The 112799-nt window shown below is 70.7% G+C and carries 90 protein-coding genes; 51 read left to right on the top strand and 39 right to left on the bottom strand.

Annotated elements, in window-relative coordinates; genetic code table 11:
• Window positions 1–206: 206 nt before the first annotated feature.
• From ABZ845_RS15265 to ABZ845_RS15255, 3 genes are all read left to right on the top strand, one after another.
• The gene (locus ABZ845_RS15265) at window positions 207–644 is read left to right on the top strand and encodes a hypothetical protein (protein ID WP_360978599.1); all 438 of its coding nucleotides are present in this window, start codon (window positions 207–209) and stop codon (window positions 642–644) included.
• Window positions 645–1383: 739 nt separating this feature from the next.
• The gene (locus ABZ845_RS15260) at window positions 1384–1668 is read left to right on the top strand and encodes a colicin immunity domain-containing protein (RefSeq protein ID WP_360978596.1); all 285 of its coding nucleotides are present in this window, start codon (window positions 1384–1386) and stop codon (window positions 1666–1668) included.
• A gap of 86 nt (window positions 1669–1754) precedes the next feature.
• Window positions 1755–2714 (top strand): phosphotransferase, encoded by a 960-nt coding sequence (locus ABZ845_RS15255; protein ID WP_360978593.1) that lies wholly within the window; start codon window positions 1755–1757, stop codon window positions 2712–2714.
• Between the two features lie 170 nt (window positions 2715–2884).
• On the opposite strand, the gene ABZ845_RS15250 is transcribed toward ABZ845_RS15255, so the two are convergent.
• The 7 genes from ABZ845_RS15250 to ABZ845_RS15220 all read right to left on the bottom strand — a co-directional run bounded on the left by ABZ845_RS15250 (window position 2885) and on the right by ABZ845_RS15220 (window position 8335).
• Entirely contained in the window at window positions 2885–3811 is a 927-nt protein-coding gene (locus ABZ845_RS15250; RefSeq protein ID WP_360978590.1) for a hypothetical protein, read from the bottom strand.
• A 294-nt stretch (window positions 3812–4105) separates the two neighbouring features.
• Complete coding sequence (locus tag ABZ845_RS15245; protein ID WP_360978587.1) at window positions 4106–5485, bottom strand: 8-oxoguanine deaminase; 1380 nt, start codon at window positions 5483–5485, stop codon at window positions 4106–4108.
• Between the two features lie 209 nt (window positions 5486–5694).
• Window positions 5695–6624 carry a factor-independent urate hydroxylase gene (gene pucL / locus ABZ845_RS15240; RefSeq protein ID WP_360978584.1) on the bottom strand — a complete coding sequence of 310 codons (930 nt, stop codon included), beginning with the start codon at window positions 6622–6624 and terminating at the stop codon, window positions 5695–5697.
• A gap of 6 nt (window positions 6625–6630) precedes the next feature.
• Window positions 6631–7038, bottom strand: coding sequence for a hydroxyisourate hydrolase (gene uraH, locus ABZ845_RS15235; RefSeq protein ID WP_360978581.1), 408 nt, complete (start codon window positions 7036–7038; stop codon window positions 6631–6633).
• Window positions 7039–7080: 42 nt separating this feature from the next.
• Window positions 7081–7587: a 2-oxo-4-hydroxy-4-carboxy-5-ureidoimidazoline decarboxylase gene (gene uraD, locus ABZ845_RS15230; RefSeq protein ID WP_360978578.1), complete on the bottom strand. Its 507-nt coding sequence runs from the start codon at window positions 7585–7587 to the stop codon at window positions 7081–7083.
• Window positions 7588–7694: 107 nt separating this feature from the next.
• Window positions 7695–8006, bottom strand: coding sequence for a helix-turn-helix domain-containing protein (locus ABZ845_RS15225; protein WP_360978632.1), 312 nt, complete (start codon window positions 8004–8006; stop codon window positions 7695–7697).
• Window positions 8007–8086: 80 nt separating this feature from the next.
• Window positions 8087–8335, bottom strand: a complete 249-nt coding sequence (locus tag ABZ845_RS15220) for a hypothetical protein (RefSeq protein ID WP_360978575.1) — start codon at window positions 8333–8335, stop codon at window positions 8087–8089.
• A 139-nt stretch (window positions 8336–8474) separates the two neighbouring features.
• Here ABZ845_RS15220 and ABZ845_RS15215 point away from each other — a divergent pair, with 139 nt between their 5' ends.
• The 3 genes from ABZ845_RS15215 to ABZ845_RS15205 all read left to right on the top strand — a co-directional run bounded on the left by ABZ845_RS15215 (window position 8475) and on the right by ABZ845_RS15205 (window position 10871).
• Window positions 8475–9335 carry a TIM barrel protein gene (locus ABZ845_RS15215; protein ID WP_360978572.1) on the top strand — a complete coding sequence of 287 codons (861 nt, stop codon included), beginning with the start codon at window positions 8475–8477 and terminating at the stop codon, window positions 9333–9335.
• Between the two features lie 13 nt (window positions 9336–9348).
• A complete protein-coding gene (locus tag ABZ845_RS15210) occupies window positions 9349–10281 on the top strand; it encodes a 2-hydroxy-3-oxopropionate reductase (RefSeq protein ID WP_360978569.1) in 933 nt (310 codons plus the stop codon).
• 350 nt (window positions 10282–10631) lie between these two features.
• Entirely contained in the window at window positions 10632–10871 is a 240-nt protein-coding gene (locus ABZ845_RS15205; RefSeq protein ID WP_360978566.1) for a hypothetical protein, read from the top strand.
• A gap of 214 nt (window positions 10872–11085) precedes the next feature.
• Here the strand turns inward: ABZ845_RS15205 and gcl are convergent, their stop codons facing one another.
• Entirely contained in the window at window positions 11086–12870 is a 1785-nt protein-coding gene (gene gcl, locus ABZ845_RS15200; protein WP_360978563.1) for a glyoxylate carboligase, read from the bottom strand.
• Between the two features lie 262 nt (window positions 12871–13132).
• Here gcl and ABZ845_RS15195 point away from each other — a divergent pair, with 262 nt between their 5' ends.
• Entirely contained in the window at window positions 13133–13846 is a 714-nt protein-coding gene (locus ABZ845_RS15195) for a hypothetical protein (RefSeq protein WP_360978560.1), read from the top strand.
• 27 nt (window positions 13847–13873) lie between these two features.
• On the opposite strand, the gene ABZ845_RS15190 is transcribed toward ABZ845_RS15195, so the two are convergent.
• Both ABZ845_RS15190 and ABZ845_RS15185 read right to left on the bottom strand, forming a co-directional pair.
• Window positions 13874–15496, bottom strand: a complete 1623-nt coding sequence (locus ABZ845_RS15190; RefSeq protein WP_360978557.1) for an AMP-binding protein — start codon at window positions 15494–15496, stop codon at window positions 13874–13876.
• A gap of 193 nt (window positions 15497–15689) precedes the next feature.
• Complete coding sequence (locus ABZ845_RS15185) at window positions 15690–17234, bottom strand: AMP-binding protein (RefSeq protein WP_360978554.1); 1545 nt, start codon at window positions 17232–17234, stop codon at window positions 15690–15692.
• A gap of 451 nt (window positions 17235–17685) precedes the next feature.
• On the opposite strand from ABZ845_RS15185, the gene ABZ845_RS15180 reads away from it, so the two are divergent.
• Window positions 17686–20490, top strand: a complete 2805-nt coding sequence (locus ABZ845_RS15180) for an AAA family ATPase (RefSeq protein ID WP_360978551.1) — start codon at window positions 17686–17688, stop codon at window positions 20488–20490.
• 562 nt (window positions 20491–21052) lie between these two features.
• Here the strand turns inward: ABZ845_RS15180 and dmpI are convergent.
• Both dmpI and ABZ845_RS15170 read right to left on the bottom strand, forming a co-directional pair.
• Entirely contained in the window at window positions 21053–21235 is a 183-nt protein-coding gene (gene dmpI / locus ABZ845_RS15175) for a 4-oxalocrotonate tautomerase DmpI (protein ID WP_360978549.1), read from the bottom strand.
• Window positions 21236–21346: 111 nt separating this feature from the next.
• The gene (locus tag ABZ845_RS15170) at window positions 21347–22213 is read right to left on the bottom strand and encodes a LysR family transcriptional regulator (protein WP_360978546.1); all 867 of its coding nucleotides are present in this window, start codon (window positions 22211–22213) and stop codon (window positions 21347–21349) included.
• Between the two features lie 662 nt (window positions 22214–22875).
• Between ABZ845_RS15170 and ABZ845_RS15165 the strand changes: the two genes are divergently transcribed.
• From ABZ845_RS15165 to ABZ845_RS15065, 21 genes are all read left to right on the top strand, one after another.
• Window positions 22876–24354 (top strand): sugar transferase, encoded by a 1479-nt coding sequence (locus tag ABZ845_RS15165; protein ID WP_360978543.1) that lies wholly within the window; start codon window positions 22876–22878, stop codon window positions 24352–24354.
• Window positions 24355–24433: 79 nt separating this feature from the next.
• Entirely contained in the window at window positions 24434–25759 is a 1326-nt protein-coding gene (locus ABZ845_RS15160; protein ID WP_360978541.1) for a nucleotide sugar dehydrogenase, read from the top strand.
• Window positions 25749–27014 carry a glycosyltransferase family 4 protein gene (locus ABZ845_RS15155; RefSeq protein WP_360978538.1) on the top strand — a complete coding sequence of 422 codons (1266 nt, stop codon included), beginning with the start codon at window positions 25749–25751 and terminating at the stop codon, window positions 27012–27014. The genes ABZ845_RS15160 and ABZ845_RS15155 overlap by 11 nt, the downstream gene beginning before the upstream one ends.
• Window positions 27011–28378, top strand: coding sequence for a Wzz/FepE/Etk N-terminal domain-containing protein (locus ABZ845_RS15150; RefSeq protein ID WP_360978535.1), 1368 nt, complete (start codon window positions 27011–27013; stop codon window positions 28376–28378). The genes ABZ845_RS15155 and ABZ845_RS15150 overlap by 4 nt, the downstream gene beginning before the upstream one ends.
• Window positions 28375–29928, top strand: coding sequence for a Wzz/FepE/Etk N-terminal domain-containing protein (locus ABZ845_RS15145; RefSeq protein ID WP_360978532.1), 1554 nt, complete (start codon window positions 28375–28377; stop codon window positions 29926–29928). The genes ABZ845_RS15150 and ABZ845_RS15145 overlap by 4 nt, the downstream gene beginning before the upstream one ends.
• A gap of 3 nt (window positions 29929–29931) precedes the next feature.
• Window positions 29932–31866, top strand: a complete 1935-nt coding sequence (gene asnB / locus ABZ845_RS15140) for an asparagine synthase (glutamine-hydrolyzing) (protein ID WP_360978529.1) — start codon at window positions 29932–29934, stop codon at window positions 31864–31866.
• 17 nt (window positions 31867–31883) lie between these two features.
• Window positions 31884–34073, top strand: coding sequence for a bi-domain-containing oxidoreductase (locus ABZ845_RS15135; RefSeq protein WP_360978526.1), 2190 nt, complete (start codon window positions 31884–31886; stop codon window positions 34071–34073).
• The gene (locus ABZ845_RS15130; RefSeq protein ID WP_360978523.1) at window positions 34070–36046 is read left to right on the top strand and encodes an alginate lyase family protein; all 1977 of its coding nucleotides are present in this window, start codon (window positions 34070–34072) and stop codon (window positions 36044–36046) included. The genes ABZ845_RS15135 and ABZ845_RS15130 overlap by 4 nt, the downstream gene beginning before the upstream one ends.
• An 8-nt stretch (window positions 36047–36054) precedes the next feature.
• Window positions 36055–37572, top strand: a complete 1518-nt coding sequence (locus ABZ845_RS15125) for a right-handed parallel beta-helix repeat-containing protein (RefSeq protein ID WP_360978521.1) — start codon at window positions 36055–36057, stop codon at window positions 37570–37572.
• 1 nt (window position 37573) lies between these two features.
• Window positions 37574–38806 carry an O-antigen ligase domain-containing protein gene (locus ABZ845_RS15120; protein ID WP_360978518.1) on the top strand — a complete coding sequence of 411 codons (1233 nt, stop codon included), beginning with the start codon at window positions 37574–37576 and terminating at the stop codon, window positions 38804–38806.
• A 2-nt stretch (window positions 38807–38808) separates the two neighbouring features.
• Window positions 38809–40080: a glycosyltransferase gene (locus tag ABZ845_RS15115; protein WP_360978515.1), complete on the top strand. Its 1272-nt coding sequence runs from the start codon at window positions 38809–38811 to the stop codon at window positions 40078–40080.
• Complete coding sequence (locus ABZ845_RS15110; protein ID WP_360978512.1) at window positions 40081–41316, top strand: class I SAM-dependent methyltransferase; 1236 nt, start codon at window positions 40081–40083, stop codon at window positions 41314–41316.
• Window positions 41313–42143, top strand: coding sequence for a glucose-1-phosphate cytidylyltransferase (locus tag ABZ845_RS15105; RefSeq protein ID WP_360978510.1), 831 nt, complete (start codon window positions 41313–41315; stop codon window positions 42141–42143). The genes ABZ845_RS15110 and ABZ845_RS15105 overlap by 4 nt, the downstream gene beginning before the upstream one ends.
• Window positions 42140–42787 carry a PIG-L deacetylase family protein gene (locus tag ABZ845_RS15100; protein ID WP_360978507.1) on the top strand — a complete coding sequence of 216 codons (648 nt, stop codon included), beginning with the start codon at window positions 42140–42142 and terminating at the stop codon, window positions 42785–42787. Before ABZ845_RS15105 ends, ABZ845_RS15100 begins: the two co-directional genes overlap by 4 nt.
• A 3-nt stretch (window positions 42788–42790) precedes the next feature.
• Window positions 42791–43816 carry an SDR family oxidoreductase gene (locus ABZ845_RS15095; protein ID WP_360978504.1) on the top strand — a complete coding sequence of 342 codons (1026 nt, stop codon included), beginning with the start codon at window positions 42791–42793 and terminating at the stop codon, window positions 43814–43816.
• Complete coding sequence (locus tag ABZ845_RS15090; RefSeq protein WP_360978501.1) at window positions 43804–45126, top strand: DUF4910 domain-containing protein; 1323 nt, start codon at window positions 43804–43806, stop codon at window positions 45124–45126. The genes ABZ845_RS15095 and ABZ845_RS15090 overlap by 13 nt, the downstream gene beginning before the upstream one ends.
• Window positions 45127–45131: 5 nt before the next feature.
• A complete protein-coding gene (locus tag ABZ845_RS15085; RefSeq protein ID WP_360978629.1) occupies window positions 45132–46418 on the top strand; it encodes a hypothetical protein in 1287 nt (428 codons plus the stop codon).
• Window positions 46418–47365 carry a glycosyltransferase family 2 protein gene (locus ABZ845_RS15080; RefSeq protein WP_360978498.1) on the top strand — a complete coding sequence of 316 codons (948 nt, stop codon included), beginning with the start codon at window positions 46418–46420 and terminating at the stop codon, window positions 47363–47365. Before ABZ845_RS15085 ends, ABZ845_RS15080 begins: the two co-directional genes overlap by 1 nt.
• Entirely contained in the window at window positions 47362–48672 is a 1311-nt protein-coding gene (locus ABZ845_RS15075) for a polysaccharide pyruvyl transferase family protein (protein WP_360978495.1), read from the top strand. Before ABZ845_RS15080 ends, ABZ845_RS15075 begins: the two co-directional genes overlap by 4 nt.
• Window positions 48669–49220 carry a dTDP-4-dehydrorhamnose 3,5-epimerase family protein gene (locus ABZ845_RS15070; protein ID WP_360978492.1) on the top strand — a complete coding sequence of 184 codons (552 nt, stop codon included), beginning with the start codon at window positions 48669–48671 and terminating at the stop codon, window positions 49218–49220. Before ABZ845_RS15075 ends, ABZ845_RS15070 begins: the two co-directional genes overlap by 4 nt.
• Window positions 49221–49227: 7 nt before the next feature.
• Complete coding sequence (locus tag ABZ845_RS15065; protein ID WP_360978490.1) at window positions 49228–50562, top strand: glutamate-1-semialdehyde 2,1-aminomutase; 1335 nt, start codon at window positions 49228–49230, stop codon at window positions 50560–50562.
• A 12-nt stretch (window positions 50563–50574) separates the two neighbouring features.
• On the opposite strand, the gene ABZ845_RS15060 is transcribed toward ABZ845_RS15065, so the two are convergent.
• The 3 genes from ABZ845_RS15060 to ABZ845_RS15050 all read right to left on the bottom strand — a co-directional run bounded on the left by ABZ845_RS15060 (window position 50575) and on the right by ABZ845_RS15050 (window position 53414).
• The gene (locus tag ABZ845_RS15060; RefSeq protein ID WP_360978626.1) at window positions 50575–51255 is read right to left on the bottom strand and encodes a phosphatase PAP2 family protein; all 681 of its coding nucleotides are present in this window, start codon (window positions 51253–51255) and stop codon (window positions 50575–50577) included.
• A 284-nt stretch (window positions 51256–51539) separates the two neighbouring features.
• Entirely contained in the window at window positions 51540–52181 is a 642-nt protein-coding gene (locus ABZ845_RS15055; RefSeq protein ID WP_360978487.1) for a response regulator transcription factor, read from the bottom strand.
• Window positions 52182–52241: 60 nt separating this feature from the next.
• Window positions 52242–53414: a histidine kinase gene (locus ABZ845_RS15050; protein WP_360978484.1), complete on the bottom strand. Its 1173-nt coding sequence runs from the start codon at window positions 53412–53414 to the stop codon at window positions 52242–52244.
• 201 nt (window positions 53415–53615) lie between these two features.
• Between ABZ845_RS15050 and ABZ845_RS15045 the strand changes: the two genes are divergently transcribed.
• Genes ABZ845_RS15045 through ABZ845_RS15035 form a run of 3 tightly spaced genes read left to right on the top strand, consistent with a single transcriptional unit; the run spans window position 53616 to window position 57262 of the window.
• Entirely contained in the window at window positions 53616–53987 is a 372-nt protein-coding gene (locus ABZ845_RS15045) for an MmpS family transport accessory protein (protein ID WP_360978481.1), read from the top strand.
• An 18-nt stretch (window positions 53988–54005) separates the two neighbouring features.
• On the top strand, window positions 54006–54758 hold the full coding sequence (locus ABZ845_RS15040; protein WP_360978478.1) for an ABC transporter ATP-binding protein: 753 nt from the start codon (window positions 54006–54008) through the stop codon (window positions 54756–54758).
• A 5-nt stretch (window positions 54759–54763) separates the two neighbouring features.
• Entirely contained in the window at window positions 54764–57262 is a 2499-nt protein-coding gene (locus ABZ845_RS15035; RefSeq protein WP_360978476.1) for an FtsX-like permease family protein, read from the top strand.
• A gap of 26 nt (window positions 57263–57288) precedes the next feature.
• On the opposite strand, the gene ABZ845_RS15030 is transcribed toward ABZ845_RS15035, so the two are convergent.
• Together ABZ845_RS15030 and ABZ845_RS15025 are read right to left on the bottom strand one after the other, a co-directional pair.
• Window positions 57289–58731 carry a sugar porter family MFS transporter gene (locus tag ABZ845_RS15030; protein ID WP_360978473.1) on the bottom strand — a complete coding sequence of 481 codons (1443 nt, stop codon included), beginning with the start codon at window positions 58729–58731 and terminating at the stop codon, window positions 57289–57291.
• Between the two features lie 146 nt (window positions 58732–58877).
• Complete coding sequence (locus ABZ845_RS15025) at window positions 58878–60020, bottom strand: hypothetical protein (RefSeq protein WP_360978470.1); 1143 nt, start codon at window positions 60018–60020, stop codon at window positions 58878–58880.
• 108 nt (window positions 60021–60128) lie between these two features.
• Here ABZ845_RS15025 and ABZ845_RS15020 point away from each other — a divergent pair, with 108 nt between their 5' ends.
• A complete protein-coding gene (locus ABZ845_RS15020) occupies window positions 60129–60806 on the top strand; it encodes a glycosyltransferase family 2 protein (protein ID WP_360978467.1) in 678 nt (225 codons plus the stop codon).
• A gap of 9 nt (window positions 60807–60815) precedes the next feature.
• Here ABZ845_RS15020 and ABZ845_RS15015 read toward each other — a convergent pair whose 3' ends face one another.
• The 3 genes from ABZ845_RS15015 to ABZ845_RS15005 all read right to left on the bottom strand — a co-directional run bounded on the left by ABZ845_RS15015 (window position 60816) and on the right by ABZ845_RS15005 (window position 64201).
• Window positions 60816–61487 carry an isoprenylcysteine carboxylmethyltransferase family protein gene (locus tag ABZ845_RS15015; protein ID WP_360978465.1) on the bottom strand — a complete coding sequence of 224 codons (672 nt, stop codon included), beginning with the start codon at window positions 61485–61487 and terminating at the stop codon, window positions 60816–60818.
• A 39-nt stretch (window positions 61488–61526) separates the two neighbouring features.
• The gene (locus ABZ845_RS15010; protein WP_360978462.1) at window positions 61527–62036 is read right to left on the bottom strand and encodes a hypothetical protein; all 510 of its coding nucleotides are present in this window, start codon (window positions 62034–62036) and stop codon (window positions 61527–61529) included.
• A 224-nt stretch (window positions 62037–62260) separates the two neighbouring features.
• A complete protein-coding gene (locus tag ABZ845_RS15005) occupies window positions 62261–64201 on the bottom strand; it encodes a KedN5 family methylcobalamin-dependent radical SAM C-methyltransferase (RefSeq protein WP_360978459.1) in 1941 nt (646 codons plus the stop codon).
• 490 nt (window positions 64202–64691) lie between these two features.
• Here ABZ845_RS15005 and ABZ845_RS15000 point away from each other — a divergent pair, with 490 nt between their 5' ends.
• Together ABZ845_RS15000 and dacB are read left to right on the top strand one after the other, a co-directional pair.
• Entirely contained in the window at window positions 64692–66725 is a 2034-nt protein-coding gene (locus ABZ845_RS15000; protein ID WP_360978456.1) for an ABC transporter ATP-binding protein, read from the top strand.
• Between the two features lie 474 nt (window positions 66726–67199).
• Window positions 67200–68567 carry a D-alanyl-D-alanine carboxypeptidase/D-alanyl-D-alanine-endopeptidase gene (dacB, locus tag ABZ845_RS14995; RefSeq protein WP_360978453.1) on the top strand — a complete coding sequence of 456 codons (1368 nt, stop codon included), beginning with the start codon at window positions 67200–67202 and terminating at the stop codon, window positions 68565–68567.
• Window positions 68568–68842: 275 nt separating this feature from the next.
• On the opposite strand, the gene ABZ845_RS14990 is transcribed toward dacB, so the two are convergent.
• Complete coding sequence (locus ABZ845_RS14990) at window positions 68843–70627, bottom strand: FAD-binding dehydrogenase (protein WP_360978450.1); 1785 nt, start codon at window positions 70625–70627, stop codon at window positions 68843–68845.
• 294 nt (window positions 70628–70921) lie between these two features.
• Here ABZ845_RS14990 and ABZ845_RS14985 point away from each other — a divergent pair, with 294 nt between their 5' ends.
• On the top strand, window positions 70922–71383 hold the full coding sequence (locus tag ABZ845_RS14985) for an SRPBCC family protein (protein ID WP_360978447.1): 462 nt from the start codon (window positions 70922–70924) through the stop codon (window positions 71381–71383).
• A gap of 420 nt (window positions 71384–71803) precedes the next feature.
• Here the strand turns inward: ABZ845_RS14985 and ABZ845_RS14980 are convergent, their stop codons facing one another.
• The 5 genes from ABZ845_RS14980 to ABZ845_RS14960 form a co-directional block, all read right to left on the bottom strand.
• Complete coding sequence (locus ABZ845_RS14980) at window positions 71804–72955, bottom strand: XdhC/CoxI family protein (RefSeq protein WP_360978444.1); 1152 nt, start codon at window positions 72953–72955, stop codon at window positions 71804–71806.
• A 69-nt stretch (window positions 72956–73024) separates the two neighbouring features.
• Window positions 73025–74482 (bottom strand): NCS2 family permease, encoded by a 1458-nt coding sequence (locus tag ABZ845_RS14975; protein WP_360978441.1) that lies wholly within the window; start codon window positions 74480–74482, stop codon window positions 73025–73027.
• Between the two features lie 224 nt (window positions 74483–74706).
• Window positions 74707–77088 carry a molybdopterin cofactor-binding domain-containing protein gene (locus ABZ845_RS14970; RefSeq protein WP_360978438.1) on the bottom strand — a complete coding sequence of 794 codons (2382 nt, stop codon included), beginning with the start codon at window positions 77086–77088 and terminating at the stop codon, window positions 74707–74709.
• A gap of 2 nt (window positions 77089–77090) precedes the next feature.
• A complete protein-coding gene (locus tag ABZ845_RS14965; protein WP_360978435.1) occupies window positions 77091–77681 on the bottom strand; it encodes a (2Fe-2S)-binding protein in 591 nt (196 codons plus the stop codon).
• Window positions 77681–78571: an FAD binding domain-containing protein gene (locus ABZ845_RS14960; RefSeq protein ID WP_360978432.1), complete on the bottom strand. Its 891-nt coding sequence runs from the start codon at window positions 78569–78571 to the stop codon at window positions 77681–77683. Before ABZ845_RS14960 ends, ABZ845_RS14965 begins: the two co-directional genes overlap by 1 nt.
• Before the next feature lie 377 nt (window positions 78572–78948).
• Between ABZ845_RS14960 and ABZ845_RS14955 the strand changes: the two genes are divergently transcribed.
• Window positions 78949–80751, top strand: coding sequence for a PucR family transcriptional regulator ligand-binding domain-containing protein (locus tag ABZ845_RS14955; RefSeq protein ID WP_360978429.1), 1803 nt, complete (start codon window positions 78949–78951; stop codon window positions 80749–80751).
• A 229-nt stretch (window positions 80752–80980) separates the two neighbouring features.
• Window positions 80981–81397 (top strand): hypothetical protein, encoded by a 417-nt coding sequence (locus ABZ845_RS14950; protein WP_360978426.1) that lies wholly within the window; start codon window positions 80981–80983, stop codon window positions 81395–81397.
• 116 nt (window positions 81398–81513) lie between these two features.
• On the opposite strand, the gene ABZ845_RS14945 is transcribed toward ABZ845_RS14950, so the two are convergent.
• Window positions 81514–82515, bottom strand: coding sequence for a fatty acid desaturase (locus tag ABZ845_RS14945; protein WP_360978424.1), 1002 nt, complete (start codon window positions 82513–82515; stop codon window positions 81514–81516).
• Window positions 82516–82817: 302 nt separating this feature from the next.
• Between ABZ845_RS14945 and ABZ845_RS14940 the strand changes: the two genes are divergently transcribed.
• On the top strand, window positions 82818–82958 hold the full coding sequence (locus ABZ845_RS14940) for a hypothetical protein (protein ID WP_360978421.1): 141 nt from the start codon (window positions 82818–82820) through the stop codon (window positions 82956–82958).
• 304 nt (window positions 82959–83262) lie between these two features.
• Window positions 83263–84036: a hypothetical protein gene (locus ABZ845_RS14935; RefSeq protein WP_360978419.1), complete on the top strand. Its 774-nt coding sequence runs from the start codon at window positions 83263–83265 to the stop codon at window positions 84034–84036.
• A 270-nt stretch (window positions 84037–84306) separates the two neighbouring features.
• Here the strand turns inward: ABZ845_RS14935 and ABZ845_RS14930 are convergent, their stop codons facing one another.
• The gene (locus ABZ845_RS14930; protein ID WP_360978623.1) at window positions 84307–85047 is read right to left on the bottom strand and encodes a GntR family transcriptional regulator; all 741 of its coding nucleotides are present in this window, start codon (window positions 85045–85047) and stop codon (window positions 84307–84309) included.
• Between the two features lie 245 nt (window positions 85048–85292).
• Between ABZ845_RS14930 and ABZ845_RS14925 the strand changes: the two genes are divergently transcribed.
• Window positions 85293–86144, top strand: a complete 852-nt coding sequence (locus ABZ845_RS14925; RefSeq protein ID WP_360978416.1) for a (2Fe-2S)-binding protein — start codon at window positions 85293–85295, stop codon at window positions 86142–86144.
• 232 nt (window positions 86145–86376) lie between these two features.
• Window positions 86377–87414, top strand: coding sequence for a DUF2637 domain-containing protein (locus tag ABZ845_RS14920; protein WP_360978413.1), 1038 nt, complete (start codon window positions 86377–86379; stop codon window positions 87412–87414).
• 96 nt (window positions 87415–87510) lie between these two features.
• On the opposite strand, the gene ABZ845_RS14915 is transcribed toward ABZ845_RS14920, so the two are convergent.
• Entirely contained in the window at window positions 87511–87975 is a 465-nt protein-coding gene (locus tag ABZ845_RS14915; protein ID WP_360978410.1) for an ATP-binding protein, read from the bottom strand.
• Window positions 87976–88348: 373 nt separating this feature from the next.
• On the opposite strand from ABZ845_RS14915, the gene ABZ845_RS14910 reads away from it, so the two are divergent.
• Window positions 88349–88924 (top strand): hypothetical protein, encoded by a 576-nt coding sequence (locus ABZ845_RS14910; protein ID WP_360978407.1) that lies wholly within the window; start codon window positions 88349–88351, stop codon window positions 88922–88924.
• A gap of 141 nt (window positions 88925–89065) precedes the next feature.
• On the opposite strand, the gene ABZ845_RS14905 is transcribed toward ABZ845_RS14910, so the two are convergent.
• Together ABZ845_RS14905 and ABZ845_RS14900 are read right to left on the bottom strand one after the other, a co-directional pair.
• Window positions 89066–90808 carry a pyruvate dehydrogenase gene (locus tag ABZ845_RS14905; protein WP_360978404.1) on the bottom strand — a complete coding sequence of 581 codons (1743 nt, stop codon included), beginning with the start codon at window positions 90806–90808 and terminating at the stop codon, window positions 89066–89068.
• 53 nt (window positions 90809–90861) lie between these two features.
• Entirely contained in the window at window positions 90862–92238 is a 1377-nt protein-coding gene (locus ABZ845_RS14900; protein WP_360978401.1) for a protein phosphatase 2C domain-containing protein, read from the bottom strand.
• A 445-nt stretch (window positions 92239–92683) separates the two neighbouring features.
• On the opposite strand from ABZ845_RS14900, the gene ABZ845_RS14895 reads away from it, so the two are divergent.
• Entirely contained in the window at window positions 92684–93664 is a 981-nt protein-coding gene (locus ABZ845_RS14895) for a helix-turn-helix domain-containing protein (RefSeq protein ID WP_360978398.1), read from the top strand.
• Between the two features lie 36 nt (window positions 93665–93700).
• On the opposite strand, the gene ABZ845_RS14890 is transcribed toward ABZ845_RS14895, so the two are convergent.
• The 5 genes from ABZ845_RS14890 to ABZ845_RS14870 all read right to left on the bottom strand — a co-directional run bounded on the left by ABZ845_RS14890 (window position 93701) and on the right by ABZ845_RS14870 (window position 98976).
• Window positions 93701–94933 carry an SGNH/GDSL hydrolase family protein gene (locus ABZ845_RS14890; protein WP_360978395.1) on the bottom strand — a complete coding sequence of 411 codons (1233 nt, stop codon included), beginning with the start codon at window positions 94931–94933 and terminating at the stop codon, window positions 93701–93703.
• Window positions 94934–95097: 164 nt separating this feature from the next.
• Window positions 95098–95598: a methylated-DNA--[protein]-cysteine S-methyltransferase gene (locus tag ABZ845_RS14885; protein WP_360978392.1), complete on the bottom strand. Its 501-nt coding sequence runs from the start codon at window positions 95596–95598 to the stop codon at window positions 95098–95100.
• Window positions 95599–95600: 2 nt separating this feature from the next.
• Window positions 95601–97070: an AlkA N-terminal domain-containing protein gene (locus tag ABZ845_RS14880; protein WP_360978620.1), complete on the bottom strand. Its 1470-nt coding sequence runs from the start codon at window positions 97068–97070 to the stop codon at window positions 95601–95603.
• A gap of 152 nt (window positions 97071–97222) precedes the next feature.
• The gene (rsgA, locus tag ABZ845_RS14875) at window positions 97223–98326 is read right to left on the bottom strand and encodes a ribosome small subunit-dependent GTPase A (protein ID WP_360978389.1); all 1104 of its coding nucleotides are present in this window, start codon (window positions 98324–98326) and stop codon (window positions 97223–97225) included.
• A gap of 263 nt (window positions 98327–98589) precedes the next feature.
• Window positions 98590–98976: a phosphopantetheine-binding protein gene (locus ABZ845_RS14870; RefSeq protein ID WP_360978386.1), complete on the bottom strand. Its 387-nt coding sequence runs from the start codon at window positions 98974–98976 to the stop codon at window positions 98590–98592.
• 297 nt (window positions 98977–99273) lie between these two features.
• On the opposite strand from ABZ845_RS14870, the gene ABZ845_RS14865 reads away from it, so the two are divergent.
• A complete protein-coding gene (locus tag ABZ845_RS14865; protein ID WP_360978383.1) occupies window positions 99274–100137 on the top strand; it encodes a GNAT family N-acetyltransferase in 864 nt (287 codons plus the stop codon).
• Window positions 100138–100536: 399 nt separating this feature from the next.
• Here the strand turns inward: ABZ845_RS14865 and ABZ845_RS14860 are convergent, their stop codons facing one another.
• A complete protein-coding gene (locus ABZ845_RS14860) occupies window positions 100537–101880 on the bottom strand; it encodes a radical SAM protein (protein WP_360978380.1) in 1344 nt (447 codons plus the stop codon).
• A 179-nt stretch (window positions 101881–102059) separates the two neighbouring features.
• Here ABZ845_RS14860 and ABZ845_RS14855 point away from each other — a divergent pair, with 179 nt between their 5' ends.
• Window positions 102060–103307, top strand: a complete 1248-nt coding sequence (locus tag ABZ845_RS14855) for a D-arabinono-1,4-lactone oxidase (RefSeq protein ID WP_360978377.1) — start codon at window positions 102060–102062, stop codon at window positions 103305–103307.
• Between the two features lie 28 nt (window positions 103308–103335).
• Here ABZ845_RS14855 and ABZ845_RS14850 read toward each other — a convergent pair whose 3' ends face one another.
• Complete coding sequence (locus tag ABZ845_RS14850; RefSeq protein WP_360978374.1) at window positions 103336–103869, bottom strand: GNAT family protein; 534 nt, start codon at window positions 103867–103869, stop codon at window positions 103336–103338.
• 147 nt (window positions 103870–104016) lie between these two features.
• On the opposite strand from ABZ845_RS14850, the gene ABZ845_RS14845 reads away from it, so the two are divergent.
• Window positions 104017–105291, top strand: coding sequence for an ROK family protein (locus tag ABZ845_RS14845; protein WP_360978617.1), 1275 nt, complete (start codon window positions 104017–104019; stop codon window positions 105289–105291).
• On the top strand, window positions 105260–108133 hold the full coding sequence (locus tag ABZ845_RS14840; RefSeq protein WP_360978371.1) for a glycoside hydrolase family 2 TIM barrel-domain containing protein: 2874 nt from the start codon (window positions 105260–105262) through the stop codon (window positions 108131–108133). The genes ABZ845_RS14845 and ABZ845_RS14840 overlap by 32 nt, the downstream gene beginning before the upstream one ends.
• An 89-nt stretch (window positions 108134–108222) precedes the next feature.
• Here ABZ845_RS14840 and ABZ845_RS14835 read toward each other — a convergent pair whose 3' ends face one another.
• Window positions 108223–109530, bottom strand: a complete 1308-nt coding sequence (locus tag ABZ845_RS14835) for an MFS transporter (protein ID WP_360978368.1) — start codon at window positions 109528–109530, stop codon at window positions 108223–108225.
• A 206-nt stretch (window positions 109531–109736) separates the two neighbouring features.
• Between ABZ845_RS14835 and ABZ845_RS14830 the strand changes: the two genes are divergently transcribed.
• The 3 genes from ABZ845_RS14830 to ABZ845_RS14820 all read left to right on the top strand — a co-directional run.
• Window positions 109737–110396 (top strand): hypothetical protein, encoded by a 660-nt coding sequence (locus ABZ845_RS14830; protein WP_360978365.1) that lies wholly within the window; start codon window positions 109737–109739, stop codon window positions 110394–110396.
• Window positions 110397–110947: 551 nt separating this feature from the next.
• Window positions 110948–111580 carry a multicopper oxidase domain-containing protein gene (locus tag ABZ845_RS14825; RefSeq protein ID WP_360978362.1) on the top strand — a complete coding sequence of 211 codons (633 nt, stop codon included), beginning with the start codon at window positions 110948–110950 and terminating at the stop codon, window positions 111578–111580.
• A gap of 212 nt (window positions 111581–111792) precedes the next feature.
• On the top strand, window positions 111793–112799 hold a 1007-nt coding region (locus tag ABZ845_RS14820; RefSeq protein WP_360978359.1), incomplete at its 3' end, for a HAMP domain-containing protein.

Genomic DNA, 112799 nt, shown 5'->3' with positions numbered 1-112799 from the left:
AAAGTGCGGTCACGAGGGTGTTCAGTTCTGTCGTCACAAACGGATCTTGAACACCCTCTCTTCATGCCCGCAGGCATTTGGACAGACTCGTCTAGGGTCGAAAGCCGCAACTGCGAACGGGGGTTCACTCCTCTCCCGGCTGGCCGAGACTCGAAGGACGGAAACCGTGTCATCACCTTTTTCCCAATAGGAAAGAGCTACACTCCGTGATCACTTTCCAGTTCACCGTATGGCCCGATCAAGGTGACGCCAGCGGGTTCGACATGGGAGACATGGTCGTCACGGGGGAATTCGGCAGAGTCGACTCCGCCGGCCACGTCCCCGATCAGGGCATGATGATCTACGTCACGGTCGTCGAGTTGCTGGACGGCTTGCGCGACTTTCTGCGGGGAAACGCCCGAGTGCTCAGCTTCTACGGTACGGACACCTCGTTCAACCTTGTGGTGCGGCGAAACAAGAACGGACTGTCGATCGCCGGAGACAACGGCATCGTGGCTCGGACGACGACCCCAGAGCTCGTTACCGCCCTGCTGCAAGCAGCAGAAGACCTCGGGGGCGGCCTCCCTCTGGAGGACACGGTCAGATCCGACTGGGAAGGCGCCCTCGCCAGATTCCGTCCCCTCGCGCAGGACGGCGAGGGGTGAGTTCACTGAGCCCTCGCAGGGGAGGAAGACGCTCTCCCGGTTCGGGGCGACCGCGACTGAGGGCGAGGGAAGTGACGTGGCTCGGAACGGCGACGGGCCGGGAAGTCATCGTGACGATGGAAGGCACCGACCACGCTGCCATGCCTCCCCTGATCCGGTGGCGGCCGTGAAGTTCGTCAAGGACGATGGGGACACCGAGCCGCACGGCTCCCGCCTGGACCGGAGTGCCGCAGATCAAGAACCGTGACGTGCTCGGAACCGTCCTGTCCGATACGGGGAATTTCCGCGAGGACTGGCTCGCACGAGTTCAAGCCGTGCCGGTCGCCCCGCTGGCCGCGCACCTCCCACCGGGGCGGGACACCGTTGAGCGACTGGCCGCAGGCGCGCGGGAGACTGGGCCGCCGCCGTTTTCGGGGTGCCGGTCGACGAGGAATTCGCCGAGCGGACCACTTGCACGGCCCCTGTCGAACCAGACGCGTTGAGCGTCGTCAGCGCACAGTGGCCGGACACGTCAGGCTTGTTGCTGGTCGCGGACAATCTCCTGGGCGCTGTGCTGTGCCGAGACGGCTACACCCTGGCAGCAGGAAGCCCGGAGTTCATGCGAGGTGCTGTGGCCGAGGGTACCGACAGAGCCCGGGCGGAATTCCAGCGCTACGCCCGCAGAAGCCCCAGGGGCGGGACGGAACTCTCCTTTGTCTCCAGCCAACACCCCCCGAATAGAAGGGCCTTCACGTCCGCCATGGAGGCGTCCGCTGACAGCCATACCGGCCGGCAGATCAGCCTCATGCGCGCTCTCGCCTCCCGTTCGATCGACGGCCCCACCTTCGCCAGGCGGTGGCTCGACGAGCGGCGCCGGGCGATGAGCGTGGGCGAACGTCTGGGCGGGGCCCTGGAGAACGCGCTGGACGAGGTCTTCTGCGTACTGGAGGAGTACAGCATCGATCCTGACCTCAGAGACCCGGACGACCTGACCGACGAAGAACTACGGGACCGAGTGGCAGCCGTGCTGGACCGGTTGATGTGAGTGGCTCCAGGCGGACAGCGTCAGCGGCCTCGCGGCCATGCCGTACCGTCCATTGAGACAATTCCACCACCGGTAGGGTCGGGCACATGGGTACGGATGCCGGGGAACAGAGCTGGGATGCCACGCGCGCCTGGGTCGAGAAGGGGTTGTCCGACGGGGAACGCATCGAGGTGGTCGCACGGCTGCGTGGCGGCTGGTCCTCGGAGATGCGCCGACTGGACGTCCGCGGGCCGGGCGGTCGCCGCTCGCTGGTCCTGCGGTCGTTCGTCAAGCCCTTCTACGTACGTCACGCAGAGGGCCTGTTGACCCGCGAGGCGGCCATGTTGAGCCTGCTCGGCGGCACGGATGTGCCCGTGGCCGGGCTGGTGGACGTGGATGCGACAGCGCAGTACTGCGATCACCCCTCGCTGCTGATGACTCTGCTGCCAGGAGGTGTCCGTCTGCAAGACGAAGGGGCCGATCAGCGAGCCGAGTTGATGGCCCGCCAGTTGTCGCGAATCCACCGGGTGCCGGTGACCGCCGGGACACGGCCTCGCACGTATGAGGCGTGGGCCTCTCCCGAGCGGGTCGGAGTGCCCGATGGCACCGATCGCCCCGAGCTGTGGCAGCGGGCCCTGGACGTGATACGCCGTGAACCCCCGGCATACCGGGGATGCTTCCTGCACCGGGACTTCCACCCCGGCAATGTCCTCTTCGCAGGCGACGACGGCGATGGTCTGCGGATCAGCGGGGTCGTCGACTGGGTGGAGACCTCCTGGGGGCCGGCCGACCTGGACGTGGCCCACTGCTCCACGGCGCTGACACTGCTGCACGGAGTCCCCGCGGGCATGCGCTTCGCCGACCGCTATCTCGCGGCGGGCGGAACACTGGCAGAAGACCCCGCCGCGCACCTCTACTGGCGGCTGCTGGACGCCTTGGGCTTCGCCCCTGACGCCGAGAAGGTCGCCGTTCCCTGGCGCGAGGTGGGCCGCGCCGATCTGACCCGCACCCTGCTGACCGGGCGCCTGGAGGACTACCTCCAGGCCCTGTTCGACCGCTACGCCTGAGTGCAGCCGCATGCTGTCGGGAGGACGGCCCCTGCCGACCGCTGCCGTGCCGTGCGGCCGGCAGGGGTGAACCGGCGTCGATGCCGCCAAAGGGTGGTTGCCCACCGGTTGGACCCAGGGACCAATCCCGGACGACACCCTCATGCCGAGGACCAATCAGGGGACACCCCTCAGTCCTGACCGTCCTCGTACCGTGCGCGTACGCGTGAGGCCGGCTGGAACTGGACGCCGGCCGTCTCGTCCACGCGTGACAGCAGCAGCTCGCACGGTGGCTCGAACCGTTCCGCGAACTCGTGTGCCGCGCGCTCGCCGAGGAGTTGCCAGGGAAGGACCGTCCGGTCGTCGGTGAGGTCCTCGATCCGCTGGCGAAGACGCAGGCCCTCCGGGAGTACCCGCCTGTCCGTCGCCAGCCCCTTGCGCGTCAGCGACTCCCAGCCCTCGTCGATGTCGTCCTCGGTGTGGCCTCGGGACTTGCTCAGCCAGTCGTCCTGGTAGCGCAGCCACTCGTTGTGGAGGATGGACGCTTCGGACGAGGTGAGACCGGCCGCCGCCACCAGGGCCCAGTGCGTGTCCCCTCGCCACTCTCGCAGCAGGTTGACCGCGTGCCAGCCGGAGAGGAGCGGGGATTGCGGGCGGGGCATGGACAAGGTCGCGGCGAACAGGGGACGCCCGAGCAGGGGAAGCCGGTCGACCACCGACCACAGCGCGGGACCCATCTCGCACAGCGGATCGACGATGCCGGGCGCGTAGCGCCGCAGCCCCTCCTCGATCGCCTCCTCGCGCATGTCCCAGAACTCACGGAAGGCGTCCGGGCTTTTCAGCAGATCGAAGGTCAACCGGATGCCCACGGCACTGATGGTGCCGAACGCCGCGATCATCGTGTCCGCTCCGGCCGGAGCGAGCGGCGCGCCTCGTGAGGCGATGTACCCGAGCGGCATTGCCAGAACCTTGTCCAGCCCCCACGCCTCATAGCGCGCCACCGCACCGGGATCCCAGAAGATCCAGCCCACGGTGGTCTGCACGGACCGTGCGTTGCGTCGGCTGATCTCGTACCACTTGCCTTCGGCTCGCCGACCGAAGTCCAGTTCAGAACCCATGTGACCCACGCCTCCCGGCACTTGCCTCGTCGCTGGTCCAGTCGCTCAGGACACCACGCGATGCCCGACACCGAATGATCTGACCTCGCGGCGCCGGCGTCCAGGTGTGTCCTCGGCCGGAGTGGCCTGTGCGGCTGGTGCGGGTGAGTATGCCTCCCCGAGCTATGACCTGCCGGCGGGGTGCCGCTCCGGGGCACGCACGTCCTGCGTGCCCCGGAGGCGGGCGCCGTGGGCCCCCGCTCGGGTCCACGGCCCGGCCGGGAGCCGTCCCTCCCGGCCGGGGTCCTCGGGGGCTCAGGCCTGCGCGGCGATGCGCGCGAGGCGCTGGGCCTGTTCGCGGGTGGAGCGGGCGACGGCGTCCTCGTCGACGTGCAGCAGGCGGCCGTTCTCGACGACCGGTTCGCCGTTGACGAGGGAGAGCGTGACCGGGGCCGCCGCGCCGAAGACGAGGGCCGTGACGGGGTCGGCGATCGAGGCGTGGGCGAGCGTGTCGAGCTTCCACAGCACAAGGTCGGCGAGCTTGCCCGGCTCCAGGGAGCCGATCTCGGCGGACCGGCCCAGGACCTGGGCGCCGCCGTAGGTGCCGAGCCGCAGGGTCTGACGGGCGTTCAGAGCGGCTTCCCGATGGGCGCCCAGACGGTTGATCAGCAGTGCGTTGCGCAGTTCGGTGTGGAGTTCACCGGACTCGTTGGAGGCCGTGCCGTCGACGCCGAGGCCGACCGGGACGCCCGCCGCGAGCATGTCGGGGACCCGGGCGATGCCGGCCGCCAGGCGGGCGTTGGAGGACGGGCAGTGCGCGACACCCGTCTTCGTACGGGCGAAGGCGGCGATGTCGGAGTCGTTCATGTGGACGCAGTGCGCCATCCACACGTCCTCGCCGAGCCATCCGGTGGACTCGAGGTAGTCCGTCGGGCCCATGCCGAACATCTCGTGGCAGAACTTCTCCTCCTCCACCGTCTCCGAGCCGTGGGTGTGCAGCCGCACGCCCTTGCGCCGGGCCAGTTCGGCTCCCTGGCGCAGGAGTTGGGTCGAGACCGAGAAGGGGGAGCAGGGGGCCACGGCGACCTGCGTCATCGCGTCGAAGGAGGCGTCGTGGTACTCGTCCACGGTCGCCTCGGTGGCGGCCAGTGCGCCCTCCAGGGTCTCGACGGCGAAGTCCGGCGGCAGACCGCCGTCCTTCTCGCTGCGGTCCATGGAGCCTCGGGCGAGCGTGAAACGGACGCCCATGTCGCGGGCGGCCCGGATGACGGTGCCGGCCAGGTCGCCGGAGCCCTTGGGGAAGACGTAGTGGTGGTCCATCGCGGTGGTCACTCCCCCGCGGGCCATCATCGCGAGCGATCCCTGGGCCGCGGCGTGCACCATCTGCTCGTCGATGCGCGCCCAGGTCGGGTACAGCGCGACCAGCCAGTCGAACAGGTTGTGGTCGGTGGCCAGGCCCCGGGTGAGCCACTGGTAGAAGTGGTGGTGGGTGTTCACCAGGCCCGGGGTGACGAGATGGCCCGAGGCGTCGATGCGGCGCCCGACGTTCTCCAGACCCTCGGGGGCCTTGCCCGCGCCGAGCGCCTCGATGCGGTTGCCGCTGACGACCACGTACCCCGACGCGTACTCGGTGTCGTCGGCGTCCACGGTCGCGATGGCACAGTTCTCGATGACGATGCGCTGAGCTGCTGCCATGGTTCGTCCTTTTCGTTCTGTGGAGAGGGCACGGCAGGACCCTGGGAGTTTGAGTGCCGGGGCCGTCGGAGCGGGGGCTCGGTCCTGGGACCGGGCCCCCGGCGGCCACGGGTGCCGAGGGTTGGGCGGGTGGCGGGTTCCCCGGCGGGCGGGGCACCGTTCACGGGTCGGAACCGGTCACAGGCCGGTCCCGGATACAGGTCGGTGGGTCACAGGTTCGTGAGGTCCCCGGGGATCCGCGCCTCGGAGCCTTCCCGCAGGACGGTGGCCTCGATCAGGCCGTACGGCCGGTCGGCGGCGAAATACACCTCGTTCTCGTTCTTCAGTCCGAACGGCTCCAGGTCCACCAGGAAGTGATGCTTGTTCGGGAGCGAGAAGCGGACCTCGTCGATCGTGCCGACGTTTTCCATGATGCGCGCACCCATCTGGTACAGCGTCTGCTGCAGGGAGAGGGAGTACGTCTCGGCGAACGCCTGGAGCATGTGCTTCTTCGTCTGCTCGTAGGACGCGTCCCAGTCAGGCATCTCCTGGGCGTCGTCCGTCCAGTCGTAACGCCAGCGGCCGGAGACCTCGGTGGCCAGGATGCGGTCGTGCGCCTCGGGGAGCGTCGTGTACTTGTCCTTGACGTAGCCCCAGAACTCGGAGTCGGTCGAGTTCATCACCGTGAGATCCTTCAGGCCCGAGACGACCTCCCACGACGAGCCGTCGTAGGTGATCTGCGTCAGGCGGGTCTCCTGGCCCGTGCGGACGAAGGAGTGCGCGCCCTTCCCCGCGTGCGCGATCCGCTCCCAGGTGTACTCCTCGATCCGGATCCGGGCCCGGTGGATGGCTTCCTGCGAGGTCACGAAGTGCCGGGCGAGGTGGATGCCGAACTGCTCGGCCGACTCGATGCCGTGCTCCTTGGCGAACGCGTACACCGTGTTCTTGGTGGTGTCGGTCGGCAGGACACTGGCGTTGGAGCCGGAGTAGTGGACCTCGTCCATGTCGCCGGAGAGGGCGACGGAGACGTTCAGGTCCTTGATGTGGTGGGTGGCGCCGTCGCGCGTGATCCTTACGACCCGGTTCTCGGCCTTGCCGTACTGGTTCTGTCCCAGGACCACAGGGTGGGCAGGGCGGGCCGGGCGTGAAGTGTCTGCCATCTTGAGCTAGCTCCCTCGGTAAACGGAGTAGCCGAACGGGTTGAGCAGCAGCGGTACGTGGTAGTGCTCTCCCGGTACGACGGCGAAAGTGACCGTCACCTCCGGGAAGAACACACCCTGGGCACCGCTGTCCCGATTCGCGGGGGCGTCCTGCTGCGCATCGGCTTGCTTCTTCTCGGACCTTGCGAAGTACGCCTCGACGGCGAAGTCGAGCCGTACGTGGGTGGTCCCCTCCGGCAGCGCCGGAAGGTCCTTGCACCGCCCGTCCGCGTCCGTCGCGGAGCCGCCGAGTGCCCGCCAGTCCGCGTCCCGGCCCGGACGGGCCGAGAGACGGACGGCGACTTCCCCGGCGGGGCGGCCGGCGCTGGTGTCCAGGATGTGCGTGGACACGGAGGCGGTGGTCTCGGTGCTCATGCGGTTCCCTCTTCGCGGAGTCGGGCGGTCGGGGTCGAGGCGTCAGGCTTCGAGCAGCCGGGCGAGGCGGATACGGTTGATCTTGCCCAGCTCGGCGCGGACGATCTCCCGCTCCCGCTCCGGCGTGTTGCCGATCCGCTCCCTGACCGCGTCGCGCATCTGCTCCGCGGTCCGGCCCGTGGCACAGATCAGGAAGACATGGCCGAACTTCTCCTGGTAGGCCAGGTTCAGTTCGAGCATCTCCGCCTTGAGTTCCTCGGAGGCGCCCGCCATTCCGCGCTGCTCCCGGCCCGAGGTCGGGTCCCCGGGCTTGGGGCGGCCGATCGGCGGGTGCCCGGCCATCGCCTCCTCCAGGTCCGCCGTGGTCAGGTCGGCCATGGCGGCGTCGCCCGCGGCGTAGAGGGCCTCGGCGGTGTCATAGGGGCGCTCGGCGAGCAGGCGGCCTGCCCATGCCGTGGAGGAGCACGCCTCGAGGAGCTCGGCCAGGGCCGCCTGCTCCTCCAGAGCGTTGAAGCGCCTGAGGCCCGGCGGCGTGGATGTCGACGTCACGGGAGCCTCCGAGGCTGGCCAGGGTGCGGAACGGGCTGCGAACAGCTAACGCCCCCACGCGACGCAACGTCAACACTTTGTTGAAAATTTGGGAGGGCGGCTACCGGTCAGGACTCCTTGTCGCGGTTGAGGTAGTTGTAGACCGTGAAGCGGCTCACCCCGAGGGCGCTCGCGACGGTCTCCACGCCATGGCGCACCGCGAAGGCGCCCCGGGCCTCCAGCATCCGTACGACCTCCTGCTTGGCCTTGCGGTCCAGCTCGGCCAGGGGTTTGCCGCGCCCCCGCTCCATGGCGGCGAGGATGTGGTCGAGGGACTCGGCGAGCTGAGGCAGGCGTACCGCGACGACGTCCGCACCCGCCCAGGCGAGCACGACATCGTCGGGACCGGCCTGACCCGGGGGCAGCATCTCGCCCCCCATGGCGTCGACCAGCGGTTTCACCGCCGCGACGAACGGGTCGGACGGATCGGTCGCATCGAAAGGATCGTCCCCGACGGCGCTCACTCGCCCTCCCCGATCACATTGATCTGGAGCGAGATACGGGTGGCGCCGGCCTCCAGGGTCCTGCGCAGCAGCGCGTCCACGGTGGTGAGCATCGCGTCGGCGCCACCTTCGGCGGTGTTGCCGAACGGTCCCACGTCGACGGCGTCCAGCTCTGCGGCCTCGATGACCTCACGGGCGACCACCGCGTGCCCGGGCGCCTCGTCGAGATCGAAGGGCTCGGTCGTGAACTCCAGTCTCAATCGCACGGTGCCCGACCCTAGCCGACCCGAGGTTGCGGCCGCCCCCTCTCCGCCCCCTTGACAAGCGACACCACCCGACGTCAATCTTCCATCAAGCGATAAGTTAATTCCACAATACGGAAGCAAGGCAGAGGAGGTGCCGCCGATGGGGTTCGCCGACCAGCGCTACACCGTCAACCTGTCGATCCTCTTCACGGAGCTCCCGCTCCTGGAGCGGCCGGCGGCCGCCGCCGCGGCGGGCTTCAGCGCGGTCGAGCTGTGGTGGCCCTGGGTCGACTCGCCCGTCCCCGAGCCCTCGCGGCTCAGCGCTCTGCGGAGGGCGATCGAGGACGCGGGCGTGCAACTCACGGGGCTCAACTTCTACGCGGGACAACTGCCGGGCCCGGACCGCGGCGCGCTGTCGGTCCCCGGCGAGGAATCCGACCGCTTCCGCGCCAACGTCGACGTCGCCGCGGACTTCGCCGCGGCGCTGGACTGCCGGGCGCTCAACGCGCTGTACGGCAACCGCGTGGACGGCGCCGATCCGGCCGAGCAGGACGCTCTCGCGCTGCGGAACCTGGTCCTCGCCGCCCGCGCGGCGGACCGGATCGGCGCGATCCTGCTGATCGAGGCGCTGAACAGGCCGGAGTCGCCCCGCTACCCGCTGGTGTCGGCCCCGGCCGCCGTCGGGATCGTCGACAAGGTCAACGAGGCGACGGGCCTTGGCAACACACGGTTCCTGATGGACCTCTACCACCTGTCGAGGAACGGTGAGGACCTGCCGTCGGTGATCGAGCGGTACGCGCCGAAGACCGGCCATGTGCAGATCGCCGACACGCCGGGCCGAGGCGCCCCGGGCACGGGCACGCTCCCGCTGGAGGACCTTCTCGGCCGGCTGGCGAAGGCCGGTTACGGCGGCTGGGTCGGCCTGGAGTACAAGCCGGGCGACGGACCGAGCGGCGAGTCCTTCTCATGGCTGCCGGCCGGGCCACGCACCACGGACACAGCAGAGCAGTACGAGCAGTGAGAGAGGCACCTTCATGAGCAGCACGGCCAGCACGCCTACCCACACCGACTCCTCCCGCCCGGCTCTCCCCTCCGTCGCCTGGATCGGCCTGGGCATCATGGGTTCCCCGATGTCGGAAAACCTGATCAAGGCGGGCTATCACGTCACCGGCTACACCTTGGAGCGGGAGAAGCTCGACCGCCTGACCGCCGCGGGCGGCACGGCCGCCGGTTCGGTCGCCGAGGCCGTTCGGGACGCCGACGTGGTGATCACGATGGTGCCCGCCTCCCCCCAGGTCGAGGCCGTCGCGTACGGTCCCGAAGGAATCCTGGAGAACGCCCGGCCCGGCACCCTGCTGATCGACATGTCCTCCATCACCCCGGGGACCTCCATCGGCCTTGCCGCAGCCGCCAAGGACAGGGACATAAGGGTGCTGGACGCCCCGGTCTCCGGTGGCGAGGCCGGCGCCGTCGAGGCCGTGCTGTCCATCATGGTCGGCGGCGAGCGGGCCGACTTCGAGACGGCACGACCGCTCTTCGAGGCGCTGGGCAGGACGATCGTGCTGTGCGGTCCGCATGGCTCGGGCCAGACGGTGAAGGCCGCCAACCAGCTGATCGTCGCCGTGAACATCCAGGCGTGCGCCGAGGCCGTGGTCTTCCTGGAGAAGTCGGGCGTGGACCTCGAGGCCGCCCTGGACGTCCTGGGCGGCGGGCTTGCGGGCTCCACCGTGCTGGCGCGCAAGAGGGACAACTTCCTCCAGCGCGACTTCGAGCCGGGCTTCCGAATCGACCTGCACCACAAGGACATGGGCATCGTCATGGACGCGGCCCGCGCGGTGGGGGCGGCACTGCCCGTGGGCGCCGTGGTCGCCCAGCTCGTCGCGGCCCTGCGCGCACAGGGCGACGGCGGACTCGACCACTCGTCCCTGCTGCGGGCCGTGGAACGGCTGTCCGGCGCGCAGATCTGACGTCTCACACATCCATCTCCCAAGACTCCGGGCCGTGGCCGGCGCCGACACCTGTCCTGTCGCGCCCAGGCGCCACCACGGCCCGGAACGGGGCCGCGGCGGCGTGCGAGCCAGTGCGGTGGTGAAGGCCCGGTGCCTCCTTCTCGACCTGAGGGGAGGGCGCCCCGGACCGTCGCATCCGCCGCGGCCCTCCCCCCTTGTCCCGGCCGGGCCTGCCCCGCCGGGGCCTTCGTCATGCCCGGGAGCCTCGCCCTGCCCAGGGGTCGCGCCATGCCCAGGGGCCGCCTCATGCCCGGGATCCGCGTCATGCCCGGGGTGCGGATCCGGCCGAGCGGCAGGAGCCTGAAGTCATGGAACAGTCGACTACGGGGTATCCGCACATCGTGGTCCACCCTCCGGCCCTGGACGGATCGCGGCGCGTCACCGCGGGCGACCAGCCACTCGGGATCGCCAGCCATCTGGATGATGTCGTCGAGATCCTGCGCATGGCCGATCTGGACCGCATCGAGGTGGAACAGGGCGATCTCATCGAGTGGCAGGGCGGAGGCCCCGACGACTGGCCGGGGCTGACGGAGCCCGACACCTGGTGAGAACCCGTGAGTGCCGCCCGCACGAACAAACGTAGTTTCCCTACGGAAACCTCAAATAAACCTCTGAACATCGCGGAGGCTCTTCAACTCCCCCGCGCGAGGGCACATTCTCTTCCTGTGGAGCCCGCCAGACACGGGGGCGGCGGGCTCCACGAACGCACAGCCTGCAGGGGCGACCCGCCGGCCGGCGGCCCGCCCCCTCACTCCCCACCTCTCAGATCTTCAGCTTCCTGATCGCGGTGGGCGCATGCGCAGGCTCGGTAGCGGTCTCCTCGAACTCCACCACAGCGCCGATGTCATTGGTGGCGGACATCGAGATATTGGTGATCCGCTCCAGGATCACCTCGACGAGCACCGGCACCCGGAACTCCGCGGCTGTCTTCTTCGCCTCTTCGAGGGCGGCGCCCAGTTCATTCGGGTCCGTCACCCGCAGAGCCTTGCAGCCGAGCCCCTCGGCGACCTTCACATGGTCCACGCCGTAGACGCCCAGCTCGGGCGAGTTGATGTTCTCGAACTCCAGATTGACCTGGAAGTCGATGTCGAACGCACGCTGCGCCTGGCGGATCAGGCCCAGGTAGGAGTTGTTCACCAGGACATGGACGTACGGGATCCTGTGCTGTGCCCCGACGGCCAGTTCCTCCATCATGAACTGGAAGTCGTAGTCGCCGGAGAGGGCGACGACGGATGCTTCCGGGTCCGCCTTGGCGACGCCGAGCGCGGCCGGAACGGTCCAGCCGAGCGGCCCGGCCTGGCCGCAGTTGATCCAGTGGCGCGGCCTGAAGACATGCAGCAACTGCGCGCCGGCGATCTGCGAGAGTCCGATGGTGGAGACATAGCGGGTCTCGGGACCGAACGCCTTGTTCATCTCCTCGTAGACCCGCTGCGGCTTGATCGGGATGTCGTCGAAGTGCGTACGGCGCTGGAGCCGTGCCCTTCGCTCCTGGGCCGACGACGCCCAGTCGGAGCGGTCGGGCAGCCGCCCGGCGGACTTCAGCTCCCGCGCCACCTCGACGAACAGCTCCAGCGCCGCCTTGGCGTCGGACGTGATGCCGTAGTCGGGCGCGAAGATCCTGCCGATCTGCGTGGGCTCGATGTCGACGTGGACGAAGGTACGGCCCGCCGTGTAGACGTCGAGACTTCCGGTGTGCCGGTTGGCCCAGCGGTTGCCGATACCGAGGACGAAGTCCGATTCCAGGAAGGTCGCGTTGCCGTAGCGGTGCGAGGTCTGCAGGCCGACCATCCCGGCGTTCAGCTCATGGTCGTCGGGGATGGAGCCCCAGCCCATGAGGGTCGGGACGACCGGAGTGCCCGTCAGTTCGGCGAAATGGACGAGCAGTCCGGCCGCGTCGGCGCCCACGACACCGCCACCGGCGACGATGAGGGGGCGCTCGGAGGCGTTGAGGAGCGCTATCGCCTTCTCGATCTGCGCGCGGGTCGCGGCGGGCCTGTAGACCGCGAGGGGCTCATAGGTCTCCGGGTCGAACTCGATCTCGGTGAGCTGCACATCGACGGGCAGGTCGATGAGGACCGGTCCGGGCCGGCCCGAGCGCATCAGATGGAATGCCTTCTGGAAGACACCCGGGACCTGCGCGGCCTCCAGGACGGTGACGGCCATCTTCGTGACCGGTCCGGCGATCGACGCGATGTCGACGGCCTGGAAGTCCTCTTTGTGGATGACCGCGGTCGGCGCCTGGCCGGTGATGCAGAGGATCGGGACCGAGTCACCGCTCGCGGAGTAGAGCCCGGTGATCATGTCGGTCCCGGCGGGGCCCGAAGTGCCGATGCACACGCCGATATTGCCGGGGGACGTACGGGTGTAGCCCTCCGCCATGTGGGAGGCGCCCTCGACGTGGCGGGCGAGGGTGTGCTGGATCCCTCCGGCGGCTTTCAGCGCCGCGTAGAAGGGGTTGATCGCCGCGCCCGGAACCCCGAACGCGTCGCTGACGCCCTCGCGTTTGAGGATCTCGACTGCCGCGCGGGCAGCGGTCATACGAGCCATTGCGTACTCCTGCCTCGGCTGGTGGACTCGCGCTCCCGTCGCGCCCCGCGGCAAGCGCTTATGTTTCCGCATTGTATTTCCGCATTGCGGAAAATATTTTCTACTATCTGGAATAAATGTATGCGGGCCGGCAGGGAGCGTCAAGAGACCCCCGGCCTCGCGCCCACTCGCTGGGTGAAGCGGCGGACAAGCGGGCACCGGGAAGAGCACGATGGGACCGCTTTCCTGACCTCTGTCCCGACATGACGTCCTGGAGTGGGCCATGCCCGAGAGCGTGCCGCTGCGCTGTCCGGCCTGCCGGCGCGAGCACATCTACTCCGCGCCCGTCTATCCCTGTGTGTGCGGCGCCACCGTCACACCACCGTCCGACCCCCTGCGCGGGCCTTCCGTCGTCACCCACCGCACCTGGGAGGACGAGTGGGTCACGGTGCGCTGCGAGGCCTGCGCCCGCGAGGACCAGTGGCCGCATCCGGAACTCGGCTGCCCGTGCGGGACGGTCCTGCGGATCCCGGTGCGTCCACCGGGCGAACCGGGCAGCCCGGATCCGGCGGGACCGCAGGACGCCGCCGCATGGGACGCCGCAAGCCCCCCACACCCCTCCACCTTCCAGCCGGTCGCCATCCACACGACGCGGGACGCCGTCACCGCCGCCGCGCTGTATCTGCGCTGGCTCGGCTACCACGCCATCCGCCGCGCCGACCAGCGGCAGCCGCACGGGATCGGACTCGCGGCGCGCGGCATCCTCGCCCAGGTGGACCCGACGGTGGGTCCCGTTTCACTGCGGGACGTGGAGTGCCTGTGGCTGACCGCCATGTCGGAGTCCGCCCATTGCGTCTACTTCGCGCTCGCGGGCTACTCCGACGGCGCCCGCTCCGCCGCCGACCGCCTCACCGTCCCGCTCTTCGTCCTCGACCTGACGGGCACACCACAGCCGGTGAACACCCCGGCCGACGAACTGGCCACCGGCCGCGCCTGACCGGATCCCGCCCGTACCGTCCAGGGGCTACGGCGTGCCGGAGTCCGGCTCCGTGTGGGCCTGCCGCAGCTCGACCTTGCGCACCTTCCCCGAGACCGTCATCGGGAACGCGTCCAGGACGCTCAGCCTGCTCGGAATCTTGTAGTGGGCGAGCCGGCCCTCGCAGAAGGCGCGCAGTTCCTCCAGGGACGGCGGAGCGGCCGGTTCACGGGGGATGACACAAGCGAGCACCTCCTCGCCGTACCGCTCGTGGGGAATCCCGACCACCTGAACGTCGGCGATCTTCGGATGCGCGTACAGGAACTCCTCGATCTCGCGCGGGTAGATGTTCTCGCCACCGCGGATGATCATGTCCTTGATACGGCCGACGATCTCGACGTAGCCGTCCTCACGCATCACCGCGAGATCGCCGGTGTGCATCCAGCGGCCGGGGTCGATGGCCTCCGCGGTTTTCCCGGGCTCTTCCCAGTAGCCGAGCATGACGCTGTACCCGCGCGTGCACAGCTCGCCCGCCGAACCGCGCGGCAGGGTCACTCCGGCCGGGTCGACGACCTTGACCTCGATGTGCGGCAGGACCCGTCCGACCGTGCTCGTGCGGTGCTCCAGGTCGTCGTCCCGGCGCGTCTGGAGGGACACGGGCGAGGTCTCGGTCATGCCGTAGCAGATGGACACCTCCTCCATGTGCATCTCGGCGACCACCCGCTTCATCACCTCGACGGGGCACGGCGAGCCCGCCATGATGCCGGTGCGCAGGGAGGAGAGGTCGTACGTGGCGAAGCCGGGGAGGTTCAGCTCGGCGATGAACATGGTCGGGACGCCGTACAGCGAGGTGCAGCGCTCACTCTGCACGGCCTCCAGGGTGGCCTTCGGGTCGAAGGACGGAGCCGGGATGACCACGCAGGCGCCGTGCGAGGTCGCGGCGAGATTGCCCATCACCATGCCGAAGCAGTGATAGAAGGGCACAGGGATGCAGATCCGGTCCTGCTCGGTATAGGCGACCATCTCACCCACGAAATAGCCGTTGTTGAGGATGCTGTGGTGGGAGAGGGTGGCTCCCTTCGGAAAGCCCGTCGTGCCCGAGGTGTACTGGATGTTGATGGGGTCGTCGCAGGACAGTTCCCTCGTGCGGACGTGGAAGTCCTCGTACCGGTCGGGTGTCCCGCGCCGAAGAAGCGCGTCCCAGCTCGCGTCGCCGAAGTAGACGGTCTCGCGCAACCCCGGGCAGGCGCCCCGCACTTCCTCGACCATCGCCCGGTAGTCACTCGTCTTGTGGCGGAGCGAGGCGAACAGCAGTGAAATGCCTGCCTGGTTGAGGACGTACTCGACCTCGTGGGTGCGATAGGCCGGATTGATGTTGACCATGATCGCGCCGACGCGGGCTGTGGCGTACTGGACCAGCACCCACTCGGCGCAGTTGACGGCCCAGATGCCCACCCGGTCGCCCTTGGCCACCCCGCTCGCCAGCAGCGCATACGCGAGCCGGTCCACGTCCGCCGCGAACTCGGCGTAGGTCCAGCGCCGCCCGGACGCGACGTCGACGAGCGCCTCGCGGTCCGGCCACAGGGCCGCGGTGCGGTCCAGGCCGGCCCCGATGGTGTCCCCCAGCAGCGCCGTCCCGCTCGTCCCGTGCGCGTACGACAGTTCCGTCATCGGGTTGTCCTTCCCGGAGTGCTCACGCCATCCGTCTCAGCTTGGGAAGTGCAGTGTGTCGGCCGGCCCGCCATAAGGGGAAGACGGTCGGCCCGAAGCCGCGGCGAGTGCCGGTTTCCCGCCCAGGGCTCGCACGCGGTCTTCACGTGTACGGCAACGGCGACCGCCCCGCACCGCGGTGTCCCGTGAGGCGTCAGTTGACGCCCCGGCCGAGCCCGGTCCAGTACGGCTCCCGCAGCTTGAACTTCTGGATCTTCCCCGTCGCCGTCCGCGGAATCGCGTCCCGGAACTCCACGCTGGTCGGTGCCTTGTAGCCCGCCATCCGCTCCTTGCAGTACGCGATGATCTCCGCCTCGCTCGCCGAGGCGCCCTCGGCCGTCACCACCAACGCCTTGATCGTCTCGCCCCACTTCTCGTCCGGGACCCCGATCACGGCCACCTCCGCGACCGCCGGGTGGCTGAAGATGGTGTCCTCGACCTCGATGGAGGACACGTTCTCGCCCCCGGTGATGATCACGTCCTTCTTCCGGTCGGAGATCGTCAGATGCCCGTCCCCGGCGTCGACCGACCCGCCGTCGCCGGTGCGGAACCAGCCATTCTCAAGCACCGCCGCCGTCTCGTCGGGCTTCTCCCAGTAGGCGTCCAGGACGACGTTCGACCGTGCCAGCACCTCGCCGGAGTCCTCCGCGATCCGAAGCCTCACCCCGAGCGCCGGCAGGCCCGCCCTGGACAGCTTCCGGGCCCTCTCCGCCGCGGGCAGCCCGTCGTCCTCCGGCCGTGCGCGGTTGAAAGTCAGCACGGGCGACGTCTCCGTCAGACCGTAGATCTGTGTGAACTCCCAGCCCAGCTCCTCCTGCACCCGCTGGATCATCCGGCTCGGCGGCGGTGCACCCGCGCACACGATCCGCACCCGGTCCCGCCCGGGAATCGCGCCCTCCCAGCCGGAGGCCGCGTCCAGCACGGCGTTCCACACCGCGGGCGCCCCGCACATCAGCGTGACTCCGTGCTCCTCGACCCGGCGCAGGATCTCCGCCCCGTCGACCTTGCGCAGCGCCACCTGTTTGACGCCGAGCCCGGCCATGACGAACGGCATGCCCCAGCCGTTGCAGTGGAACATCGGCAGCGTGTGCATGTAGACGTCGCGCTCCCACGCCCTCGTGTGCAGGCCGAACGTCAGGCCGTTCACCCAGATGTTGCGGTGTGTGAGCTGAACTCCCTTGGGACGGGCGGTCGTTCCGGAGGTGTAGTTGATCGTCGCGGTGGCGTCCTCGTCCGGCTCCGACCACGGGCGCGGCGCCACCCCGAACCGCATCAGCTCGGTCTCCGTCTGATCCCCCAGCACGAACCGGTGCTCCGTCTTGATGCCGGCGGTCACCTCCTGGACCTCCGGATCCACGAGCACCACGGAGGCGCCGCTCTGCCGCACCACGTACTCGATCTCCTCCGCCTTGAGACGGAAGTTGACGGGCACGCAGATCCGGCCGCTCATCGGCACCGCGAACAACAGCTCAAGCAGCCGGGCGGAGTTGTGGCTGACCACCGCCACGCGTTCGCCCTCCCCGACGCCCAGCGCGTCAAGCCCCGCCTGCCAGGCCCGCACCCGCTCGGCGAGCCGGCCGTACGTCGACACCGGTACCGGCGGTGCGGGCTGGTCGGGCTCGTCGACCACGCCAGGGCTGCCGGCGAATCCCAGCTCCGCCCGGTCCAGGAAGTCGGCGATCGTCATCGGAACGCGCATCGCTCTGCCCTACACCTTCTTCTACGTGCCGTCTGTACGGAACCGGGCAGGACCACAGAAAGCCCGGCCACCATCACGCCGCAACCCGCGCCCGGAAAGCAATACCCCTGATCTTGGCGTCTTCAATCCGACGCCGGCACCGGAGAGACATGGGAGGTATGCCCGGCATCGTTCCGCCGGGCCGGCACCCCGGCCCGGGACCTTCACCGGTCGGCCGTCCGCACCGCCCACATCGCCACCACACCCTCATCGACGGAAGACGACGGGCCCATCACTCTTTGCACATCTATGACCGGATACACTTGGAATGTCCACTGTCCATTGCTCGGCACAGGCCGAATTCCGCTGGGCTGCCCCCTTGTTATTTGGCTCACCCTGCTGTCTGTCCGAATTTCAAAGACTGGTTGCCTAATATTGGCCAGGACACGACACACGGAGGGGAGCGGTCACCGTGCGACGGGACTTCAAAGAGCCTGCGAGACCCCGCTCCGACCTGGTCATCGGCCGGGAGGAGCTGCTGGCAGGGGCGCGCGAGCAGCTGACGGCGGGCGGAAGTGTGCTGGTGCACGGCCCGGCGGGAATTGGAAAGTCGACGGTTCTGCGCGCGCTGGCCGCGGAATACGGCGAATCGGTGCGCACCGTGCTGCGCTGCTCGGCGACCGAGTCCGAATCTCATCTGCCCTTCCTGGCCCTCGCCGACCTGCTCGGTCTGGTCGTGGACGAGGTCGCCCACCAGTTGCCCGCCCCGCAGCGCACGGCCCTGGAGTCCGCGCTCACCGGGCGGGGCGAGTCCACGCTGCAGCGGGACGGACTCGCGCTTCGGCTCGCGGTGCTGTCCACGCTGCGGGCGCTCGCCGCCCGCGGCCCGGTACTGATCGTCGCCGACGACCTCCAGTGGCTTGATCCGGCGAGCACCGAGCTCCTGGGCTTCGCCGCGCGGCGCCTCGGCGGTACGCCCGTGCAGATGCTGTGCGCGGTCCGCACGCACACCGAGCCGCAGGGCCAGGAGCACGACCGCTATCTCCGCGCGTCCCCGCCGGACACCCTGCCGGTCAGGGTGGGCTCGCTCTCCCGCACCGAGGTCGCCGAGCTCCTCGACCACCGCGGCTACGACGGCCTGCCCCGCTCCACCGTCCGGGACATCCACCGCACCAGCGGCGGCAACCCGCTGTTCGCGCTGGAACTGGGCCGGGCCCTCTTCGAGAGCAGCACGCCGCCGAGCCCCGGCGAGCCGCTGCCCGTGCCGACCTCGCTGCGCGCGCTGGTACTCAACCGGCTGGAGGCGCTGTCCCCCGAGGCGCGCCGCACCCTCCTCGTGGCGAGCGCGGGCGCACGGCCCACGCCGGCCCTGCTGCACGCGGCGGGACGGGAGAACGCCGAGGCGGAGACCGCCCAGGCCGCCGCGCTCGGGCTGCTGGTGACGGAGCGGGACGCTCCCGTCATACGGTTCGCGCATCCGCTGATATCGGCCGCGCTCTACGCGCAGGCCGACGCCCAGGAGCGGCGGGCGGCACACGCCGCGCTGTCCACGGCGGCCTCCGACCCGATCGAACGGGCCCGGCATCTCGCGCTGGCCACCACCGGCACGGACCTCGGGGTCGCCGAGCAGCTCTCCGAGGCCGCGGCGGCGGCGCGGGACCGGGGCGCGCCATCGGTGGCGGCCAACCTCGGGCTCCTCGCGGCCCGGCACGCTCCCGCCGATGCCGTACCGGGCCCGGACTCGCGGCGGTCACAGGCCGCCGAGGACGCGCTCACCGCCGGGGAGACCGACTTCGCCCGGGACATCGCCCACGAGGTGCTGGCGCATGCGACCGAGCCCGCGGACCGGGTGCGGGCCTGGATGGTCGTGATCGACGCCGCCGGGCACGCGATGGCCGAGGTGGACGCGGTCTTCCCGCAGGCGCTGGCCGACGCCGGCGACGACCCGCGGCTGCTCGCCCTGGTGCACTACCAGCTCGCCTGGCGGGCGCTGCTCGTGGAGGGCGACTTCGACCGGGCACGGGAGGAGGGCGCGCTCGCCGCGGATCTGGCGGCGCGGGCCGGTGACCGGCGCAACGAACTGCTGGCGCTGGCCTTCCAGGCGCAGGCCGAGACGCTGATGGGACATCCCGACGCTCCCGCGACGATCAAGCGGGCGCTGAAGGAACCGCAGGACCCTCGGGTGGCATGCGACCACAACGGCGCGGGCGCCGCGCGCTTCCGCTGGCTGATCATGGGCGATCAGCTGGCCGAGGCACGCAAGACGGTCAGCTCGTTGCTGCGGGAAGCGCGGCGGCGCGGCATGGTCGAGGCCGAGGTGTACTTCCTGCGCGGGCTCGCCGAGACCGAGCTGCGGGCCGGGCACTGCGGGCGGGCCCTGGACCTCGCACGGGAGGGCCTGCGGCTGGCGCGGGACACGGGTATGGGTGAGGCCGCGAGCGCGGTGCTGACCTCGCTCGCCGAGTCGGCGGGCGGTGAGGTGGAGCGGGCCCTGTCCCTGGCCCAGGAGGCGGTGGCGCGCGCCGAGGAGGACGGCGACGTGCTCTACCAGTCGCGGGCTCTGGCCGCGCTGGGGCACGCTCAGCTGGTGGCCGGGGACGCGCCCGCGACGGTGCGCTCCCTGCGCCGGGTAAGGGAGTTGGAGGAAGGTCTCGGGGTCACGGATCCGGCCCGGGGACGCTGGCAGGGCGACCTCGCCGAGGCCCTGGTGCGGGTCGGGGAGCCCGCCGAGGCACAGGACGTCGTCGACGCCACACGCGCGCACGCGCAGCGGCTCGGCCGCAGCAGTGTACTCGCGGTCCTGGACCGTGCCGAGGCCCTGATCCGGGCTGGACGCGGCGAAGTCGAGTCGGCCGAACGGCAGTTGGCGTCGGCTCAGGAACGTCTGGGCAGGCTCGGGTACGCACTGGAGGAGGCGCGGGCGGCCTATGCGCTGGCCGGTCTGCGCGCCCGGCGGCACGGCCCGGCGCCGTACGACGAAGCGGCTCGTCTCTTCCGCCGCTGCCGTGCCATGCCATGGCTGCGGCAGGTGGAGACGGCGGTGGTCACGGGACCGGTACGGCAGCCCCTGGCAGCGGCGGCCCTGGACACCCTCGCCGCGACGGAGCGGCAGGTGGCCGCGCTGGTGATGGAGGGCGCGACCAACCGGGAGATCGCGGCCCGCCTTTTCATCAGCGTCAAGACGGTGGAGGCGACGCTGACGCGCGTCTACCGCAAACTGGGGATCCGGTCGAGGGTCGACATCGTGCGGCTCGCGGCGGGGCACCACCCGGGCTGAGCGCGACATCATCCCGGTCCGAGGCACGGCCCCGGAGGGTCCTCTCGAGGGCGCGGGTTTACGCGCGCAGACCAAGGGTTTTCCCTGCCCAACAGCCCTTAGGGGGTTCCCTCATTGGGAGAGGACCCCTCTGGCTTCTAGCGTAAGGGCGTGCCGCCGGCCCGGGCACACAACGGGTCCCTCCGCCCCGTGCACCACTCCGCACGTCGAGCTCCCCCACCAGCCCCGAGGAGACCTGTCACGAACTCCTGCCAGGACGACAGCGGCGGTCCCCTGCATGTCGGGGGCGTCCTGGCAGGTATCACTTCATGCAACACCCCCTGGGGCGACGGCAGTGTGACCGCGCGACCGCGACTCCACGCGCAGCCGTCCCGCCGTCCGCCCCTTGAAAGATCCTGAGTTCCACTCAGGCAGAAGCCGGGGGGCGTTGCGGGCCTCCACGAGCGGCCCGCAACGCCCCCTTACCAACGGCCTTGCGCGGGCGGGCGTCCGCGGGCCACACCCCCGTGACCGGCCCGCGGACCTCGGTCCGGCGCGAATCCCCCGCCGTTCGCCCTTCTTGTCACTTGTCGGCGATCAGCTTCCCCGCGGCTCCCCAGCTGTCCGCCGGAACCTCGTGGATCCACACCTGCACGGTCTCCGCCGGGATCTTGTAGGCGTCGACGAAGGCGTCCGTGACGCGCTTGACGAGCTCCCGCTTGAGCTCGATGTCGCGCGGACCCTGCTGGACGGTGACGATCGGCATGACTGAACTCCCCTGTGTGAGGCGGTCACTTGGACCGCCGGTCGATCGGTACGGGGAACAGTCCATCGCGCGGGGCGTCCGCGACCAAGAAGCAGACCGCGTACGCAGCGATCAGCTCTCGTGATCGCCGCAGGCCAGGAGCAGTTCGTCCAGATACGGCGGCGGTGCGGACGCGCGAACGGCGAGCCCGGTGGGCAGGGCGAGCCCCGGTGGCCGGAACGGTACGAACACCACGCGCGGGCTGTGCACGATCCGGGCGTGAGAGCCGTACAGCACGGTCCACATCGGGCGGCTGCCGATGGTGGCGAGGGTGTCCTGCAGCGAACCGGACACCGGTCCCGGCACGGGTTCGAATCCGGCCGAGTGGCACGCTCCCACCACCAGGTCGACCAGCGCCGGGTTGTTGGCGCGTGAGGTGATGGTGAGGGGCAGCCCGGCCAGTTCCTCGACTCCGATCTCCGTCCGTTCCCCCAAGGGGTGGCCGGCGGGCACGGCCGCCACCAGCGGATCGGACCACAGCGGCAACACCCGTATACCGGGCACCGGTTCCGCGGAACGTACGAAGGCCCCGTCCAGCCGTCCGTCGGCGACCGCGGCGAGGCGCTGGGCCGAGGGGAGTGAGAGCAGTTCTACGGGGACGTCAGGCAGCCGCCGGGCGAAGGCCGCGAGGATCCGGTCCAGATGGGCGCCGAGCCCCGTACTGGTGCCCAGACGCAGCCCCGGCGCCGGAGTCACGGCGGCACGGGCCCGGTCCGCCGCCGACAGCACCGCCCGTGCCTCGGGCAGCAGCCGCTCCCCCGCGGGAGTGAGCCGTACGTGCCGTGGCGAGCGGTCGAACAGCTCGGCGCCCAGTTCCCTCTCCAGGCGCCGTATCTGCTGGCTGACCGCGGACTGCACGATATGCAGCCGCTCGGCGGCACGCCCGAAGTGCAGTTCCTCGGCGACCGTGACGAAATAGCTGAGCTGCCGCAGTTCCATGTCCCCGACCCTATGCGCCTGCATGCGCCGAGCCCGTACGCCCTGGCCCTGCCCTGCGTGGAAGGCCCACTGCAGCTCGCCGCTCACTACCGCGCGGCAGCCGCGCCCTGGGGCAGGGCGAGTTGCCGGAGCGCGCGGTGGCGTCAAGGCACCCGCAGGCGGTGACCGTTCGGTGGATCCAGTCTGAAAGCTCAACACAAATTACACACATCCTCTCTTCATACTGGCCGCGATGGTCTAGATTGACCGTGCTTCAGCTGTTCGGACATGAGGCGACCGCTAATGATCTATAGGTCCGGCGCTACGGAATGCCAGCAGTCGTGTTCCCGGCGCCAGACGTGTGGGTGATCGATCAGCGGAGCCCACGAGTGGGCTTGGGTGCGGGGAGCACCCAAGGTTTCGACGGTTCCCGCGCACCTCGAGGGCCTGGCAGGACATGCGAGCCTGCTGCCGCCAGGTCGAGTCGTTCAAGTAGCCCTGGAACAGCCGGGATGTCATGCGCGGGTCATGCGTGGGGGGATGGGGCCTCCCGCGGCGAGGAACAGTGCGACGCGGGGGGCAGGGGCCTCCCGAGGGGAGGAACGTGCGGGGGGCGGGGGCCTCCCGGGGGGAGGAACAGTGCTGGGCGTACACGTCGAACCACTGGGGACCTGGGGGGTTCTGTGCGGCAAGGGGGATTAGTCAGCCCGTTTCCGTCGGAGCACGAGCATCTGGCGAACGGGCCTATCAGACAGACCTCGATCGACTGGGAGCAGCGGTACCGCCGTACCGTGATCACCAGCGACACCGTGGCCACCGCCTTCGTGGTGGCGGCGATCGGCAACTTCTTCGGGGCCCGGGACGCGGCCAACTGGCACGAGAAGTGGGGAATCCTCGCGTTCGGCACCGAGCTGCTGGTGCTGGGGGCGCTTGCGGTGAGCCGGTCGTGGGCTCCGGCCGTGCTCGGCCAGGGCGCCGAGGAATTCCGCCGGCTCGGGCGCTCACTGTTCACGGCGACCGTCGTACTGGCGCTCGGCGGCATCGCCCTCACCTCGCGCAACATCAAGCTCTGGATCTTCGTCGCGATCCCCGCGATCGCGCTCATCACCATGACCGCGCGGTATCTGCTGCGCCTCTGGCTGCACAAACAGCGTAAGGAAGGACGGTGCCTGAGACCGGTGCTCGCCGCCGGCAGCCCGGCCACCGTGAGCGATCTGATCACCCGAACCCGCAAGTTCCCGCACCTCGGCTGGCGGGTGGATGCGGTGTGCACGACGGACGGTCTCGGGCTCGACGGTGACCAGCTGGACGGAGTGCCGGTCGTCGGCCGACTGGCGGACGTCGCGGGCCACGTCCGCCGCGACGGCTACCGTGTCGTCGCGGTCACACCGGACCCGCACTGGTCACCGGACCGGCTGCAGCGGCTGGCGTGGAACCTCGAAGGCAGCGACGCCGAGATGATCGTGGCCCCCGTGCTGATGGAGGTGGCCGGCCCGCGGCTGCACGTCGACGCGGTGCTCGGGATCCCGCTGCTGCGGGTCAGCATGCCGACCTTCACCGGGGGCCGCAGGGCGGTCAAAGGGGTCGTCGACCGGCTGGGCGCAGCGATCCTGCTGATGTTGTTCGCGCCGCTGATGGTTCTTGTCGGGCTGCTCGTGCTGATGGACAGCCGGGGCGGGGCGTTCTACCGACAGCGCAGGGTCGGCAAGGACGGCCGCGAGTTCACCATTCTCAAGTTCCGCACCATGGTCGCCGGGGCCGACAGGGCACGTGCCGCGCTGGCCGACCGCAACGAGGGCGCCGGGCTGCTCTTCAAGCTCCGCCGGGATCCGCGGGTGACCCGGGTGGGAGCGGTGCTGCGCCGGTACTCCATCGACGAGCTCCCGCAGCTTTTCAACGTGCTCACCGGATCGATGTCGCTCGTCGGCCCGCGGCCTCCGCTACCGGAGGAGTCCGCCGCGTACGGCCCGGACATCCGGCGGCGGCTGCTGGTCAAGCCCGGACTCACCGGCCTGTGGCAGATCAGCGGACGCAGCGACCTGCCATGGGAGGAGGCGGTCCGGCTGGACCTTCGGTACGTGGAGGACTGGTCGCTCGCCCTGGACACAGTGATCTTGTGGAAGACGCTGCGTGCGGTGCTCTACGGGCAGGGGGCCTACTGATGCGCGGGGGGCGGCCTCGTCGTACAGCCGGCGCGCGGACCGCAGGCCGGGAGGGCCTGCCTGGGGGGAGGAACGGGTCATGAGGGTCAGCGTTTTCGGGCTCGGCTACGTGGGCTGCGTGTCGGCCGCGTGCCTGGCCGACATGGGTCACGAGGTCATCGGGGTGGACGTGAACCAGGTGAAGGTCGACCTGGTCAACGACGGCAAGGCCCCGGTGGTCGAGGAACGGATCGGCGAGCTCATAGCCGAGGTCGTGAGAACCGGAGCTTTACGCGCCACCGGCGACGTCCGCGAGGCGATCATGGGCAGCGAGGTGTCGCTGGTCTGCGTGGGCACGCCGTCGGAGCCCAACGGCAGCCTGTGCACCACGTACTTGGAGCGGGTCACCGAGCAGATCGGCGCCGCGCTGGCCGAGGGGGCCAAGCAGGGGGGACGGCACACCGTCGTGTTCCGCAGCACCATGCTCCCGGGCACCTGCCTGAACCTGCTGGTACCCATCCTGGAGAAGTACGTCGGCGGCACGGCCGGGGTGGACATCGGGGTCGCGGTCAACCCGGAGTTCCTGCGCGAGGGCACGAGCGTGCGGGACTTCTTCGACCCGCCCAAGACCGTCATCGGCGAGCTCGACCCGGCAAGCGGCGATGCGGTGCTGGCGCTGTACGACGGCCTGCCCGGCGAGGTGTTCCGGGTGCCGGTCCCGACGGCCGAGGCGATCAAATATGCGGACAACGCGTTCCACGGCCTCAAGATCGGCTTCGCGAACGAGCTGGGCGCGGTGTGCCAGGCGCTCGGGGTGGACTCGCACCAGGTGATGGACGTGTTCCTGGCCGACAGCAAACTGAACATCAGCCCCGCCTACCTGCGGCCCGGCTTCGCCTTCGGTGGCTCCTGCCTGCCCAAGGACCTGCGCAGCCTGGTCCACGCGGCACAGCGGGCCGACGTCTCGGTGCCCATCCTCGCCCACGTGCTGCCCTCCAACTCCGACCATCTGCAGCGCGCGGTGGAGCTGGTCGAGCGCACCGGCAAGCGCCGGGCGGGCCTGTTCGGGCTGTCCTTCAAACCCGGCACCGACGACCTCCGCGAGAGCCCGCTGGTCGAGCTGGCGGAGCGGCTCTTCGGCAAGGGTTACGACCTCAAGATCTATGACGCCAACGTGAGCCTTTCCCGGCTGCTCGGCGCGAACCGCGAGTACATCGAGACCCGGCTTCCGCACCTCGCGCAGCTGCTCGCGGATTCCGTCGACGAGGTGCTCGAGCACGCCGAGGTGTGCCTGGTCGGGACCAGGGATCCGGCGGTGCTGTCGGCGCTGCCCCATGGCGACGGCCCCGTGATTGTCGACCTCATCCGCCTTCCCGACGCCGAGGCGCGCCGGGCCGAACCGGGGTACATGGGTCTTGCTTGGTAACGCAACGAACGGCGACGGGCCGGACCGGCGCGCGCTGATCCTGGTGGAGAACCTGTCGGTGCCGTTCGACCGGCGGGTGTGGCAGGAGTGCACGACGCTGCGCGACGCGGGCTGGACGGTGCACGTCGTCTGTCCCCAGGGGGCGAAGCGGGACACGGAGCCGGAGGCGGAGATCGACGGGGTGCGGATCCACCGCTACCCGTTGCGCGCGGCCACCGGAGGACCGGCCGGCTACCTGCGGGAGTACGGATCGGCGTTGTGGCACACGGCCCGGCTGGCCCGCAAGATCGGCCCCGTCGACGTGGTCCACGCCTGCAACCCGCCGGACCTGCTGTTCCTGCCGGCGCTGTGGCTGAAGCGGCGCGGCGCACGGTTCGTCTTCGACCAGCACGACCTGGTACCCGAGCTGTATCTCTCCCGGTTCGACCGCGGCGAAGATCTGCTCTACCGCGCCGTGTGCGCGCTGGAACGGCGGACCTACCGGGCCGCGGACATCGTGCTGGCCACGAACGAGAGCTACCGGGATGTCGCGCTGAGCCGTGGCGGCCGGAGGCCGGAGGACGTCTTCGTGGTGCGCAGCGCCCCCCAGACCGACCGGTTCCAGCCGGTGCCGCCCGAACCGGAGTTGAAGCGCGGCAAGCCTCATCTGCTGTGCTACCTCGGCGTCATGGGCCCTCAGGACGGCGTCGACTACGCCTTGCGGGCCCTTGCGAAGATGCGCGACGAGCTCGGGCGGACCGACTGGCATGCGGTGTTCGTCGGCGCCGGCGACACCTTCGACGCGATGGTGGAGCTGTCCCGGCGGCTCGGGCTCTCGGAGCAGGTGCAGTTCACCGGGCGCATTCCGGACGCCGACCTGGTGCGCTACCTGTGCACCGCGGACGTGTGCCTCTCCCCCGACCCGCGCAATGCGCTCAACGACGTGTCGACCATGAACAAGGTCCTGGAGTACATGGTGATGGGCCGGCCGATCGTCTCGTTCGACCTCCGGGAGGCGCGGGTCTCCGCCGGTGACGCCGCCGTCTACGCGCCCGCCAACGACGAGGCCGAGTTCGCCAAGCTCATCGCGCTGCTGCTGGACGATCCCGAGAAGCGGGCCCGGATGGGCAAGATCGGCCAGGAGCGGATCAGCGGGCAGCTTTCCTGGCGGAACTCGCAGGCGTCGCTGCTCGCCGCCTACGCCGCTGCGTGCCGGGACCGGACTCCGGTGTCGGCGGGCGACCCGGTCCGCACAGGGAAGAGGCCGCGGCGTTGAGCGACGACACGATCAGCCTGGTCACGATCGGACGGATTCTCGGTCGGCGATGGCGGCTTCTCGCCATCGCCGCCGTGGTGGGCGCACTCGTCGGCTACGGCACCTCGGTGCTGTTTCCGCCTCGGTACACGGCGTCGGCATCGGTCCTGCTGCCGGGGCAGTGGGAGGAGCGCGAGCTGCTGACTCAGGTCGACATCGCGACCAGTTCGGAAGTGGTCGACGGCGCGGCTGCCACGCTCGGCTGGAAGGGCGTCGGCGGCGGCGAGCTGAAGGATCAAGTGAGCGCCACGGCCAGCGACGGGAACATCATCAAGATCTCTGGTACGGCCGACACCCCGGCGCGCGCGCAGCAGCTCTCCGACCGGGTGGCCGAGCAATTCGTCGGTTTCGCCGCGCGGATCGCGGGCGGCAGCACCGACTCCGAAGCGGCTACGGAGACCGAGGCGCTGCGGCAGAAGGTGGCGGAGACCAACCGCCGTATCACCGACCTGGCCAATGCGGCCCATCCGGGTCAGACCGTGGAGAGCGTGCAGGCCCGCACCGACCTCGAGAAGCTGCGCACGTCGCTGCAGGACGCCATGAAGAAGCTGGACGAGACCGACCCGGCGACCAACAAGGCCGGCATGGTCGTCATGGGGCCGGCGGCCCGGCCGACCGGCGCGGCGCCGCCGACGAGGATGCAGCTCATCGTCGCCGGGGCGCTGCTGTTCTTCCTGCTCGCGGTCATCGGCCATCTCGTCGCCGCACGGATGAACCGCCGACTGCGCAGCGAACCGGAGATCACCGCGGCGCTGGGCTCGGCGCTCCTCGGCACCGTCGACGTGCCCGGTGAAAGGCGCGCGCACCGGTCGCAAGGCAGGGGCCCACGGGCCTGGATCCGCCGGCTCCTCGGAGTCGACACCCGGTGGGACGCACCGGCCCCGCAGAGGTCCGGCGACGAGGCCGGCAGACGGATCCGCTACCGGCGGGTGTGCGCCCGCCTTCGCGACCAGCTGCCGGCCCCCCGGCGGCTGCTGGTTGTCGTACCGGACGGCGACGAGATCGCCCGCCGGGCCGCCGGGCAGCTCGTCACCGAGGCCGAGGGTGATCCGCTGCTGCGCGTGCTGGAGGTTTCGGTGGACCGGCCGATGGTGCCGGACCGCGACACCGAGTCCGGTGCCCTGGTCGTCCTCAGCGCGGGCAGCTGGACCGCGGAGGAGCTCGCCGGCATCTCCGAGGCGTGTGCGGACGGCAGGCACGAGGTCGTCGGCATCGTCGTCGCCGGCACGGTCCGGGCCCGTCCGGCGCGAACTGCCGACCGTCCCGCGGACGAGGCCACTCCGGCTCTCGCGGTGCGCGGCCCCTCGACGGGAGGTTCGGTGTGACGACGAGCAAGACTGCGGAGCCGTCGGACCCCACTCCGCTCCTTGACCTGCAGGCTCTGGTGGTGGCGGTGCGCAGGCGCCGCCGCCTCTGGTACGCCATGGCGCTGCTGGGACTGATGGTCGGCGCGGCGATGGCGGTCCTGATGCCGCCGCAGCCGACCGCGGTGACCAAGGTGCTGGTCACACATCAGGAGGACCAGCCGAACGACACCGGAACGCTGATCCGCACCGACGTCGCGCTGCTGGGGACCACGCGGATCGCCGAAAAGGCCCTGCAATCCCTCAAGTCCCCGGAAAAACCGGAAGACTTCATGCAGGAGTACCGGGGTACCGGCTTGACCAACAACCTGCTGCAGATCACTGTGACAGGCGACAGCGACGCGGAAGCGGTGGCCCGGGCCAAGGCGCTGGCCGACGCGTTCGTCGCGAACCATGTGAGGCGGATGCAAGACGCCGCGGCGGCCGAGGCCAAGGCCCTGCTGGACCAGCGTGACCGCATGCAGGACGAGCTCGCCCAGGTCAACAAGGCGATCGGAGACCGACCGGCGGCCAACGACCCGAAAGCGTCGGCGAGCATCGAGTCGCTCTTCGCCCGCCGGGCCGAGCTCAGCTCGCGGATCGCCGATTTCGACCAGCGCGCCGCGGAGGCGCGTACCGGCACGCCCACGGTCATCGCCGGCACGCAGATCGTGGACGCCCCGCAAGCGGTGCCGCACTCCCTGCCCAAGGCCGCGGTCACCAATGCCGGGATCGGGCTCGTCCTCGGGCTCTTCCTCGGGCTCGCGCTGGCCGCGGTCGGCACGGTGGTGGCGGACCGCCCCGTGCTGCGCCGGGACATCGCGGCGAACCTGGGCGCCTCGGTCATCGCGGAGCTGCCCCGCCGGCCGGGCAGGCCCTGGCGGCGCCGACGGACCCGGGCGGCACGCGAACGGCTCACCACGTCCCTGGCCCGCACCGTACGCGACTGCGCGGAACCGGTGTCGCTGCTGGAACTGGGCTGTGCGCGCAGCACGAGCGAGATCGCCCTTTACGTCGCCAGGACGCTGGCGGCGGAGGAGCCGGTGGTCGTCATCGATGGTCTGCCCGGCCAGCAGCTCGCGGGCCGCCGCCCGAAGCCGGGAGACCCGACCGTGGTCAGCGGCGAGCGTGCCGCGGCCGTGCCGGATCAGGGACGCCGGCTCGGCGTCGGCTCGGTCGCGCCCGGCACGGCGTGGACCGACCTGCAGTACCTCGGCACCCAGACCGTGCTCGTCGTGCGTGCCGGGCACGGCAGCGCCGCATGGCTGCACACCGTGGCGCGGCAGCTCGCGGACCAGCGCATCCCGGTGATCGGTGTGGTGCTGATCGACCCCGATCCGCGTGACCGGACCGACGGCACGCTGTGGGACGGGCTGCACATCGCGCTGCGGGGCCAGAGCGAGCGGCTGGCCCGGCAGAACGGTGGGGGTACCTCCCACGCCGTTCAGGCAGTGGGGGAGGGCCGGCGGCGGACGGAGCGGCTGCCCATGTGGGCCGCACGAGTCCCGGACAGCGACCAGGAGGCGCGGTAGTACATGTGTGGCATCGCAGGCACTTACCGATGGCCGGACGGGAAGGCCGTGACCGACAGGCTCACCGCAACCCTCGCCCACCGCGGTCCGGACGGGGCGGGCCGGTACAGCCACCCCGCCGGTGACGGCGAAGTGCACCTCGGGCACCGCCGGCTGGCCATCATCGACCTGTCCGACACCGGCGCCCAGCCGATGGCCTCGGACGGCCTCGTCCTGACGTACAACGGCGAGCTGTACAACGCGCCCGAGCTGCGTGCCGAGCTGGCGGCCAGGGGGGTGCGCTTCCGCGGTACCTCCGACACCGAGGTGGTGCTCGAGGCCTGGCGGCGCTGGGGCACGGACTGCCTGCCCCGGCTGCGCGGCATGTTCGCGTTCGGGATCTTCGACGAGCGCACCGGTGACCTGGTGCTCGCCCGTGACCAGCTCGGCATCAAGCCGCTGTTCCTGCTCCGGCGCGGCGAGGGCCTGGTGTTCGCCTCCGAACTGAAGTCGCTCGCCGCCGCGACCGGCGGGCCGCTGCAGGTGGACCATGCGGCGCTGGTGGCCTCGCTGCTGTACTACTGGGTGCCGGACTCACGCTGCGCGTTCCGCGAAGCGGAGAAGCTGCCGCCGGGGAGCTGGCTGAGGTGCCGGCCCGACGGCCGGGTGGAGCGCGGCCGGTTCTGGCATCTGAAGGACGTCGCCGCCGAGGGCCGGGAGCGCGCCCTGGCCGGCGAGCAGCCGGACCTGGCCGCCATCGTCGAGGAGTCGACCCGACGCCACCTGCTCTCCGACGTACCCGTGGCGACGTTCCTCTCCGGCGGTCTCGACTCCAGCTATCTGACCGCGCTGGCGGCCCGCCACCGACCCGGGATCTCCGCCTACACGATCGGGTTCCGCGCCGAGGACGCCAAGTTCGAGGCGATGCCGGACGACCTGCGTTATGCCCGGCGGGTGGCGGAGCGGTTCGGCGTCGACCTGCACGAGATCGAGATCGCCCCGAATGTGCTCGACCTGCTGCCGCGGATGACGTACCACCTGGACGAGCCGATCGGCGACCCCGCCGCGATCAACACCTTCCTGATCTGCTCGGCCGCCCGGGAGGCCGGAGTCAAGGTGATGCTCTCGGGGATGGGCGCCGACGAACTGTTCGCCGGATACCGCAAGCACCTGGCCAACCTGCTGGCGCTGCGCTACCAGCGCGTCCCGCGGCCCCTGCGGCGGGGCCTGTCGGCGACCGTGGACCGGCTGCCGGTCGCCACGTCCCGCCGGGGGTTCCGGTCGGTGCGCTTCGCGAAGCGGTTCCTCTCCTTCGCCGAGCTGCCGGAGGAGACCGCGTTCCGGCGCAGCTACACCATGTACGACCAGGACGAGCTGCTCGCCCTGGTCGATCCGGACCTGGCCGGGACGGTCGAGGACGTGCTGACCGAGCACGCGGACATCTACCAGGACAACGACCTCGACGACTTCGTCAACCGCATGTGCCTGGGCGACGCCCGGATGTTCCTGCCGGGCCTGAACCTCGCTTACACGGACCGGTCGAGCATGGCCGCGTCGACCGAGGTGCGGGTGCCGTACGTGGACGTCGAGGTGGTCAAGGCGGCCTTCGCCGTCCCGGGCGATCGCAAGATCGTCGGACGGCAGGGCAAGGCCGTCCTCAAGGAGGCGGCCACCTCGATCCTGCCCCGGGAGATCGTGTACCGGCCCAAGGGCTTGTTCAGCGCCCCGCTGCGCGCCTGGATGAGCCGGGATCTGGCACCGCTGGTGCGCGAGGTGGTGAACGACGGCCTGCTCGTCCGTTCCGGGTTCCTGCGCCGTGACGCGCTGACGCGGCTCGTGGCCGAGGACGCCGCCGGGCAGCGGGACTTCTCCAAGCATCTGTGGCATGTGCTGACCCTCGAGTACTGGTATCGCGACGCGACCTCTGGGTCCGGCCAGAGCACTCGGTTGACGGCTTAGGAATCAGAGGAGTTCGGGTGAAACAGGTTGTACAGAACTACAAGAGCGGCGAGCTGGCGGTGCTCGACGTGCCGGTGCCGGGGTGCAAGCCGGGTGGTGTGCTGGTCCGCAGCGCCTACTCGCTGATATCCACCGGGACCGAGCTCATGAAGGTGTCCGAGGCCGGCATGTCGATGCTGGGCAAGGCCCGCTCCCGCCCGGACCAGGTGGCCAAGGTCATGCAGAGCGTGGCCGCCAACGGGGTGCCCGCCACCTACCGCAAGGTGATGGGCAAGCTGGACTCCTTCACGCCGCTGGGCTACTCGCTGTGCGGGGTGGTCGAGCAGGTCGGCGCCGGGATCGACGATGTGGCGGTCGGTGACCTCGTGGCCTGCGCCGGCAACGAGCACGCGTTGCACGCCGAGCTGAACTGGGTGCCGAAGAACCTCTACGCCCGGGTGCCGGACGGCCTCGCTCCGCGGCACGCCGCCTTCGGCACCGTCGGGTCGATCGCGCTGCAGGGCGTCCGCCAGGGCGAGTCACAGCTCGGCGAAGTGGCACTGGTCATCGGCCTCGGGCTGATCGGGCAGCTGGTGGTGCAGCTTCTTGCCGCCTCGGGCGTCCGTGTCGTCGGGGCCGATCCCGACCCGGTGCGCTGCGAGCTCGCCGAGCGCCTGGGCGCTGTGACCTGCAGAGATCCGGCGTCCGCGGCCGTGGAAGCGGCCGTCGCCGAGCTCACCGGCGGTCACGGCGCGGATCAGGTGTACCTGGCCGCCGGCGGCGGCAGCAACCAGCCCGTCGAGCTGGCCGCCCGGCTGAGCCGGGACCGCGGCCGGGTCGTCGACATCGGCAAGTGCCGCCTGGACCTGCCGTGGAACGCGTACTACGAGAAGGAACTCGACGTCCGGTTCTCCCGCAGTTACGGCCCCGGGCGCTACGACCCGGAGTACGAGCTCGAGGGGCGGGACTACCCGATCGGCCATGTGCGCTGGACCGAGCGCCGCAACCTGGCGTGCTTCCTCGACCTGGTCGCCCGCGGCAGCGTCGACGTGGAGCCCTTGGTGTCCCATGTCGCCGACTTCGCTGACGCCGTCGAGACGTACCAGCGTCTGAAGGACGGCGGCCTCAAGGCCGTGGCGGTGCTGTTCCGGTACCCCGCCGACCCCGACCAGGCTGCCGAAGCGGAGGCCCCAGTCGTGGCCGTGCCCGCGGTGCGGCGCAACGGCACGGTGTCCGCCCCGGCCCGGGCCGCCAGGACGCCGGTGCGCCTCGCGTTCGTCGGCGCGGGAAACTACGCGACGTCGATGCTGCTGCCGCACCTGGCCCAGCGCGACGGCGTCAAGCTGTCGACGGTCGTCACCACGACGGCGCTGTCCGCGGCCAACGCGCAGCGGAAGTTCGGCTTCGCCGAGGCGACCACCGACCTAGACGCCGTGCTCGGCGACCCGTCCATCGACGCGGTGTTCGTGGTCACCCGGCACAGCTCGCACGCCGAACTGACCCGAAAGGCGCTGCTGGCCGGCAAGACCGTGTTCGTGGAGAAGCCCCTGGCTCTCACCGAGGACGAGCTGGCCGGAGTGCTCGCGGCGGTGGAGGAGTCCGGCAACGACCGTCTGCAGGTGGGCTTCAACCGCCGGTTCGCGCCGCTGCTGCAGGAGGCCAGGAAGCGGTTCGGCGCCCGCACCGGGCCGGCGAGCCTGCGCTACCTGGTCAACGCGGGCCGACTCGACCACGGCAGCTGGTATCTCCAACAGGGCACCGAGGGCTCGCGGTTCGCCGGCGAGGGCGGGCACTTCATCGACACGGCGAGCTGGTTGCTCGAGGCCGACCCGGTCTCGGTGTACGCGGTCGCCACGTCCGGCAACGAGGACCTGCAGATCGTGCTGCGCTACCCGGACGGGTCCACCGCCACCATCAGCTACGTCACCACCGGCGCGGCCGGCTTCCCCAAGGAGACGCTGGACCTGGTCGCGGACGGCAAGGTGCTGCAGCTCGACGACTTCGTCCGTACCGCGGTGTACGGCCGCAAGCGGTGGCTCAGTTCGCGGCTGCCCAAGGCCCGGGACAAGGGCCAGTCCGCCGAGCTGGCCGCGTTCGTCAAGGCCGTGCGGACCGGCGGGCCGATGCCGGTGCCTCTGGAGTCGCTGGTCGCCACCACGGCGGCCACCCTCGCCGTGCAGGCCGGCCTGGCCGGCGGTGCGCCGGTGACGCTGGCGAGGACGCGATGACTGTGAGCTCGGGGAGTCCGGGCTGGTACCTGCGGCGGCTGTCCCGGATGGCACCGCGGGAGGTCGGCGGCCGGGTGGGCGACGCGGTGCGCAGACGGCGGTGGCGGTCGGCGCGGCCGGACTGCCCGAGTGTGACCGGCGCCCGGTTCACCTCGTTACTGCCCGCCGGGACGATCGCCGCCATACCTCCGGACGCCGCGAAACGTCTGATCGCCGAGGCGGACCGGCTGATGTACGGGCACGCCGAGTATTTCGGGGTGGTCCGCGACGATCTGGCCGACCCGGACTGGTGGTGCGACCCGAAGACCGGGCGCCGGGCTCCGTGGGGCTACGCCTTCGACGTGCCGTACCGGAACGAGGAAGCGGTCGGGGACATCAAGCAGATCTGGGAACTGTCCCGGCATCAGTACCTCACCGTGCTCGCCGCCGCCTACGCGATCACCGGGAACGAGCGGTACGCCGAGCGAGTGGCCGTGCACCTGCGGTCGTGGTGGGTGGCCAACCCACCGCTGCGCGGAGTGCACTGGATCAGCGGCATCGAGCTGGGCATCCGGCTGCTGTCCTGGGTGTGGATCCGCCGGCTGCTCGAAGGCTGGCCGGGCGCGGCCGGGCTGTTCGAGGACAACCCGGTGGCGCTGAACCAGATCTGGCACCACCAGCGCTGGCTGGCAGCCTTCCCCAGCCGGGGATCTTCGGCGAACAACCACGTCATCGCCGAGGCCGCCGGGCAGTTAGCAGCGGCCTGCGCGTTCGGCTGGTTCCCCTCGTCGGCGCGTTGGCGAGCCGACGCCCTGCGGTCGCTGGAGCGGCATCTGCGAAGCAACACCTTCGCCTCCGGCCTCAACCGCGAGCTGGCCACCGAGTATCACGGACTTGTGCTGGAGCTCGGCCTGACCGCGGTGGCCGAGGCGGACGCCGCTGACGTGCCGGTCCCCGCGTCCATCCGGCTGGTGCTGCTGCGGATGACCGACGCGCTCGCGGCCATCGTGGACAACCGGCTCCGGCCGCCGCGCCAGGGGGACGCGGACGACGGGCACGGTCTGGTCGTGGACGGCGCGGGCACCGACCGCTGGGCCTCGCTGCTGGCCACCGGGGACGCCGTGTTCGGCCGGCTCGCCTGGTGGCCGGCGGTGACCGGCACCGATGTGCGCACCCCGCTGCTGGCCGCGCTGATCCGGCCGTACGCGGAAAGGGGAAACGCGCCGGCCGTGACCCGCCCGGCAAGCCGGCCAGGCCACTTCGCCGACGCGGGCATGACCATCCTGCGCGGTCCGGAGGAGATCTGGTGCCGCTGCGACGGTGGTCCGCACGGATTCCTGTCCATCGCCGCGCATGCCCACGCGGACGCGCTGTCCGTGGAGGTCCGGCACGACGGGGTCGACGTGCTCGCCGACCCGGGGACGTTCTGCTACCACGGGCAACCCGAGTGGCGGCAGTACTTCCGGTCGACCCTCGGCCACAACACCCTGCAGCTGGACGGCGGTGACCAGTCCGTCTCCGGCGGCCCGTTCCTGTGGACCCGGCATGCCCGCAGCCGCGTGCTGGCCGCGGACACATCCGGCGCCTCCGACAGGGGGATGGCCCGCTGGTGTGCCGAGCACGACGGTTACCAGCGCTCCGTGCACCGCCGCCGGGTGGAGCTGACGGCCGCGAGCAAGGAACTGAGGGTGGTCGACGAGGTGCGCGGCCCGCGCGGGGCCGTGCAGCTGGCGTTCCACCTCGGCCCTGCGATCGCCGCGGACCTCGTGGGGAACCGGGCCCTGCTCACCTGGACCCGGGACGGCGAGGGGCGCTCCGCGGTGCTCGACCTGCCCGGGGAGCTGTCATGGCGGGCGCATCGCGGCGAGACCGACCCGCCGCTGGGCTGGTACTCCGCCGGCTTCGGACGCAAGGAACCCGCCACCACGCTGGTCGGCAGCGGCTTCGCCGACGGCGCGGCGGGGTTCACCACCGTGCTCAGGTTCCGCGGCTAGGGGGGCGCGTGGGGATCAAGAGGGGGCGCTGGGCGTTGGCGGCGGCGCCGCTGGCGCTGGCCCTGCTGGCGGTGTCGGGCTGTGACAGCACACCGCGCGCACGGCCACAGCAGACCGCTGAGCCATCCACGCCGGTGGCCCGGGTGTGCGCCGGACCCGCGGCCGGGCCGGCGAAGGCGCCGGCGGGCGCGGTGACGGTCGACCCCGCGGTGACCGGCGACCTGGCCGCGAAGACCAAGAGCAGCCCCCCGAACACCACGTTCTGGCTTCGGCCGGGCATGCACAGGCTCGAGCCGGACCGCTACGCCCAGGTCATCCCCAAGGAGGGGGACAGCTACCTCGGCGCGCCGGGCGCGGTGCTCGACGGCCGGAAGACCAACCAGTACGCGTTCGGCGGCACCGCCCGCAACGTCACCATCCGCTACCTGACCGTGCAGGGCTTCGTCGCTCCGCACGACGAGGGCGTGGTCAACCATGACTCGGCCGACGGGTGGGTGATCGAGCACGCGACGATCCAGAACAACTCCGGCGCCGGGCTCATGGCCGGTGCCCGCCAGCAGGTCCGCGCCAGCTGCCTGCGCGGCAACGGTCAGTACGGCATGAACGCGTACAAGGCCACCGGCCGGATCAGCGGCCTGGTGGTCGAGGGCAACGAGATCGTGGGCAACAACAGGGACGACTGGGAGCGGCGGCAGCCGGGCTGCGGCTGCACCGGAGGCGTCAAGTTCTGGGCCGTCGACGGCGCCGACGTACGCGGCAACTGGGTGCACGACAACCGCGGACCCGGGTTGTGGGCGGACACCGACAACAACGACTTCCTCATCGAGAACAACGTGCTCGAGGCCAACGACGGTGCCGCGCTGATCTACGAGACCAGCTACAACGCGGTCATCCGGAAGAACACGATCCGGCGGAACAACTGGGTCGAGGGCCGCAGGTACGCCGACCGCGGCGACGACTTCCCCTTCGCGACCATCTACGTGTCCGAATCCGGCGGAGAACCACGGATCCGAGCCCGCACGGACAAGATCGAGATCTACCGGAACGTGCTGGAGAACAACTGGTCCGGGATCACCCTGTGGGAAAACGCGGACCGGTTCTGCAACAGCCCGGCCAACACCTCGTCCGGTGACTGCACATTGCTGGTGGGGAAGACCGGTCGCTGCGCACAGCCGGCGATCGCCACCGCACCGCTCTACGCCGACTGCCGGTGGAAGACCCAGCGGGTGGACATCCACGGCAACCGCTTCGTGCTGGACAAGTCCGTCGTCGACTGCACGGTGAAGTGCGACCGAATGGCCATGCTGGCCAACTACGGCACCTACCCGGACTGGTCGCCGTACCAGGGCGATCGGGTGGCCGAGGCGATCACCCTCAAGCAGCACAACCGCTGGTACGACAACGTCTACATCGGACCATGGAAATTCGTCGTCCACGATCCGAGCCGGATACTCGACTTCGGGCAGTGGCTGGGCACGTACCAGCAGGACGCGGGCAGCACCTTCCGCGCACAGGACGGTGGTTGAGATGGGCGCGGACCACACGCCGAAGATCGTCGGAACTGTCTGGGGGCTGCTGGTCCTCAACACGCTCGGCTCCGCCGGGGCGAAGACCATCATCCCACTGCCCCGCTCCCTCATCCAGATGGTCACCATGGGCGCGCTGGTCGCCGCGTTCGCGCTGGCGCTCGCGGTCAACCTCCGGCTGCGCGTCCGGGCCAGCGCCTACCTGTTCGCGCTCACCCTGCTGCTGGTGTCGAGCGTGATCTCCAGCGCGAACCTGGAGTCCGGGTTCGGCGCGCTGTTCCGCTGCGCCCGGCTGGCGCTCTTCGTCGGCACGCTGTGGCTGCTCAGCCGCTGGTGGGACGGCGGCCTGACGTTCGTCCGGCACCACATCCGGATGTACTTCGCGGTGCTCGGGTCGGTGGCCGCCGGCCTGGTCGTCTCGCCGGGCGCGGCCCTGCCCGATCTCTACGGCGGACGCCTTGTCGGCGCGTTGTGGCCGCTCACCCCGCCGCAGATCGGACAGTACGCCGCGGTGATCATCGGGCTCACCGTGCTGCTCGTACTGGGCCGCAGGACCGACAGGGCCGGCGCGACGGTGATCATCGTGCCGTCACTCGTCCTGCTCGCGTTGACCCACACCCGGACGGCCACGCTCGGCCTGCTCATCGGGTTGGTGCTGGCGATCGGCTCGCTCATGCTGACCAGCGCCGCGGCCCGGCGGTTCTTCAGCTGGGCGGTGCTGTGCGCCGCGGTGGCCGCCGTGGGGTTCGCCTCCGCGCTGCAGTCGTGGTTCCTGCGCGGACAGAGCAAGGAGAACTTCTCCAACCTCACCGGTCGGGCCAAGGTCTGGGACGCCCTGCTGGCCGCGCCCCGGTCGGGCTCGGAGAAGTTGTTCGGCGTGGGCCTGGGCGACAAGTCGTTCGGTGGGCTGCCGATCGACAACAGCTGGCTGGCCGTCTACAACGAGCAGGGTCTGATCGGCGTCACCCTGGTCGCAGTGATCATCATAGTGCTGGGCGGCGTCGCGTTGCTGCGGCCACCGTCGCTGCAGAGGGCCTGCGCGATCTTCCTGATCAGCTACTGCGCGATCGCCTCGTACACCGAGGCCGGGCTGGGCGACGCCTCGCCGTATCTGCTGCATCTGGCCCTGGCCGGCTCACTGCTCGCGGCACCTGCCGCTGCCGCTCCGCTCGCGACGCCCGAAGTCCCTCAACGACATGTCCCGAGCTGGGCCCGGAGATCGGAGGTGACCTGAGCATGCACGTCCTCGTGGTGCACAACCGCTACGCCTCGGCGCAGCCAAGTGGGGAGAACAAGGTCGTCGACCAGGAGGTGGAACTGCTGCGCGGTGCCGGTCACCGGGTCGAGGTGTTCGAGCGGCGCAGCGACGACATCGCCGCCATGTCCCTCCTCGCCAAGGCCGCGATGCCCCTGCTGGTGCCGTGGAACCCGGCGGTCCGCGCGGAGCTCACCGCCCGGCTTCGCAGCGAGCGGCCGGACGTGGTCCACGTCCACAACGTCTTCCCGCTCCTTTCGCCCGCGGTGCTTGCCGCCTGCGCCGACGCCGGCGTGCCCGCCGTCGCAACGCTGCACAACTACACCCAGGTCTGCCCGCCCGGCACGCTGCAGCGGGACGGCCGGCCGTGCGTCGAGTGCGTCGGCTCCGCACCGCTGCCCGCCGTCCGGCACGGCTGCTACCGCAGTTCCCGCCTTGCGACGGTGCCGCTCGCGGTCAGCCTGTCGGTCAACCGGCGGCGGTGGTGGTCCGGCGTGGAGCGGTTCTTCTGCATCTCCGCGGCGCAGCGCGACGTCCTGGTGCGGTCAGGCATGCCGGCCGAACGGCTGGCGGTGAAGCACAACTTCGTCCCCGACCCGGACGCCCGCCGAGCGGGCGCCGGCGAGCATCTGCTCTATCTCGGACGGCTCGCGGAGGCCAAGGGCGTGCGGCTGCTCACGGCCGCGTGGGACGAGATCGCCGCTGACGGCGGTGTGGGCGTGCCCCTCGTGGTCGCCGGTGCGGGGCCGTTGGAGCGTGAGGTGGCCGCCTGGGCGGCGGGCCGGGAAGACGTGCGGTATGTCGGCCTGTACGACCCGGCGGAGTGCCGGCAGGCCATCGCGCGGTCGGTCGCCGTGGTCGCTCCTTCCACGTGGCTGGAGGCGTTCGGCCTGGTGGTCGTGGAGGCGATGGCGGCGGGGGTCCCGGCCGTCGCCGCCGGCCACGGCGCCTTCGTCGAACTCGTCGAGGACGGAGTGACCGGGCTGCTGCACCGGCCGGGCGAGCCCGCCTCGCTCGCGTCCAGCCTGCGCCGGATCACGGCCGAGACGGCCCGCAACCGGGAGATGGGGCAGGCGGCCCGGCGCCGTTACGAGCAGGACTTCAGCCCGGCCGTCGGGCTGGAGCGCCTGGTGGAGGGATACCGCACCGCGATCGCGGGTCGGTCCGGCGGCGGGGGCAGCCCGTCGCCGGTAGGGGACCAAAGCACTGGCTCGTGGCGGGGACACCCGCGCGAGCGGGATGGGGGGCAATAGATGACACGATGCCGACTGTGCGGCTCGTCGGCGACGGCGAGCGTCGTCGATCTGGGGGCGACCCCGCCGTGCGAGAGCTTTCTCGCCGCGGACCAGCTGGACCGGCCGGAGCCGACGTACCCGTTGCACCTGCGCGTCTGCACCGACTGCTGGCTGGCGCAGATACCTCCGCTGATCACGCCGGAGGAGACGTTCAGCGAGTACGCGTACTTCTCCTCCTACTCGACCTCCTGGGTGGAGCACGCGCGCACGTTCGTCGCGGACGCCGTGGAGCGGGTGGGTCTCGGCCCGGACGCCTTCGTGGTCGAGGTCGCGAGCAACGACGGGTACCTGCTGAAGCACGTGGTGGACCGCGGGATCCGCTGCCTCGGCATCGAGCCGTCGGTGAACGTCGGCGCCGCGGCGCGTGAGGCGGGAGTGCCCACGCTCACGAAGTTCCTGGACCCGGACACCGGCGCCGCCGTTCGCACCGAGCACGGCCCGGCGGACCTGGTCGTCGCCAACAACGTGTACGCGCACATCCCCGACGTGGTCGGGTTCACCCAGGGTCTGCGCGCCCTGGTCGCCGACGACGGCTGGGTCTCCATCGAGGTGCAGCACCTGCTGACCCTGATCGAGGAGAACCAGTACGACACGATCTACCACGAGCACTTCCAGTACTACACGGTCGCGTCCGCGACCCGGGCGCTGGCGAGCGGCGGACTCACGCTCGTGGACGTCGAACTGCTGCCCACGCACGGCGGCTCCATCCGGCTGTGGGCCCGGCCGGCCGAGGTGGCCGGCGAGCCGGCCCCGCAGGTGGCCGACGTGCTGGGCCGGGAGAAGGCCGCCGGACTGCAGGAGCTGTCCGGTTACACCGAGTTCTCCGCCCGGGTGGCCAAGGTGCGCCGGGACCTGCTGCGGTTCCTCGTCGAGGCGGCCGAGCGCGGCGAGACGGTCGTCGGCTACGGCGCCCCGGGCAAAGGCAACACCCTGCTCAACCACTGCGGCATCCGGCCAGACCTGCTCCCGTACACGGTCGACCGCAACCCCTACAAGCACGGCAGGTTCACCCCGGGGACCCGCATCCCGGTCCTGCCGCCCGATCAGATAGCCGCCGACAGACCGGACTACGTCCTCGTCCTCCCGTGGAATCTGCGGGCCGAGCTGGTCGAGCAGCTGTCCTTCGTGCACGAATGGGGCGGCCGGCTGGTCTTCCCCATCCCGGAACTGAGCATTGTCGAGGTCAAGGCATGAAGGTCGTTCTGTTCTGCGGCGGATACGGGATGCGGATGCGCAGCGGAGCCTCCGACGACATGCCCAAGCCGATGGCGATGGTCGGCCCGCGGCCGCTGATCTGGCACGTCATGCGCTACTACGCGCACTTCGGGCACACGGAGTTCATCCTGTGTCTCGGGTACGGGGCTCACCACATCAAGAACTTCTTCCTCAACTACGAGGAGACGACGTCCAACGATTTCGTGCTGCGAGGCGGGCGGACCGAGCTGCTGTCCACCGACATCGCCTCCTGGACGATCACGTTCGCGCAGACCGGCATCGACTCACCGATCGGGGAGCGGCTGCGCCGGGTGCGGCACCACCTGGACGGCGACGAGATGTTCCTCGCCAACTACGCCGACGTGCTCACCGATGCCCCGCTGCCGGAGATGATCGACCGGTTCGCCCGGCGCGACGCCGGTGCGTCGATGATGGTGGTGCCGCCGCAGTCCTCGTTCCACTGCGTGGACCTGGGCGATGACGGCCTGGTGGGGGGCATCACCGCGGTGAGTGAGCTGCCGCTGTGGGAGAACGGCGGCTACTTCGTGCTCCGCCAGGAGGTCTTCGACCACATCCCGGAGAACGGGGACCTGGTCTCTGACGGTTGCGCCCAACTGGCCAAGCGCGGACGGCTGGTGGCGCACCAGCACCGCGGCTTCTGGAAGCCGACCGACACCGTGAAGGAGCGGGCCGCGCTGGACGAGGCCTACGCCCGGGGTGACCGTCCGTGGGCCGTGTGGGAACACGGTGGCGCGGGGGCGGGCGATACCGGGAGCCGGGCCGGCGCCGGGGCGGGGACCGCGTGATCCGGCTCGGGGCCGGGCGCCTGGACAGGATCGTCGCGGTAGGCGCGCACTGCGACGACATCGCCATCGGCGCCGGGGGCACCCTGCTGACGATGTGCCTCGCTCGGCCGGGTATCCGCGTCGACGTGCTGGTCCTCTCCGGCGGCGGCAGCGAGCGGGAGCAGGAGGAGCAGGCCGCGCTCGCCGCCTTCTGCCCGGGCGCCGACCTGCGGCTGACCGTGCACAAGCTGCCTGACGGCCGGCTGCCCGCGCACTGGGACGAGGCCAAGGCCGCGCTCGAGGAGCTGCGCGGGCAGACCGACCCCGATCTCGTCCTTGCCCCGCGTACCGATGACGCGCACCAGGATCACCGCGGCCTGGCGAAGCTGGTGCCCACCGCGTTCCGCGACCATCTGGTGCTCGGCTACGAGATCGTCAAGTGGGACGGCGATCTCGGCCGTCCGGCGGCGTACCAGCCGCTGTCGCCGGAGATCGCCGAACGGAAGGTGCGGCTGCTGCAGGAGCACTACCCCTCGCAGCGGCACCGGCCCTGGTACGACCGCGAGGCCTTCCTCGGGCTGGCCCGGATCCGCGGCATCGAAAGCAACGCGCGCTACGCCGAGGCGTTCGCCGTCACCAAACTCACTCTCGACCTGGGGGAATGAACCTTGCGCGTACTGCTGACCGGACACCAGGGCTACCTGGGCACCGTGATGGCCCCGGTCCTCACGGCCGCCGGACACGAAGTCGTCGGCCTTGACGCCGGCCTGTTCGCCGACTGCGTGCTGGGCCCGACGCCCGCGGACCCGTCCGGGCACCGGGTGGACCTGCGCGACGTCACGGCCGAGCACGTGGCCGGGGTGGACGCCGTGATCCACCTGGCCGCCCTGTCCAACGACCCGCTGGGATCGTTGGCCCCGGAGCTCACCTACGACATCAACCACCACGCGTCCGTGCGGCTGGCCCGGCTGGCCCGCGAGGCCGGAGTGCGGCGCTTCCTGTACGCGTCGACGTGCTCGGTCTACGGCGCCGCAGGCGGCGACGACCTGGTGACCGAGGACGCCCCGTTGCGGCCGGTGACACCGTACGCGGAGTCCAAGGTGCGCGTGGAGGACGACCTGCACGCGCTGGCCGACGGCGACTTCACTCCGGTGTTCATGCGCAACGCCACCGCCTTCGGCTACTCACCCCGGCTGCGCGCCGACATCGTGCTGAACAACCTGGTGGGCCATGCGCTCCTGTCCGGCGAGGTCCTGGTGCTCTCCGACGGCACCCCCTGGCGCCCGCTGGTGCACGCCGCCGACATCGCACGGGCCTTCGCGGCCGCGCTGGTCGCGCCGCGGGAATCGGTGCACGACCGGGCGTTCAACATCGGCAGCGAGATCAACAACGTCACGGTCGCCGAGATCGCCGGGCAGGTCGCCGAGGCGGTGTCCGGCTCGCGGGTGGTGATCACCGGCGAAACCGGCGCCGATCCGCGGTCGTACCGGGTGGACTTCTCCCGGTTCCGCGCCGCGGTGCCCGGCTTCGACTGCGAGTGGACGGTGAAGCAGGGAGCGCTCGAACTCGCCGACAACTACCGTAAGTACGGGCTGACCCGGGAGGACTTCGAGCGACGCTTCACCCGGCTGGCCGTGCTGCGCGCGGCGTCCGACGCCGGCGCGATCGACGGCACCCTGCGGTGGCGCCGATGACCGCGGCAGGCGAGGAGATGCACGCGCTGGTGGAGCGGTTGTACCCGCTGTGCCGGAGCATCACCGGCGACGGTGTGCGCGCCACCCTGGAGATCGTCGGCGAGTACGTCCCGCTGCAGGTGCACGAGGTGCCGACGGGGACTCAGGTGCTCGACTGGACGGTGCCGCAGGAGTGGAACATCCGGGACGCGTACGTCGCCGACTCCGCCGGCAGGCGGGTCGTCGACTTCGCCGAGTCCAGCCTGCACGTGCTCGGCTACAGCGTGCCGGTGTCGGCGACCATGCCGCTGGCCGAGCTGCGTGGCCACCTGCACACCCTGCCGGACCACCCGGCCTGGGTGCCGTACCGCACCAGCTACTACAAGCCGGAATGGGGGTTCTGCCTGGCCCAGGAGACCCTGGACGCGCTGCCGGACGGCGAGTACGAGGTGCGCATCGACTCCACGCTCACCGACGGCCATCTCACCTACGCTGAACACGTGGTCCCCGGGCAGGTCGCCGACGAGGTGATCGTCTCCTGCCACGTCTGCCACCCGTCGCTGGCCAACGACAACCTGGCCGGCATCGCCGTGGCGACGTTCCTGGCCCGGGCGCTGGCGGAGGAAAGGCCCTACTACACCTACCGGTTCCTGTTCGCGCCCGGCACCATCGGGGCGATCACCTGGCTGGCCCGCAACGCGGCGCGTGTGAATGGGGTATCCCCTGCTCGAGCAGAGCCGAGAGCTGGGGGAAAGGTCAAGCACGGGCTGGTGCTGGCCTGCGCCGGCGATCCGGGCCGGCTGACGTACAAGCAGAGCAGGCGCGGCGACGCGGAGATCGACCGGGTGATGCGGCATGTGCTGGACGCCTCCGAACGCCCGTACCACATCGCCGAGTTCACTCCGTACGGCTACGACGAGCGGCAGTTCTGCTCGCCCGGGTTCGATCTCGGCGTGGGCTCGCTCAGCCGGACCCCGTACGCCGGGTACCCCGAGTACCACACCTCTGCGGACAACCTGGACTTCGTCTCCCCGGAGGCGATGGCGGACACCCTCGCCGTCTGCCGCGAGGCATTCGCCGTCCTCGACCGCAACCGGCGGTACGTCAACCTCAGCCCCTATGGCGAACCACAGCTGGGCCGACGCGGTTTGTACGACTCGCTCGGTGGCCGCAGCGACGCGAAGCAGGCCCAGATGGCCATGCTCTGGGTGCTCAGTCTCTCCGACGGCGAGCACAGTCTGCTGGACGTCGCCGAGCGGTCCGGGCTGCCGTTCGACACCGTCGCCGTCGCGGCCGACACCCTGTGCGACGCCGAATTGATCAAGGCATGACGCCGATGACCACCGAGCGGGAGCAGTCGACGGCACCGGCCGGATCCGCCAGGCGGGCCCTCGTCGGCCGGCTGTCCTGGGGCCTGGCCGACCAGGCGGCCTCAAGCGTCAGCAACTTCGTGGTGGGCATCTACGTGGCCCGCTCGCTGGGGGTGACCGCGTTCGGCGTGTTCAGCCTCGCCTGGGTGACGTACGGCGTGGTGCTCAACGTCTCCCGCGGCCTGGCCACCGATCCGCTCGTGGTGCGCTTCAGCGGCGTGCCCGACGCGTCCTGGCGCGGGGCGGTGGCCCGGTCCACGGGTACCGCGCTCGGCGTCGGCGCGGCCATCGGCGCGGCGTGCCTGGCGGCCGGGCTCGGCCTCGGCGGCCGGCTGGGGCCCGCGTTCGTCGCCCTCGGTGTCATGTTGCCAGGGCTGCTGCTCCAGGACGCCTGGCGGTTCTCGTTCTTCGCCGCCGGCACCGGGCGGAAGGCGTTCGTCAACGACGTCGTGTGGGCAGTCGCGCTCGTCCCGGCCATGGTGGTGGCGGCCCGTGTGGGCAGCGTGGCCGCCTTCGTGCTCGCCTGGAGCGCGTCCGCCACGGTGGCGGCGGGGTACGGCTACCTCCAGTCCGGCATCCGGCCCCGGCCGGCGGAGGCGCGCGGGTGGCTTCGCGAGCAGCGCGATCTGGGCTACCGGTACCTGGCCGAGAACGTCAGCCTCAGTGGCGCGAGCCAGCTGCGGGCGTACGGACTGGGCGCGATCGTCGGGGTCGGCGCGGTGGGCGCGGTGCGGGGCGCCGAACTCCTGCTCGGCCCGTTCCTGGCGGTGCTCATGGGGCTTTCGCTGGTCACCGTCCCGGAGGCGGCACGGGTGCTGCGGCGGGCCCCGCATCAACTGGGCAGGTTCTGCCTCCTCCTTGGCGGGGGCCAGGCCGCCGGCGCGCTGCTCTGGGGCGCGACGCTGCTGCTGGTGCCGGACCGGCTCGGCGAGCTGGTGCTCGGCGGCGTCTGGCACTCCTCCTCGGAGCTCATCGTGCAGATCACCCTCGGCGTCGCGGGCGCGGGCCTCGGCACCGGCGCGGCGGCCGGACTGCGCGCGCTCGGCGCGGCCCGGCGCAGCCTGCGCTGCCAGCTGTTCGCCTCCGCCTGCTATGTCGGCGGCGGGCTCGGCGGGGCAGCCGCCGCCGGCACGGTCGGCTCGGCCTGGGGCGTCGCCGCCGCAACCGTCAGCGGCTCGGCCGTGTGGTGGCTGCAACTGCGGTCCGCCCTGCGCGAGCGCCACCGCGATCCCATCACCGAAGTGAGGACCTAATGACCGCCCGACCCAGGCTGAGCATCGGCCTGCCCGTGTACAACGGCGAGGAGTACCTGGCCGAGTCGCTCGACGCCCTGCTCGGCCAGACCTACGAGGACTTCGAGCTGATCGTCTCCGACAACGCCTCGACCGACGGGACCCAGGAGATCTGCCGCAAGTACGCCGCGCGGGACTCGCGGATCCGGTATCTCCGGCTGCCCCGGAACATCGGAGCCACTCCGAACCACAACCATGTGTTCGCCCAGTCCCGCGGCGAGCTGTTCAAGTGGGCCTCGCACGACGACCTGTACGGCCGGGACCTGCTGCGGCGCTGTGTGGAGGCGCTGGACGAGCGGCCGGACATCATCCTCGCGCACACCGGCCAGGCGGTCATCGACGGCGACGGCCGGGTGAAGGTCCCCTACGAGTACGGGCTCGCCACCGGCTCTTCGCACGCGCCGGAGCGCTTCCGCAGTCTGTTGTTCGAGCCGGGTGGCGACGACTTCTACGGGGTGATGCGGGCCGACATGCTGCGCCGGGTGAAGCCGCTCGACAGCTACCACCACGCGGACCGCACCTTCGTCGCCGAGATCACCCTGCACGGGCCCTTCCACCAGGTGCCGGAGCTGCTGTACTTCCGCCGCGACCACCCCACGCGGGCCGAGCGGGCGAATCCCGGCAAGCGCGCCCGGTGCGTCAACCTGGACCCGCGCCGGGCGGGCCCGCTGCACCCGACGCCCCGGCTTCTCGCCGAGTACATCTGGGGCTTCGTCGCGGCGATCCGGCGGGCGCCGTTGTCGCCGGCCGACCGGCGCGCGTGCTACCGCCATCTGGGCGCATGGATGACCAGCCGGGTCCGGCCGGGCGCCGGTGAGCGGGTCGAGGACCGCGCCCCGGTCGATCCGGGCCTGCTCACGGTCTCCGTCGACGCCCTCGTCGCCGGCCGTGAGGGGAGGCAGGCATGACGGCCGCGGACAGGGCCCCGGTGCGCGTCGGGGTGTTCGGCCTGCTCGGCTCCGGCAACCTCGGCAACGACGGATCGCTCGAAGCCGTGCTCCAGTATCTCCGCGCCGAACACCCGGAGGCGGTCGTGGACGCGCTGTGCGGCGGACCCGACGCCGTGACGGCCCGGTTCGGAATCCCCGCGACGCGGCTGCACTGGTACCGCGGGGAGTACCGGACCGCGTCGCGTGCGGGCGCGATCGCGGCGAAGGGTCTGGGCAAACTCGTCGACGTCTTCCGCACCGCTGCCTGGGTGCGCGGGCACGACGTGGTGATCGTCCCCGGCATGGGCGTCCTGGAGGCCACGCTGCCGCTGCGGCCGTGGGGCTTCCCCTACTCGCTGTTCCTGCTCTGCGCGAGTGGCCGGCTGCTGCGCACCCGGGTGGCGCTGGTCAGCGTCGGCGCCGCGACGATCGGCAACCGGCCGACCCGGACCCTGGTGCGCTGGTCGGCACGGCTGGCCGCCTACCGGTCGTACCGGGACGCGCAGTCCCGCGACGCGATGCGGGCGATGGGCGTGGACACCGCGCGCGACGAGGTCTACCCGGACCTCGCGTTCGCCCTGCCGACGCCACGGTCCCCCGAGCTCTCGGCTTCTCCGCCAGCCTTCGGCTGGCGGGAGGGGGCCCCAGAGCAGGGAGATACCCCCGTCGCGCCTTCGGACCCGTCGGCCCCGCCGGGCCCGGTCTGCGTCGGCATCATGGACTTCCACGGCGGCAACGACGATCGGGCCAGGGCCGATGAGATATACCGGCGCTACCTCGACGGGACGATCCGGTTCGTCCGCACGCTGGTCGAGGAGGACAGGCCTGTCCGGCTGCTCACCGGTGACGACTGCGACGCGTCGGTGATCGCCGCGATCCTCGGCGCGGTGGACTCGCCGCTGGTCACCGCCGCCGAGCCGTCCTCACTTGCCGACCTGATGAAGGAGATGGCGGCTGCCGACACCGTGGTGGCGATCCGGTACCACAACCTGATCTGCGCGCTGAAGACCGGAACGCCGGTGCTCGCTCTCTGCTATGCGGCGAAGAGCGACGCGCTCATGACAGAGATGGGCCTCGGCGCGTACTGCCACCCGGCGCGCGAGGTCGACGCCGACCGGCTGCTCGAGCAGTTCCGTGCGCTGGAGAAGCGTTCGGCCGAGCTGAGGGGGACCCTCACCGAGCGGAACCTGGCCGCCGCCCGGCGACTGGAGCACCAGTTCAACTCCTTGACCGCGGCCCTGTTCCCTGCGGCCGGCCACGCCCACACCTTGCGGAAGGCTCCATGAAGGCGACCGAAGTCCCGGAGATCACCGGCGCGTATCTCTTCGAGCCGACGCCGTATGCCGACGAACGCGGCTTCTTCTGCCGCACCTTCGACGCCGGTGTGGTCCGCTCGGTGGGCCTCGACCCGGACGCCTTCGTGCAGGACAGCCTGTCCCGCTCGGCGGGGGGCGTGCTGCGCGGCCTGCACCTGCGCTCCGGCGCCGGCGAGGCCAAGCTGGTGCGGTGCTCGTACGGGAGGATCTTCGACGTCGTCGTGGACCTGCGGTCGGACTCCCCGACCTACCGCAACCGGGCCTTCTTCGAGCTGTCCGACCAGACGCAGATGACCCTGTACATCCCGGCGGGGTGCGCGCACGGCTTCCAGGCGCTGACCAGAACCGCCGACGTCTCGTACCGGATCGACCGCCCGCACGATCCGGCCGAGGACGTGACGATCGCGTTCGACGACCCGGAGCTCGCCATTCCCTGGCCGCTGCCGGTCACTTCGATGTCCCAGCGGGACCGGGAGGCGCCGAGCCTCGCCGCGGTCCTGCAGCGAAAAGAGAGCTGAGGTCCGCGTGGACACCGAAGACACCGGCGAGTTCGTCCTGCCCCGGTCCCGGCTGGCGAACGAGCGGCTGCACGCCATGATCCCGGGGGGCGCGCACACCTACGCCAAGGGCGACGACCAGTACCCCGAGAACCTGGCCCCGGTCATCAGCCACGGCCGCGGTGCCCACGTGTGGGACATCGACGGCAACCGCTACATCGAGTACGGCTCCGGCCTGCGGTCGGTCAGTCTCGGCCACGCCCACCCACGCGTGATCGAGGCGGTGCGGCGGGAACTCGACCGCGGCAGCAACTTCGTCCGGCCGTCCATCGTGGAGGTCGAAGCCGCGGAGCGCTTCCTGGCCACGGTGCCGACCGCCGAGATGGTGAAGTTCGCGAAGAACGGCTCCGACGCCACCACCGCCGCGGTGCGCCTCGCCCGCGCCGCCACCGGGCGCCCGCGGGTGGCGCTCTGCGCCGACCATCCGTTCTTCTCCGTCGACGACTGGTTCATCGGCACCACCCCGATGTCCGCCGGCGTTCCGGCGGCGACCGACGAGCTCACCGTGGCCTTCCCTTACGGGGACCTGGCCGCCACGGAGGAACTGCTCACCCGGTACCGGGACGAGGTCGCCTGCCTGATCCTCGAACCCGCCACCCACACCGAGCCGCCGCCCGGTTACCTCGCCGGCCTGCGCGAGCTGGCCGACCGGCACGGCTGCGTACTGATCTTCGATGAGATGATCACCGGCTTCCGCTGGTCCGAGGCGGGCGCCCAGGGCCTGTACGGCGTCGTCCCCGACCTCTCCACGTTCGGCAAGGCGCTGGGCAACGGATTCGCCGTGTCCGCGCTGGCCGGGCGCCGCGATCTGATGGAGCGGGGCGGGCTGCGTCACTCCGGCGACCGGGTGTTCCTGCTGTCCACCACGCACGGTGCGGAGACGCACTCCCTGGCAGCCGCGATGGCCGTGCTCACCACCTACGTCGAAGAGGGCGTCACCGCGCGGCTGCACACCCTCGGCGAGCGGTTGGCCGCCGGTGTCCGCGACGCCGCGGCCGACATGGGCGTCGGCGACCACGTCGTCGTCCGGGGCCGGGCCAGCAACCTGGTCTTTGCCACCCTCGACGAGAACCGGCAGCCGTCGCAGCAGTACCGCACCCTGTTCCTGCGCCGGCTCCTCGCGGGCGGGGTGCTCGCCCCGTCGTTCGTGGTGAGCAGCGCGCTCGGCGACGCCGACATCGATCACACCATCGACGTGGTGGCCCAGGCATGTGCGGTGTACCGGAAGGCACTGGACGCCGCCGACCCCACCCCCTGGCTGGCGGGACGACCGGTGAAGCCCGTATTCCGCCGCTTGGCGTGACGTGACGTGACGTCAGCGATGCTCCCGGCGACCGGCGTCGGCCATCCGGTCGGCCAACCGGTCAGCCGTCCGGTCGACCAGCCACGCGGTCGCCGGTATCACCGCCAGCGCGGTGCACCAGCCGCCGAGGACGTCGGTCGGGTAGTGCGCGCCCAGGGCGACCTGTGCCCAGCCCATGGTGGCACCGGCAACCAGCGCCACGGCGAGCACGAGTAACGTGCCGGCCCTCCTGCCGAGGCCGAGCCGGCCGGTCGCGACCAACGCCACCACGAGGGCGAGCGCGGTGAGGAAGGCGGTGTGCCCGCTCGGGTAGGACAGGTGCCCGTCATGGATCGTGCGTCCCACCACGGACTTGAGCAGCGTCGCCGCCCCCACGGTCATGCCGACGCCCGCGACGAGGAGCACCGCCGCGCGAGGACGCCGAAGCAGCAGGCAGCCCGTCACGGCGGCCCCGACCAGCGTCGCCGCTCCGGCGGGCTCCCCCAGGAAGTCCATGGCCAGAGCGACGTGCCGCCACGGCGGCCGCACACCCTCAACCGCCGGCTGGATCCACGCGTCCACCATGCCGGGCCGGCTGTGGCCGGCGTACAGGACCCCGAGCACGACGACCATCAGCGTGGCGAGGGCCGCGATCAGCCCGAGCCACGCGCGCAGCGATGGGGGCAGCACCGCGGGCGCCGACCGGCCGGTCACACTCCCACCGCAGACCATCCCGCCGATGCGATTCACCTCCCCCTCCCATCGGGGCCGTTGACGCCATGTCACCCAGCCCCTGCCGCGATGCCGCGGCCCGAGAACTGCCCGCTGCCGTCCGCGGGTGCGGCCCCGAACTCGCCGGCCTGTCCATCCCCCTGGCCAAGAGCATCGGAATCAATCTCTGCTTGCCACCCTGCCCAACGATGCGGTCGCGGCAAACCGCCGTCGGCTCCGGCAATCACCGGTGGGCGCGTCATCGGCGGTGTACGCCAGAACTCCACTCAGTCCACGATGCCGTGTTCCCAGGCCCACGCCGCGATCTCCACTCGGTTGCGGGCCGGGAGTTTGTCCTGGATACGGCTGAGGTGGCTCTTGATCGTGCTGAGGGACAGCGTCAGTTCCCCGGCGACCTCGTGGTTGGTGCGACCGCGGGCGACCAGCGTCACCACTCTGAGCTCCTGCGGGGTGAGCCGTCGCGCGGCCGCGTCCCTGGTGTGGGCGCGCGCGGGACGGCCCAGGTGTTCCAGCAGCCGTACGGTCACGGAAGGGGAGATGAGGGAGTCCCCGTTGACGGCGGCGTGCACGGCCTCGATCAGCAGCCGGGGTCCGGAGTTCTTGACCACGAAGCCGCTGGCGCCGGCCCTCAGCGCGCCGTAGACGTACTCGTCGAGGTCGAAGGTGGTGACGACGACGATCTTCGTCGCGTCCTGGCGCAGCAGCTTCGTCGCCTCCAGGCCGTCGAGCCTGGGCATGCGGATGTCCATCAGGCAGACGTCCGGCCGCAACCGGCGGACCGCCTCCACGGCCTCCACACCGTCGGAGGCCTCCGCGATCACACGGATGTCGTCCTGGCTCTCCAGGATGAGACGGAAGCCCGTTCGCACCATTTCCTGGTCATCGGCGATCACTACTGACACGCTCAAAGCGTCTCCTCACTCCGTCTTTTCACGGCGTACGGGATTCAGTACGCGGGGGCGCGTACGTCACTTCATGGGGAGCGAGGCCGCCAGTTCCCAGCCGCCCTCGGGCATCGGCCCACTGGTGAGTTCACCTCCCAGTTCGGCCACCCGTTCGGTCAGGCCGACCAGTCCGAAGCCGCTCGGCCTGAACCGCATCCGGCCGCGCTGCTGCCGGGCCGCGTCATCGCGCACACGGACCACCAGCCGGTCCCCGTCGGCGGCCAGCAGGACGTGCACGGTGGTGGCCGAGCGGGCGTGTTTGCGGATGTTGGTCAGGCCTTCCTGGACGACGCGCTCCACGGACCGGGCGAGCTGCGGGGACCAGCCGGTGCTGTCCAGCCCGTCCTCGACGTTCAGCCAGGCGTGCTGCCCGGGCGTGGAGAAGCGTCGGACGAGGTTCTCGACGGTGGTCATGGCGGGGGCGACCGGGGCCTGCTGCTCGGCGCCGGGTTCGCGCAGCAGGCGGACCATGCGGCTCATGGCCGCCAGTCCCTCCTGCCCGGTCCTTTCGATGTTGGCGAACAACTGGCGTGCGGTGTCCGGGTCGCGTACCGCGGTGTGCTCCCCGGCCTGGGCCTGGACGACGATCGCGGTGACGTAGTGGGCGACGTGGTCGTGCAGGTCCCGGGCCAGATCGAGCCGCTCGGAGTGGCGCACCCGCTCGGCGGCGGCGCGGCGCCGGCCGTCCTCCGTGCGCAGATAGCCGCCGAGCAGTGCGAAGGCGGCCGGCAAAAGCGGGAACAGCCCGTCGAGCCGGTCCAGCACCGGCAGGTACGACAGGGAGGGTGCCCGGCCGACCAGCCGTATGACGGCCGTGAACAACGCGAGGGCCGACAGCGTGAGCGGCAGTGGCCGCCCGTAGCGGCAGGACAGGCACAGCACACCGAGCAGGGCGACGAGTTCGGCCCAGCCCGGGGTGCGCTGCAGCACGGTGCCCTGCACCAGGGATGTGGTCAGCAGCGAGACTCCCGCCGCGGTCAGGGACATCGCGCAGGCCGTCCACTGGCGGCCGGCCCTGTAGACGGGCAGAACGGCGCCGGCCGTACCCAGGGCGAGAGCGCCGCTCGCGACGACCGCGAGGCCGACGCCGGTCCGGCTGACCACGCCCGCGTCGAGCACCAGCAGCAGCGCACCCACGCAGGCAGCGGCGACGGCCTCGCGGGGCGGCCGCCTGAGAGACAGGAGCACGGGGGACATGGCGAGGAGGATAGAGGGCCGCTCGCGGCACCCACGCGGGGGCCGGGGACTTCGGCTCTCCGGGTGGTCGGGGGCGGATGCGTACTTTCGGCCGATGTCCGGGACACACGTACCGTCTTTCGGTGGCATCGCCGGCCGCCGGTCGGCTCGCAGAATCATCGGCGTACCGACGAACAGTCCCTCATCACCCCAGGAGTTGTCATGCAGCCCCTTTACTCGCGTCCACGTGTCACGTCGCTGGTGGCGGCCGGCGCCGCCGCCGTGGCGGTCGTGTCGCTGACCGGCTGCGGCCTGTTCGGCACGAGCTGGGACGTGAAGATGGAAGTCACCGGCCCTGCGGCCACGAACATCTCCTACAGCTTCGCGGGGGACACCACCGACAAGAGGGTGGGTGAGCAGAGCCTGCCGTGGAGCCGCGCGCAGAACGTCGGATTCGGCTTCGACCAGGTGGGGGTGGGCCACGCGCCCGCCGGGACGGTGTGCCGCATCTATGTCGACGGAAAGCTGAAGGTCGAGCAGAAGAAGCCCGACTCCCACGGGACCGTGTCCTGCTTCGTGAACCTCCAGGACTGAGGAGACGGGGAGCAGTCGATGAACACCAGCATGCTCACGCGGGTGACCGTCCGGGCCGAAGGGGTCACCAAGGTGTACGCGACGGGAGGCCCGGCGGACACCGAGGTGCAGGCGCTGCGCGGGGTCGACCTGGACATCGCCCAGGGCTCCTTCCTCGCCGTCATGGGGCCGTCGGGGTCGGGGAAGTCGACCCTGATGCACTGCCTGGCCGGGCTGGACCGGCCGACGTCAGGGACGATCACCATCGAGGACACCGACATCACCGCGCTGTCCGAGCGGAGGCGCACGGACCTGCGGCGCGACCGCATCGGCTTCGTCTTCCAGCAGTACCACCTGCTGTCCGAGCTGAACGGCTCCGAGAACATCCTGCTGCCGCTGCAGATGGCGGGCCGCCGACCCGACCCCGCCTGGCTGGAGACGGTCGTGGACGCGCTGCGCATCGGTGACCAGCTGCGGCGACGCCCTTCGGAGCTGTCCGGCGGCCAACAGCAGCGCATCGGGATCGCCCGAGCGCTGGCGGCCCGGCCCGCCGTCGTCTTCGCCGACGAGCCCACGGGGAACCTGGACGCCGCCTCCGGCCGCGACGTGCTGGAGTTCCTGCGCTATTCGACGCGCGAGTTCGGCCAGACGGTTGTCATGGTCACGCATGACCCGGTGGCCGCCTCCTACGCCGACCGCGTCGTCCTCCTCCTCGACGGTCACATCAGCGGCGAACTGCAGGCGCCCACACCCGAATCCGTCCTCGGCGCGCTCCAAGAGCTGCGGAGGTGAGGGCGGTGTTCCGGAAGAGCGGACTGACCGCCGTGGCGGTCCGCCAGATCAGGACGCGGCCCTCGCGGCTGCTGCTCACCGGCTGCACGCTCCTGGTGACGGCCTTCTTCCTCGCCGGCTCGGCCGTCTTCACGGCCACGCTGAAGCGCCAGGTCGCCGACGAGTTCTCCACCGTGGCCAAGGGCACCGACGTCGTCGTCGCCGCGAACGCTACCGGGGACGGTGGGAGCGCCGACGCCGGCCGTCTGCTCGACAACGCCCGGATCAAGCGGCTGCGCGCCCTCGACGGAGTGAACGAGGTACAGCCCGTGGCCACCGGCTCGGTCCTCGTCAAGGGCGCGGGGCGCAGTCCGTACCCGCTGCTCGGTACGGCCCTGAGCGGCCCCCAGTCCGTGGTACGCGTACTGCGCGGCACCCTGCCGGACGGGCCCGGCGAGGTGGCGGTCACCAGCGCACTGGACGCCAGACCCGGGCTGGAAGTCGGCAGCCGGATCACCGTGGCCGCCGGAACACCGGCGGCGCCCCGGCCGCTGACGGTGACCGTCACGGCCGTCGTCCAGGCGCCCGCCGCGCTGGGCGGCGCGCTGCTCACCACTCCCGACGACGCCCGCTCCTGGCTGCACACCGGGGGCTGGCAGCAGGCACTGGTACGCGGCGACGGCCGCCCGGCAGCCCAGGTGCTCTCCGAGGTCCGCGCCGCCCTGGGCGGGGACGTCACGGCCCGCACCGGCGCCGAACTGCGGGCCACGGAAGGCGGGAAAAACCCGATCGGCACGCTCTCCACACTTCTCACGGCGTTCGTGGTGGTCGCGTTGCTCGCCGGCACCGTGATCGTCTCCACCACGTACCGGGTCCTCCTCGTCCGGGACCAGCGGCGGCTGGCCCTGCTGCGCTGCGTCGGCGCCCGGCCGGGGCAGGTGCTGCGTCTGGTGCTGGCCCAGGCCGCGTTCTCCGGCCTGGTCGCCGGGGCACTGGGTGCCCTCGCGGCGGTCGGCTGCGCCGCCGCGGTCACCGGTGTCTCGGGACGGGGCTCCCCTGTGGTGCCGGTGCCGTCGCTCCTCGGAAGCGTCCTGGCGTCCGTGGTGACCTCCGTCGCCGCCGCGACCCCGGCGGCCTGGGCCGCCGCCCGCATTCCGCCGGTCGCCGCCCTGTCCACCGCGGCGGTCCGCGATGTGCCCGACCGGATCGGCCGCACGCGTGCCGTGACCGGCTGGCTGTGCCTGGCCGGTGCCCTGCTGTGTGCCGCGGGCGCCATGGGAGGCGGCAGCGTGGCGGTGGCCGGCGCGGTGGCCTCCGGGGCCGCCGCCTTCGGTGGTCTCCTCGCCCTCGGACCGGCCCTGCTGCGCCGTACGGCCACTGCCGCGCGACGACCCGTACGGGCGGCGGCCGGCCTGGCCGGTGCCCTGGCCCTGCGCAATCTCTCCCGCAGCGCGCGCCGCGCCGCCGCCTGCGCGGTCGTACTCACTCTGGGCCTCACCATGGTCAGTACGGTCCTCGTGACCCTGGCCTCGGCGCAGCACGGCATGGACCGCAGGCTCGCACGCCGGGACCCGGTCGACGCGGTCGTCGCCGTGCTCCCCACCGGGCGCTCGGCGCTCACCCCGGCCGTCGTGGACGCGGTGCGCGATCTCCCCGAGACCGCCGCCGTGGTGACGGTCGCGAGGGCCGACGGAGAGGCGAGCGGAGCCCTGGGCCGCCACCGGGAGGGCGACATCCACGGCATCGATCCCTCCGCCGTGCCCGCCCTGTTCGGCCCGCACGGCGGACAACTGCGCCCCGGGCAGGTCGCGTTGTCCACCACGATGGCAGCGGCCCTCGGCACCCGTACCGGCGAGCAGATCTCCCTGCGCTCCCGCGGCCGGAGCCTCATCGTCAGGGTTTCCGTGATCCACCCGGACTCCTCCGAGGCACTCGGCGACGCCGCCCTCCTGCCCCAGGACTTCGCCCGCCTGGCGCCCGACGCCCCCGTCCGCGCCCTGTACATCACCGCGGCGGACCGCGGCGATCCGGCGTCCCTGCGCGCCCCGCTCGACACCGCTCTGCCTCTCGACCCCGCGCTCCACCTCTCCTACCCGGGCGAGGACCGCCGCTCGGCACAGCAGTCGATCGAAGGACTGCGTGTGATCGCCCTGGGGCTGGTCTCACTGACCGTCCTGGTCGCGCTCGTAGGCATCGCCGTCACGCTGACCCTGTCCGTCACCGAACGCGCCCGCGAGAACGGCATCCTGCGCGCGATCGGCATGACCGGCTCCAGCCTGTGCTCCGTGCTGGCCTGGGAGGCCGGGCTGCTCGGGCTGTACGCGGCCGTCCCGGGACTCGCCCTGGGAACCGGCTACGGCGTCCTGCTGTTCGGCGCACTGCCCGACCTGGGCAGCGCGACGATCCCGTACGGACAGCTGACCCTCACGCTGCTGGCCGCACCGTCTCTCGCCCTGGCCGCGTCCGTGCTTCCCGCATCCCGTACTGCCTCTGCCACGCCGATGCTCGCCCTGCGAACGGAGTGACGACGGTGTGTTCCAGCGGTGGCCTGTCACGTCTTCCTGAGCATCTTCGCCTCGTAGATGTGGATGATCTCGTCGACGGACAGGTGCTTGGTCTCCGGCAGGAAGGCGGCGACGAAGGCGACCGCCAGCAGACACAGGGCGCTGAAGCAGACCAGCACCCAGGCCAGCCCGATGGCGCCCTGCCAGACCGGGAAGACCATGACCAGGGCGAAGTTGGCCAGCCAGTTCACCGTGGCGCCGATGGCGGCGGCGCTGCCCCGTACCTCGGTCGGGAAGGTCTCCCCCTGGATCAGCCAGCCGGTGCCGCCGACCCCGATCGCGAAGGAGGCGATGAACAGGTTCAGTCCGATCATCACCAACACGATCTTCGCGGTGCCTGTGAGGAAGTTCAGGCCGGCGGCAGCCACCAGCGCGGAGACCGCCATGCCGGAGAAGCCGCCCATGCTCATGGGGCGGCGTCCGGCGCGGTCGATGTACTTGAAGCCGAAGTACGTGGCGCCGACGTTCACCGCGGACATGATGGCCGTGGCCTCGACACCGGCGATGGCGGCGTCCACCTTGGAGCCACCGCCATGGAACAGCGGCGCCAGCAGGTGCGGACCGTAGTAGAGGGGCACGTTGATACCGGTGATCTGCTGGAAGGTGAAGAAGACGCAGATCACCACCAGCGCCCGCCTCACCCCGGCCGTCCACGGGGTGCGGGGCCGCCCGTCGCGGCCGCGCGGCTCTCGCGGTGCCAGCGTCCTGGCGCTGCGTTCGACCTGCTCCACCGTCACCTCGATGCCCAACTGCCCCAGCGCCCGCTGGACGTCGCGATAGCGGCCCTTCTCCAGCAGCCAACGCGGCGATTCCGGCATCCTGGCGCGCAGCACGAGGCCGACGGCCGCGGGCAACGCGCCCAGTCCGAAGATCAACCGCCAGTCGAGGCCGTAGGCATTGCCGGGCATCGCCTTCAGAACGACCAGGGCGACAAGGTACGAGACCAGGATCCCGACGGTGATCATCCACTGCTGGATCAGGCTCAACGAGCCGCGTTGCCTGCGAGGGGCGTACTCCGCGATGTACGCCGTCGCGATGGCCGAGTCCGCCCCGATGGCCAGGCCGATCAGCGTCCTGGCACTGATGAGCACCCAGGCATGCCAGGCGACCGCGCAGAGCAGTGCGCCGATGGTGTAGATGCCGGCATCCGCGATGAGCAGCGACTTCCGGCCGAAGCGGTCGGTCAGGGGGCCGGCGAGGAGCGCGCCCACCGCGGCGCCCACGGAGGTGCCGGCCACCAGATAGCCCAGCGCGAATCCGCTGAGGTCGTACGGAATGAAGTTCAGTGCGGACCCGATGCCGGCGGTGTCGTAGCCGAACAGGAATCCGCCGATGGTCGCCAGCAGGGTCAACGACCAGTAGAGGGTCGTAGGGGCCTGCTGGTCCAGCGCGGACAGCACGCTCTGTTCCCGCTCGGGACCGACGCTCATGACCCAGCTCCCTGTTCACCGGCCGCGGCGTTGGACCATTCTGGCGGCAGTGGGCCTTGAGGACGGGCGCAACGCGCGGGCGCCGAAGAGTGATCAGTGGCGTCGCTGCTCCTGTCGGGTCATCAGTGCGCCGAGCACCGGCCCGCTCACCGTGCGCCGGGCGTCAGCCATCGCGCCAGAAAGCCGAAGGCCTCCTCCTGCATCGGTATGTCGAACCGATGAGGTCCGTCGACGAAGTGAGAGCTGTAGCAGTCAGGGTGACCGATTGCGGTGTAGTGCTCTGCGAGCCGTCGATGAGCGGCCATCATGCCGGATGCCGGCAGGAGCTCGTCCCCCTTCAGGTACTGGACGAGTATGGGAGCCGGAGCCCGGCACGCGGCGATGTCGGGCCAGTCGCCGATACGGCTGAGCCCCGGTGGGAACAACATCCAGCTGTGCGAGGCGACGTGCCGGTCCAGCAGGGCCTGGAAGCTGCTCATCATTCCGGTGATCACCGCCGCCCTGACATCTCCGGTGACGGCACGCAGCAGTACGGCCCGGGCTCCGCCGCCCGACAACCCGACGCAGCCTGTGCGGCCGGTATCCACGTCAGGCCGCGATCGGAGATAACCCAAGGCGATCCGGTCCTCCCGGCAGATACGGGCCGCAATACTCGTGTCGAGCAGTGAGCAGTATTTGGCGACAGTGTGCTCCAGCTGTCGGGCCAAGGCGTCGTACTTCTCGCTCTCCGGCAGTTCCCGGACCTGGCGCCCTTGGGCCGCTGCGAATGCCTCCAGCTGGTTGCGCGACGCTTCGGACCGGGTGTCGACCGGGAACCTGCGACTCCCCCACATGAAGGCGTCGTGTGCCAGCACCACGAACCCTCTACGGGCCAGATGGTTCGCGAAGGCACGCCCTCCGTAGAACTTGTCCCGTAACCTCGCGAGTTCGGGGACCGGCCCATCGGGGCCGTCCGCGATCTTCTCTTTTCCGTAATACTTGACATTTGCGTGATCGTGGAGAGCGAGGACTCCAGGGAATGGCCCAGGTCCTTGGGGGCGGAGGACATAGGCCTCTGTTCGCGGCCCGAATCCGGCCGACCAGGAAACGACTTCACCGACCAGCCCTCCGTCCTGCCACGAGTGGCACAGGACCGGAACGAAACTCTCCTCTTCCGGGTCGGGCACATCGAGAATCTCTCGCACTCGGCGCTGTGTTGCCGCACCGGGGACAGCGCGCGGGAAAAGGCCGCCCTGCCGACACGCCAGTTCCAACCAATCACCGTAGGCGCCAAGGTCGGTGTCATTCATGCTTATCGGACCTCTTGCTGTCGGACGAGTGGGTCACCTACGGTTGCTACGGCGCTGCTCGGCTGCGGTTCCACAAGTTCGACGGGGGGCGGCTTGATAGTGATCATCATGCCTGCCAAGGACGAGCAGGAGACGGTGGCCGCTGTAATCCTGGATTTCCTGCTGCAAGGCGCCGGCATGGGGAGAGATCTCTCCGTTCTCGTCATCGACGACAACTCGCGGGATCGTACCGCCGAGCAGGCTCTGGCGGCAGGTGCACGAGTGGTGCGCAACAAAGGCTCCGGCTTGGCCAGCGCATTCCGGACGGGAGTGCAGGAGGCGCTTGGACTGGGGGCCGAGATCATTGTTCAGGTCGATGCCGACGGGCAATACCGTGCCGCCGATCTCGGCACCCTGGTGACCTCGTGCGAGACGGGGGCGGACCTCGCGATCGGGGACAGGACCTGGAGGCGCCCACAGGGAATGTCGGCGCAGCGCTATGCGCTCAATCGTATCGCGTCCCTGGCTCTCTCCCTCGCCCTGCGTACGAATCTGGCCGACACACAGAGTGGATTTCGGGCCTTCACCGTCGAGGTGGCAGCCCACTGCCGTATCACCGGTAACTACACCTACACGCACGAACAGGTGATCAGAGCTGTGCGGCAGGGATTCACGATCTCGTTCGTGCCCGTGGGGTTCCGCGCGCGGAGCGCGGGAAGAAGCCGGCTGATGACGTCCGCCTGGAACTACATCGCCTGTACCGTCCCCGACATATGCAGAGTCCTGCTGCGAAGCGGCGACCTATAGCATGGGCATTCACCATACCCAGGGAATGAGCCGTTTCACCCGGGACTTGTAGGCGCGATAGGGGGCTCCATGTACCTCCAGGAGAACCTCTTCCTCACGTCTCATGCGGGGAAGCCGGCTCACCAGAGGCACTACTGCGGCACACACCGTGCTCATCCACGATGCCAGTGCGATCCCGATCCCGGCGTACATCAGCAGGCTCCCCGCGTAGGCGGGATTCCTGATGAAGCGGAACGGGCCGGAGGTGACGAGTGGCACGTTCTCGCTGGCATGGACCACGCGGATGGCTGCGGGCCCCAGTTCTGTGACGCTCCGTCGCCTCAGCCAGGCTCCGGCGATCACCACCACCAGTGCGATGGGCTGGAGCCGGGTGAGCGCCGCCGTGTTCACGCTTTCAGGACGGAGAAGGGGGATCAGCAGAGCGGTACCGAGTCCGCCGAGGCTGCCCAGTACGAGCAGCGCCCGCGTGTTGCGGTCCGTTCGGCGCGCGTCCGATGTCCCGGCCGGCAGGTAGAGAACGTCCGCGGCCTCCCGCAGAATTGCGCCGACGCCGCGTGTGGAGTGCCGTCCGGGGCTGCCGCGCTCGGCGACCCGGCGTACGGCAAGCCACTCCCCCGCGATCGAGAGCGCGTACACGGCGGATATCGCCGTGCCCCAGACGCTCGACAGTGGATAGACCATGCATGAACCTCCCGGCCCCGAGAGCGGCTGAGCACGCGCCTAGGCACCCACGGAGCGGACCTCCACGGTCTGTACGGACTCCTGGGCCAGCCCGCGGACTTCTCCGTGCATGACCGCGAAGAACGTCTCGCGTCCGATGATCCGCTTGCGTATCTCTGATTTCCGCTCCGCCGCCACCAGCGCGCTCACGGCCATCTGTGTACCGGCGGCCCAGACGCCGCAGACCACGATGCAGTACTTGTCCGGACGTGGCCGCGAACAAGCCAGGAACCCGTAGTCCTCGCGCAGTTCCCCACTGCTCGTGATCTCGGGAGAGAACGTCGTGGTGCCGTACGAGGCGATGTGCTCCGGGTACTTGATGGAGAATCTAGGGAAGCCGGCCCGCAGGATCCCTGCGGACGCGGAGTTCAGGCTCGGCCCGCCGACCGAGATGGTGACGTCCGCGTCGTTCTGGTATGCCTCCTGCGGAACGAGCTCGACGTTGTCCTTCCCCACCGCATGGAGCGCCGCCATCAGCTGAGCGATGGCACCGCCCTCCGCCATCGGCATGACTCTGATGTTGACGGGCACTCTCGCGACGGACTGTGCTCCCTGGGGGGTGAACTCCGAAACGTTCAGGCTCGGTACGACGATTTGTATGCGCCGCGCCGTGCTCACGAGTGCGTACAGGTGCCCAAGACGTCGGCGCCTTCGGAACCTGTCGGCCACAAGGGCCGCCACAGCACCGAGAACGGAAAGGAAGGCACCACTGCCGAGGTTGACCACTATGTCTCTCAAGAATCACCGCCCCGGACCGTTGAGGTGAGGCGGCGAGCCCTGCCGAAGTAGTGGATCGCTTCCTCGTGATTGTTGATGTACTTTCCCAGCCCCGCACGGAACGAGAGCTCATAGAGCGTCGGCTCCCTGGGGAAGAGGCTGCCGGGCTCCGGGCTGCCGGCCTCCCGGAGTCTCGCGATGACGCCGAGGACGTCGTAGCCGAAGAGCACGGTCCGGCTCCACGTCTCCCTCGCCACCCCCGTCTCCTCTTCCGCGGCGGCCGATGCGTCGTCGGCCGGGTCCAGTTCCGGGAGAGTTTCGAGATCGAACCTGAAGACCTCGCTCAGGAGATCGCGGTGGTCTTCCGGGAGCAGCGCCCGTATCCGCTGCTCCCACCACGTGCCGAGCAACTCCTTGCCACGACCACCGGTATGGAACAGAGTCAGTGCCTCGCTCAGCGACCGAGTCGACCCGAACTGGACTGCCAGCTCGTCGAACGAGTCCCGGGCGGTCCCCCCTTCCGCGAACCAGTCCGCTGCGGACCTGATGATGTCCGACTGTTTGAGGCCGGCCAGCAGCAGCGCCGGACGCCAGACATGGCGGATGATCGCGTGTTCCGACATCAGCCGGGACCAGAACATGAAGCGCGACATGGACCAGGTGTCGTCGAGGCTGATACCGCGATTCGCCACGACATACTCGAAGTCGTCCTGGTCGCCCTGCACCGTGACGAAGCCGTAGGTGTCGCGCTGATCGTAGTAGTGCGTGTTGGGGATGAGCAGAAGGGGATACGTGGCCACACGCCCTATGCGCTCGGTGAGCTTGTCGTATCCGGCGAGGAAGCTCTCGACCGTCTCCCCCGGCGCGCCCCAGATCAGTTCCGCGTAGCAGGCGAAGCCGAGGTCCTCGAGCCAGTCCGCCAACTGCTGCCAGTCATTGATCCGCATATTGCGGCGGTTCATCAGATCCAGGGTCTTCTCGTCGAGGCTCTGGAGGGCGATGGTGAACGAGCTCTTCAGTCGTCGTCTGCTCATCTCCTCCACGATGCTTCGGAACGTCGTCGACTTGTTCTTGGCCCAGCTGCATTCGAGGGCCACCGGGTATCCGTAGGAGTCCCGTACGTCGAGCAGGTCCCGGACGAACTGAACATCGGAGGGAAACATTCCGAAGTTGGCGTCGCACAGAGCGACGGTCTCCACCTCGTGCTCCGCGAAGAGTTCGATCTCGGCCCGAAGGCGCTCGCGCGGATAGGCACGCACTCGTTGCGCCACGGCGCCGCCCCAGTAACAGAAGGCGCACTTGTACGGGCAGCCCCGGTTCGTCTCCATCAGTGCGACGTCGTACCGGAAGTTGCCGCGTGCGTCTTCGAGCGGGATCGCCCCTGTCAGGAAAGGAGAGGGAAGAACGCTCAGATCAGTCAGTCTCGGCCGTGCCGCGGTCGTCTCGACCGCCCCGGCACCCTGGTAGCTGATGCCGGCGATCGAGGCCCGCTTCTCCTGGAGGGTGCCCGCGAGGCGATGACGGACCACCTCGCGGAAGGTGAGCTCCCCCTCGCCGTTCACGACGATGTCGACGGCAGGGTACTGGGCGAAGGTTCTCTTCGCTTGACCCGTGACATGGTTCCCGCCGAACACCACCGTGGTGTCCGGTGAGATCTGCTTGATCGTCGTCGCTGCCTTCCCGAATACATGGTAGTTCCAGCCCAGCACGGAAAAGCCGATGATGTCCGGGAGACGGGACCTGGTGAGAGCTCGGACTGTCGACTGCGGTGATGCCTGCCTGTTCAGGTTCAACAGCCGCACGGATGTGTGCCGGGATATTTCCGGGTCGGCCTCGACGAATGCCTTCAGGTAACCGGCGGCGAGCGGCATCGATTCGACGTCCATGGACCAGACGCCTTGTTGCACCAAGACCACTGAGAGGCTGGTCGAAGCCACGGAGTCCCCCTCCTGATGCATTGCGCGCTTCACCAGCGGCCAAGGGCCCAGTGGTCCTGCATACGGGAAAGACGAGCTTGAGCAGGGTATCGGCTGGCGCGCCGTCAGACGACCGTTCAGACAGCATTCGTCCCTCATCTGCTCCAGGCCCCTCGGCCGTCGGCGTTTCGGCCAGCCCCCACCAGCGGACGTCCCTGCTGCGGCAAGGGCCGGTGTATCCGGCAGGAGAGTTCTCCCGCTCTCCTACGGGGTTCACATCACGTCCGAAACACATGTGTTCGAACCTCCGTGTCCCGTCGTTGAACGCCGTGACATCCACCCCTCTTCCGGAGACCGCCGTGCACCCTCTTTCCTTCTGGTCGACCGCTCCCCTTCCTGCCACTCCCGCCACTCCCACCACCCCCGCCACGCCCGGCGGGCCCGCACCGACCGGATCTCAGATCATCGTTCCGCCCGCCCCGCGCGACGGCGGCGTGTCCCGCTCAGTACGTCCGGATACGAGGTGGGGGGCATGACGAACGGCAACACCGGCGACAGCGGGACTCGTGGGGCCACGGCGAGCCCTTCGGACTCGGAGAATCTCCTCTTCGGCGGTGAACTCGCCTACGACTACGGCTGGGGCGCCCACGACGGCACGTGGCTGAAGCTGAGTCTGGGCGCGATGGCCGTCTCGTTGCCGCGGCAGGTGGCGGTCGCCGTCCGGCTGGCTCGTGAGGCGGACAGGCGGGCCCTGTACACGGTCGCCGTCAGCGAGGCCGCCCGCGAGATCGCGCAGGCCGTCTCCTTGGTGGCGGTCAACGGGTTGCTGATCGACCTCCTCGCACCGGGCGACATCACCAGCCGGCTGCGCACGGCGTTCCCTTCGCTGGCGCTGGTGGCCGTCCTGGCGGTCGTCGGGTCGGCCTGCAAGTCGGCCTCTGCCGCCGCGACCGGGATCCTGGAGCCGAAGGTCCAGCGTGTGGCGACCGAGCGCTACCTCTCGCTGGTGGCGCGGGTGGAGCTCGAGGCGATCGAGGACGACTCCTTCCACAAACTCATGGACTCCGCGCAGTGGGGCGCCGACTCCGCACGCCGGATGGTGGGCTACTGCACCGCGGTGGTCACCTCCGCGATCTCCCTGATCGCGGCGGCCGGTGTGCTGACTGTTCTGCATCCGGTGCTGCTGCCACTGCCTGCCGCCATGGCACTGCCGAGCGCGTGGAGTTCGCTCACGATGGCACGACACCGCTATGTCAGCTGGCATCGCTTCGTGCAGCACGCACGGGCCGCGCAGCTGATCAGCCGGCTGCTGATCGACCAGCAGGCCGCCGCGGAGGTCCGCGTCCACGATGTCGGGCCGTTCCTGCTGACGCACTTCCGGCAGATGGCGGAGACCAGTGAACGCGAGCAGAACCGCCTCGCCTGGGTCGGCGCCCGCACCGGACTTGTCTCGGATGCCGCGCGCGGGATCGCGACCATCGCCACGTACGGAGTTCTCGGTCTGCTGCTGTGGAACGGGCAGATGGCGCTGGCGGTGGCGGGAACCGCCGTGCTGGCGATCCGCACCGGCTCCTCCAGCATCACCGACCTCGTCCTGCGCGTCACCGAGGTCCAGGAAAGGGCCATGTTCGTCGCCGACCTGGAAACGCTGTGCCAGGAGGCGGTGCGGCGCGCCATCCCCACCACCGGGCGCGACCTGCCGGAGCAGGTCGACGAGATCCGTTTCGAGAACGTCACGTTCACCTATCCCGGCGCCGACAAGCCGTCCCTGCGCGACGTCGATCTCGTCATCCCCCGGGGACGCACCGTCGCCCTGGTCGGGAAGAACGGCAGCGGCAAATCGACCGTGGTCCGCCTGCTGTGCGGCGCCCGGCTCCCGGGCACGGGGAGGGTGATGTGGGGGGACGTGGACACCGCCGAGGCCGACCGCACCCAGGTCTTCGACCGGGTCGCGATGGTCGCCCAGGACTTCTACCGCTGGCCGTTCACCGCGCGCGTCAACATCGCCATCGGCCGGTCCGGCGTCACGCCGGACGACGCCGCCGTGGAGGAGGCCGCCGCGTACGCGGGGGCCGGCGAGGTCATCGAGACACTGCCCCGCGGACTGGACACTCTCCTCGCCCGTGGTTACAAGGGCGGGCAGGAGATCTCCGGCGGCCAGTGGCAGAAGATGGGCCTTGCCCGGGCCCGACTGCGCAACGGCCAGGTCCTGATCGTCGACGAACCCACCAGCGCGCTCGACCCCACCGCCGAGCAGAGGGTCTTCGACCAGATTCACCGCCTCGCCGGCACCGGCCAGACCACCGTCCTGATCACACACCGTCTGCACAGTGTCCGTCATGCCGACCTGATCTACGTCCTGGACGAGGGCCAGGTCGTAGAACACGGCACGTTCGAGCAGCTCATGGACCCCGCGACCGGCACCGGCGCGTTCCGCGACGCCTATGAGCTGCAGGCGCGGCAGTTCACACACCCCACGCTGCCGACTCAGTCCGCGAAGGCGGGCAGGCAAAGCTCGCGTCGCCCGCAGGACGCGGCGCTGGGCGAGGGGCAAGCGGTGTCGTGACGTGACAGCTGCTGCCGATGGCGGCACCAGCCGCCGCCCCGGCCGGACCTCCGAGAGCCCTCAACGGGCCCGCCGAGCTGCCACGGTAGTGAAGAGCTCGGGAGCGGGCCGTCACCGGTGGTGGTGACGGCCCGTGGAGGAAGCGTTATCGCTCCGACTGCCGCCGCCATACGGTCAGTACGCTGCTGCCCTCTCGTCAGTTGCGTTCCGCCCGGACACTCGAACAAGTTCCCTACAGAACCCTTCGATTCAGCCGACGCCTGACCACACCCGGCTGTCAGCTCAGTCGTCCCACCCCGCGTCATGTCCGGCCGATGACCATGCGGGCCACATCAATTGCCCATCCGGGCAGACGTGGCGATTTCTGACTGCGATTCATACGTGATGGCCGATATCGTGTGGCTGAATTCTCTCTATTCAGGCCCCAGCCCTGAAATCTCAGAACCCCCTCCTGAAAGTTTAGAACCCCCACTCATGTCCGAAATAATTGCCACGACATCCGATAACACCTTCATTCCGGGTGGCCGACGCCGGCATCGCAGGCCCAGACAGAACGGCACGGGAACCGGCCTGCGCCGGGCCCTGGTCCTCGCCATGGCCGTGCCCGTGGCGTCCGCCGCCCTGGGGGGTCCGTCCGCCTTCGCCGCCGGCAAGGGTGCCGGCACGACGGCCAAGACCGACGCCCCGGACCCCAGCGACCAGCAGATGGCTGCGAACCTGGAGACCCGGGTACTCGACCAGCGGCTGGGCTCGAACGTGAGCGGCGTGGTCCTCGACGCGGACTCGAACACCACAGTCTGGGGCCACAACGCCTCCACCGCGCTGATGCCGGCGTCCAACGCCAAGCTCGCCACGTCGACCGCCGCACTGACGGTCCTCGGCCCGCAGCACCGGTTCACCACGAAGGTGGTCTACGGCAACGGAACCCTGACCCTCGTCGGGGGCGGTGACCGCACCCTGACCACCGCCGACCTCGCCGAGCTGGCGAAGACCGCGGTCGCCGGGCTCAAGTCCGCGGGTCGCACCGCCGTGAAGGTGGCGGTCGACGACAGTCTGTTCCCGGAGCCGACCCTGGCCAAGGGCTGGAACGACGGCTACTACCCGGACACCGTCGCCCCGGTCCGCGCGCTGGTCGTCGACGGGCACGGCGTCCAGGACACCTCCATCGACGCCGGGCAGGTCTTCGCGAAGCAACTCGCCGCGGACGGCGTCACGGTCACCGGCCAGGTCACCCGCGCCACCGCGTGCGCGAGGGACGTACCGGTGGCCCAGCACAAGTCCGCGCCGTTGTCGGACATCGTCCACACGATGCTCAAGCACAGCGACAACAACATCGCCGAGACCCTGTTGCGGATGACCGCCCTGGGCGCCGGCCGACCGGCCACCTTCGAGGGCGGCACCGCGGTTGTGCGCCAGGTGCTGAGCCATGTGTACGGCGTCTCGCTCGACAACTTCGAGCTCTACGACGGCAGCGGCCTGTCCCGGTCCGACCGTATCCCGGCCGCCACCCTCGCGCAGATCCTCGAACTGCTGACGAAGCCCCGCTACGCGCACACCCTCGGCTCCATCCTCGACGGCCTGCCCGTCTCCGGCGAAGCCGGCAGCACGCTCGGCCCGGAGTACGGCCGCTTCGACGACGCCGACTCCAAGTGCGCGGTGGGCAAGGTGCACGCGAAGACCGGCACCCTCACCGGCGCCATCGCGCTGAGCGGTCTGACTCAGGGCAAGGACGGCAAGTGGAAGGTGTTCTCCTTCGTCGAGAACGGCGCCACTGCCGACCCGAACAGCATCAAGGACGCCATGGACGATCTCGCGGCGACCGTCAACGGCTGTTACGCATAAAAGGTCGTGGTGGGAGGACAGCGCAGGCCGCGGCTGCGGCATGAAGGACTTCGCGCTGATCGCCGCACGCTCCTTCCTCCCACCACGACCAGGGTCTCATGCGCAGCTGGTGCACGGCCCCCGGGCTTGGAGCCCGGGACGACGAACGCGTCGAGATCGGCGAGTTGTTCGGTCCTCACACAGGTTTTGTTGTCGCCGTCGAGGTCGCCACCGCACCGCACCGCGTCCGGCGGGGGCGCGCGCGGCGCGCACCCCCGAGGGACGAGCCGGGGAGCTCAGGTAGCGGTCGCCCCGGCTGCGGCGCGCCCCGCCTGGCGCCCGGAGAAGATGCAGCCGCCGAGGAACGTGCCCTCCATGGAGCGGTAGCCGTGGACTCCGCCCCCGCCGAAACCAGCGACCTCCCCCGCGGCGTAGAGACCGGGCACCGGATTTCCGGCCGAGTCGAGGACACGGCCGGAGAGGTCGGTCTGGAGGCCGCCGAGGGTCTTGCGGGTGAGGATGTTGAGGCGCACGGCGATCAGCGGCCCGGCGCCCGGGTCGAGTATCCGGTGGATGGGCGCGGTCCGGCTGAGGGCGTCGCCCGGATAGGCGAGGGCGTTGCGGATGCCCATGACCTGGGCGTCCTTGCTGTACGGGTTGTCGATCTCACGGTCGCGGGCCTCGATCTGCCGTTGCAGCGCGGCCAGGTCGATCAGGCCGTCGCCGGTCAGTTTGTTCATACCGGCGACGAGTTCGGGAAGTGTCGAGGCCACCACGAAGTCGGCGCCCTTGTTCTTGAACCGCTCGATCGGCTCGGGGGTCTGCCAGATCCGGGACAGCAGTTTGAGGATGTCCTTGTTGGTCAGGTCCGGGTTCTGTTCGGATCCGGAGAGCGCGAACTCCTTGGCGATGATCTTCTGGGTGGTGACGAACCAGGAGTAGTCGTAGCCGGAACCGGTGATCGACTTGAGGGTGTGCAGCGTGTCGTAGCCGGGGATGTCCGGGCTCGCGAAACGCTTTCCGGTCGCGTCGAACCACATGGACGACGGACCGGGAAGGATCCGGATGCCGTGGTTCGGCCAGATCGGGTCGTAGTTCCTGAGCCCCTCGGTGTAGTGCCACATCCGGTCGGGGTTGACGATCCGTCCACCCGCCTTCTGCGTGATCGCCAGCATGCGGCCGTCGACGTGCGCGGGAACGCCCGTGACCATGAACTTCGGTGCGGTGCCGAGACGGGCCGGCCAGTTCTGCCGTATGAGGTCCTGGTTGGCGCCGATCCCGCCGGACGTCACGACGACGACCGGGGCACGGAGTTCGAAGTCGCCGACGACCGTACGGGAGCTCGGCTTGCCGCGGGCCGCGTCGCTGGGCTCCAGGACGGCGCCCCGGACGCCGGTGACCGCACCGCCGATGGTCACCAGTTCGTCCACCCTGTGCCGGAACTTGAACGTCACCTTGCCGTCGGCGACCGCGGCCCGCACCTTCTTCTCGAAGGGTTCGACCACCGCCGGGCCGGTGCCCCATGTGACGTGGAAGCGGGGTACCGAGTTGCCGTGTCCGTCCGCGAGACCGCCGCCGCGCTCCGCCCAGCCGACGACGGGGAACCACTGCACTCCCAGGCCGGAGAGCCAGGAGCGCTTCTCGCCCGAGGCGAAGTCCACGTAGGCCTCGGCCCACTTGTACGCCCAGTAGTCCTCGCCCGCCGGGTCGCCGACTCCGCGGTCGAACCCGGCCGTGCCGAGCCAGTCCTGCCAGGCGAGGTCGTGGGAGTCCTTGATGCCCATCAGGCGCTGTTCGGCGGAGTCGACCATGAACAGGCCGCCGAACGACCAGAACGCCTGGCCGCCCAGGCTGGCCTCGGGCTCCTGGTCGAGGAGGAGGACCTTGCGTCCGGCGGCGGCGAGTTCGGCCGTGGCGACCAGCCCGGCGAGCCCGTGTCCCACGACGATGGCATCCGCGTCCTGCGACGCGGCGGCGAACGCGGGAACGCCCTGGGCGAGGGTCGCCGCCGCGAGCACTCCGCCGGCGACGGTCAGCGCACGACGCCGGGTGATCACGACCGGGGCGGGTGTGTTCTGCATGGGCTGCCTTCCGGGAGCGGGCAAAGGGGCGGGAGACGCACGCGGTGCCCTTGCGGCGGCAAGGTGTTACCGAAGGTAGCCCAGGGGGTCTCGTACGACCAGACCGCTGCACGACGCAAAACTCACTGAACTCCCGTGAGAGGGAGAGGAGTTCGTGCTCTGCACCAGACGCCCGGTCCGGCTGTCGAAGCGCAGGTCATGTCGTTTCCCCTCCTCCTCGACCCTGTCCCCGGCGACTACTGCATACGGGTCAGAGGGCGGCCTCGGGATCGCCTGGCTGCGTACGATCCCCCGGTGGTCGTCTTCCATCTCGAACGCGTCACCCCGATTCCCGTCGAGCGGGCATGGCTCCGGCTCACGGACTGGCCGCGCCACGCCGACGTGGTGCCGTTGACCCGGGTCGGGGTGCTCACTCCGCCGCCGACCGGTGTCGGCACCGTGTTCGTGGCGCGTACCGGGGTCGGGGCGCTCGGCTTCGATGACCTCATGGAGGTCGTCGTCTGGCGGCCTCCCTCCTTGTGCCGGCTGGTCAAGCGGGGGCGGCTCGTCACGGGCTGGGCGGAGATCGAGGTGTTGCCGCACGGGGACGGGGGCTCGCGTGTGGTGTGGCGGGAGGATCTGGCGGTACGTCCGCTGCCGGCGTTCTTCGATGCGCCGCTCGGGTGGGCGGCCCGGTGGATGTTCGGGCGCGCGGTCGACGGGCTGTTGGGGTGCGGACCGGGGCCCGGTGTCAGTGGCGGTGTCTACAGTCCTTGACCTTGAACCCTCCCCCAGCTGAAGCAGGGGGATTCCTGGCTCAGGAATCCCTGCAGGTCAACGACCTGAAAGGTCTTACTCCCTCAACGCCACCCGGGACGGAACCTGCCCGGTTTGTACAGCAAAGTCAGGTGGTGATTGTGCTGGCTTGGTTCTCGCGCAACACGTTGTACGCGCTTGGTTCTCGCAACGCACAGCGCACAGCCTACCCGTCACGTACGCGGTCTTTCGCCCTAAGGGCGAAATCCCGTTTCCTGCCCTGCTCCGCAGGAGCTTCGTTTCCTCCCCCGGCTCAAGCCGGGGGTATCCACGAAGGAAAACCCCGATGACCGAGGAGGAGAGCGAGCAGATCGGGCAGCGAGGCGAGCGAAGGCCTGGGGTCAGCGAAGGCGGGGTCAGCGAAGGTCTGCGGCCAGGGTCTCAGGCCACCGATCCGATCCGCCCCGCCGGCGCCGAAGTGACGTCGTGGTGAATCGGGGTGTGGGCGCCCGTGAGGGAGACGCCGCTGCCGCCCCGGCGGGCCGCGACGATCTCCGCGGCGATGGACAGGGCCGTCTCCTCGGGCGTGCGGGCGCCGAGGTCGAGGCCGATCGGGGAGCGCAGGCGTGCCAGCTCCAGTTCGGTCACACCGACCTCGCGCAGCCGTGCGTTGCGGTCCAGGTGAGTGCGGCGCGAGCCCATCGCGCCGATGTACGCCACGGGGAGGCGGAGCGCCAGCCGTAGCAGCGGGACGTCGAACTTGGAGTCATGGGTGAGTACGCACAGCACCGTACGGCCGTCCGTCTCCGTGCGCTCCAGGTACCGGTGCGGCCACTCGACCACGATCTCGTCCGCGTCCGGGAAGCGGGTGCGGGTGGCGAAGACCGGGCGCGCGTCGCACACCGTGACGTGGTAGCCGAGGAACTTACCGATCCGGACGACCGCGGAGGCGAAGTCGATCGCGCCGAACACGATCATCCGGGGTGGTGGGACGGAGGACTCGACCAGAACGGTGAGCGGTGCTCCGCACCGTGAACCCCGCTCTCCGATGTCCACGGCGCCGGTACGGCCCGCGTCCAGAAGGGCGCGCGCCTCCGCCGCCACGGTGCGGTCGAGTTCCGGGTGGGCGCCGAAGCCGCCCTCGTACGCACCGTCGGGACGTACGAGCAGTGCCCGGCCGAGCAGTTCGGCCGGGCCGCTCACGATTCTCGCCACCGCCGCCGTCTCTCCACGCGCCGCGGCGGCGAGCGCCGCCGCCAGCAGCGGGCGGACCGTGTCGCCCACCCGCACCGGCGTGACCAGGATGTCGATGACGCCTCCGCAGGTCAGGCCGACCGCGAAGGCGTCCTCGTCGCTGTACCCGAAGCGCTCCACGACGGTTTCGCCGTCCTGGAGTGCCTGGACGCACAGCTCGTAGACCGCGCCCTCCACACAGCCGCCGGAGACCGAGCCGATCGCCGTGCCGTCGGTGTCCACCGCGAGGGCGGCGCCTGGCTGGCGGGGGCCGCTGCCTCCGACCGCCACCACGGTGGCGACGGCGAAGTCACGTCCCTGCTCGACCCACCGGTACAGCTCGTCGGCGATGTCCAGCATCTCTCGGTCTCCCTTACGAAGTTGACGGCGTTCACGGGGATTGGCCCGGTCGCTGCGGGCGCGGCGTTCCTAACGCACGCCCAGCCAGCTTTCGATCGGATGGAGGGCGAAGTAGACCAGGAAGATCACGGTCAGGCCCCACATGAAGGCGCCGATCTCCCGCGCCCTGCCCTGGGCCGCCTTGATGGCGACGTACGAGACGACACCCGCGGCCACGCCTGTGGTGATCGTGTAGGTGAACGGCATCAGGACCACGGTCAGGAACACCGGGATCGCGGTGGCGCGGTCGGCCCAGTCCACATGACGGGCGTTCATCAGCATCATCGCGCCGATGACGACCAGGGCGGCTGCGGCGACCTCCTGGGGGACGATCGCCGTCAGCGGCGTGAAGAACAGGCAGGCCGCGAAGAACAGTCCGGTCACGACGGAGGCGAGGCCCGTGCGCGCGCCCTCGCCGACCCCGGTGGCCGACTCGATGAACACCGTCTGCCCGGAGCCGCCCGCCACACCGCCGATGGCACCGCCCGCGCCGTCGATGAACAGCGCCTTGGACAGACCCGGCATCCGGCCCTTGTCGTCGGCGAGCCCGGCCTCGGTACCGACGCCGATGATGGTCGCCATCGCGTCGAAGAAGCCCGCGAGCACCAGCGTGAAGACGATCATCCCGACGGTCATCGCGCCGACCTTGTCCCAGCCCCCGAACTCGACATGGCCGAAGAGCGAGAAGTCGGGCATCGACACGGCGCTGCCGTGCAGTTCGGGGGCGCCGCCCGCCCAGGCGCCCGCCTTGACGACACCGGCGGCGTTCAGGACGGCGGCGACGACCGTGCCGCCGACGATGCCGATCAGGATCGCGCCGGGGACGTTGCGGGCCTGGAGCATGAAGATCAGCAGCAGGGTCCCGGCGAAGAGCAGGACGGGCCAGCCGGTGAGTTCCCCCGCCGGGCCGAGGCTCAGCGGGGTGGCCTTGCCCTGGTGCACGAAGCCGGACTTGTAGAAGCCGATGAGGGCGATGAACAGACCGATGCCCATCGTGATCCCGTGCTTGAGCGCCAGCGGGATCGCGTTCATGATCATCTCGCGGAGTCCGGTGATCACCAGGAGCATGATGACCACCCCGTAGATCACGCACATGCCCATGGCCTGCGGCCAGGTCATCTGCGGGGCGACCTGTGAGGAGATCACTCCGGACACGGAGAGGCCGGCGGCGAGGGCGAGCGGCACCTTGCCTACGAAGCCCATCAGGAGGGTGGTGAGGGCCGCCGCGAACGCGGTCGCGGTGATCAGGGCCTTCTGGGCGAGCGTGTCCCCTGCCGCGTCCTTGCCGGACAGGATCAGGGGGTTGAGCAGCAGGATGTACGCCATCGCCATGAAGGTGGTGACGCCGCCGCGCACTTCGCGCGCGATGCTGGATTCCCGCTGGGATATGTGGAAGTACCGGTCGAGCCAGGACCGGCCGGCCGGGACGCGGGCTCCCGCGCCCGCGTCCTCTGCGGTGGTCCTGGGCTCCACTGACTGCTGGGTCATGGCGCCATCTCCCAAGGTTCAAAGGGGCACCCGCAGACGTCGCCGTCGGCGACGTACGGGATTTGGGATCTGTCACGACCCGGGGGACGGCCCGAGGCGTTACGTGGTACTGCGACTGCTGCCGATGCCGGGTGGCCGTGGGGTGGAGCTGTTGCCCGGCGTCGGGGTGCCGCTGCGCCACCCGTGCCGCGGCGGGGCGGCACGGGACATGCGGCGAGCGGACGTTACGCGGTTCCCGTGAGGTGTTCGGGACGTACCGGCGTGCGGTTGAGCTCCAACCCCGTCGCTTCGCGGATCGCCGCGAGTACGGCCGGAGTCGAGGACAGGGTGGGTGCCTCGCCGATGCCGCGCAGTCCGTACGGGGCGTGGTCGTCGGCGAGTTCGAGCACATCGACCGGGATGGTCGGCGTGTCGAGGATGGTGGGGATCAGATAGTCCGTGAAGGAGGGGTTCCTCACCTTGGCCGTCTTCGGATCGACGACGATCTCCTCCATGACCGCGATGCCGAGGCCCTGGGTGGTGCCGCCCTGGATCTGGCCGATGACGGACAGCGGGTTGAGGGCCTTTCCGACATCCTGGGCGCAGGCGAGTTCGATGACCTTGACCAGGCCCAGTTCGGTGTCGACCTCCACGACGGCGCGGTGCGCGGCGAAGGTGTACTGGACGTGGCCGTTGCCCTGGCCGGTGCGCAGGTCGAAGGCTTCCGTGGGCCGGTGCCGCCATTCGCGCTCGATCTCGACGGCCTCGTCGCCGAGTACGTCCACCAGGTCGGCGAGGACTTCGCCGCCGTCGGTGACGACCTTGCCGCCCTCCAGGAGGAGCTCGGCGGTGGCCCACGCGGGATGGTAGGAGCCGAACTTGCGGCGGCCGAGCTCCAGCACCCTTTCCCGTACGAGTTCGCACGCGTTCTTCACGGCACCGCCGGTGACGTACGTCTGGCGGGAGGCCGAGGTCGAACCCGCCGAGCCGACCTGGGTGTCGGCGGGCTGGATCGTCACCTGTGTGACGCCCAGTTCGGTGCGGGCGATCTGGGCGTGGACCGTGACGCCGCCCTGGCCGACCTCCGCCATCGCCGTGTGCACGGTGGCCACGGGGACGCCCGCGATGACCTCCATGCGCACCTTGGCGGTCGAGTAGTCGTCGAAGCCTTCGGAGAAGCCGACGTTCTTGATGCCGACCGCGTAGCCGACGCCCCGTACGACGCCTTCGCCGTGGGTGGTGTTGGACAGTCCGCCGGGCAGCTGCCGTACGTCCGCGCCCTCGGAGCTCTCCCACTGGCGCTCGGGCGGCATGGGCATCGCCTTGACGCGGCGCAGGAGTTCGGCGACCGGGGCCGGGGAGTCGACGCGCTGGCCGGTCGGCATGATCGTGCCCTGCTCCATGGCGTTGAGGCGCCGGAACTCCACCGGGTCCATGCCCAGTTCCCTGGCCACCTTGTCCATCTGCGCCTCGTAGGCGAAGCACGCCTGGACCGCGCCGAAGCCGCGCATGGCGCCGCATGGCGGGTTGTTGGTGTAGAGGGCGATGGCCTCGATGTCGACGTCGTCCACGACATAGGGGCCGATGCCCAGCGAGGAGGCGTTGCCGACGACCGCGGGGGACGCGGAGGCGTAGGCGCCGCCGTCGAGCACGATCCGGCACTTGACGTGGGTGAGCTTGCCCTCGCGCGTGGCGCCGTGCTCGTAGTACAGCTTCGCGGGGTGGCGGTGGACGTGCCCGAAGAAGGACTCGAAGCGGTTGTAGACGATCTTGACGGGCTTGCCGGTGCGCAACGCCAGCAGGCATCCGTGGATCTGCATCGAAAGGTCCTCGCGCCCGCCGAACGCGCCGCCGACGCCGGACAGCGTCATACGGACCTTCTCGGGCGGCAGGCCCAGGACGGGCGCGATCTGCCGCAGGTCGGAGTGGAGCCACTGGGTGGCGACATACAGGTCGACGCCGCCGTCCTCCGCCGGGACCGCGAGACCGGACTCGGGACCGAGGAAGGCCTGGTCCTGCATGCCGAAGTGGTACTCGCCCTTGACTATGACATCCGCCCTGCCCGCGGCCTCGGCGGCGTCGCCGCGCACGATCGGCTGGCGGTGGACGATGTTCGGGTGCGGGACGTGTCCGATGTGGTGGTCGGTGCGGTTCTCGTGGACGAGGACCGCGTCCGGCGCGGTCGCGGACGCCTCGTCCGTGATGAGCGGCAGTTCCCGGTACTCGACCTTGATCTTGGCCGCCGCGCGGCGCGCGGTCTCCGGGTGGTCGGCCGCGACGATCGCGACCGGTTCCCCGTGGTGGCGGACCTTGCCGTGGGCGAGGACCGGGGTGTCCTGGATCTCCAGGCCGTAGTTGCGTACGTCCGTGGGCAGGTCGTCGTACGTCATGACGGCGTAGACGCCCGGCAGGGCGAGAGCCTCGGAGGTGTCGATGGACACGATCTCCGCGTGGGCGACCGTGGAGCGCAGGATCTGGCCCCAGAGCATGTCCTCGTGCCACATGTCCGAGGAGTACGCGAACTCTCCGGTGACCTTGAGGATGCCGTCCGGGCGGAGCGTCGACTCGCCGATGCCGCCCTTGGTCGGGGTACCCTGAGTGATCTTGGTGGGAGCGCCGTTGGGCATGCTCAGACCCCCTCGGACTGGCGGGCGGCCGCCAGGCGGACCGCGTCCATGATCTTCTCGTAGCCGGTGCAGCGGCACAGGTTGCCCGACAGCGCCTCACGGATGTCCGCGTCGCTCGGGTTGGGATTGCGTTCCAGCATCTCGTCGGCGGCGACGAGCAGGCCCGGGGTGCAGAAGCCGCACTGGACGGCGCCCGCGTCGATGAACGCCTGCTGGATCGGTGAGAGCGGCACGCCCTCGCCGGTCTGGGAGTCGGTGCCCTTCGCCCGCCAGCGTTTCGCCTCGTCGAGCGAGGTGCCGCAGGAGCCGGTCGCGCAGCCCTCGGCGGGGCCGTCGGAGCGCTGCTGGGCGTACTCGGCGAGTCCTTCGACCGTGACGATCTCGCGGCCCTCCGCCTGTCCGGCGGCGACCAGGCAGGAGCACACGGGCACGCCGTCCAGGCGGACCGTGCAGGAGCCGCACTCGCCCTGTTCGCAGGCGTTCTTGGAGCCGGGGAGGCCGAGCCGCTCGCGCAGGACGTACAGCAGGCTCTCGCCCTCCCATACGTCGTCGGCTTCCTGCGGACGTCCGTTGACCGTGAAGTTGACGCGCATTACGCAGCTCCCTCCGAAGTGCGGGCGGTGCCGCGGTACGACTCCCAGGCCCAGGTCAGCGTGCGCCGTGCCATGACGCCGACGGCGTGGCGGCGGTAGTCGGCGGTGCCCCGGACGTCGTCGATCGGGTTGCAGGCCGCGGAGCACAGGTCCGCGAACTGCTTGGCGACCGACGGGGTGACGATCTTCCCGCTGTCCCAGAAGCCGCCCTCGTCGAGCGCCGCGGCCAGGAACTCCTCGGCGGCCTTGGCGCGGATCGGGGTCGGCGCCGCCGAGCCGATGCCGGTGCGGACCGTGCGGGTCTCCGGGTGCAGGGCGAGGCCGAAGGCGCACACCGCGATGACCATGGCGTTGCGGGTGCCGACCTTGGAGTACTGCTGGGGCCCGTCGGCCTTCTTGATGCGGACGGCGCGGATCAGCTCGTCGGGCGCGAGCGCGTTGCGCTTCACACCGGTGTAGAACTCGTCGATCGGGATGAGGCGGGTGCCGCGCACGGACTCGGCCTCGACCTCGGCGCCGGCCGCGAGCAAGGCCGGGTGGGCGTCGCCCGCCGGGGATGCCGTGCCGAGGTTGCCGCCGACGCCGCCGCGGTTGCGGATCTGCGGGGAGGCGACCGTGTGGGAGGCGAGGGCCAGGCCCGGCAGCGGGGTCCGCAGCTGCTCCATGATCGTCGTGTACGGGACCGAGGCCCCGAGCCGCACACTGTCCTCGCCGACCTCCCACTCCTGCAGTTCCCCGATGCGGTTCAGGTCCATCAGGTACTCGGGCCGGCGGTGGTCGAAGTTGATCTCGACCATCACATCGGTGCCACCCGCGATCGGTACGGCGGTGGGGTGCTCTGCCTTGGCGGCGAGCGCCTCCTCCCAGCTTGCGGGGCGAAGGAAGTCCATGACCGGCTCTCTTCTTCGTCTCATGGGTCGTACGAGGCGCACGGGTCGTACGGTCGTACGGATCGAGCCGCCGGTGCGGCGGAACGGCTCGTTCTGGCGGTGTCCTCGGCTGCTCTCCTGGTGCTCTCAGCGCGGAGTGAGGTCAGTACACCGCCCCGGTCTCTCCCCGGGTCAGTCACCGAAACCATGAAGGAATTGGCTGACCACAAGACCCATCTTGTAGATTCATATGAACGGAGGCCATCAGTAACCTCACCGTTTTCCTCTGGAAACACAGCACACAGCCGGGGGACAGCGGGAGCACTGCTTCCGAACCCTGGGCCGACGCCCTGGGGGATCGAACGCGGATTTCCGGACAAGAACGGCGGCAACGAGACATGCGGCTGCGCGCACTGCTGAACACCGACGCGCTGGGGCTGCGGCTGCTCGGCGGCGAGGACGAGCTGGACCGCACCGTGCGCGGTGTGATGACCACGGATCTCAAGGACCCCAGCCGATATCTCTCCGGCGGAGAACTGGTCCTCACGGGCCTGGCGTGGCGGCACGAGGCGGCCGACTCCGAGCCCTTCGTCCGTATTCTCGCAGGTGCGGGGGTCGCCGCGCTCGCCGCGGGCGAGGCGGAACTGGGTGACATCCCGGACGACCTGGTCATCGCCTGCGTCCGGCACCGGCTCCCGCTCTTCGCCGTCCACGAGTCGGTTGCCTTCGCGACGATCACCGAGCATGTCGTACGGCAGGTGTCCGGCGAGCGGGCAGGGGACCTCGCGGCAGTGGTGGACCGGCACCGGCGGATGATGACCTCGGGCCCGGCGGGCGGCGGCCCGGACGTCGTCCTGGACCTGCTCGGCTCCGACCTGGATCTGCGCGCCTGGGTCCTCTCCCCCACCGGCCGCCCGATCGCCGGCCCCGCACCGGGGCTCACTCCGGACGTCTGCGCCCGGCTGGCCGCGGAGCACCTCGCGGCGGCGCGAGGCGGACGCCGGGGGCCGCACCGGGTGACCGTCGGCACGACGACCTACTCGCTCTTCCCGGTCCGCAGCTGGGGTCACCGCCCGGGGGAAGCCGCCCCGGGGCGCACCGCCGACGGCGCCCGGGACGTACGGGATGCGGGAGACGTACGGGATGCGCGGGACGTACGGGAGATGGCCCTGTCCGACTGGCTGCTCGCCGTCGAGGCGGACGCCGGGGACTGGCCCGAGGAACGGCTGGACCTGCTCCAGGGCGTCACACAGCTGATCGCGGTCGAGCGGGACCGCCGGGACGCGGCGCGCACGGTACGCCGGCGGCTAGCGCAGGAGGTCCTGGAGCTGGTGCAGTCCGGCGCCGCGCCCGCCGAGATCGCTGCCCGGCTGCGGGTGGCGGCACCCGTGCTGCTGCCCGGCCTGGGCACGGCGCCGCACTGGCAGGTGGTCGTGGCCCGGATCGACTGGGACGCCAAGGACGGCAAGGAGGCCGAGGGCAGCCCGGTCGCCCAGTCGCTCCTGGAGGAGATCCTGGTCGATCCCCGGTCCGCCGGGCCGGAGCACTCCGACCGGATCGCGGTGGCCCAGACGGGCGACGAGGCGATCGCGCTCGTGCCGCTGCCTTCCGTCGGCTCGCTTCCCTCGCCGCCTTCCGCTCCCTCCGTGCCTTCGGCTCCCCCGGAATCCGGGCGGACCGAGGGCTCCGAGGCGGGCCCCCAGGTGGGTATCCAGGCGGATGCCCTGCTGGCGGCCGTACGGGGCCCGCTGTCCGCGGGGCTCGACGAGGACGGGCGCCTCACGCTGGGCGTCAGCGCTCCCGTGCACTCCGCCGAGGGGCTGCGCGGCGCCCTGGAGGAGGCGCGGCACGCCCGTCGGGTCGCCGCGGCCCGCACCGGCCGGGTCTGCGCGGCCGGACACCAGGAACTGGCCTCGCACGTACTGCTGCTGCCGTTCGTCCCGGACGACGTGCGCCGCGCCTTCACGGCCCGGCTTCTGGACCCCCTGCGCGAATACGACCGCAAGCATCGCGCAGATCTGATTCCGACTCTGGAGGCGTTCCTGGAGTGCGACGGCTCCTGGACGCGCTGCGCGACCCGGCTGCACCTCCACGTCAACACGCTGCGCTACCGGGTGGGACGCATCGAGCAGTTGACGGGCCGTGACCTCTCACGCCTCGAGGACAAGCTCGACTTCTTCCTCGCGCTGCGCATGAGCTGAGGCGACGCCGGCGCACCCAGGACTACGGGGGTCCGCCGGCACTGGGGCCTCTCGTCTGGATCAGGCCGGGCTCGCGGCTTCCCCTGCTCGCGGCCGGGGCCGGGCCCCGGCCGCTGCTGGTCGGCCACCGGGCAGGCGCGGCGATGGACCGTTGCCGTTGAAAACTCCCGGCGCGTAGCGCACGCTTGGCGGAGCCTATTCGACTGTGCAGGCAAGAAGGGGGCGCCGGATGCAGCAGCCAGAGGACAATCTCCTGGCGGAAGCCCTCGGCAGCATCCATCAGGGTGGGAAGTTCGCCTCCCGGTTCCTCAAGAATGACATCGCCGAGTTCGACCGCGAACTGCCTCTGGGTTTCGATCTCGCCCTCGAGCGCGCCCGCACTGTGCTGACTCGACTGGCTGGTGGAGTGAACCCGGAGTTGGTGGAGGCTGACACGGACCGAGTGACGTTCCGCGTGCTCACCGGAGGCGGATACCTCGACATGAACCCGGTGGTGGTGACCGTCGATGCGACTCGCGGCGGAGAGCGGACCACCACGCTGCATGTGCGGGCAATCGCGAAAGAAGGTCTGGTCAAGCAGCGTGCCGGTCGGAAAACAGCCGAGCGTGTCGCCGCGCTGCTGGATGGAGCCGCCCCAAGTCCATGAGCGGCACAACTGCGAGAACCCTCGCAAGGACGGGGTCGGCCAACGGTCGGAGGCTTCCTCGTCCGGTCGGTGCGAGGGCTTTTGCGGGTAAGGCGTCACGCGTTGTCCGAGCGGCGTCAGCCCGTGGACTCCGTCGGGGCGCCCGGTTTGGGCAGCAGTCGAGCGCTGAGACGGTCCGAACTCGGCCAGCGCACATCGTGGACCCAGCGAAGCTTCTCGAACACCCAGATGAGGCGGGCCGCCGGGTCGAGCTGACCCGGCAGCACGCCGTGGCGCGCAGCCGTGGGGTCGGCGTGATGTGAGTTGTGCCAGCTCTCACCGAAGGACAGCAGTGCGAGCGGCCAGAAGTTGGTGGCCTTGTCCCGGCCGGCGAAGGGGCGCCTGCCTGCCACATGGCAGATCGAGTTCACCGACCAGGTGACATGGTGCAGCAGCGCCATCCGTATCAAGCCGGCCCAGAAGAACCCGGTGAGCGCACCGGTCCAGGTCCCGGTGACGAACCCGCCGACAAGCGCCGGGCCCAGGAGCGAGACGGCGGTCAGCGGCCCGAAGAGTCGACCGACGAGCCGCATATCGGGATCGGCGGCGATGTCGGGCGCGAACCTGGCCCGATTGCTCAGTTCACGCTTCAGCATCCACCCGATGTGCGCGTGGAGAAGTCCCTTGAGCAGCGCGCGTGTGTCGGTCCCGTAGCGCCAGGGCGAGTGCGGGTCACCCTCGCGGTCGGCGAAGGCATGGTGGCGCCGGTGATTCGCCACCCACTGGACCGGCGAGCCCTCGACCCCCAGCGAGCCCGCGACCGCCAAAGCGACGCGCAGGCCCCGCCGCGCCTTGAACGAGCGGTGCGTGAAGAGACGGTGGTAGCCAACCGTGAGACCGAAGCCGGACACGAGGTAGGCGACCACGGCCATGCCGATGTCCAGCGCGGACAACCCCCATCCCCACGCCAACGGCACCGCGATGATCAGGCAGATCATCGGGCCCACGACAAAGGTCCACATCGCGGCCGCCGCCGCGGCCGTCTGGGGGGCGTCGAGCAGCGGCTTGACTCCGGCCTCGGTATCGGATTCATGTTCGGTGGCGGTCTGTTCGGTACGGTCGACGTTGCTCGGCTTCATCGGTTCCTCACCATCGCTCAAGCCTTTGGAGCCGGCGCCGGACCGACCTGGCTCACGCACCCGTGCGCTTTCAACTCCTCGGCGGTGCGGGGCTCACGATCGCACTGGGCAGCATCCGAGCAGGTCGTCGCGGATGTCCAGGGCATGAACGTCGCGGGACTTGCTCCCCGTCGGATTCCGGCAGGAGCTTTGGTCCTCGTCAGAGGGCCGCGTCAACCCGCGCAGTTGGTGACGGGGCGGGGCCGACCGGCGCGGCCCCGAGTCCCTGCCGGCCGCGCGGAGAGAGGCGACACCATTTCCGCTTGGCGGCAAAGAGCTCGTACTCCCGGGACTCCGCGAACCGCCTGATGGCATTCCAGTACCAACTGCCGCCTCCCCTGCCCCACGACGAATGCCCAGAGGTGGGCACCAGCAGCACCCGCACGACCATCGTCGGACCGTAGTGCGGCCACCGCACGCACCCGCCACACGCCCCCAACGATCACTCATAAGGGTGACGCCGGAACGGTTGCCCAGGCCCGCTCCGCCGAACGCCGTGCGGGAGCCCACGACGGTCTCAGCCCCGATTCCGCGGCGCTCCGCAGCACAAGACGCTCTCTCCTCGACGTCAACTCCTGGACATCCTCGCCGGAACCAAGTGAAAACTTTCACACCCCCCCTTGGCCCCGCGCCGCGATTGGTGCTGGAATGCCGCCACCACTCAAAGCTCGATGGCGCGCTGGGGAGGGCAACGTGGCGCATACCGCCATGTCTGGTTCCGGAACGACCGCAGGTGACGATCCACTCCAGACCGCGGTGTGGCGGCTGCGCTCACGCGCTTGCTGGGCCGACGCGGCAGCCCTGCTCCAGGGGCGGACGGCCGGGGCCTCGCTCCAGCGGGCCGCTCTGCTCGTGGAGCGGTGCCTGTACACGGAGCAGGGCTGGGAGGACGCCGAGGACGCGCTGCGCACGGCGGAGGCGCAGGCGCACAGCGACGAGGAGCGTGGCGCAGCGGCCTGTGAGCGCGGGCAGCTGGCGTACACCGCCACGCTCCACGGCGTAAGAGACCGCGCGGACGAGGCGCGGGCGGCGCTCGGCCGGGCCGCCGCGCTGATCCCGCCGGACACTCCGGGGCGGGCTCTGCTGGACTTCCGGCGGGGCCTCATCGCCGAGAACCTCGCCCACGCTCCGCAGGCCGCCGAAGCCGCCTACCGGCGCGCCCACGCGAACGCCTCGGCGCACGGCGACGAGCTGCTGCTCTCCTTCACCTGGCGCCATCTGGCCGGACTCGCGCTGCGCGAGGGCGAACTCGCCGAGGCCCGGCGGGGCTTCGGCGAGTCGCTGCGGATCCGGGAGGAGCTGGGTTACCTGGTCGGTACGGCGCCGGCGCTGGCGTCGCTCGCGGACGCGGAGACCGAACCCGAGGCATCGCGGCTGCGTGCCGAGGCCGCGCGGCTGTCCCGGCTGCTGGGCGGCGTACCGACCTGGCTGGCACGCCATCTGGCGTCGGCACAGCCCGCGACGGGACCAGCGGCGTCGTAGGGGCGGGGCGGCGCGTGCCTGGGACGGACGGGCAGGCAGGTGGCCGACGCCCGGGCCTCCCCGCCAGGAGCCCGGACGGCTCGCCGGCCGGCCTTGCGTCGCCCACGGCCCGGCCCTTCCCCGGGAGCCGGGGACGGCTCACCTCCGTGTCACAGGGCCCGGCGGCCCGCACCCCCGGCTGTCCGCCCGTCAGAAGCCCGGACGGCTCGTGTCGTCGTTTGCCGCGGGGAGGTCCGTGTCGGGCGGCGGGGGCCCGCAGGGCACCCCGGCTCAGGACCCCCCGGCGAAATGCTTCAGGACCAGCGACTGCACCACCGGCAGGTCCTTCGCCGTCAGCGCGTCCAGCAGGGCCGTGTGTTCGGCCGCGTCGGCGATGAGGTCGGCGCGGCGGCGTGGGGCGGTGCCGTCGACGAGCGGCCACTGGGCCCGGCGGTGCAGGTCCTCCGCGATGCGCACCAACTGCTCGTTGCCCGCGAATGCGAGGACCGCGCGGTGGAAGGCGCGGTCGGATTCGGCGTAGGTCGACCAGCATCCGGAGGACGCGGCCCGTACGGTCGCATCGGCCAGCGGGCGCAGCTCCGCCCAGCGTTCGCCGGGCACCGTGCGGGCGAGCCGCAGCATCACCGGTACCTCGATCAGGGAGCGGATCTCGGCGAGTTCGCCGAGCTCGCGGGCACCGCGCACGGCCACGCGGAATCCGCGGTTCGGTACGACCTCGACGGCGCCCTCCAGGGCGAGTTGCTGCATCGCCTCGCGCACCGGGGTCGCGGACACCCCGAAGCGGTCGCCGAGAGCCGGTGCCGAGTAGACCTCCCCGGGCGTCAGCTCGCCCTCCACCAGGGCGGTGCGCAGGGCGTCGAGGATCTGCCCGCGCACGGAGGCCCGCTGCACGACCGGACGCGGGGCGTCCCCTGTACGAGGAAGCGGGATCGGCGACTCGCTGTGCGTGTGCTCACCGCGCGCGCGGCCCGCGGAGGGGGCCCCCTCCCGGGCTTCGTCCTCGGACCGCAGCCGCGTGGCCGTGCGCGCGCGGACGCCGGGGGCCTCCGCCCGCGCGGAGTCCTGCGCACGGCGGGATGGGGCCTGCTCCACGGGCTCCTCCTCCGGTCCTGGCGGTGGTTGTCGGTGTGCGGGGCATGCACGGGGTCTGCGGTTTGCCGTAAAGCACCATAGGCACCTTACGCTCCGGTTCAAGTACCGAACCCTTCAGGTAAGGTTAGGCTTACCTACTAAAGCTCTTGGAACGGCGGCCCCGCATGCCACTGCCCGCCCCGCCCACCTCATCCGTGTCGCCCTTCGCGGACGCGTATGCCCGGCTCACCCGGGTGTTCCCGGGGCTGAGCGTCACCGAGCTGGGCCCCGGTGAGCCGGCCCCCCAGGGCGACGGCTGGACCCCGGCCGCCGGGCTGGCGCAGGGCGGAGCCGCTCTGGACGCTTTCCTCGCCTGGGACGAGGAACAGATACGGCGCGACTACGGACAGCGCGCCCGCCCGGACGTCGTGGCGGGCTTCGGGCTGCACCGGTACGCGTGGCCCGCGTGCCTGCTGATCACCGTGCCGTGGTTCCTGCACCACCGGGTACCGCGCCTGCCCGTGGAGTCCGTCACGTTCCAGCGCACCCTCGGCCGCATGGCGGTGCGGACCGGCGCCTTCGCCTGCCTGCCGGACGACCCGGCCGCCGCGCTCCCCGGGGCCCGGGCGGTGGCGGACGAGGAGGCCCTGCGGGCCGAGGTGCGCGAGGCCGTGGCCGGGCATCTGGGTCCGGTCCTGTCCGGATTCGGGCCGCGGACACGGCGGCGTGGACGCGCCCTGTGGGGCATGGCGACGGACGAGGTGGTCGAGGGGCTCTGGTACGTGGCCGGGCTGCTCGGGGAGGAGCACCGTGCGGTACGAGAGCTGGAACTCCTGTTCCCGGGCACGGCCAAGCCGTACGCCGGTTCGGCCGCGTTCCGCGAACTCAGCGGCCCGGACGGTGTACCGCTGCTCACCCGCGACCGGGTGAGCTGCTGTCTGTTCTACACACTGCGCCCCGAGGACACCTGCGCCACCTGCCCGCGCACACGAGACACGGACCGCGTCGCCCGACTGGCGGTTTCCGCGGCCGGCTGACACCATTTCAGGCCATGATCCCGGCACCGGAGGCGTGCCGCGGGCCCCAAGATCCGGGGTACTCTTTTTCGAACTCAACTCCCGCCCGTCAAGCGGCAGTTCGAACAGAACGCCGCCCCGGGCAACCCCTTGCGCTTCCTTGGCGGCCTCTTGCCCCGAAACCCCCCTGAGGTCCGGTGGGATTGGGCCACTATGGCGGGCGTTACGCCTATCCCAATGCAAGGGACCACAGATGAGACTGACCGACATATCGCTGAACTGGCTGCTTCCGGGCGCCGTCCTGCTCCTGGGCATGCTGGCGGCGGTGGCGGTGCTCGCGCGTGGCAAGCGGTCCAAAGAGAGTACGAGTGCTGACGACTCCTGGGAGCGCAGCGAGGAGCGCCGCAGGCGCAAGGAGGCCGTCTACGGCACGGCCTCCTATGTTCTGCTCTTCTGCTGTGCGGCCGTCGCCGCGGCACTCTCGTTCCACGGCCTGGTCGGTTTCGGCCAGCAGAACCTCGGGCTCACCGGCGGCTGGGAGTACCTGGTCCCGTTCGGCCTCGACGGCGCCGCCATGTTCTGCTCCGTGCTCGCGGTGCGCGAGGCCAGCCACGGTGACGCGGCGCTCGGCTCCCGCATCCTCGTATGGACGTTCGCGGGCGCGGCGGCCTGGTTCAACTGGGTGCACGCACCGAGGGGCATCGACCACGCGGGCGCCCCGCAGTTCTTCGCGGGCATGTCACTGTCGGCCGCGGTCCTCTTCGACCGCGCGCTGAAGCAGACCCGCCGCGCGGCGCTGCGCGAGCAGGGCCTGGTGCCGCGCCCGCTGCCGCAGATCCGTATCGTCCGCTGGCTCCGGGCCCCCCGTGAGACGTACAAGGCCTGGTCGCTGATGCTCCTGGAGGGAGTGCGCAGCCTGGACGAGGCGGTCGAGGAGGTCCGCGACGACCAGCGCCAGAAGGAGCGGGAAAAGGCGCGCCGACGTGAGCAGCAGCGGGTCGAGCGTGCACAGCTCAAGGCGATCAGCCGCGGCCATCGCTCGCTGACCGGCGGAAACGGCGGGCGCCAGGTCGATCTGCCGACCGTGGAGCGGGCCACCGCCCCGGGCTCCCCGGAGCCTGCCATAGCGGCGCCGGAGCTTCCCACGCGTACCCGTCCCTCGTTGCAGCCGGTCCGGAAGTCCTCCACTGACGTGACGGTCGACCTCACCGCCGAGGATGACACGATGGCTCTGCCCCGGCTCGACTCCCTGGAGCGCAAGCTCAAGGACCTCGAGCAGCAGTTCGGCTGAGGCCGGGCAGACGGGAAGTACGGGAGGGGGCGCGGCGCGACGCCGCGCCCCCTCCCGTGCGTCGCCTTCCGGTGCGTCAGCCGGCGTCAGGCGACGTCAGGCTGCGTCCGGGTCCAGTTCGAACCACACCGCCTTTCCCACGCCATGACTCCTCACCCCCCACGCGTCCGCGAGGGACTCGACAAGGATCAGGCCCCGGCCGTGCGTGCCGTCGTCGATGTCCGGCATGCGTGGCCGGGGCCTGCGTGCCACGAAGTCCCGTACCTCCACCCGCAGACCGTGTGCCGACACGGTCGCCGTGAGGACCGCCTCCTGGTCGGTGTGTATGAGCGCGTTTGTGACCAGTTCACTGGTCAGCAGTTCGGCGATCTCGGACTTCCCCGGCCTTCCCCAGTGGCCCAGCAGCTCCCGCAACGCCCTGCGGGCCTCGGGCACCGCCCGTAAGTCGGCTCGCCCCAGCTGGCGTCTGAGCTGCGGAGATCCCGGCCGGTCCGGAGCCCCGTCGGTCGTCGCCTCCGTCTTGGTCACTGCCTTCTTCGCCGAGGAGGCCCCGATGACCACGGGACCGCCCCCTCTGGCTTGCCTCTCCATGACCCCCGCCCGTGGCTGGATGCCGATTCCCCCTGCTCGAACATGTCCACGGGAATCCATGCCCCCTCACACGGTTGCCAGTCATGTCGAATCGTCAACTACCACTCACACATGGCCAAATGAATGCGGTCCAGGTCGGCGCCAGGCAGGCCACAACGGCCATATACAGGCGCACGACGGCCCTCCGGCGCGCCGACGGAGCATCAGGTGTCAACGCCACAATTACTCCAATCGAATTCTTCTTCATATTGTCGGCATGTCTGACATGACGGATATATAGATCGTCTGTACGTTCAATCTCGCATCGGCTTACAGCCGACGTCTCTCAGACAGGAGAAGTGACATGGCAACGCGTTCCACCGCTGTTACCGCCGCGGCCGCGGCGGCCGCGGCCCTGGTGGCCACGGGCATCACCTACGCTTCCGCGGCATCCGAGCCCGCGCAGGCTGCTCCGGTCGCCCGGCAGGTCGCGGCCGCCCCCCTCAATGGCAGCAGCAGCAACGACAACGGCAAGGGCAACGAGGGCGAAGACCACGGCGACCACGGCGACAACAACGACAACGACCACTACGGTTTCCACGACTACGGCCGTATCCACGTCAACGAGCGCGACTACTCCGCCGCGCCGGGTGGCTGCATCACCGTGGTCAGTGGCCTCGGTTCCAACACCCTCAACGTCCGCAACGACAGCCGGAGGACCGTCGAGGTCTTCCAGGGCGCCACCTGCGACAACGGCGCCCCGATCGCCACGGTCGGCCCCTGGAGCTCCAGCAACGGTCTCCGCCCCCGCAACATCCGCGACGGTGTGAGGGTCCGGAACGGTGTGGTGGGCAGCCTCCGTGTCGTCCGTGACTTCTACTTCCACCACGAGGAGAACGAGCACGAGCACGGTGGCGGCGGTTACAGCGGCGGCAAGTGACCGAGTCGCAGGCGAGTGACATGACATACGAGAACCCCGGCCCGCCGGAATCGGGCCGGGGTTCCGGTCTTGTGGGCGCCCTGTGGCGCCGATGTGCCGTGCGTCCCCGCGTGTGTGCCGCGGCCGTACACATGCCGCCGGTCAGGGCCGGGGCACGTTGCGCAGATTGGAACGTGCCATCTGGACCATGCGGCCCACTCCGCCGTCCAGCACGATCTTCGAGGCGGAGAGCGCGAACCCCGTCACCATCTCCTTGCTGATCTTCGGCGGGATGGACAGCGCGTTGCGGTCGGTGACGACATCGACCAGGGCCGGACCCTTGTGCCGGAAGGCGTCCTTCAGCGCACCCGCGAGCTGCTTGGGCTTCTCCACCCGGACGCCGTAGGCGCCGCACGCGCGGGCCACGGCCGCGAAGTCGGGGTTCGTGTTGGCGGTGCCGTACGACGGCAGTCCGGCCACCAGCATCTCCAGCTCGACCATGCCCAGGGCGGAGTTGTCGAACACCACCACCTTCACCGGCAGGTCGTACTGCACCAGGGTGAGGAAGTCCCCCATCAGCATGGAGAAACCGCCGTCGCCGGACATCGACACCACCTGGCGGTTCCGGTCGGTGAACTGCGCGCCGATCGCCATCGGAAGCGCGTTCGCCATCGAGCCGTGGGAGAAGGAACCGATGATGCGGCGCCGTCCGTTGGGAGATATGTAGCGGGCGGCCCAGACGTTGCACATACCGGTGTCGACGGTGAAGACCGCCTCCGGGTCGGCGAGCTCGTCGAGCACCGAGGCCACATACTCCGGATGGATCGGGACGTGCTTCTCCACCTTTCGGGTGTACGCCTTGACGACGCCCTCCAGCGCGTCCGCGTGTTTCTTCAGCATCTTGTCGAGGAAACGGCGGTCCTGCTTCATCCTCACCCGCGGGGTCAGACAGCGCAGGGTCTCGCGCACATCGCCCCACACCGCCAGATCCAGTCTGGAGCGGCGGCCCAGGTTCTCCGGCCGTACATCGACCTGGGCGATCTTCACATCGTCGGGCAGGAACGCGTTGTACGGGAAGTCGGTGCCCAGCAGGATCAGCAGATCGCACTCATGGGTGGCCTCGTACGCGGCGCCGTAGCCGAGCAGTCCGCTCATGCCGACGTCGTACGGGTTGTCGTACTGGATCCACTCCTTGCCCCGCAGGGCGTGCCCCACCGGGGACTTGATCTTGCCCGCGAACTCCATGACCTCGGCGTGGGCGCCCGCGGTGCCGCTGCCGCAGAAGAGGGTCACGTGCTCCGCGCCGTCGATCATCCGTACGAGTTGCTCGATCTCGTGGTCACCCGGGCGCACGCTGGGGCGGGAGGTGACAAGTGCGGTCTCCGCCGACCTGGCGGGGGCGGGCTGGTCGGCGATGTCGCCGGGGAGGGAGACGACGCTCACGCCGCTGCGGCCGATCGCGTTCTGGATCGCCGTGGTGAGCAGGCGGGGCATCTGCCGGGGGTTGGAGATGAGTTCGCTGTAGTGGCTGCACTCGCGGAACAGCTGGTCCGGGTGCGTCTCCTGGAAGTAGCCGAGGCCTATCTCGCTCGAGGGTATGTGCGAGGCGAGGGCGAGCACCGGGGCCATCGAGCGGTGGGCGTCGTAGAGGCCGTTGATGAGGTGGAGGTTGCCGGGGCCGCAGGATCCGGCGCAGGCGGTCAGCCGGCCGGATATTTGGGCCTCGGCGCCCGCCGCGAAGGCGGCGGTCTCCTCGTGTCGCACATGCACCCAGTCGAGGGCGGAGCTGCGGCGGACGGCGTCCACGACCGGGTTCAGGCTGTCCCCCACCACGCCGTACAGACGCTTGACTCCGGCGCGGGCCAGGATGTCGACGAACTGATCGGCGACGTTCTGCTTGCCCATGGAACCACGCACCCTTCCGGTTGCTTGAGTCCATCAATCCACAGTGACCGCGATCACGCCTCCCAAACAGCGGCGGCCGTACGGTCGTCCGCGTAGCCCTTCACCCGCACCGCAGTGTCGGCGAGGAAGGCGGCGAGCCCCGGTGGTTCGCCGGACGACCAGCGATCGGTGAGATGGACGGCGAGCCGCGGCTCGCCGCGCAGCGGCTCCGCGAGACCACCCGTGCACAGCAGCAGAGTGTCACCCGGGCGGCCGATGGAGGCACGGAACCGGAAGGGCTCCCGGGACGGCTCGGGGGCCGGTTCGTACGGGCTCGGGAGCGTGGCGATCCCCAGGTCCAGAGTGAGCCGGTCGCCCTCGGGGGTCTCGGACGGCGGCGAGCCGGAGGCGTCCCCCGCATCTCCGGTCGACTCGGCGACCCGCGGCTCGATGTCCTGCCACTCGCCGTCCCGCAGCCGGAACAGCCCTCCCGCGCCCACGCCGAAGAACACCCGGACACGGCACGCGGGATCGGCCGGGAGCAGCAGGCAGCGCAGCGAGGCGGTGTACTCCTCGGGGTCGACGCCCCGCTCGGCGGCGCCGGCGCGGAGCCTGCCGAGGCAGCGGTCGGTCAGCCGGTGCAGGCCCGCTTGCAGGTCACCGCGCCGGGCTGCCCGGATGTCCTCGCCGAGCCTGAGGTGGCTGCGCCCCACGGCACGCCCGATCCAGTGACACGCCTCCTCTGCGGCCCGGTGCGCGCCGGGTGTGGCGCGGACGCCGGTCGCCATGGCCACCAGGACGAGCGCCTGTTCACCCGTGCCGAAACGGGCGGTGAGCAGCGAGTCCCGGCGCGGCTCGCCGCGGTAGCGCGCCGAGTCGCCGCGTACGGAGACCGCGCGCAGGGTGCAGGTGCCGTAGCGCGCGCCGTCCAGCACCGTGTCGGCGACCAGCTCGTCCAGGTCGTCCGGGTCGGCGAGCGGGAGGGCTCGGGGCTCGGCCTCGTAGGTGGGCGGCCCGGAGCCGATGTAGTCGAGCGAGGCGAGAGGGGGGCCTGTTCGGTGGACGGCGCCTTCTTCGGCGGGTGCGGCAGGTGCGACGGGCTCGGCCGGGGCGGTCGGCGCGGCGGCCTCGACCGGGGCGGCCCGCGTGGGGGCGGGTGGGGCGGCCGGGGGCGTGCTGCCCGAGTCCGGTCGCGCGCCGCGCTGCTCCGGGACGGACGGGACGAGGGGGGCGACGGGCGCGGCCGACACGGACGGCGCGGCACCGTGCGGGTGCCGGTCCTCCGCCCCCGCCCGGGCACTCCCCTCCCCCACCGCGCCCACGGCGGAGACGAAGCGGTCGTCGAGGGTGTCGGCCGCGGGTGCCGGTCCCGTGTCCCCGGCGGAGTCGTCGTACAGATGACCCCACCAGTCGTCCTCGTGAGCGGTGGCTCTCTCCCCCTGCTGACTCATGCTCCCGATTGTTCACCGCCGGGGGCGTATGAAAACGGGGCATCCGGAAAATCAGGCAGGACGACAGGCTCTTGATCCGCATCTCGGGTGACATCTCGAACTCTGGTATGAAAAAAGCTCAGTAGTGACGGGGTGGGATACCGCCCTGCGCCGAACGGCGGGCTCGAAGTCAGGGACACCCGTGAGTTGTGAGATCCGGGCCGCCGGACGGTCCTACCCCCCACAGGAGAACCGTCCGGCGACACCACGGTGACGGGTCCGGCACGCCTCCGGCGCTCCGTCACGTCCTCGCGGGCCGAGTCGGCCCGCGAGGGGCCACGATGAGGTCACCTTGGCAGAGGGGCGGGGGGTGCGGCGATGATGTTGCGAGGCGGGTTTGTGCCGTGGCCGTTTTCCGCCACGACGCCCGGCCGGCTGTCTGGTTTTCGGGGAGGAACGACGGTTGATGCTGGCAGCGATAGGGCTGGACGAGGCCCACGAGTCGGCGTACCGGGCTCTGGTGTCGGTGGGGGCCGCCGATGTGCCCGATCTCGCGCGACGGCTGACGCTCGGTGAGTACGACACCGAGCGCGCCCTGCGCCGGCTGGAGCAGCGCGGGCTCGCGGCCCAGTCGTCGTCGCGCCCCGGTCGCTGGGTCGCGGCGCCGCCCGGGGTGGCCCTGGGCGCTCTGCTCACGCAGCAGCGGCACGAGCTGGAGAAGGCCGAGCTGGCGGCGGCACTGCTCTCCGAGGAGTACCGGGCCGCGGCCACCGAGCCCGCCGTGCACGACCTGGTGGAGGTGGTGATCGGCGCCGCCGGCATCGCCCAGCGCTTCCTGCAGCTCCAGCTGGGCGCGGCCCATGAGGTGTGCGCCCTGGTGACCGGCAACCCGGTCGCCGTGTCGGGCATGGAGGACGACGCCGAGGAGCAGGCGGCCCGTCGCGGGGTCCGCTACCGGGCCGTGGTCGAACGGGCGGTGCTCGACCTGCCCGGCGGCATCACCGAACTGACCGCCGCGCTCAGCCGTGACGAGGAGGTGCGGGTCGCCGAGACGGTGCCCACCAAACTCGTGGTCGCCGACCGGTCGCTGGCCATGGTGCCGCTCACCTCGCACACCGCTGAGCCGGCCGCGCTCGTCGTGCACGCCAGCGGACTGCTGGAGCTGCTGTGCGGGCTGTTCGAGTCGGTGTGGCAGGACGCGCTGCCACTGCGGCTCACGGCGTCGGGGGCCGCCGAGCAGCGGCCCGAGGGCCCCGACACCACCGATCTGGAGGTGCTGTCCCTGTTGCTGGCGGGCCTCACCGACGCGAGCGTCGCCAAGCAACTGGGCCTCGGGCTGCGGACGGTGCAGCGCCGCGTGAAGCGGCTGATGGAACTGACAGGCGTCACGACCCGGCTGCAGCTCGGCTGGCACGCCTACGCACGGGGCTGGGTGGCCCGGGACTGACCTGCCGGCCACTCGAACCGACGTCCTGATATTCCGTCACCACCCAAGAGCGTCAAGGTCGATGGAATCGGCCAGTGCCTTCGCGCCCGCGTCGTCGAAGTGGAGGTGGTCGCCGGAGTCGTAGGCGGGCCGGAGGCGGTCGGGGCGTGCGGGGTCGCGGACGACCGCGTCGAAGTCCGCGACCGCGTCGAAGAGACCGCGGCGGATGGAGGTGTTGATCTCGCGCCGCAGGTCCTCGCGCGCCGGAGTCCAGTCCGGGTAGCCGCCGAACGGGGTGAGCGTGGCGCCGATGACACGGACCCCGAAGGTGTGCGCCCGCGCCACGATCTGGCGGTACGCGCGTACGAAGGCACCCGCATCGGTTTCGGGCGGCTTGCCCTTGAGGTCGTTGACGCCCTCGAAGAGGATCACCGTGCGCACCCCGGTGCGCAGGACCGCGTCGGCGTCGAAGCGGGCCAGGGCGCTCGGACCAGCGCCGTCGCGCAGAAGACGATTGCCGGAGATCCCGGCGTTCAGGATGCCCGGCCTGCGGTGCGCGGGCAGCCCGCGCAGGCGCGCCGACAGCAGGTCGGGCCAGCGCTGGTCGGCGTCCTGGGTGGATCCCGTTCCGTCGGTGAGCGAGTCGCCGAACGCCACGACACTGCCCACGGCGCCCGGGCCCAGGACGTCGATGCCGGTCACGTAGTACCAGTGGGAGACGGTGGCGGTGTACGCGGCCCCGTCGGTGTCGGAGGTCCGGTTGCCGTGCTCGGCCAGATAGCTGGTCTGGAAGGCGTCGCGGTGGTAGGTCGCCCGGCCCCCAGCACACGGTGTGTGCACGGTGACCAGCAGATCGGTGTCCGCCGGGACCCGCAGCCGCACGGGATCGGAGACACGGTCCTTGCCGACGGGCACGCTCACGGAGGCGGCACCCACGAAGGTGGCGGTGCGCAGGGAGCCGGGGACCGCGTCGGGTCCCGGGTGCGCGCCTTCGCGCCGCAACGCGACGGTGACGGCGTCCAGCCCGAGCGGGGTGGTGCCGAGGCGGTTGGACACGCGTACGCGCACGGCACTCCCGCCGACACTGATGTGCACGACGTTGCGGATCGACGCGTCGGAGGGGACCGTGGCCGTCCCGGAGGGCGCGGTCTCCCAGGTGCCGGTCCATTGCGGGGCCGTGCCGGAACGGTTCGACGGCGCGGGAAAGGCGGCCGCGGTCGTCAGGAGGGTGATGGCCACAACGGCGAGGCAGCGGCGCCGGACTCCCGCCACGCGGGCCAGGTGGTTCATACGGACGTGCCCTCTCCTCGCCAGGGCCCCGGGGAGCCGGGACCGGAAAGCGCTCCATGACTTCCCGCACCACGCCGACGACCTAACACACCGTCACACCATCGGGGGCTCCCCGCGTTCGAGCAGACGGCACCCGGCATTCGAGCAGACGGGGACGCCGGAGCCTACCGGGGGGACACTCCCTCCAGCTCGAGCAACCGCACCTTGCGGTCGAGCCCGCCCGCGTACCCCGTCAGGGATCCGTCCGCCCCGATCACGCGATGGCAGGGCCGCACGACGAGCAGTGGATTCGCCCCGATCGCGCCCCCGATGGCCCGAACGGCGGCCCGTGACGCACCGATCCGGGCCGCGATCGCACCGTAGGTCGTGGTCTGCCCGTACGGCACCGAGTCGAGCGCGGCCCACACCCGCTCCCGGAACTCCGTGCCGTCCGTGCGCAACTCCAGCCGGAATTCGTGGAGTTCACCGGCGAAGTACGCGGCGAGCTGCTGCTCGGCCTCCCGGAAGAGGCCGGGCGTATGCCCCCACTGCGGCTGAAGCGTGCACCCGCCCTTCTGCCCGGGAACGGACAGGGAGGTCAGCGCGCCGGACCCGTCGGCGGTGAGAAGCAGCGTACCGAGGGGACTGTCGAGGGTCGTGTAGTGCACGTCGTTCTGCTGAACCATGATCAGTGTTCTTCCTGTTCGTCCGGTACAGGCTCGTCGGCCGTCCGAAGGTGCTGAAGTGCGTACGACCGCCAGGGGCGCCAGGCGTCGGGGACGTCCTCGCCCGGCGGCGCCACATCGGGATCGCCGAGGGCGCGGACGCGGATGTCGGCGGCGGTACGCGGATCCATGTCCGGCAGCCCGAGCAGTGCGGCATGGGCTTCGTCGCGGTCGGCGCCGGGGTCGAGGCGCAGGCTGCCCTCCGCCAGGGCACGGGCCAGCGCGGCCACGGTGCCGTCCAGCCCGGCCCCGGCGAGCGTGTCCGGTCCCGGGAAGACATGGGTGAGGCTGCCGTACGGCGCGTCGAGCGCCTTCCCATGGCGGCGGACGAGCTCCCCGGCCCGGCCGCGCCCGACGAGTGCGCGTACCGCGTACTCCTCGGGGTCGGCCGCACCCGGGGAGCGCAGCCCCGGCCGGGCGGCCACCAGCGGGGCGAGCCGGGGGTCGGCGGCGAGCCGCTCGTCCACCGCGTACGGGTCCGCGTCGAGGTCGAGAAGCCGGCGCAGCCGCTGCACCGCGGTGGTGAGGTCGCGCGGGTCGGTGAGGTGGAGCCGGACCTCCAGCCAGCCGCCGGTGTGCCCGCCGGCCCTCTCCCCCGCCGCACCGCGGGAGGCCGGGCGGCCGGTTCGCTCGTCGACGGCGACGACGGCGGTGCCGTACGGCAGCCGGAGCGTGCGCCGGTAGGTGCGGCACCCGCGGGCCCCCTCGACCTCCTCGACGCCCTCGACCGCCTCATGGGCGAGCACGTCGAACAGCGCCGTGGACCGGTAGGGGCCCCGGTGGGCGAGCCGCAGCGGGATCCCGGCGGACGCGGCGGCCCCGCGGCGGACGGCGGGTCCGCCTCGGGGTGCGGCGTCGCGCAGCTCGCTCGGGGTGGAGGTGTACACCGCCCTGATCGTGTCGTTGAACTGCCGCACGCTGGCGAACCCGGCGGCGAAGGCGATCTCCGTGACCGGCAGATCGGTGGTCTGCAGCAGAACGCGGGCGGTGTGCGCGCGCTGCGCCCTGGCGAGCGCCACGGGCCCGGCGCCCACCTCGACGGTGAGCTGCCGCTGCACCTGCCGGGTGCTGTAGCCGAGGCGCAGGGCGAGCCCGCCGACTCCCTCGCGGTCGACCACACCGTCCTTGATCAGACGCATGGCTCGCCCCACGACGTCCGCGCGCACATTCCACTGCGCGGAGCCGGGCACGGCGTCCGGCCGGCACCGCCGGCAGGCCCGGAACCCGGCGCTCTGCGCGGCGGCGGCCGTCGGATAGAAGCGCACGTTGCGCCGTTTGGGAGTCACCGCGGGACAGCTGGGGCGGCAGTAGATCCCGGTCGTCTCGACGGCGAAGAAGAAATCGCCGTCGAACCGGGCGTCGCGGCTGCGCACCGCCTCGTACCTGGTGTCTTCCTCAGTCACGCCTTCCAGTCTCCGCCAGGAGCGGGACATGGACTGGCGGAAATCGGACATGACGCTGCGCACACCACCGCCCGGTGCTCCCGGAGGGAGCCCCCGTCGGCCTCAGGGCCTCTCGTTTGGATCAGACCGGGTTCGCGGGCCCTGGCACCGCGCCTGATCCGGCCTGATCCGAACGAAAGACCCTAAGCCCACCGCCCCCGCTTCGCCTCCATGGCGGCCCGGCCCTGCGCGCCCTTGCGCTTCCACTCCCGCAGCCGGTCCTGCCGCAGCCGTGCGTCCGTCTTGGCGACGATCCATTCGTTCTCGCGCAGCAGTTTGCGGTAGCTGTCCAAGCGGCGCTCGGGCAGGCCCCCGTCCTCGAGCGCCTGGAGCACCGCGCAGCCCGGCTCCGCCTCGTGCGCGCAGTCGTGGAAGCGGCATTCCCGGGCCAGGTCCTCGATCTCCGAGAACACCTGGCCCACCCCGGCCTCGGCGTCCCACAGGCCCACCCCGCGCAGGCCGGGCGTGTCGATGAGGACGCCGCCGCCCGGCAGGGCGAGCAGATTGCGGGTGGTCGTGGTGTGCCGGCCCTTGCCGTCCATGTCCCGGGTGGCCTGCACCTCCATCACGTCCTGGCCGAGCAGGACGTTCGCGAGAGTGGACTTCCCCGCGCCGGACTGACCGAGCAGCACGGAGGTGCCGCCGGAGAGGATCGCCGTGAGGACGTCGAGTCCGTCGCCCTGCTGCGAGCTGACCGGCAGCACGGGCACTCCGGGCGCGGAAGTCTCCACATCCCGGACGAGGTGCGCGAGCGTCGTGGCGTCCGTCACCAGGTCGGCCTTCGTCAGCACCACGACGGGCTGCGCCCCGGACTCCCAGGCGAGTGCCAGGAACCGTTCGATGCGGCCGAGGTCCAGTTCCACTGCGAGGGACACGGCGACGACCGCGTGGTCGACATTGGCGGCGAGGATCTGCCCCTCGGACCGCTTGGAGGAGGTGGAGCGAACGAACGCGGTACGGCGCGGCAGATACGCCCGCACATAGCGGGGGCTGCCGCCCGCGGGGTCGACGGCGACCCAGTCGCCGGTGCACACGACCCGCAGCGGGTCGTGCGGGGTGACGAACGCGGTGTCGGCGCGCAGTGTGCCGTCGGCGGTGACGACATCGCACTGGCCGCGGTCGACCCGGACGACGCGTCCGGCGATCAGCCCTTCGGCCTCGTACGGGGCGAACTCCCGCGCCCACGCGTCGTCCCAGCCGTAGGGGACGAGAGCGGAGGACGTGGGGAAAGCAGATGTGTGAGTCAAGGGGAACCCTTCACAAGGGTGGCCCCGGCGGGCGCGCACGCGCCGGTGGATGAGGTGTCAGCCGGTGGCCACGGGGGTGGAGTGGATGCACTTCTGGTTGCGGGCAACGCCCATCACAGAGACAGCCATCGGTCACACCTCCCGTTCCTCGAACAGCACATGACGACGATCAACAGTCGCCGCGCGAAGCAGTGATCAGCTTAGAACAGCACTCGGGTGAGCACCACTGAATTACTGCCCCGTGCGCCGACCGCGAAGCGACTTCAGGACGAGCCGGAGAGCTGAGCGATCGCGGCGAGCGAGTGAGCGGCGGAGGCGTCCTGCTCGGCCGGCCAAGAGGCTTGCTCCGAGATGACCGGACGGTCGAACATCACTCTGACCGGAACCGGGATACGGAAGACCTCCGACAGTCGCGCGCTGACCGCGAGCGCGATTCGGGACTCGAGGCCCAGGTCGAACAGGTCGGCCTGGGCGTCTACGCGCGGGCACGCCAGCGCTTCGGCCCAGAGTTTTGTGAGTATCCGCTCAAAAGACGAGTCGGGTGTCGTCCTGTCCTCGTCGGGTCCGGATCCATCGGTGCCTGGCGCACCAACGACTTCGGCGGCGTCTTTGACGCCGAGTCCGGCTCGCACCTTCTCGTACGCCCCCACCGGGTCTTCCCGGGCTGACCAACTCCCCCACGTAGAGCTGTTCCTGCTGGGGGGCGAAGGATATGGTTCCGGCGTCGCCGGGAGGCTTTTCTCCGTTTTCTGCTGGATCTCCCATTGACGTGATGGACGTGTCGGGAGCACCAGAAATCCCGCTCACAGAACAACCCCTTCCGCCCCTCAGGGCTTTGTCATGGACTATCGACGGCTCTTACGTCCGGCTACGGCCGCTTCGACATGGCTGGAATCGACCGACCACTTGGGTGACTTATGCATAGATCATGCGATATAACGACCACCGTGACACTTGAATTTTCCGAACACTCGGAGACCTCTACCGGTGGTGCACAGCTGACGAGCGGCCTGGTCGCCACGATCGACCGCTACTTCGACGCCGCACCGCGTCCGGACGCCGACGCCGTGGAGGTCGGAGCCTTCACGCTCTTCGTCAGCCGCACGCCCTGGAGCTATTACGCGCGCCCCTCGCTTCACGGCGACCTCCCCATCGAGAGCACGGACCTGGAACTCCTGGCCGCGGCTTGCCGGAAGCACGGCGTGGACCTGTCCGTCGAGTGGGTCCATGAGGTCCGGCCCGAACTGCGGGAGGCGGCACGGGCGTACGGGCTGTCCTGCGAGGAGCACGCGCTCATGGCCGCCACCGCCGATCAGGTGCGTGCCCAGGCCGTACCCGGCGTCACCTTGCGAGTGGTGGAACCCGACGACGACGCGCTGCTGGCCGGCCGCGCCATCGCCGAGGTGTCGTTCGGCTTCGGTGGTACCGCGGTCGGCGAACCCGGCGTGGTCGAGCGGGATGCAGCGCTGGCCCGGATCTCCCCCGAGATGGCCGAACACCTGCGCTACCGGGCCCGCAGCGGGCTGACGGTCACCGTGGTCGCCGAGACGGCGGACGAAGGCGTGGTCGCCGCCGGGTCCTATCAGCCGATGGGACCGACGGCCGAGGTACTCGCGGTGGCCACTCTGCCGAGCGCCCGGCGCCGGGGCATCGCTGCGGCGTTGAGCGCGCGGCTCGCACAGCATGCCCACGGCGCGGGCGTCGAGACGGCCGTGCTCTCCGCGCAGGATGCCGACGTCGTCCGGGTCTACGAACGCGCCGGTTTCACCGCGGTGGGCACCGTCCACGCCGCCGAGCCCGGGCAGGACTGACGGCGCGACGGACTCAATCGGCAAGGCCGGCTGCGGCATCGGTGACGAACAGCCGTCGCACAGCGACCCTGAACCGCCCGCAGAAACGATCCTGAACTGCCGCAGTTCAGGCCACATATCGAGGGCCATCGACGGATCCGCCGAGAGGCGCATGCCCGGTGCCGAGTCTTTGACCGTCCGCAGGTGGGCCCCGGAGCCAGGGGGCGGATCGACGACTGGCGTGTTGTCGTGCCGCCGCAGGGGCGCAGGGCGTTCAGGTCATGGATGGGTTTCGGCCACGACCACCGAAGCGGTGCGCCGTGGTGTGCTGTTCGAGCCGGCGCTCCCGGGCGAGTGTCCGGGTCGTCCCGCGCCCCCGCGAGCCGGCCGCCGTCGGCGGCCGGCGGCCACGGGATGAGGTCAGGCGTGGGAAGGCGTCTCCGCACCCTCCGCGTCTTCAACGGCGGGCAGGCTGTCCATGAAGGAGCTGACCGAGAAGACCGCGTGGCCGGGGCCGGGCGGGCCGTAGCCGGGGGGTGAGGAGAGGCCGAAGTCGTCCATGGTGGCGCGGTAGGCCTCCAGCAGGCGGATGTGGTACTCCAGCGGCGCGCCCTGCGGATTGGCCTTGCCGAGCGGGGTCGTCGGCTCCGGGCACCAGGTGGTGAAGCGGGGCGTGATGCCGTGCGACATGAAGAACCGCAGGCCCTCGGTGGTGGACGCGATGGCCTCGTCGACCGTGGTGAAGCCGAAGGGCTCGGCCATCTCGACGCCCGCCACGAAGTTGGGGATCACATTGCGCGCGCCGAAGACATCGGCCGAGTCGAGGATGCGCCGGTGCCATTCGTCACGGCCGACGTAGCGCTCCTTGCCGGGGCAGTACAGCTCGAACAGGCGCCGGTCCCACACCTCGAAGTTGGGGTGGTAGATCTGCACGCCGTAGTCCTTGAACCGCTGTACGTCGTCCTTCGGCAGCGCCTGGGCGACGACCTTGCCGATCCAGCGGCCGGGGAAGCGGTCCTCGATGGCCTTGGCGTAGTGGCCGTAGAAGTCGGCCTCGTCCCGTCCGGCGACCGTCTTGGTGATCGCGCCGCCGGTGAGCGTGTACGCGGTGGACGCCTTGGCCGTGTCGTAGCGGTCGATGATCTCCAGGGCCTCGAGGACCTCCTCGACGTCCTTCACCCCGGTGTAGGGCCGCCCCGCCGCCTTGTGCTGGCGCCAGTTGTGGTTGATGTCGCAGTACTGGCACTCCTCCTTGGCGCCGAAGTACTGGCATACGCGGAAGACGGTGAGGTAGATCAGATAGCCCCACTGGATGGTGGGGGCCACCTCCATCACGGACTTCCCGTTGGAGAGGGTGTGACGGTAGTACTCGGGCATGGGCGGCACGCCCACGTCCGCGATCCGGCCCCCGTCGAGGTACAGCCCGAGCAGCCCTTCCTCGTCGGCGGCCACGCGGTACGGCGAGGCCGGATTGACCCGTACGGAGACGACCGTGCGGCGCAGGTCGTACGGGCCACCGGTGAGGATGATCTCCTCGGGGGGACGCCGCAGCGCCGCCTCGCCCAGTTCGGGCAGGGTGCCGTGGTCGAAGGAGAAGATGAAGTACGACTTCGGCTTGACGTCCCCGTCCTCGTTGTCGCTGAGCGCGGACTGGTCGAAGGCGACACCGCCCCGCAGCAGGTCCTCCTTGAAGACGGCCTCCCGCGGTACGTGCGGGAACCGCTGCATCAGGTCCTCCACCAGCGCGGTGCGACTGCCACCCATCCTGTTCTCCTCGCTCCCTGCGTGCGTGCTCGGCTCCTCACGTTATGCCCCCGCCTGCGCGCCGGACGTGCCGGGTCCCCACACGGCGTGTGCAGGATGGTCCCGCGGTCCGGGCGCCCCGGCACCCGGCGGCGGCCGCCGGTCGTGCGATCGGCGCTCTGAGAGGAGGGACGGCAGGGATGACGGACACGGTCACCAACTGGGCGGGGAACATCGTCTACGCCGCCGGGACACCGCACCGTCCGCGCTCGCTCGACGCGCTGCGCTCGCTCGTCGCGGATCACGCACATGTACGAGTACTGGGCAGTGGGCACTCCTTCAACAAGATCGCCGACCCGGGCGCGGGTGGGCTCCTGCTGTCACTGGAAGGCCTGCCTGCCGAGGTGGACGTGGACACCGCGGCCCGTACGGTGCGCGTCGGCGGGGGCGTGCGGTACGCCGGGCTCGCCCGGGTGGTGCACGCGCACGGGCTGGCACTGCACAACATGGCCTCCCTGCCGCACATCTCGGTCGCGGGCTCCGTGGCGACCGGGACCCACGGCTCGGGGGTCGCCAATGGTCCGCTCGCCTCGGCCGTCAGGGAGGTGGAGCTGATCACGGCGGACGGGTCCGTGGTGCGGATCGGCCGGGACGACAGCCGGTTCGGGGGCGCCGTGACCTCGCTCGGCGCACTCGGCGTGGTCACCGCGCTGACCCTCGGCCTGGAGCCCGGTTACGAGGTCGAGCAGCATGTCTTCACGGAGCTTCCCCTGGAAGGTCTGGACTTCGAGGCCGTAGCGGCGTCGGCGTACAGCGTCAGCCTGTTCACCGACTGGCGCGCCCCGGGATTCCGCCAGGTGTGGCTGAAGCGGCGCACCGACCAGCCGCTGCCGGACTTTCCCTGGGCCGCGCCGGCCAGTGGGGCTCTGCATCCCGTGCCCGGCATGCCCGCCGTCCACTGCACCCGGCAGCTCGGGGTCCCCGGCCCCTGGCACGAACGGCTCCCGCACTTCCGGGCGGAGTTCCTCCCGAGCAGCGGCGCCGAGCTCCAGTCGGAGTATCTGCTGCCTCGTCCGTACGCCCTGGAGGCCCTGCACGCGCTCGACGCGATCCGTACGACGGTGGCTCCCGTGCTCCAGACCTGTGAGGTACGCACGGTCGCCGCCGACGCGCAGTGGCTGAGCCCCTCCTACGAGCGGGACAGCGTGGCGCTGCACTTCACCTGGGTCGAGGACACCTCGGCCGTCCTCCCCGTGGTGCGGCACGTCGAGAAGGCGCTGGACGTCTTCGGCGCCCGGCCGCACTGGGGCAAGGTGTTCGCGGTGCCCGCGCGGGTGCTCCGCGAACGCTACGCACGGCTCGACGACTTCACGGCGCTCTCGGCGGAGCTGGACCCGGCGGGCACCTTCCAGAACGCTTTCGTGCGTGACGCACTGGGTCCGGCCTGAGGACGTCGCCACGTCCCGCGCGGGGCCCTCAAGGCGCCTCGTCCCTGACGGTCTCGTCGCGCAGCACGCTGTAGCGCACGACATCCCGCCACCGCCCGTCCCGGAACACCATGCTGCGCAGCACGCCCTCGCGGGTGAAGCCGGACTTCTCCAGGGCACGCTGCTCGGCGATGTTCCCGGCCTCGGTGTCCGCCTCCAGCCTCACCACGGGTGTGTGCGCGAACAGGTACCGCACCAGCAGCCGCTGGGCCTGTGTGCCGACACCACGGCCCCGGCACTCCGGCAGCAACTGGGCCCCGATGTTCCAGCAGTGGGAACTCCGGGAGGTCACCACCTTCCGCCATGCCACGAATCCGAGCCGCTCGGCGCCGGTCACCACCATCAGATGGCCGCCCTCGTCGCCCAGCAGACCGTCCTGAGCCCAGCGCCGCCGCCAGCGTCCCGGATCCGACCATCCCGTCCACTGGAAGGGCCCGGTCGCCTCAGGGTCCGTCAGGAACCTTTCGAGGAGCGGCAGATCGTCCTCGCACACCGCGCGCAGTATCACGGGATCGTCAGTCATTCCGGTGATCCTAGGGCGTGGACGCCGGTGCCCCACTTCGTACAACCCCTTTCCTAACCCCTTGTTGAAAGTCCCGCCCCGTCGTACGCTCACGCCGCGCCGAAGGGTCCGGCCCGGCCGGGCCGGAGGGATCGAGGGACCGTGCCGGTGAAGCGAACCTCGCGTGACATCCGCACCGCCAACCGTTACGAGGTGCTGCGCCGGATCATCGCCGCGTCACCCACCTCCCGGCAGGAGCTCGCCGCCGTCACCGGGCTCAGTCTGGCCACCGTCGCCACCCTCGTCGGTGAGCTGCTCGGCCTCCGTATGGTCACCGAGGTCGGGTTCGAGGAATCGGCGGGAGGCCGGCCGCGCGGTCTGGTCGCCGTGGACGCGCGGGGCGGCGCGCTGATCGGCGTGGACATCGCGGAGACCTACGTACGCGCCGAACTGTTCGACCTTTCGCTGAACGTGCTCGCCCGCGCGGACATGGCCATACGGCCCGGCGATGGGCATCCGGAGCGGGTCGTCGCCCTCGTGGCCGCGGCGGTCGGCTCGGTGGCCGAGCGGGGACGCGTGACGGACGACCGGGTCCTGGGCGTCGGCGTCAGCATGCCCGGGCAGATCGACCGCGAGCGCGGAGTGTGCGCGTACGCCCCGAACTGGGGCTGGCACGACGTGCCGCTGTTCTCCCTGCTCGCCGCGCGTATCGACCGCCCTCTTCCCCTGTACCTGGACAATCCGTTGCGCGCCTGCGCGGTCGCGGAGCTGTGGCGCGGCGCCGCTCGCGGGCGCGGGGACGCCGTGGTCGTCAACCTGGGTACGGGTGTCGGCGCCGGGCTCGTCCTGGGCGGCGGCCCGCACCGCGGGGTCAGCGACAGCGCCGGTGAGTGGGGCCATACGACGCTGGTCCTGGACGGCCGCCCGTGCCACTGCGGCAACCTCGGCTGTGTGGAGACGTACACCGGAGCGCCCGGCATCATGCGCACCCTGCGGGAGCTGAGTCCCCGCAGTCCCCTGCTGCACCCGGAGGACCAGACCGCCACCATCGACGCCCTCGCCCGCGGGGTCGCCGAGGGGGACCCGGTCGCGCTGGAGGTACTCCGGGACACAGCCCGGTATCTGGGCGCGGGCATCGCCGGCCTCGTCAATCTCCTCAACCCCGAGGTGGTCGTGCTCAGCAGCTGGGTGGCGGCCACGCTCGGCGGGCCACTGCTGGACGAGGTGCGCGCGGCCGTGGGCCGGCGCGCGCTGCGGTGGCCGTTCGCCGCCGCCGAGATCGTCCTGTCCCCCATCCCCACCGACCCGGTGTGTCTCGGGGCGGCGACCTTCGCCCTCGAAGGCGCGCTCCGAACCGCGGGACAGAGAAGTACCGAACGCACCGCAGCCGCCGGCCAGGAGACGGAGACCGATGACCAATCCCAGCACCCGCAAGGCAGTTGACATCGACTACGTGGAGGACGTCTCTCCGGGCCGCGGGGCCCTGCCGCCCCGCGCCTGGTACCCGGCCTCGGACGCCAGGTCCCTTTCCCTGAACGGCGACTGGCGCTTCAGGTTCTCGGCGACCGCCGACGCGGAGGACGACTCCTTCGCCCGGCCCGGATTCGACGCGGAAGGCTGGGCCCGGATCGCGGTGCCCGGCCACTGGGTCCTACAGGGCCATGGCTCCCCGGTCTACACCAACCACCTCTACCCCTTCCCGGTCGACCCGCCCCGCGTCCCGACCGAGAACCCGACGGGTGACCATCTGCGCCCCTTCGACCTGCCGGCCGACTGGCCCTCGGACGGCGCAGCCGTGCTGCGGTTCGACGGCGTCGAGTCCTGCGCCCGCGTCTGGCTGAACGGCGCGGAGCTGGGCGAGTTCAAGGGCTCACGGCTGCCGCACGAGTTCGCGGTCGGCCATCTGCTCCAGCGGGGCGGCAATGTGCTCGCGGTGCGGGTGCACCAGTGGTCGGCGGGCTCGTACCTGGAGGACCAGGACCAGTGGTGGCTGCCGGGCGTCTTCCGGGACGTCACGCTCCTGCACCGTCCGGACGGCGGCGTCCAGGATTTCTTCGTGCACTCGTCCTACGACCATGTGACGGGCGAGGGCACGCTGAAGGTGGACTCGGACGTGGCCGGGCGGGTCCTCGTGCCGGCGCTGGACATCGATGTCGCCACCGGTGACTCCGTGACCGTGCCCGTCGAGCCCTGGAGCGCCGAGACACCGAGGCTGTACGACGGGGTGCTGGCCACCGAGGGCGAGCGCGTGCCCCTGCGGATCGGCTTCCGCACCGTCGCGCTCGCGGACGGGCTGATCAAGGTCAATGGGAGGCCGGTCCTCTTCAAGGGGGTCAACCGGCACGAGTGGCATCCGGAGAAGGGCCGCGCCCTCGGCCCGGAGACCATGCGCGAGGACGTCCTGCTGATGAAACGGCACAACATCAACGCCGTGCGCACCTCGCACTGTCCACCGCACCCGGCGTTCCTCGCCCTGTGCGACGAGCTGGGCCTTTGGGTGATCGACGAGTGCGATCTGGAGACCCACGGCTTCGTGGAGCAGGCATGGCGGGACAACCCGGTGGACGACGGCCGATGGACCCCGGCGCTCCTCGACCGCGCCGCCCGCATGGTCGAGCGCGACAAGAACCACCCCAGCGTCGTCATCTGGTCCCTCGGCAACGAGGCGGGCACCGGGCGGGGGCTGACGGCGATGTCCGAGTGGATCCACGGCCGGGACACCTCGCGCCTCGTGCACTACGAGGGGGACGCCACCTGTCGTGACACGGATGTCTACTCACGGATGTACGCCTTCCACGACGAGGTCGCCGCGATCGGCCGCGGACTGGACGGCGGGACCCGCAGGCGCCGCGAACTCCCGTTCATCCTCTGCGAGTACGGGCACGCCATGGGCAATGGCCCTGGTGGCATCGCCGACTATCAGAGGCTCTTCGAGACCTATGACCGGCTCCAGGGCGGCTTCATCTGGGAGTGGATCGACCACGGCCTCAAGGACGAGCGGTACGGGTTCGCCTACGGCGGGGACTTCGGGGAGGAGCTGCACGACGGCAACTTCGTGTGCGACGGGCTGCTCTTCCCAGACCGGCGGCCGTCACCGGGCCTGATCGAGTACAAGAAGGTGATCGAGCCGGTCCGTATCGAGTCCGAGGGCTGCTCCTCCGGGACCGTCAGGATCAGGAACGCTTACGACTTCGCGGACCTGTCCGCCCTCACGTTCGAGTGGTCCTTCCAGGTCGACGGCGAGTCGCTCGGCTCCGGCACGCTGCCGGTGCCCGCCCTGGGGCCGGGCGAGTCGGCCGAGGTGAAGCTGCCGGACCCGCCGGACGCGCCGGCCGGGGAGGCGCAGTGGACGGTACGGGCGCTGCTGGCTTCCGACACCGCGTGGGGGCCGAGGGGGCATCAGGTGGCGTGGGGTCAGTTCCCCGTCATGGCACGGACGGTGCCGTACGTCGTCGCGAGACGTACTCCGGTGCTCGCCGACGGCCGTATCACCGTCGGTCCTGCCGTCTTCGACGCCCGCACGGGTGCGCTGCGGTCCATCGGCGCGGTGGAGGTGGCCGGTCTGCGCCTTGACGTGTGGCGGGCGCCCACGGACAACGACGACGGCGCGGCCTGGCAGGGAGACGCACGCCACGGAATGCTGTGGCGCGGGCTCGGGCTGCACCGGATGCGGCACCGCCTGGACGCGGTGGCGGCGGGCGACGACGCGCTGACCGTGCGGACCTGGGTGGCACCCGCGGGCCGGGACCTGGGTCTCGCCACGGTGTATCGCTGGACGTCCGACGGCGACCGGCTGGGGCTGAGCGTGTCCGTGCGGCCGGAGGGCCACTGGGCGGTGCCGCTGCCGCGGCTCGGGATCCGGTTCGGGCTGCCGGGTGACGCGGACCGTGCGCGGTGGTTCGGTGGCGGGCCCGGTGAGGCGTACCCGGACACCAGGTCCGCGTCCGAGGTGGGGCGTTGGGAGTCCACGGTCGACGGGATGCAGACGCCGTATGTGCGGCCTCAGGAGAACGGCGCCCGCGCCGACGTCCGCTGGGCGGAGATCGGAGGTCTGCGGATCGAGGGCGACCCGGAGTTCTGGTTCAGCGCGCGGCGCTGGACGAACGAGCAGCTGGACGCCGCCCGTCACCTCACCGATCTCACGCCCGGCGACACGGTATGGGTCAACCTCGACCACGGCCAGCACGGCATCGGCTCGCAGTCGTGCGGCCCCGGCCCGCTTCCGCGGTACTTCCTGCGGGCAGAGCCGGCGGAGTTCTCGTTCATCTTCTCCCCGGTCCGCTGAACCGGCCGCCGGGGTCGTCCCAGGGTCTTTCGTCTGGATCAGGCCGGATCAGGGAGCCCGCGAGCCCGGTCTGACCCGGACGAGAGGCCCTAGGCGGCCTCGGTGGCCGATTCGGGGTGGCGGGTGCGCACCGGTGTGAGCAGGGCCAGGAGCGCGACGCCCAGGGTGCACGCGCCCGCCACCGCGCCCACCGCGGCCGTTCCGTGGTGCTGGGCCGCCGAGGTGACCACGGCCGCGCCGACCGGGGCCGCCGCGTAGTGGATCGTCCAGAACGCGGAGGTGACCCGGCCCAGCAGGTGCTCGGGGGTCACCTGCTGGCGCAGGGACATGGAACAGGTGCCCGCGAGGCCGGCGCTCCCGAGGAACAGAGCGGTCAGGAACGCGACCTCCGGTACGTCCAGGGCCCAGCCGATGCCGGCCATCGCGCAGCCGCAGACGGCGACCGCGCCGATCCAGGTGGGGCCGAAGCCGAGGCCGTGTCGCATCCGGGCCGCCGGCAGGGCTCCGGCGATGCTGCCCAGCGTGCCGACGGCGAGGACGGTGCCGACCGTGCCGTCGCTCTGCCCGAGGTCGTGTTTGAGGTGGTAGATGAGCATGTCGTTCAGGCCCAGTTCGAGGAAGCTGAACACGGCCAGCAGCGCGGTCACCGCGCGCAGCACCGGGTGACGCCGCAAGAAGTGCGCCCCGGCCAGCAGATCACGCCACAGGCCGGTGAACGCCGTTGAGCCCGTAGAGCCCGTAGAGCCCGTAGAGCTGGTCGACCCCGTAGAGCCGGCGGACCCCGTATCGTCCGCCGCCGGAAGGCCGGAGCGCGTGGCAGGCGCGAACCGAAGGAATCCGAGGCACAGCGCCGACACACCGAAGCTCGCCGCGTCGGCCGCGACTGCTGCGGCCGAGCCCGTCACGGCCGCGACGAACCCCGCGCACACCGGACCGGCCACCCCCGCCGCCGCGGCGGTCGCGTTCAGCCGGCCGTTGGCCGCGGTGATCCGCTCGGTGCCGACCAGGGCGCGCACCGCGGTGACGTACGCGACGGAGAACACCATGCCTACGGCCTCGCACAGGGGCAGGACCGTGTACAGCAGCCAGATGCGCGGCCCGGCGAGCCAGACCAGCGGAATCAGCCCGTAGAGCGCCATCCGCACCAGGTCGCAGGTGATCAGCAGTCTCCTGCGGTCCACCCGGTCCACCAGGGCCCCGGCGAAGACTCCGGCGAGTACGGCCGCCGCCCCGCCGACCGCGGTCAGCAGTCCCATCCGGGCGATGGACCCGGTCGCCTCCAGCACCAGCAGCGGCAGCGCGATCAGCGCGAAGGAATCACCGAGCACCGAAAGGGTCTGCGCGGTCCAGAAGATCCCGAAGTCCGGGCCCCACCCGGATGTGCGCTTGTCCCGCACCAGTTCGCCTCCCACGCCTATGGCCGAGGTGCGCCAACGTACGAGGGCGGGGCGGCCTCACGCGAAGGGTTTTGCGGTGGCCGTCCGGCGAGAGGGCCCGGAAAGGCGTGAGACTCGGACCCGGGACTGCGCCGTTCGGCTGGTTCACCGGTCCTGTGCCAAGCCATGCGGGTCTCCCTTCCGCTGCCTCATGCGCTACTGGGCACATGAAGGCACCGACACAGTTCAAGGCGCTCACGGGCGCGCCGGCCGGCCGCTGGTGGGTGTGCGTGGCCGCCGTGATGGCACTCGTCGGCGGGCTGGGCCCGGGCGCCGCCGCGGAGGCGGACCACAGCGGCGCCGCACCGCGGTGCCTCGTCGGGCAACGGCCGCCGCGCGGAACCAAGGTCGAGGTGCCGGCGACCACCGGCCCCGCCCGGTTCCCCGGCGCGACACGACCGGTCGACTCCGGTGTGTGTGTACGGCGGGCGGTGCAGGTGACGGCGGCGGGCGTCATCGGCTCCGGAATCCGCACCGATGTCGGTCCCGACGGTGACACCGCGACGCTCGCCGGGACGCGCTTCCCGCTGGCGGGCGTGCCGCGCTGGTCGCTGATGGGCCGGGTCGGAGACGGGCCGTGGCGGTACATCGGCGCGGGGCCGACGGTGCTGCCGGGCGACGGGGAGCTGTATCTGGCGGTGGACGACGATCGCTACGGCGACAACAGCGGAGTCTTCAGGGCGGGCGTCTCCCGGTGCACATGCGGGACCCGTTGCGGGCTGTTCGACACCGACCTCGCGGACGACTCGTTGTCGGGACTCGGGGCGGCCTGCTTCGAGCGGGGCACGTCGTCGCGACCGCACGGGCCCGGACGGCCGCGGCCCTGACCGCCCACGCGGCGCACGCCCGTGGACCGGGAAAGAGGAAGCGCGCGGCTGGGCAGGGGCCTGGGGCGCCCCGGTTCCGGTCGGGACGCCCCAGGGGCTGGTGGCCAGGACCGGCGTGCCGGGCACGCGCGACTCCCGGAAGAGGGGCCACGGTTGATGTGGAAGAACCCTCCGTAGTCAGATCTTGCGTCAACAGCGCGTCGGGCACCAGACCCGTGTAGACCGCAGCGTCGCCAACGGACGTGTGCGCGTGGTCACTCCGCACGCGGCAACGGCGCCCGAGGCGCCTGCGCGAACCGGCGCCGCGCTCACCCGAGGCCGGCGTCCGGCCCCGCGACAAAGCGCCCTCGACGCCGCCCAGGGCACGCCCGGCGTCACCGACGCGTACATGGACGGTGTCCTCGGCGATGTCGTCCTCGTCAACGGGGCGCCCTGGCCGGTCCTGGAGACCCGGCGGCTGCGCTACCGCCTGCGCCTGCTCAACGCGTCCAACGCCCGCCGTTACCGTCTGGCGCTCGCCCCCCCCCCGCCGCCGGGCGGCGGGGGGCCTTGTGCAGATCGGCGGCGACGGCGGTCTGCTGGAACCGCCCGTCGCCCACGACGCGCTGGACATCGCCCCCGCCGAACGCTTCGACGTCGTCGTGGACTTTTCCCGCTACCGGCCCGGCACCCAGGTGCGGCTGGTCAACCGGCTGGGCAGCGGCGGCACGGGCGCCGTCATGCGCTTCGGCGTCTCCCCCGCCGCACAGCAGCCCTCCGACGACTCACACATACCGCCCCTGCTCTCCCGAATACCCGCGCCACGGCCCGAACGGGCCGCCGCGACCCGGACCTTCCTCTTCCAGCGCAGGAACGGACCGAACGGATGGACCATCAACGGCCGCCCCTACGAGCCCGGCAGGCCGCCGGCCACCGTCCGCCTCGGCACTACCGGGGTGTGGCGGTTCGTCACGGACTTCCACCACCCCGTCCACCTTCATCTCGACCACTTCCAGGTGACCGGGCGCAACGGCAGGGCGCCGGGGCCGTACGACGCGGGCTGGAAGGACACCGTGGATCCGCGGCCCGCCGAATCCGTCGAGATCGTCACACGGTTCACCGACTACGCGGGGAGGTTCATGCTGCACTGCCACAACCTCGAGCACGAGGACATGGCCATGATGGCCGACTTCGTCACGGAATGACTCGCGCTTCCCACACCTGCCGCAGGGCAGCGGGCTCTTTACGCGAACAATTGGTTGCCGCACGACAACTGAGTTAGTCTGCGACGTATTTTCTCATCCGGTGAAACCGTGAACTGCGCAAACGCCGGGTGATGGGCGGGACCGTTCGCGGGCCCGGCGCGGTTCCGAGTCCTCGCCGCGAGGACTCCCTGGGGAGCGGAACGAGGGTGCGCATGACGACCAGGACGACCGGGTCCGCCCAGCGGGCGCCGCGCGAGCAGGAGCTGCGGCAGCTGCTGGCCGGGCTGACCGCCGTGCGCGACGGCGACTTCGGCACGCGGCTTCCGGCAGACGGGGAGGGCCTGCTCGGGGACATCGCCACCGTCTTCAACGGCATGGTGGACCAGTTGTCCGTGTTCACCTCCGAGGTGACCCGGGTCGCCCGCGAGGTGGGCACCGAGGGGACGCTGGGCGGTCAGGCGGAGGTGCCGGGAGTCTCCGGCACCTGGGCCGATCTGACCGATTCCGTCAACGCCATGGCCGGCAACCTGACCACCCAGGTGCGTGACATCGCGCAGGTCGCGACGGCGGTGGCCAAGGGCGATCTGTCGCAGAAGATCGACGTGCCGGCGCGTGGCGAGATCCTCCAGCTGAAGGAGACCGTCAACACGATGGTCGACCAGCTCTCCGCCTTCGCCGACGAGGTCACCCGCGTCGCCCGTGAGGTCGGCAGCGAGGGGAGGCTCGGCGGTCAGGCCCAGGTGCCCGGTGTCGGCGGTGTCTGGCGCGATCTGACCGACTCGGTCAACTTCATGGCGGGCAACCTCACCGCCCAGGTCCGCAATGTCGCCCAGGTGACGACCGCGGTGGCCCAGGGCGACCTCTCCCAGAAGATCACCGTCGACGCCCGCGGCGAGATCCTCGAACTCAAGAACACCATCAACACGATGGTCGACCAGCTCTCCGCCTTCGCCGACGAAGTCACCCGCGTCGCCCGCGAGGTCGGCACCGAGGGGAAGCTCGGCGGGCAGGCGGACGTCAAGGGCGTGAAGGGCACCTGGCGCGACCTCACGGATTCCGTCAACTTCATGGCGGGCAACCTCACCGCCCAGGTCCGCAATGTCGCCCAGGTGGCCACCGCGGTCGCCCAGGGCGACCTCTCCCAGAAGATCACCGTCGACGCCCGCGGCGAGATCCTCGAACTCAAGAACACCATCAACACGATGGTCGACCAGCTCTC

Origin of the sequence: Streptomyces sp. NPDC047022 (assembly GCF_040644155.1) — a bacterium.
Lineage (GTDB): Bacteria > Actinomycetota > Actinomycetes > Streptomycetales > Streptomycetaceae > Streptomyces.
Note: the sequence above shows the minus strand (reverse complement) of the source record. Positions and strands in the feature narration are given on the sequence as shown.

What these genes read in the sequence shown, in the direction of transcription:
- ABZ845_RS15260 (WP_360978596.1), top strand. Translation starts at nt 1,384, where the DNA reads ATGGAGGCGTCCGCTGACAGCCATACCGGCCGGCAGATCAGCCTCATG.
- ABZ845_RS15255 (WP_360978593.1), top strand. Translation starts at nt 1,755, where the DNA reads ATGGGTACGGATGCCGGGGAACAGAGCTGGGATGCCACGCGCGCCTGG.
- ABZ845_RS15250 (WP_360978590.1), bottom strand. Translation starts at nt 3,811, where the DNA reads ATGGGTTCTGAACTGGACTTCGGTCGGCGAGCCGAAGGCAAGTGGTAC.
- ABZ845_RS15245 (WP_360978587.1), bottom strand. Translation starts at nt 5,485, where the DNA reads ATGGCAGCAGCTCAGCGCATCGTCATCGAGAACTGTGCCATCGCGACC.
- pucL (WP_360978584.1), bottom strand. Translation starts at nt 6,624, where the DNA reads ATGGCAGACACTTCACGCCCGGCCCGCCCTGCCCACCCTGTGGTCCTG.
- uraH (WP_360978581.1), bottom strand. Translation starts at nt 7,038, where the DNA reads ATGAGCACCGAGACCACCGCCTCCGTGTCCACGCACATCCTGGACACC.
- ABZ845_RS15225 (WP_360978632.1), bottom strand. Translation starts at nt 8,006, where the DNA reads ATGGGGGGCGAGATGCTGCCCCCGGGTCAGGCCGGTCCCGACGATGTC.
- ABZ845_RS15215 (WP_360978572.1), top strand. Translation starts at nt 8,475, where the DNA reads ATGGGGTTCGCCGACCAGCGCTACACCGTCAACCTGTCGATCCTCTTC.
- ABZ845_RS15210 (WP_360978569.1), top strand. Translation starts at nt 9,349, where the DNA reads ATGAGCAGCACGGCCAGCACGCCTACCCACACCGACTCCTCCCGCCCG.
- ABZ845_RS15205 (WP_360978566.1), top strand. Translation starts at nt 10,632, where the DNA reads ATGGAACAGTCGACTACGGGGTATCCGCACATCGTGGTCCACCCTCCG.
- gcl (WP_360978563.1), bottom strand. Translation starts at nt 12,870, where the DNA reads ATGGCTCGTATGACCGCTGCCCGCGCGGCAGTCGAGATCCTCAAACGC.
- ABZ845_RS15195 (WP_360978560.1), top strand. Translation starts at nt 13,133, where the DNA reads ATGCCCGAGAGCGTGCCGCTGCGCTGTCCGGCCTGCCGGCGCGAGCAC.
- ABZ845_RS15190 (WP_360978557.1), bottom strand. Translation starts at nt 15,496, where the DNA reads ATGACGGAACTGTCGTACGCGCACGGGACGAGCGGGACGGCGCTGCTG.
- ABZ845_RS15185 (WP_360978554.1), bottom strand. Translation starts at nt 17,234, where the DNA reads ATGCGCGTTCCGATGACGATCGCCGACTTCCTGGACCGGGCGGAGCTG.
- dmpI (WP_360978549.1), bottom strand. Translation starts at nt 21,235, where the DNA reads ATGCCGATCGTCACCGTCCAGCAGGGTCCGCGCGACATCGAGCTCAAG.
- ABZ845_RS15170 (WP_360978546.1), bottom strand. Translation starts at nt 22,213, where the DNA reads ATGGAACTGCGGCAGCTCAGCTATTTCGTCACGGTCGCCGAGGAACTG.
- ABZ845_RS15160 (WP_360978541.1), top strand. Translation starts at nt 24,434, where the DNA reads ATGAGGGTCAGCGTTTTCGGGCTCGGCTACGTGGGCTGCGTGTCGGCC.
- asnB (WP_360978529.1), top strand. Translation starts at nt 29,932, where the DNA reads ATGTGTGGCATCGCAGGCACTTACCGATGGCCGGACGGGAAGGCCGTG.
- ABZ845_RS15130 (WP_360978523.1), top strand. Translation starts at nt 34,070, where the DNA reads ATGACTGTGAGCTCGGGGAGTCCGGGCTGGTACCTGCGGCGGCTGTCC.
- ABZ845_RS15120 (WP_360978518.1), top strand. Translation starts at nt 37,574, where the DNA reads ATGGGCGCGGACCACACGCCGAAGATCGTCGGAACTGTCTGGGGGCTG.
- ABZ845_RS15115 (WP_360978515.1), top strand. Translation starts at nt 38,809, where the DNA reads ATGCACGTCCTCGTGGTGCACAACCGCTACGCCTCGGCGCAGCCAAGT.
- ABZ845_RS15110 (WP_360978512.1), top strand. Translation starts at nt 40,081, where the DNA reads ATGACACGATGCCGACTGTGCGGCTCGTCGGCGACGGCGAGCGTCGTC.
- ABZ845_RS15105 (WP_360978510.1), top strand. Translation starts at nt 41,313, where the DNA reads ATGAAGGTCGTTCTGTTCTGCGGCGGATACGGGATGCGGATGCGCAGC.
- ABZ845_RS15085 (WP_360978629.1), top strand. Translation starts at nt 45,132, where the DNA reads ATGACCACCGAGCGGGAGCAGTCGACGGCACCGGCCGGATCCGCCAGG.
- ABZ845_RS15080 (WP_360978498.1), top strand. Translation starts at nt 46,418, where the DNA reads ATGACCGCCCGACCCAGGCTGAGCATCGGCCTGCCCGTGTACAACGGC.
- ABZ845_RS15075 (WP_360978495.1), top strand. Translation starts at nt 47,362, where the DNA reads ATGACGGCCGCGGACAGGGCCCCGGTGCGCGTCGGGGTGTTCGGCCTG.
- ABZ845_RS15070 (WP_360978492.1), top strand. Translation starts at nt 48,669, where the DNA reads ATGAAGGCGACCGAAGTCCCGGAGATCACCGGCGCGTATCTCTTCGAG.
- ABZ845_RS15050 (WP_360978484.1), bottom strand. Translation starts at nt 53,414, where the DNA reads ATGTCCCCCGTGCTCCTGTCTCTCAGGCGGCCGCCCCGCGAGGCCGTC.
- ABZ845_RS15045 (WP_360978481.1), top strand. Translation starts at nt 53,616, where the DNA reads ATGCAGCCCCTTTACTCGCGTCCACGTGTCACGTCGCTGGTGGCGGCC.
- ABZ845_RS15040 (WP_360978478.1), top strand. Translation starts at nt 54,006, where the DNA reads ATGAACACCAGCATGCTCACGCGGGTGACCGTCCGGGCCGAAGGGGTC.
- ABZ845_RS15030 (WP_360978473.1), bottom strand. Translation starts at nt 58,731, where the DNA reads ATGAGCGTCGGTCCCGAGCGGGAACAGAGCGTGCTGTCCGCGCTGGAC.
- ABZ845_RS15025 (WP_360978470.1), bottom strand. Translation starts at nt 60,020, where the DNA reads ATGAATGACACCGACCTTGGCGCCTACGGTGATTGGTTGGAACTGGCG.
- ABZ845_RS15020 (WP_360978467.1), top strand. Translation starts at nt 60,129, where the DNA reads ATGCCTGCCAAGGACGAGCAGGAGACGGTGGCCGCTGTAATCCTGGAT.
- ABZ845_RS15015 (WP_360978465.1), bottom strand. Translation starts at nt 61,487, where the DNA reads ATGGTCTATCCACTGTCGAGCGTCTGGGGCACGGCGATATCCGCCGTG.
- ABZ845_RS15010 (WP_360978462.1), bottom strand. Translation starts at nt 62,036, where the DNA reads ATGCCGATGGCGGAGGGCGGTGCCATCGCTCAGCTGATGGCGGCGCTC.
- ABZ845_RS15005 (WP_360978459.1), bottom strand. Translation starts at nt 64,201, where the DNA reads ATGCATCAGGAGGGGGACTCCGTGGCTTCGACCAGCCTCTCAGTGGTC.
- ABZ845_RS15000 (WP_360978456.1), top strand. Translation starts at nt 64,692, where the DNA reads ATGACGAACGGCAACACCGGCGACAGCGGGACTCGTGGGGCCACGGCG.
- dacB (WP_360978453.1), top strand. Translation starts at nt 67,200, where the DNA reads ATGTCCGAAATAATTGCCACGACATCCGATAACACCTTCATTCCGGGT.
- ABZ845_RS14990 (WP_360978450.1), bottom strand. Translation starts at nt 70,627, where the DNA reads ATGCAGAACACACCCGCCCCGGTCGTGATCACCCGGCGTCGTGCGCTG.
- ABZ845_RS14980 (WP_360978444.1), bottom strand. Translation starts at nt 72,955, where the DNA reads ATGCTGGACATCGCCGACGAGCTGTACCGGTGGGTCGAGCAGGGACGT.
- ABZ845_RS14975 (WP_360978441.1), bottom strand. Translation starts at nt 74,482, where the DNA reads ATGACCCAGCAGTCAGTGGAGCCCAGGACCACCGCAGAGGACGCGGGC.
- ABZ845_RS14970 (WP_360978438.1), bottom strand. Translation starts at nt 77,088, where the DNA reads ATGCCCAACGGCGCTCCCACCAAGATCACTCAGGGTACCCCGACCAAG.
- ABZ845_RS14965 (WP_360978435.1), bottom strand. Translation starts at nt 77,681, where the DNA reads ATGCGCGTCAACTTCACGGTCAACGGACGTCCGCAGGAAGCCGACGAC.
- ABZ845_RS14960 (WP_360978432.1), bottom strand. Translation starts at nt 78,571, where the DNA reads ATGGACTTCCTTCGCCCCGCAAGCTGGGAGGAGGCGCTCGCCGCCAAG.
- ABZ845_RS14955 (WP_360978429.1), top strand. Translation starts at nt 78,949, where the DNA reads ATGCGGCTGCGCGCACTGCTGAACACCGACGCGCTGGGGCTGCGGCTG.
- ABZ845_RS14950 (WP_360978426.1), top strand. Translation starts at nt 80,981, where the DNA reads ATGCAGCAGCCAGAGGACAATCTCCTGGCGGAAGCCCTCGGCAGCATC.
- ABZ845_RS14945 (WP_360978424.1), bottom strand. Translation starts at nt 82,515, where the DNA reads ATGAAGCCGAGCAACGTCGACCGTACCGAACAGACCGCCACCGAACAT.
- ABZ845_RS14935 (WP_360978419.1), top strand. Translation starts at nt 83,263, where the DNA reads ATGTCTGGTTCCGGAACGACCGCAGGTGACGATCCACTCCAGACCGCG.
- ABZ845_RS14925 (WP_360978416.1), top strand. Translation starts at nt 85,293, where the DNA reads ATGCCACTGCCCGCCCCGCCCACCTCATCCGTGTCGCCCTTCGCGGAC.
- ABZ845_RS14920 (WP_360978413.1), top strand. Translation starts at nt 86,377, where the DNA reads ATGAGACTGACCGACATATCGCTGAACTGGCTGCTTCCGGGCGCCGTC.
- ABZ845_RS14910 (WP_360978407.1), top strand. Translation starts at nt 88,349, where the DNA reads ATGGCAACGCGTTCCACCGCTGTTACCGCCGCGGCCGCGGCGGCCGCG.
- ABZ845_RS14905 (WP_360978404.1), bottom strand. Translation starts at nt 90,808, where the DNA reads ATGGGCAAGCAGAACGTCGCCGATCAGTTCGTCGACATCCTGGCCCGC.
- ABZ845_RS14900 (WP_360978401.1), bottom strand. Translation starts at nt 92,238, where the DNA reads ATGAGTCAGCAGGGGGAGAGAGCCACCGCTCACGAGGACGACTGGTGG.
- ABZ845_RS14895 (WP_360978398.1), top strand. Translation starts at nt 92,684, where the DNA reads ATGCTGGCAGCGATAGGGCTGGACGAGGCCCACGAGTCGGCGTACCGG.
- ABZ845_RS14890 (WP_360978395.1), bottom strand. Translation starts at nt 94,933, where the DNA reads ATGAACCACCTGGCCCGCGTGGCGGGAGTCCGGCGCCGCTGCCTCGCC.
- ABZ845_RS14885 (WP_360978392.1), bottom strand. Translation starts at nt 95,598, where the DNA reads ATGGTTCAGCAGAACGACGTGCACTACACGACCCTCGACAGTCCCCTC.
- ABZ845_RS14880 (WP_360978620.1), bottom strand. Translation starts at nt 97,070, where the DNA reads ATGTCCCGCTCCTGGCGGAGACTGGAAGGCGTGACTGAGGAAGACACC.
- ABZ845_RS14860 (WP_360978380.1), bottom strand. Translation starts at nt 101,880, where the DNA reads ATGGGTGGCAGTCGCACCGCGCTGGTGGAGGACCTGATGCAGCGGTTC.
- ABZ845_RS14855 (WP_360978377.1), top strand. Translation starts at nt 102,060, where the DNA reads ATGACGGACACGGTCACCAACTGGGCGGGGAACATCGTCTACGCCGCC.
- ABZ845_RS14850 (WP_360978374.1), bottom strand. Translation starts at nt 103,869, where the DNA reads ATGACTGACGATCCCGTGATACTGCGCGCGGTGTGCGAGGACGATCTG.
- ABZ845_RS14840 (WP_360978371.1), top strand. Translation starts at nt 105,260, where the DNA reads ATGACCAATCCCAGCACCCGCAAGGCAGTTGACATCGACTACGTGGAG.
- ABZ845_RS14830 (WP_360978365.1), top strand. Translation starts at nt 109,737, where the DNA reads ATGAAGGCACCGACACAGTTCAAGGCGCTCACGGGCGCGCCGGCCGGC.